Origin of the sequence: Pseudomonas fluorescens HK44 (assembly GCF_000217955.3) — a bacterium.
GTDB classification, from domain to species: domain Bacteria; phylum Pseudomonadota; class Gammaproteobacteria; order Pseudomonadales; family Pseudomonadaceae; genus Aquipseudomonas; species Aquipseudomonas fluorescens_AQ.
Genome location: NZ_AFOY02000010.1, coordinates 172668 through 260498, shown reverse-complemented (window position 1 = coordinate 260498; position 87831 = coordinate 172668). Strand labels below are relative to the sequence as shown.

Here is an 87831-nt window from a genome sequence, read left to right as displayed (position 1 = left end):
AAAACCCACTCACAGAAGATCAACAACTACTCGATGAAAATGGCTGCCGTACGATGGTGGGCAGCACCCACCTAAGCCAAGGCCTAGAGCTTTGGCTTCTCAGCCAAGGTGACAATCTTGAAGTAGTCGAACCGTCCACCCTGCGCGAGAAAATGGCAGCCACCGCACAAAAAATGGCGGCGCTTTATTTGAAATAATTAGAATACGACATAGCGTGTCGCACGTTGCGTAAAGACTCTTCTCCTACCAAATCCAAGGAGTCTTGACGATGAAAACCTACAAAGCCTTCATGCAACGCGTCACGCCTAACGCAGGTCCAGCGGCCAACTTCACCATCACTGTGCAAGCCATCACCTCGGCCATGGCCAAGGTGACGGCTGAAGCCCAATACCCCGGTTATAAATGTCTCAACAGTCCGGTACAGGCGCGCTGAAGCATGAAATATTTCAATGCGACTTTACGTCGCTCGTCCGGATTGACGCCCAAAGATTTTTTGCACGATGTTCACTGCTGTGGCGAAGACCATGAGAGTGCCAGGCAGGCAGTCGAAGATCAAAACCCTGGCTTTTATTGCCAAAGACTAGAGGCGTTTAACATCGCAGTTGTCGCCAACGACGAGAATGTTGCGCACGAATGGATCCGCCGAGTGCTAGCATTCTGTAACCCATACATGCCTCGCGGCGAAACCTATGCGGGCAACCTTAACTTTCAGAGCCTTACGGCAGACGAAGCAATCACTGCCTCAGACTTTGATGAAATTCATGTCTTGGATTGCAGCGAACTCTCTACCCTGCACTGGCAGTCTTTTTCCGACCTGACGAGTTGCATCGTCAACCTCCATCATCGGCAATCCTTACAACCAGTTTTTTATCCGCGTTTTAGAAATTTCCTCTGGTGCACGGAAGACGACGCCTGTGCTTTCTGGGGCTCTCTGTATTCCGTAATCGGCAGTCGCGGCGCCTTAAGTCTCAGCTGGGCAGCATATGCACGGTTGGCCTCGGGGTACGGTATTTGGCGGGGAAAAGTGATCCAATGCACCGACCCCACTGTGGCTATGCGGTTACTAGTGCAGGGGTTGGCGCACCAAAAAACAGGTCTGACGGTACTGATCATCGCAGCACCACAGTCGTTCACGATGGGGGACTTAGTCAAAGTGGACGATGCTGTGACTGAGGGTTCACCAATGGAGCGCAAAATACTCCTTACGGTATGGCCTACAGGCACTCGCCAGCGCTTTGGTCTTTCGTTGCTATGGTTCAGCCCTGAATGGCCGAGTGCGAACTCAGTGACACTCACTATTCCCTCTCGTACTGCCCATACGCTTACGCAGATCAGCGACCTGAAACCCAAGGATCACTAGTTAAAAGATGCATGTGGGAAAAGAGTCATACCGTCCGGCTCGCGCGGCTAATGTCTTGTGGGTAGTCGATAACTTCTTAATGTTTTTTCGAGTAAAAGTACAAACACTATATCCTTTCTCGAATAGCTGAGAAATACGTCAAACGCAAAGGCATCTATGCATTCCATTTCTAGTCCCATGAGTCTGGACCTCGTCATGATTTCCACGCTTGGGTGCGTCGTACGTATATCCATTCTGGCATTCAATGACCGAAGTAGCCGATGAGCAAACAAATCGACCGCCTTAGCGGTGACTTAGGCGGTCCGAGCTGACTGCCACGGGAGACTGCGCCCGCGCCCCGACAGCCCCAATGCTGGTCTATCTCAGGCGCCAGAAAACTCGTCGGTTATCTTACGTTCCCCTACATCAATGATGATGAGCCCAGGGAATCCGGGCGCCGCGCGGTTCGGCCGGCGCAAGTAAAGCGGCATTGTTTCTACCATCGTCAAGCGGTCCCGGCGCCATGTGATTGCCTCCCCGGTCCCGCCCGGCTTGCCCGATTGGGGCGGCTTGACGATGGCGATAACGACATGGGCACGTTGCACGATATAGGCGTTCTGCCGCCGATACCCGGCCTCGCACACCTCCTGTTCTGCACCAAGCGCAACGGGGTCTAGCTCCACAATTCGCTCGCACGCCACCTTGGCAATGTCGTCGGCGAGCGCACCGCGCACCTGGGGCCAGGTCAGGTCCTGGGTCGAAAGATCCAAATCGCCCACCGCGCCGTTGCACCATAGGCTCTCGAACTGCTCGACAACCGCTTTGATCGGCACGGCCTCGGTCACGAGCAGCCGATGTTGAACGTTATGGCTCAGCAATCCTTCCAGCATCGCTTTGGTTGCGATGAGATCGGCGCCGGGCGCCAACGCCGACAACAGCGTGATGTTATGTTCGGGGTGGGCGTCGAGCAGGCGCGGCACAATGGCTTGCAAGAGCGCGTCTCTGGCCCATTGCGCCTCCGCGCGACTGAGCGAGCGCGCCCCGATCAATCCAACCCAGAGGTCGAACCGAACCAGCCGCTTGCCGATTGCCGCCTCAGCCGTAATACGTGGCACGCGCGCCGCGTTCAATTCCCGGATTTGCGCCCTGTCCAGCTCTTTGGTTCCCTCCCGCAACTCGGCATAGGGGATCAGGCAATCATGAACCCATCGCGAATTATCACGAATCTTTCCGGGCCGCCAACCATCGAGCTGCCGGTCAGCGGCCCAGACGAAATGCTCCAGTATGGCCAATCGCTCAAGCGTGCCGTCTTGCGCAAGCAGGTCGAAACCCGCAAGCGCCACGGGTGGGCCAGGCGGGGTGACGCAACCGGCGCTCAACAGTTTCGCCACGATGTGGTCGGCGGGTCGACGATTGGCCTGACGGTAAGTGCGTGTCAACTCACGCCAGGGAACAAGTGCCTGACCGCCCTTCGACGGCTTTTGACCTTCCGCCTGCATTTGCATGAAAGCCTGCCGGTAGGCCTCGTGGATTTTCTCGGCGACCCGGTCACGTTCCTCGGCATATTCCCGCGTGCAGAGATGGGCGGAAATCTCGAACGGATGCAGCACCCTTGAAAAACGTATCTCCTCTTCGATCAGACGGGGAAAGCCCGTCAGGGATGCAGCGTGCTCGATGCCGAAAAAGATCGGGGCCATCCATCTTCCTGTGCGGCGGGAAGCTTCGCGCACCGCCAACGCCACAGGGAGCGTGTCGGAGCTGCGGTCACCCAGTACGATAATCGCCGTGATCGGAGCAGCTACCTCGACTTCGGCCATCAACGGCTCGTCGATGGCAATGACCCGCGGACCCGCCGCAACAAAGGCGATTTCTGCCACCGCCTCGATCCCGGGATACGATAGCAACAGCAGTTCGCGGTCGGCCTCCGTGTTGGCGCTCAGTATGGTGATCCGGGTTACACCAAGATCGGCCATTTGCCCGCTGCGCAGAATTTGCGCGACGACGCTGGCGCCGAGGCGATCGAAACCGAGCGTGACGATATGCATCCGGTGCTGACCCAGCAGGTCGGCCACTTCAAAGAATCGTGCTGACTCGCACAGCCTATGGGCGGCGATATCCTCGATCGAGAAGGCGTCTATCGGACCGTCCGTAGTGCCCGCGTCGAGGGCGCGCCGGACCAGAGGATCGCCCAGCGACACTTCGATCTCGCGATTTGTGTCGGGCTCCCGGCCGACCCGCTCGGCGATGACCTGCGCGATCGACAAGTTTCGCGAATCATCCCCAGTGGCAACAACGAAACGCGCGGCGCAGTGCAAACGAACCCGGGAAAGTGCACCAGGCTGGCGCGCGTCACCGATGACGAGCACGATGCCATGTCGCGCTGCAACGGCGTGGGAGGTTTCGCCTGGAGCGATCTCCAGCGCGACCACCTGGGCGCCACTGGACGCCGCTTCCAGCGCACGTACCTGCCCTTTCTCGCCGAAGCCAATGATCACCGTGTGACCGGAGAACCGCCACAGCCGAAAGCGCTCGAAGGGCTCCCTCAATATTTCCATTAACACCCGAATCAACAGCGCAATCGTTGCGGCAGGTCCGGTGAAGCGGGCAAACTCGACCTGCCAGTAGGGGTAGCATTCACTGACCCTTAGATTGACTTCCGAGAATTCGAACAGGGCGCCCAATCGGTAGAGGCGGCTCGAAACCGACTCTGCGCATTGTGACCCGATGCCTGGCTCAATGTGTGGCCCAATGCCGAAGAAACTCCAAGCGCCGAAAATCAGCGTCGCAACCCCCAGACCGATCAAGAACATCGTGAGGCGTCCCGACATTTTTGAAGAGGACTTATGGTTTTCTTCGGCGAGCGATAACATAGAACAACCTCGCGTAAGGGCCTATTTGTGCGGCCCCTGGAGTAGGGCTTTCGGCATTGTGCATCCCTGTTATAAGCTCGTTTGCAATGGCAACAACTGTAAGGTTCTCGGTGGACCAAAAATCCGTACGGCGATGAGGTGGTTTACCTCGTTTCATCTCCCAAAACTGCTGGGGTCATAGCCCTTCTCCGCTAAGCTCCACCGTTCGTCGTAGCAAAACGATCTACTGGCTGCTCCTGAAATTGAGACTAACGAACCGGCTGGCCATCGAGGCCGAAATACGATTGCTCGACCCGATTCCCCCGCTCGTCGTAGCGCGTGGTCATTCGGGCGACCCCTGCGTCCTTGCTGAGCGCCGGTTGACCATCGAGGCCGAAATACGCTTGCTCGACCGGATTCCCCCGCTCGTCGTAGTGCGCAGTCCATCGGGCGACACCATCCTTGCTGAGCGCCGGCTGGCCATCGATACCGAAATACGCGCCCTCGACCTGATTCCCCCGCTCGTCGTAGCGCGCAGTCCAACGGGCGACCCCTGCGTCCTTGCTGAGCGTCGGCTGGCCATCGAGGCCGAAATACGCTTGCTCGACCGGATTCCCCCGCTCATCGTAGCGTGCGGTCATTCGGACGATCCCTAAGCTCTTGCTGAGCGCCGGCTGGCCATCGAGGCCGAAATATGCGGCCTCGACCAGATTCCCCCGCTCGTCGTAGCGCGCAGTCACTCGGGCGACCCCTGCGTCCTTGCTGAGCGCCGGTTGACCATCGAGGCCGAAATACGCTTGCTCGACCGGATTCCCCCGCTCGTCGTAGTGCGAAGTCCATCGGGCGACACCATCCTTGCTGAGCGCCAGCTGGCCATCGAGGCCGAAATATGTGGCCTCGACCAGGTTCCCCCGTTCGTCGTAGTGCGCAGTCCATCGGGCACCCCTGCGTCCTTGCTGAGCGCCGGCTGACCATCGAGGCCGAAATACGCGGCCTCGACCTGATTCCCCCGCTCGTCGTAGCGCGCGACCATTCGGGCGACCCCTAAGTCCTTGCTGAGCGCCGGGTGGCCATCGAGGCCGAAGAACGCGCCCTCGACCTGATTCCCCCGCTCGTCGTAGTGCGCAGTCCATCGGGCGACCCCGGTGTCCTTGCTGAGCGCCGGCTGGCCATCGAGGCCGAAATACGCGGCCTCGACCTGATTCCCCCGCTCGTCGTAGCGCGCGGTAATTCGGGCGACACCATCCTTGCTGAGCGCCGGCTGGCCATCGAGGCCGAAATATGTGGTCTCGACCAGGTTCCCCCGCTCGTCGTAGTGCGCAGTCCCTCGGGCGAAACCGTCCTTGGTGAGCGCCGGGTGGCCATCGAGGCCGAAGAACGCGCCCTCGACCTGATTCCCCCGCTCGTCGTAGCGCGCGGTAATTCGGGCGGAACCGGTGACCTTGCTGAGCGCCAGCTGGCCATCGAGGCCGAAATACGCCTGTTCGATCTGATTCCCCCGCTCGTCGTAGCGCGCGGTCCTTCGGGCGACCCCGTCCTTGCTGAGCGCCGGATGGCCATCAGGACCGAAATACGCTTCCTCCAACTCATTTCCCTGCTCGTCGACCCGCCATGCCACGCGAGAGAACAAATTTTCATTGATATGGGGCTTACCACTGCTATCGACCCATTCCACGCTGAGCAAATTACCCGAAGCGTCGTAGCTGAAGCCCTCGCCAGCGACACCGGACTTATCGATCAACTCTTTTCCCTGCGCATCTAGATTGCGAATCTGAGTGATAAGGCCGACCTTGCCATAATCATAGCTGCGCCCATAAGCACCCAAGGCGTCGGGAGCGGTCGCACCGCCGCCCACGGGTTCGAATTCCCGGCGCTGAAGGCGCCCTTGCCTGTCGAAGACAAGATGGTGCTGGCCGATGCTCGATCGGTGCCTCTCAAGGCTGGGGGCGGACACAACCGCACCCAGTTGGCTTCCAGATGCCAGCTGGCGCTCGGCAACACCAAAACCATGGGCGAACTGGACGATCGCTTCCCGATGATCCTCAGCGTATTGATAATTGAATTGGCGCACTGGCTTACCCGTTTTATCCGTAAGCACGACCGAGGAGAGCACCGGCTCCGCTCCGGACGCCTTGGTCATATATCTGAACGTCCACTGCGCCACGCCTTTAGTCCAGGGCTCATCCAGAGCATATTGGCTGTTTGCATCCTGCCTATCCACCAAGGTGCCGGAGCCATTGACCTGTGTCAGTTCCAGCACGTGGTCGCCCTGAATACGAAAGCGATAACTAATGCCCCGCCCGGCCTGTTGAGTGGCGTCTAAACGCCCCACGCAAAACGGCACCTCCCAGCGTTGGCCGTAATTGGCACAGTATTGGGTCTTTATTCGCAGGTTTGCATCCCACCACCAAGCCCCGCCCAACCCTGTGACAAGCAACAGGGCGGCAGCGCCAGACAACTGGTTACGTAGCCTCGCGCGCCGGCGTTCGGCCTCGCGCTGCGCCAGATCGTCATAGCGGCAGCCGAGCAGTGCAGCGGCCAGGCGCAACACCGCACGACGTTCGGTTTGGCTCGCGCGTTCATCCTTGCGTGGACGAACGTCAGCCGCAATCGGCTCGACCTCCTCCCAGGCCATGCTCTCGGTCCCGTCTGTCTGTTTCACCGCGATCCGTCGACGCCGCAACTCTGGCGGGAAGGCTTCTTGCGGTTCGCCCGCAATGAGTAAGGGGATGATGCGATCCCCCTTGCCCATTTCCTGGAACAACTCAATCTCGCGGCGTACCCACTGAGAGCCGGGCGTATCCGGCGAGCAGACGACGATCAAGTAATCGCTTTGCGCCAACGCTGTTCTGATTTGATCGGAAAGATCGGAAGAGGCGGGAATTTCGTCTTCGTCACGAAACAACTGCCCTAAACGGCCCGGGTAGGCCTCGCGCAGAAGTGCCTTGGGCGTGCGGTAGGACTCCAGCTCGCGCAAAATGCGAATTGCCCAGCGCCGGTCGCGCGGCATGTGGCGATAGCTGATAAAGGCCGCATATCTTGGAACCTCCGCGTTCATTTACGTTACCTTCAATAAAATACGTTTTTCCTCGTGCACGTATCAATACGCGCCAAGGGTAATGTCCGTACCTGCGAGTTCGTTCAGCGTTCAGTTGAGAATAGTGGTGCGCTGAGCGTTCAGACAAAAAACGCATGCCTACTGGTCGTAAAACTTTGCTGAGCAGAAATAGGCTCCGCGCCTGATGTGCACTCAGGGAAATTCCATTTTGAGGTGGGCCTGCGATGCGCGAGATGGCCGAATTGATCGTCAAACTCAGACGGCGCTCACATTGGCTAGCTGGATGACGCCAAACTAGAGATATCTGGTCCAAAATAAGACTCTCGACCTGAGTTCATCAACGGGGCATGCTCACTTACAACTCATTCCAGAGCCTTATAGGGCCGTCCGAAGGATTGGGCTGAAGGCAAGCGGAGCCAACCAGTTCTCGCTTGCTAATATCCCCGACAGGCTTTACCTGAGGCAGTGCGCACATTCAGTTACCGAGTGCCCAGTCCAATCGCCCGATGGCCCCATCTGCCCGCCTGTGGAACCCACACCCACCCCTCACTGGCTCTCTTCTGCGAAGCAGGTACCGGGCTTTCGGCTGACCTGCTCCGCAGAAGGACCCAGGCCTTGTCGCATTGACTCGCGTCCCATGCCATGCGAAAAAGCTGATAAAGGAAGAGAAATATCAGACAGGATTGGTGCCAAAGACAGCGCGAAAAGGGGCCAAAAGCGGCGCGAACTCACATAAACGACGGCCGCTGTTTCGCAGAATTGGCTGGTGGCGTAGGCCCACACATAAGAACGGTGGGTTTTCTTCGAGCCAGGAACGAGCATCTGCACCGGTGTTTCATCGGCATGAATGACCTGCTGTCCGAGCACTACATCGCGCAACGCATCGACCAGAGGCTGTAACTGCACGCCCGTCACGCCAACCCATTGAGCCAAAGTTGAACGTGGAATCGCCAAGCCGGCACGACCGAAAATCGATTCCTGACGGTAAAGAGGCAGATGGTCAGCAAACTTCGCGATCATGACGTGGGCAAGTAGCCCGGCAGTCGGGATGCCCTTGTCGATGATCTGCGCCGGAACGGGTGCCTGGATCAGCGTTTCGCAGTCATCGCATACCCACTTGCCACGAACATGGCGTTCAACAGTAAACACGCCTGGCGTGTAGTCCAGCTTCTCGCTGACGTCTTCACCGATGCGTTTCAGTGCGCAGCCATCCGCGATTCTAGAAAGCGGCCTCTTTCTGGGAATCTATCTTCGAAGTTGTCGCGAATCATCTTCAGTTCCTGGGCGGTGGCAACGACTTTGTTCCAGGCTGGTAGAAAGCTGAAGCCCATAACCAGTGCTCGATGCTTCAAACGTTTATACAGCGGTAGCTTTCCCAAATAGGCCGCCAATAATAGTGCCTCCCTGAGAATGTTCTTTTGCGTCTCTCCAGAGCGATACAGTGCCAAGTCGGCGGCTCGTTCGTAATGGAAAAGCGCTGTTTCCAACTGGCCAGCGAGCACGTGCCAGCGACCTTCTAGGAATTCTAGAAAGTAGGCACTGACAGGCTCTGGTTCTTGAAGCAACATCTGGTGGCGGAACTGATCTAGGCCGTAACGCGTCCGGGCCTGGTCACCTAAGGCTTTGGAGGTTGTACGTTTCAACTGGTAGTCGAGCAGAAGCCCGCTTTCTACCAGTTTGCTTTTGTGCGCAGAGGCTTGAACATTCAGCGCTGCGAGTTTTCCCCCGATATCGTCAGGTGGCACATTGCCCAGTACCTCGCGCAGGATACAGTCACGCAGCTTTAGGTGAGCGGAGGCTGCTTCGTCGAATACCACCAAGACCCTGGCGATGATAAGCCACTCCGTGAAGGCCGTGACCAGTCGATCTCGCATGGGGAACACTCCCAGAAGTGTCCTTTGCAGCAGGCCGATGCGCTGAAGGGTTGGCAACTGCTGGCCATGGCGCCAACGCTGCATCAGTTCACGCCCGTTCTTGTTCTCATCAAGGGAGTTTGGGTACAGCAGGTGTCCTAGCTGATTGGTTTCAACACCAAGCTCCTGTTCCAGCCATGTGAAGGTAGCCGCCACAGGGTGTTGCTGATCGTTCAACAGCGCCGCGATGGGCGGGCTAGGAACGGCCTTCTGCATTTGCAGCAAGAAGGACGCCGCGAATGGTGCAAACAGAAGGCTGATGAGGGCTGGGAGGCTTTGCTTGCGGGTGAGAGCGTCCAGCTGAACGGTTTTAATCAGCGTCACGTAACCTCGGTGAAAGGTCTTCTCGGAATCCATCACGAAGTTAGTGAAGTTTTCGTTGCTCTTGGCGAACAGTGGCGTCTCTATCAGCTCCTCACGCAGTTGCGCCAGTAATTGCCAGTCAAAGTCCCCTTCCCTGGCCAACCGGTCTACCTGGCGGTTGCTGGCTTTGGTATCAAGCGCCTTAGCCAGGAGGCGGTAGCATTCGCCTAGGCGCGGATAAGGCGGGAGTGGGTCAATATCTGTATCAGTAGCAGTCTTCGGTATCATTGAGTAACTCCATTCGTCCTAATGGCATATGTGCATCCCTGCGTTAACCGTCCTGATTAATGACTACGCCTTCGGCCCTTGGCCGCGATTGCCACCGGATTTGACACCAGGCACCTTACTGGGCCAGTTGCCACCGGGGAATGGGGTGGGGCATGCCGGACGCGAGCTGCCCTTGGGGCCGTTATTTGAAGGTTGGCTGGAGCTGGGCTTCACCATGTGTTGGCTCGTGAGGGATGGTTGTTTGTGCATGTTGGGTCTCCATAAGAACGTAGCCCATATGGCTACAGTGCTAAAGGTATGGAGATGCCTCATAAAGTGCCCGCGCGCGGTTGGTCAGTTTTCCTGTACGGGGTTGCGGTGATGTGCAAAGCGGAACTGGTTAGCCAATGACTTTCAATCGGCCGATTCTGTTGAAAAAGTCGGTCCTTCCAGACTGCCCGCGTGCTGACTGCTGAAAACGCCTTTTTTGCGCGCAGCTACGCGAAATCTGAGCCCGGAATACTCTGCTCAAAGTAAAAATTTCAATCTCAAGCGCGTACTTTTCTGCCGTGGAAACCATGACCGACTTTTTCAACAGAATCGGCCAATAGCGGTCATTGGGCAGAATGTTGGCATTTTGCTAACTTCGCTTGGACTGCTGGCGAATTGACTCAAGTAGCCTAGGCTTCCGTTCATGTCGTGCCCCCGCGCCAGAACGGTTTGGACGGTAAGGAGCAGGTAATCATCAGCGTATAGGCAGGCCAACATGAAGAACTTCCTGATTGCGGGGCTTCTAGTCGTCACCACTACAGCTCACGCCACGTCGGAGCGAGAACAGTGCTACACGACTGCGGATTTGCTTCTTAATTTCGCGAAGGCCCGCGACGCTGGCATGCCGATTGAGGTAATTCAAAAAACCATTAAGAAGGGCATGGCAGGGCCGGGGCCGGAAGACAAGGACGCAAAAACCGAACGAGCCCTACTAAAATCAGCAGTGACGGTATACCAAGCGGACAACCAGACCCCAGCCGCCATCCACAATATCTTTCTAAGCGACTGTTTAAAGAATTTAGAAAACGCAAAGTAAACAACTGGAAATCACCATCGAACTGGACAGCTCGTCTGCCTTCGACTCGCAAGGTTTCACGGGAAAGGCTTTGCAGAGGCCACACAGGCCTTAGCCATATATGGTGATACCTGCGTTACACAACAAGGAAAGTATCATGAACTCCACTCTCAAATAATTATTTGTATTCTCGCCACAAGCATTTTAAGCGGCTGCGCCTCTACGATACTGGAGAGCAAACCATATAAAACATACTCAATTGGGAGCACCGTCACTGCCAGTGTGGGGATGCCATTCCTCGAGGTGTTGCCGCTGATGCGAAACTGCGCCAGTTACCGGGGCATCGCTGACCCAGCACCAATCGGCAAAAAAACAGTACTGGTAATGCTTCTCGATGAATCGGCTTGGGTCAGTGAAATTTCGGCAGCTGGATCAATTGGGCGCTGGCGACAACAACCAGCCATTTGCCCGTCGATCACTACGCAGTGTATCGATCCCTGACCAAGTTTTCGTTCGTCTACAGGGATCAAGTCTACGAGACGCTGGGGCTCTCAAAGAGCAACCCCAAGCATGGCCGCAAGCGAATTTGTGAGCCCCACGAGTTCCGGGCCAAGGTGCGTGATGGCGACCTGATCGAAACCAACAAAGACAAAAAAGGTATCCCCCAAGGCTCCCCCATCAGCGCCATGCTGTCCAACGTGTACATGATGGGCTTCGATGAGCAGATCCACGCGTATGTCGAATCCTGCGGTGGTGCCTACTACCGGTACTGCGATGATGTGCTGCTGATTGTGCCGCTGGAGAAGGAAACAGAGGCCAAGGCCTTAGTCGATCTACGCGTCAATGAAATTGGTCTGGAGATCCAGACCGCCAAAACAGAGACCTGCAAGTTCACGCGGTCGGCCAAGGGCTTGAGGTCCGACCGACCGCTGCAATACCTGGGCTTTATCTTTGATGGAGCCAACATTTACCTGCGCTCATCCTCATTGTCTCGCTACCAAGATCGTGTAAACAGGGGCATCGGGCTAGCGGGAAAATGCATGGATAAGGTCAATGCCAAGCGGATTGCCAGAAGGCAGTTGCCCCGCTCGATGTTCCTGAAGAAGTTGTATAAGCGGTACTCTTACCTGGGCCGGAGAAACTTCATCTCCTATGGCTACCGGGCCGCCAGGATCATGGATTCCCCCTCGATCAAGAAGCAGCTCAAGCCGCACTGGAACAGACTCCGCGAACGCATTTCTGCCGCCCAGGGTGAATGACAGCCTGTTGAAGGACGATGCTAAAGGCACCCAGCCAACTTAGCCGTGGCTAGAATTCCACCACCAAATTGCGGATACCCACCGTCTCGCAAAACCGCCCCAGCGCGGTCAGGCTCGCCCATGTTCTGATCGGCTCGCGCCGCGAGCGCACCGGCAACCAAAACCGGCCCAGCCGGGTACTCAGGCTCCAGCCCTCACCACCCGGCCCACGGCTGGCCCGAAACTCCCGCGCCGTACCGGACTCGATCAGCGCCACCAGGGTGTCCTGCTCCACCGCTTTTTTCATTTCTTCTGGTCCCAACCGCCCGTGCCCTGAGTACTCAGGCTAGCGGTCGAACCAGGCCTCAACCAGTTGGGCGCCTGCCGGTCGTCCAACGACCGGGGTCTTGGTCACCAGTCCCAAGGCGGACTGACGCCAGCAGCCCGACGAAAGAGGGCAGCGATTGACCATAACGGCAAATTACGCGCTGCCGCGTGAACTGCCGGGGGCCGCCTCAAGCGAACTCATTCGGCGCCTATCCAATCTGTTTGTTGAGGCAGGGCAGGCAGCCATGTGTTTTGACATGCACGGTATGTAGGTACACCTCAACCATTGATACCAGCTCGGGATCAGACACGGTCACCACCCCCAGAAAGGCATCACCTCCGAGGATACAAGCCGTTTGCTCAGGTGTATAAGAGCGCTCACTGAACCCATGCTTCGGAAAAGTTCGTCTGCCATCAAGCTCGACCTGCGGGGTTTTCACATGGTCCCATACTCGGTGATGCAGATTGTTTTTGGTCGCCTTGCCGATATAGATAATCTCGCCCTCCGGCGAGCCAAAGAAGTACACCCCGCTCTTGGAACCAATGCCATCACCGGTCGCGAGAAGGCCTAAGTTTAGTGGATCTAACCAGTCCCCTATGGCCGGTCTATTTTCGCCGAATGCGAAATTGACCGTGACATCGGAAAAGAGGCTAGGGAGGCTATGAATCAGGCTTTCTAGGGCGGCATAAGCTTGTTGAAAATTCAACGATTTCTCCAGGTGATCAGTCCAGGGCTGAGCGAACGCGGCGTAACGATTCGCGCCCATAAATGCCATTTTGCGAGACCGCGCTCTAACCTGTTCCACAGAGGACAACGCACTACGAGAGGCCGGAATGCCTACCTCTCGGTCAATTTCACGCCCACTCACATCACTCAAGCATTTAGAAACATCACCACTTCGATAGCGCGGAGCGGTGACACTGGGTAACCCATTTTTTCGTTAATCGAAGAGTGAAGGCCCGGAAACCGTTCGTCTTTTCGAAGCTCACTCAACTGGCCCAGATATTTCAAGTAAGCCCCCGTGTTGTTCACTCTGTACTGATGAGCCGCATGACCATGAATAAAGCGATAGATCTTCGAATCCCAAATAGCGAAAGCTTCGGGATTAACAAAGTGCAGCAGCTTGGACGCCCCTACCACCGAATTGTTGACTAGCGCCGCCAGCTCGGCCAATTCACATTGATTCAAAACGCCATTGACACGTGCTTTGTTGAGCAAGTTGGCTCCTTGCTGCAATGTCCGTTCAGCCGTTGGGTACAGATCCAAGATGGTCGGCATCCAGCCGTACACGATGTGCGCACCGCAGACAAAATCCCGCTCGGTTAATGCCGACTCTGTCTGTAATTGCGCGAGAATATGCGGGTAAGATCGAATGTAGGACTTCTTACGGTCTACCTTCGTTTGAGGCTCCAACAGAAATATGTCCTGCATTGGTTTGGGCTCCGGATTAACGTGAGTCGTGTTTAGATAAAGCGGGCTTAGAAGGGCAAATCAGCGGTGAGTCGAAAAAAATCAACCGCGACACAGGTTGTCGTCAAACGGCTTAGGCTAGGAGATCAACAAACAAGGAGCCTCATCGGATGAAAATCTATTCAGCTTTTATGCAGCGCGTTGTCGCCACCGCAGGCCCCCAGGCCAACTTCAGCATCACGGTGCAAGCCGTGACCTCAAACATGGCCAAGATCACCGCCGAAGCCCAGTACCCTGGCTACAAATGCATCAACGCACCGACACAAGTTCGCTGAGAGTACTTCTCGATGCAAAGCTGCGCCGCCCATTGGAGCGGCGCACCGTCAGCCCTACACGCTGTGGCGCGTCATTGATCCACTCTTAACCACCTTACAAAGTGTATTCACCAGCGACATCTCCTCCGGTGTCTTGCAGCGGATAGCCGTCAAGGCTGGACTGGCAATCACACAGGCCAAGGTTTTGGCTCGACTGACCGCTACATTCAAGCGGTTTTTCGAGTAGAGGAAACCAATATCCCGAGGTAAATAGTCTTCATTCGAAGTGGCCATCGAAACAATCACAATTTCGGCCTCTTGCCCCTGAAACTTGTCCACCGTCCCGACTCGGGCGCCTGCCGGCAGCTCCCGTTTGAGCAATTGCACCTGAAGGTTATAGGGTGCGACAACCAATATATTGTCCACGTCGACCCGATGCACCTCGCCGTCCTTATCTACAAAAGTTTGCTCCAGGAAATAACTGTAGAGGTCGCGGACGACAGCGGCTTCCTCCTCTGAGCTTTGGCTATTGGCGTCGTGCTCCACCGCACAAAAATACAGCCCGCAATCGGGTATCTCTGGACGCTCGCCATCCAGCACCAGTACTTGTCGCTCGGTTCCCGGGGCCGATATTAATTGTCCGTCGTACACCGCGTCAGAAATAAAGGAACACACCTCCGGGTGCATACGCCATGTCTGCGCCAGGAATACCCCGCGATCCATGGGAATCGTGGCCACGCCATCAAGCAGATAATCCAGAATCGAATCTCCTGAGCGCCCTGGGTGCACGCCCTTAATCGGCTGCGATAATTGCATCTGATCGCCCATCAGCACCAAACTGCGGGCTGACATCCCCATCGCCACGAGGTTGGCCACACTGACCTGCCCAGCTTCGTCAATGAACAGGTAGTCCAACGCTTCACTAAATGCTTCATCCGCGAACAGCCAAGCAGTACCGGCGACAAGGCGTGCTCCCGAGTTCCATGCGGCCAACAATTTGGGGTTGTCATCTTGGGACGTGATGCAGCGCCCGGCAAAACGACTCTCCTCAGCCCCGTGAGTGGACTTTTTCAAACCGACGAAGTTGAAACCAGATGCCTCAGCACAGGTTTCTATAGCTGCAAGCAAGTTGTTGATCGCGTGATGAGAGTTAGAGGTAATCCCGACGCGCTTACCAGCTTGCAGCAGATCAACTATCAGGTGAGACCCCGTATACGTTTTACCAGCACCTGGAGGCCCCTGAATGAACAGCACGCTATGGTTGAGGTTACGCACCACCTGCTTGACTGCATCGAGAGGATCCAGTTCAGCCGCAAGAAGAGCCGTCCCGGCTTCCAAGCCAATCACTCTGGGTGAGCGACGAAACAAAAAGTCTTCCACCGCTTGAAAATGCCCACCACCTGCCAGAACCGCATCGGCGTAGCGGAATAATGCTTCGCGGAGAACCTTAGTATTAATTGGCCCACCGGGTCCCATATCAAAGTCTTCGGGAGGTTGCCGCTCGGCAGTGGCCTTAAAGGTCGCCAATCGGTTTTCCATGTCCAATTCATGCAGAGTAATCGCGCTCAGTGTTTCGACCACCATTCCCTGCGACCCGATACGCAGCTTGGTCTCCTGCTCGGGGAAGCGGTATTGATAAAGGAATGAGCGCTTTTCCGGTACGGGTGGCTGTGTCGTGCGTGTCAGCCCAGCCAGGCTCTCGATATCCTCCCCTGGGCCTTGTAATCAACGGGTCTTCAGAAGGCCCACAGCCCGTCAGCAATCAATTCGAATAGATGCGCCCTCCCCGCGCTCTGTTCCGTTTCCCTAGCGCACAATCGGAAGTCCGGCTTTCGCTGCTTCCGTTTGTCTTCAAAGGCACGGCCCGCGTGACGTACAGCCGGTTTCGCTGATTTGGGATGGTGACCTTTAAGAACGAAGAATCGGAACTGAGCTTCCAGGGTTTAGCGCCGCGGAGCGGGTGAGGAAAAACGCCCTAATCGCCCGGAAACAGGGCGTTTGGCAAGGCTATCTGACATGCGAAAAAGCTGAGAAAGGAAGAGAAATATCAGACAGGATTGGTGCCAATGGCAGCGCGAAAAAGGGCCAAAAGCGGCGTGAACTCACACCATAAAACAAAAATCGCAGATATGAAAAAGCCCAACCTTTTCAGATCGGGCTAAGTCATTGAAAAATATGGTCGGGACGGAGTGATTCGAACACTCGACCCCTAGCACCCCATGCTAGTGCGCTACCGGACTGCGCTACGCCCCGACTAGGCGTGAAACCCGTTCCTCATCTCGAGGAACCCTCAAGAATATATCGCAAGCTTTTGAAAACTGGAAGTATTTAAAAGCAGGAATTTATTTCTTGAGTACCACCAGAACATCTTCGAGTTCGGCGATCATCTGGCGGATCATTTGCTTGTATTGGGTGGTGTCGTCTTTGGCTTCATCGCCGGAAAGGCGCAGGCGCGCTCCGCCGATGGTGAACCCCTGATCGTAGAGCAACGCACGGATCTGCCGGATCATCAGCACATCCTGGCGCTGATAGTACCGGCGGTTTCCGCGGCGCTTGACGGGGTTGAGTTGAGGAAACTCCTGCTCCCAGTAGCGCAGCACGTGCGGTTTTACCGCACAAAGCTCGCTGACTTCACCAATGGTGAAGTAGCGTTTGCCTGGGATGACGGGAAGCTCGTCGTTATGACTTGGTTCCAGCATAAGCCTCAACTCGGGCCTTCAACTTCTGCCCTGGACGAAAGGTGACCACACGGCGAGCCGTGATCGGGATTTCTTCTCCCGTTTTCGGATTGCGGCCAGGCCGCTGGCGTTTGTCACGAAGGTCGAAGTTGCCGAAACCGGACAACTTCACCTGTTCGTTGTCTTCAAGAGCGTGCCTGATTTCTTCAAAGAACAGTTCGACCAATTCCTTGGCCTCCCGCTTGTTCAGGCCCAGCTCTTCATACAGACGTTCCGCCATCTCAGCTTTCGTCAAAGCCCCCATACGTCACTTCCTTAACGTGGCGTTCAACCTTTGTTCGAGCGAGGTGAGGATGTTTTGCGTCGTGGTATTCACCTCATCGTCATTAAGAGTGCGCGATGGATGCTGCCAGGTCAAGCCAACTGCAAGGCTTTTTCTATGCGGATCAATACCTTTACCCTGATACACGTCAAATAGCCTGAGGTCCGTCAGCCATTCGCCTGCATTTTCACGGATTACGTCCAGTACGGCACTGGCTGCAACGTCTTTGTCCGCCAACAGCGCAAGGTCACGACGCACTTCAGGAAAGCGCGACAACTCGCTGAATTCAGGCATTTTGCCCAATGCCACTTCGGCCAGCACCAGCTCGAAAACGAAGACTGGACGGTCGAGACCGAGGGTTTTCGACAATTCAGGATGGATAGCGCCGATGTAACCGACTACGCGACCTTCACGCTCGATGCGCGCGGTTTGACCCGGGTGCAACGCAGGGTGTTTGCCTGGTACAAATGTGAACGAATCCAGTGCACCGGCAAAGCCGAGCACCGCTTCCACGTCGGCTTTGACGTCGAAGAAGTCCACGGTATCGCGACCCTGAGCCCAGCCTTCCGGCAGACGGCCACCGCAGACCACACCGGCCAGCATCGGCTCTTGCTTCAGGCCTTCCAGCTGACCGACGAAGCGCAGACCGCTTTCGAACAGACGGACGCGGTCTTGTTGGCGGTTCAGGTTGTGCTGAAGCGCCTTGACCAGACCCGGCCACAGGGACGAACGCATGGCGGCCATGTCGTTGGAGATCGGGTTGGCCAGCAATAGAGGCTCGACGCCTGGGTTGAACAGTTCGAACTGCTTCGGATCGATGAAGCTGTAGGTGATCGCTTCCTGATAACCACGAGCCACCAACAGGCGGCGCAGCTCAGGCAGATCGCTACGCGCTTCAGCCTTGGCTTGCGGTGCCAGACGGGCTTGCGGGTAGCGAACCGGCAGACGGTTGTAACCGTACAGACGGGCCAGCTCTTCGATCAGGTCGACTTCCAGGCTGATATCGAAGCGATGGCTTGGCACGTCTACGCGCCACTGCCCTGCCCCATCCGCGGAAATCTTCAGACCCAAGGCACTGAGAAGACGCTCGACTTCGGCTGAATCCATTTCCATACCCAGCATCTGGGTGATGCGCTGGGCACGCAGAGTGACCGGAGCAATCGACGGCAGGTGCTGCTCGCTGACGGTTTCGATAATCGAGCCAGCTTCGCCGCCGGTGATTTCCAGCAGCAGGCCAGTGGCTCGCTCCATGGCTTCACGGGCCAGTTGCCAGTCCACGCCGCGCTCGTAGCGGTGCGAGGCGTCGGTGTGCAGGCCGTAGGAACGAGCCTTGCCAGCGACGGCAATCTGATCGAAGAACGCGCTTTCCAGGAAGACATCGCGAGTGGTTGCGGATACACCGCTGTGCTCGCCACCCATCACACCGGCAATCGCCAGGGCGCGGGAGTGGTCGGCAATCACCAGCGTATCGCTACGCAGGCTGACTTCCTGACCGTCGAGCAGCACCAGCTTCTCGCCTTCTTCGGCCATGCGCACGCGGATGCCACCATTGATTTCGGCGAGATCGAAAGCGTGCAGCGGTTGACCCAGTTCCAGCATCACGTAGTTGGTGATGTCGACGGCAGCGTCGATGCTGCGCACGTCAGCGCGACGCAGACGCTCGACCATCCACAGCGGCGTAGGCCTGGACAGGTCGACATTACGGATCACGCGGCCCAGGTAACGCGGGCAAGCGGCGGGTGCCAGAACCTCGATCGAACGCACTTCATCATGCACAGCTGGAACACTGGCAACGACCGGGCGCGTGACTTCGGCAGCGTAGAGGGCACCGACTTCACGGGCCAGACCGGCCAGGGACAGGCAGTCGCCGCGGTTCGGGGTCAGGTCGACCTCGATGCTGGCGTCGTCCAGGCTCAGGTACTCACGAATATCCTGACCGACCGGCGCATCGACCGGCAACTCCATCAGGCCGTCGTTACCTTCACCGATTTGCAGTTCGGCTTGCGAGCACAGCATGCCGTTGGACTCAACGCCACGCAGCTTGGCTTTCTTGATTTTGAAGTCGCCTGGCAGTTCGGCACCGATCATGGCGAACGGGATCTTCAGGCCCGGGCGCACGTTTGGCGCGCCGCAAACTACCTGGAAGGTCTCCGCGCCATTGCTGACCTGGCAAACGCGCAGCTTGTCGGCGTCCGGGTGCTGCTCGGTGCTCAGCACCTCGCCCACCACCACGCCACTGAATTCACCGGCGGCCGGCGTTACGCTATCGACCTCAAGACCGGCCATCGACAGACGAGCAACCAGCTCGTCGCGACTTACCTGCGGGCTTACCCAGCCGCGCAGCCATTGTTCACTGAATTTCATCCTGCTCTCCTAAGAATTCGTTACGACTAGCGAAATTGCGCGAGGAACCGCAAGTCGTTGTCGAAGAACAGACGCAAGTCGTTCACGCCGTAACGCAGCATGGCCAGACGTTCAACGCCCATGCCGAAGGCAAAGCCCGAAAACTCTTCCGGGTCGATCCCGGACATGCGCAGCACGTTCGGGTGAACCATGCCGCAGCCCATCACTTCCAGCCAGCCAGTCTGCTTGCAGACGCGGCAGCCTTTACCGCTGCACATCACGCATTCCATGTCGACTTCGGCGGACGGTTCAGTGAATGGGAAATACGAAGGGCGGAAACGCACTGCCAGTTCTTTTTCGAAGAACACGCGCAGGAACTCTTCGATGGTCCCTTTCAGGTCGGCGAAGTTGATGTCGCGGTCGACCAGCAGGCCTTCGACCTGGTGGAACATCGGCGAGTGGGTGATATCGGAGTCGCTGCGGTACACACGGCCTGGGCAGACGATGCGGATCGGCGGCTGTTTCGATTCCATGGTGCGGACCTGTACCGGCGAGGTATGGGTGCGCAGCAACATGTTGGCATTGAAATAGAAGGTGTCATGCATCGACCGGGCCGGGTGATGGCCTGGGATGTTGAGCGCCTCGAAGTTGTGATAGTCGTCTTCGACCTCAGGGCCTTCGGCGATGCCGTAGCCGATATGGGTGAAGAACTGTTCGATACGTTCCAGAGTGCGAGTAACCGGATGCAGACCACCCGAGGTCTGACCACGGCCAGGCAGGGTCACGTCAATGGACTCGGCGGACAGTTTGGCGGCCAGATCGGCCTCTTCAAACAGTGCCTTGCGCGCATTGAGAACCTCTGTGACACGCTCCTTGGCAACGTTGATCAGGGCGCCGACTTGCGGACGCTCTTCTGCTGGCAAATTCCCCAGGGTCTTCATCACCTGAGTCAATTCACCCTTTTTACCAAGGTAGTGAACCCGGATTTGCTCCAGGGCATTGATATCTTCAGCGCTTTGCACAGCCTCTAGTGCTTGAGAGACCAGCGCATCCAGGTTTTCCATGTACAGACTCCAGATACAAAATAGGGGAAGAGCTTGAAGGCTCTTCCCCTATTTATGACGTTTAACACCTGAGCCCACGGAGGTGAGCCCGGGTGACTGTCGGGGGTACTTAAGCCAAGGTGGCTTTAGCTTTCTCGACAATCGCAGCAAACGCCGCTTTTTCGTTCACTGCCAGATCAGCCAGAACCTTACGGTCGATCTCGATGGACGCTTTTTTCAGGCCGGCGATGAAACGGCTGTAGGACAGGCCGTTGATACGTGCACCAGCGTTGATACGAGCGATCCACAGAGCGCGGAACTGACGTTTTTTCTGACGACGGTCACGGTAGGCGTATTGGCCTGCCTTGATTACCGCTTGCTTGGCAACACGGAATACGCGCGAACGAGCGCCGTAGTAGCCTTTAGCAAGTTTCAGAATTTTTTTGTGACGTTTACGGGCAATGACGCCACGCTTTACACGAGCCATGAGTTACTTCCTCTATTCTTAACCAAAAATTAACGAAGGCGCAGCATGCGCTCGACTTTTGCCACGTCAGACGGATGCAGCAAGCTGCTACCGCGCAGTTGACGCTTACGCTTGGTCGACATTTTGGTCAGGATGTGGCTCTTGAAAGCGTGCTTGTGCTTGATACCGTTAGCAGTTTTCAGAAACCGCTTAGCAGCACCACTTTTAGTTTTCATCTTTGGCATGTTCGGATACTCCGCATTCAGTTGATAAACATAATCGCAAGGCCTGCCGTGCCCTGTTGATTACTTCTTCTTTTTCGGGGCGATGACCATGATCAGCTGGCGTCCTTCCATCTTAGGATGCTGTTCGACAGAACCGTACTCGAGCAGGTCACCTTCAACCCGCTTGAGGAGTTCCATCCCCAGTTCCTGGTGGGCCATCTCACGGCCGCGGAATCGCAAGGATACCTTGGCCCTGTCCCCGTCACTCAGGAAACGTACCAGGTTGCGCAGTTTTACCTGGTAATCCCCTTCCTCCGTCCCTGGACGAAACTTGATTTCTTTAACCTGAATCTGCTTCTGGTTTTTCTTCGCCGCAGCAATCTGCTTCTTCTTTTCGAAGATCGATTTGCCGTAGTCCATCACACGGCAAACCGGTGGGACTGCGTCTGCGGAGATTTCTACCAGATCAAGCTTGGCTTCTTCAGCAATACGAAGCGCTTCATCAATCGAGACGATGCCAATCTGCTCGCCGTCAGCGCCAATTAACCGAACCTCGCGTGCCGAGATATTCTCGTTGATCGGGGCTTTCGGTGCAGCTCGTTTATCTTGTCTCATTTCACGCTTAATAATAATTACTCCGAATCTGGGCGACCACGCCGGGAAACCGCTTGCGCGAGGAACTCAGCGAACTGGGCGACGGGCATCGAGCCCAGGTCAGCACCTTCACGAGTACGCACAGCGACAGTCTGCATCTCGACTTCCCGATCTCCAATAACCAAGAGATAGGGAACCTTGAGCAAAGTATGCTCGCGGATTTTAAAGCCGATCTTTTCATTTCTCAAGTCAGACTTGGCACGAAAACCGCTTTGATTGAGAGTTTTTTCAACTTCAGCGGCAAAATCTGCCTGTTTATCAGTGATATTCATGATCACTGCCTGAGTCGGAGCCAGCCACGCAGGGAACGCGCCCTCGTAATGCTCGATCAGAATCCCGACGAAACGCTCGAAGGAACCCAGGATCGCCCGGTGCAACATTACCGGGTGCTTGCGACTGTTGTCTTCAGAGACGTATTCGGCTCCCAGACGGATTGGCAGGTTAAAATCGAGCTGCAAGGTACCACATTGCCAGACACGACCGAGGCAATCTTTTAGCGAGAACTCGATCTTCGGACCGTAGAAAGCACCCTCGCCTGGCTGCAGATCGTACGGCAGGCCCGCACTATCTAGGGCTGAGGCCAGCGCGGATTCTGCGCGATCCCACAACTCATCGGAGCCGACGCGTTTTTCCGGACGAGTGGACAGTTTCATTTCGACGTCGGTAAAGCCGAAATCGGCGTAGACATCCATGGTCAGCTTGATGAACGCAGCGGATTCGGCCTGCATCTGCTCTTCAGTACAGAAGATGTGCGCATCGTCCTGGGTGAACCCACGCACGCGCATGATGCCGTGCAGCGCACCGGACGGCTCGTTACGGTGGCAGGCACCGAACTCGGCCAGACGCATCGGCAGTTCGCGGTAGCTTTTCAGGCCCTGGTTGAACACTTGCACGTGGCAAGGGCAGTTCATTGGCTTGATCGCGTAGTCGCGGCTTTCCGACTGCGTGGTGAACATGTTCTCGGCGTAGTTGGCCCAGTGGCCGGATTTCTCCCACAGGCTACGGTCAACCACTTGCGGGGTCTTGATCTCCAGGTAGCCGTTTTCACGCTGAACCTGGCGCATGTACTGCTCGAGCACCTGGTACAGGGTCCAGCCATTCGGATGCCAGAAAACCATGCCCGGTGCTTCTTCCTGGGTATGGAACAGGCCGAGACGCTTGCCGATCTTGCGATGGTCGCGTTTTTCAGCTTCTTCGATACGCTGGATGTAAGCCGCCAGTTGCTTCTTGTCAGCCCAGGCGGTGCCGTACACGCGCTGCAATTGCTCGTTTTTGGCATCGCCGCGCCAGTAGGCGCCGGACAGCTTGGTCAGTTTGAAGGATTTCAGGAAGCGGGTGTTCGGCACGTGCGGACCGCGGCACATGTCGACGTATTCTTCGTGATAGTACAGGCCCATGGCCTGCTCGTTCGGCATGTCTTCGACCAGGCGCAGCTTGTAGTCTTCGCCGCGGCTGGTGAACACGTCGATCACTTCGGCACGCGGAGTGACTTTCTTGATGACGTCGTAATCTTTTTCGATCAGCAGGTGCATGCGCTGCTCGATCGCCGCCAGGTCGTCCGGAGTGAAAGGACGCTCGTAGGCGATGTCGTAATAGAAGCCTTCATCGATGACCGGACCGATCACCATTTTCGCCGTCGGGTACAGCTGCTTGACCGCGTGGCCAATCAGGTGAGCGCAAGAGTGGCGAATGATCTCCACCCCCTCTTCATCCTTGGGCGTGATGATTTGCAGGGTCGCGTCGCTGTCGATGACATCGCTGGCGTCAACCAGTTTGCCGTTGACCTTGCCGGCCACGGTGGCCTTGGCCAGACCGGCACCAATGGATGCGGCGACCTCGGCTACGGAAACCGGATGATCGAAGGAACGTTGACTGCCGTCGGGAAGAGTAATAGTGGGCATGGCGCCTCCTCTCCTAGTGGTGACCCCTACCAAAGGTCACGTGGGTTGGGATGAGCAGCCAGTACGCGATTCAGTCCAGGCCATTCAATAATGAACGCCTGCCTTACAGCGGCAGGAGCCTTGCGGCCAACCGGAAACCGAACCAGAGTGACTGGAGATCAAATCAGGGTTATTCGGGTATTGGCCGCTACTGGCGAACAGATCGTCCAGAGCCTGAAAATACCCAAGCGTTGGATCCTAGCACAGATGAACGGTCGTCGCCGCGACCTTGTTTGACCAACGCCGAATTCAGGGCTTTTGCATCAAAAAGTGAACTTGAGATGTACGGCCCACCTCAAATAGGCTGAGAATCGCCACACATTATCGACCTCACGGAGTTTCAGCTATGCGTCTTATCCGCCTTATCGCCCTTGCCTCCCCACTGATCATGCTGCTCCCGCTGAGCGCGCAGGCTGCCTGGCCTGCCGGGGTTCGCGAAAGCTATATGAAGGATTGCGTTGGTGCCGCCAGTCAGAGCGTCGACCAGAAGTCCGCCGAATTGCATTGCGCCTGTGGTGCGGACAAGCTGAACGAGAAGTTTACGACTGCCGAAATCAGCGAGCTGATGAGCAAGACAAAACAGCCGAGTGCGGAACTGCGAACCAAGGCGCTGGACGCCATTCAGGAATGCAGAGTCAAGAAATAAGCTGCTGCGGGGCTAAAAACACGGGCCCTGGCGAGTAAAAAACAGCTGAAAAGCCACTATTTCAGACAAATTACGCAGCTTTTACAGCTTTTTTTACAGGGCGTGTATTTGGCTACAGGCCTTTTAAACCGGGGCTTCCAGCCATATACAGCGACAAAGAAAAGGCGATGCGAAGGCAAACAGCACGTCCGGGGGGCTCCCAAATCGAACATTTCGACTATGATACTCCGGTGTGCCCAGTTGGCCTGAGCAGCACAGCACTACTGAAAATATATGTTTCTTGGAGATACACCATGTCTAATCGCCAAACCGGCACCGTTAAATGGTTCAACGATGAAAAAGGCTTCGGCTTCATCACTCCTCAAGGTGGCGGTGACGACCTGTTCGTACACTTCAAAGCTATCGAAAGCGACGGTTTCAAAAGCCTGAAAGAAGGCCAAACCGTTTCCTTCGTGGCTGAGAAAGGCCAAAAGGGTATGCAAGCTGCACAAGTTCGCCCAGAGTAATTTCCTGGCGCACTAAAAAAACCCCGTCCATGTGGCGGGGTTTTTTATGGGCGAAACAAAAGCCTGAAGCAATTAGCCGCAGTTGACGCGGACAATCACCAGGTTGGCGTCGGTGTTGAGGTTCAAACGATCCGAACGGTATTCCAGAGTGATCATGTCGTTCGGCCTGAGAACTCGTGCAGTCTGCGACCCGGAGCGTGTGCGGGCCTGCTCCAGTAATTCTGGCGAAGCCTTTTGGCCAATGGTGAATTCGGCAGCCTTTGCCTCACAACGGCCGCTACCAGCCTCGGCCGCCACAGGGCTTTTTGCCGACTCGGAGGTACTGCTGCAACCCGCCAACATGACGGCGGCCAGCAAAGTACCCAATGACGCGAGCTTCCAAGGCATGACGCCTCCTTTTCAATAGTTGAACTGCATTCGTGCGACAGTCGTTTGGGCATTTGGTTTCATGGTCAGTGCCATCCCCTCGCCTTCAAAGCCGTCAAACACGCAAGTTTGCCTGAGCTATCACCTGCTGTTCAGTGCGCAATCGTGACTGAATATGAGCAGGCTCAGTAGATATCGATGTAATCAAAGGGTGGCTTCGGCCAGTTCTGCTTCAAGGCGTTGAATATCTGCATGACCCAGACCTCATCACTGGCGGCAACCATGCCTACATACCCGGAGCCCTTGGCCCACGTCTCAAGACGAAACAGCAGCCCGTCGATATCCGTTCCGCCGACCACACCTGAAGAAATATAGGCAATACCTGACTGGGTGACCCGTAACTGGGTATGCGTATCGTCGCTGGCAGACGCCAGCAACTGGCGCACAGCCTCAAGCGTCAAGCCGTCCGGGGTATTCAAATCAATCTGCACAGCACTGTCCTTGAAATCTACAAAGCCCAAGTGTCGCATAGCCCTCCGTTCATGCCTAAGTCGGAGTGCCAAAAGCTGCACAAGGTGGTTAACTCAACAGACGAACTTCCCGACCTCGCGAGACACTCATGACCACCGTGACCATCGACGCCGACATCAAAGTCAGCTGGCCCCAAGGCCATAGCTCTTACAGCCCCAGCACCCCGGAAGAACTGGCAATCATTGGCATAGACCTGCTGGTCAAGGACCTGGGCACGAAAGCCGCTCAACAGTTCATCGAACAGGTATTCGAGAAGTACCCCATCGACGGCATGGGCGCCGCCCATACGTAAAGGAAGTAAAACCCCGCAGACTGGTACCTGCGGGGCATGACTTACTTGAGACGGGCGAGACGTGCCGTCAGCAAATCAAAGAAGCCCTGAGCATCGCCGTTCGCAACCCAGAATGCGTTCTTCGGGGCTTTCAGGCCGTCGTACCAGTCAACGATGGTCTGGCCAAACGTAGGCCCTTCACGACTGTCGACCACCACATTCACCGCACGACCGGTAAACAGTTCAGGCTTGAGCAGGTACGCAATCACCGTGGCGTCATGCACCGGGCCACCAGGAATACCGTAGTGCTCCATGTCGCCTTTGACGTATTCGTTGAGAATATCGCCCACCAGCTTGCTGGCGTTGTTGTTCAGCGCGGCAATCTGCTTCAGGCGAGCGTCACTGGTCAGAATCTTGTGGGTGACGTCCAGCGGCAGATAGGTCAGCTTGACGCCACTCTTGAGGACCACTTCAGCTGCCTGCGGGTCAGCGAACAGATTGAACTCGGCCACCGGGGTAATGTTGCCGCCGTTGAAATGCGCGCCGCCCATGACAACCACCTCCTTGATGCCTTGGGTGATTTCCGGATCCTGAATCAACGCCAGCGCCAGGTTGGTCTGCGGCCCGAGCATCGCAATGGTGATGCTGTGAGGTTTGGCCGCGCGCAACGTATCGATCAGGTAATTGACCGCATCGCCTTTGGCCAGGCCTTTCTTCGGCTCGTGCACCGTGACACCCGACAGGCCTTCCTTGCCATGAATGTTCTCGGCATAGATGGGTGTGCGCATCAGCGGTTTCGGTGCACCCGCATAAACCGGCACCTCTTCACGCCCTGCCCACTCACGGGCCAGCCGCGCATTACGCGAAGTTTTGTCCAGACGCACATTACCGGCAACGGTGGTCAGTGCGCGAATGTTCAGTTCTTCGGGCGACGCCAGGGCAAACAGCAGCGCCACCACGTCGTCGGCACCTGGATCGGTGTCGATGATCAGATCAATCTTTTCCGCCGAATGGGCGCCTGTAGCGGTGAGCAAGGACAAAAGCAGCAGACTCCGGATCAGGTGATGCAGTCGTTGAGCATAGCGATGCATAGCACACTCCTTGTGCGTGGATAAATCGAATCGGGATATGACGGATTAAAATGTCACCCCTGCAACCAGCACGACATTGCAGTACGGCTGACATTCGCCCGTACGAACAATCGCCCGCGCTTGTCGGCTAAGAACTTTAAATTCTTCATGATTCAGCAACCGCCGCTGGCCCATCGCGTCATTGGCCGTCAACTCCTCGATCGCCTGCAGCGCCGGCGGCTGCTTGAGCAGGATTTCTTCGGCCAGCACATGGCTTTCCACCTGCATCTCACTGAGCACGACGCGCAAGGTGCTGACAAAGTCTGGTATGCCCTGGGTCAACGCCAGGTCGATCAACTCAACGCCGGGCGGCACCGGCAGACCGGCATCGCCAATCACCAGCATGTCGCCATGACCCAGAGAGGCAATCAGCCGCGACAATGCGATATTGAGCAAAGGTGTTTTTTTCATGATGCCTTGAAGGCCTGTACGTCTGACAAGGAAGGAATCGAGGGTTGCGCACCGGCCCGCGTCACCGATAAAGCGGCGGCGACCTGACCAAAACGAATGGCCTCGACTTCGCTTTTGCCAGCGGCCAAGGCCGTGGCAAAACCGCCGACAAAGGTGTCGCCAGCCGCGGTGGTGTCGACGGCCTTGACCTTGGGCGCCGGAAAATGCACAACACTCTGTCCGTCGGCGAACAATGAACCCTGAGGGCCCAATGTGATGATGACCTTACCGGCACCGGCGGCGATCAATCGGCTCGCGGCCATCTCGGCGCTCTTCAGAGAGTCCACCGGCAAACCGCTGAGGGCCGAAGCTTCGCTTTCATTGGGGATCAGATAATCGATTGACGAATACCAGTCGGCCGGCAATGGGCTCGTTGCCGGCGCCGGATTCAGGATCACCGTCTTGCCCAGCTCACGTCCACGCTTGAGAACATAACCAACCGTGTGCATCGGCACTTCCAGCTGACAGATGATCACGTCGGCCGCCGCAAGCACCGCATCGAACCCCGCAACCAAGCCAGGTGTCAGCTGACCGTTGGCACCCGCAACGATGACAATCGCATTCTGGCTGTTGTCATCGACCACGATCAGCGCCACGCCGCTGGAACCTTCGACCGATGTCAGCGCCTGACAATCGATCTGTTCTGCCAGCAGCGCAGCGCGCAACTGCTCGCCATAAGCATCGTCACCCACGCAGCCGATCATCGACACCTGCGCACCCAGCCGGGCAGACGCGACCGCCTGATTAGCGCCCTTGCCACCCGACACGGTGGCAAACGACTCGCCATGCAGCGTTTCTCCGGCATGCGGCAACCGCTGGGCGCGGGTTACCAGGTCCATGTTCAGACTGCCTACAACCACTACTTTTGCTGGCATACATCCCTACTCATCAATTCGCTTCAGCGGTATTGGTCGAATACGCCGGCCAGCGGCGCGGTCGACTCTCGCATGACAATGCTGGGCGTCACGATCTGCTGACCGGTCGCCAGTTCAGGTGTCGCGATCCGTCGCAACAGTACCTCCGCAGCCATTTCGCCAAGCTGCAGGATCGACTGGCCGACGGTGGTCAGCGCCGGATAGACATAACGGCTCATCTGAATATCGTCGAAACCGATGACCGATAGCTCGCTGGGCACCCGGACATTGCGCTCGGCGGCGGCCCGCAGTACGCCAATACCGATCATGTCGTTGCCGGCAAAAATTGCACTGGGCGGGTTCTTTTCCAGCAATATTGTCGCCGCGTTGTAACCGCCGATGCTGGTGAAATCACTTTCAAGCATCCACTCTCTCGGCACTTCGACGCCTGCCTCTTGCAAGGCCCGGCAGTAACCTGCCAGACGCATCTGCGCCACGCTGGTATGTGCCGGACCGCCGATAGTGGCGATGTCGCGATGGCCCAGTTCGAGCAGATGCCGGGTCGCAAGATAAGCACCGTATTCATGATCGATGCGCACCATGTCCGCATCGAGCCCCTCCAACCCACGGTCGACGATCACCATCGGTGTACGCACGCCCGCCAGCCCTTGCGCCAACCCGCTATCGCCGCCGGCGGACGCGACAATCAGCCCGTCGATGCGCTTTTCCAGTAGCACGCGCAGGTAACTGCGCTGCTTGTCCGGGTTATCGTCGGAGTTGCAGAGGATCACGCAATAGCCATTACGCTCGCAGTAATCCTCGATACCACGGGCCAACTCCGCGAAGTACGGGTTGAGGCTGTTGGGCACCAGCAGACCGATGGTCGCGGTGGTTTTTGCTTTGAGCGAGCGCGCCACGGCACTGGGCACGTAGTCCAGGCTTTTGATCGCGGCCTCGACCTTGAGCCGAGCCTCTTCACTGACTGGCCGGGTCTTGTTTACCACGTGGGAAACCGTTGTGTAGGAAATCCCCGCGAGCGCTGCTACATCCTTGATCGTTGCCATGATTCAGCTCCGTCGACTTGCACGTTGGCTGCGGTAGGTGTCCAGCACCACCGCGACCACGATCACCGCGCCGGTGATGATACGTTTGGTTGGTTCGGTCGCGCCGATTTGCGCCAACCCGGCAGCCAGTACAGAAATGATCAGGACGCCGAAGAAGGTGCTGATCACCGAACCACGGCCGCCCATCAGGCTCGTGCCACCGATCACCACGGCAGCAATGACTTGCAGCTCCAGGCCGGAACCGGCATTCGGGTCCGCCGCTTCCAGGCGCGATACCTGGAACAGTGCGGCAATACCCGCCAGCAACCCCATCAGGCTGAACACCAGAATCTTGTAGGGCTTTGGGTTGATACCCGCCAGACGCACAGCTTCCTCGTTGGTGCCGATACCGATCAGGTAGCGACCAAACACGGTACGGGTCAACACCGCCTGGGCGATGAAGATAACCAGCAACGCGATAATGAATGACGGTGAAATACCCAAGGCAATCGGATTGGACAGCCAGGCAAAGGCATCACCGATGTAGGCCGTGCGCGAGCCGGTCATCTGATAGGCAACCCCGCGAGCCATCTCCAGCACACCGAGCGAAACAATGAACGACGGAATGCGCCAGGCCACGGTGATCGAACCGGTGATGGTCCCGGCCACTGCTGCAGCGGCCATGCCCAGCAGCGCTGCCGGCAAGACACTCCAGCCCCAGCCGAGGATTGCCACGCTGACAGTCGAGCCCGCCAACGCCAATACCGAACCCACCGAGAGGTCGATGCCGCCGATGATCAACACGAACGTCATGCCGACTGCGAGCACCATCAGGTCCGGAATCTGATTGGCCAGTGTGCTGAAGGTGTCATAAGAAAGGAAATGGCTGCTCAAGACCGAGAACAGCGCAATCATCGCCAGCAAGGCACCGGCCAGGCCCAGGTAGGTACCGAGGCCGTAAAAATTGCCACTACGCTTGCCAGCAGACACTGCGGGTTTGCCAGCAGACATTGCAGTTTTCATGGGAGATCCCTAGGCGCCGCTTCATGGAGCAACGCATCACGTTTTTGGTAGCCGGCAAAAGCGGCGGCAAGCAAATCATCCTGAGTCCAGCTTCCGCGTTCGAAGGTGTCGATCAAACGTCCGGCCGACAACACGCCAATACGGTCGCAGATCAACATCAGTTCGCGCAGATCGCTGGACACCACCACCAGCGCCTTACTCTGGCGCGTCAGCTCGCCGAGCAACGCATAAATATCGAACTTGGCACCGACATCGATGCCGCGAGTCGGCTCATCGAACAACAGCACCGAACACTCACGTTCAAGCCAGCGGCCGATCACCACCTTCTGTTGATTGCCACCCGACAGCTCGCTAACCAGCTGCGCAGGACTGGAACTGCGAATACGCATGGCGTCGATCTGACGCCGCGCCAGCGCCATCTCGTCACCGGGATTGACGATGCCGCCACTGGAGATCACCGGCATATTGCCCAGGGCGATGTTGGCGCTGATTGACTGAGTCAGCAGCAGCCCCTCGCCTTTGCGATCTTCAGTGATCAGGGCAATGCCGTGCCCGACCGCATCAGCGGGCGAACGAATGCTCACCACTTTCGCCGGCGAACCCAGCGCAACCGTGCCACTGTCTGCCGCATCGGCACCGAAGATCAGCCGCAGCAGTTCCGTGCGCCCTGCCCCGATCAAACCGGAAATCCCGAAAATTTCGCCGCTGCGCACCTCGAAAGACACATCGCGAACCTTGTCCGAACGGCTCAGCCCTTTAACGGTCAGGGCCGGCGCGCCGATGTGTCGTGGGCCCAGATCGATGTGCTCGCCCAATTGGCGACCGACCATCAGATTGACCAGTTGCACGCTATTGTAATTGGCCATCGGCTCGACGCAGACCAGATTGCCATCACGCAACACCGCAATGCGCTGAGCAACCTGCGCCAGCTCCTCCAGACGGTGGGAAATGTAAATGATCGACACGCCACGGGCTTGCAGGCGGGTGATTTGCTCAAAGAGCATCTCGACTTCGCGGGCAGTCAACATCGCGGTCGGCTCATCGAGAATCAGCACATGGCAGTCACCGATCAGGTTGCGCGCAATCTCGACCATTTGCTGATGACCGATCCCCAGCTCACCGACCAGCGTGTCCGGATCGATCGCATCGAGCCCGACCTGATCCATCGCGGCGATTGCCGCTTTGCGCAGTTGCTTGCGACTGATCCATCCACCCTTGTTGGGCAGGTTATTGAGAAACAGGTTTTCCGCGACAGACAAGGTTGGCAGCAGATTGAGCTCCTGCATGACCATGCGAATGCCCAGTTCTTCCGCCTGGGTCCGGCTGCCAGGACGGTAATCGCGCCCCTGGAATTGCATTTGGCCGGTGGTCGGAGTGACCAGCCCGCCAATGATTTTCGAGAGCGTGCTTTTACCAGCACCGTTCTCGCCGGTCAACGCCAGCACTTCACCACGCATCAGCGTCAGGTCAATGCCGGTCAATACCGGTTGCGCATACGTCTTGCCGATACCGCTGACCGAAAGGACCGCGTTCGGGGCACAAACTGACATAAGAAACTCTCCATGCGCTCGCCCTTGCGAGCGAGCACCATTGTGTCGCCAGAATGATTACTGGGTAACCAGCTCAACCGGAGTTTCGATGACGCCGTTGGTGCCACTGTCGACCTTTTCGCCCTTGAGCATTTTCAGGGCAGTCTCGATGCCGAACACCGCCTGTTTGGCTGCAAACTGGTCAGCAGTAGCCAGGACGCGGCCGTCCTTGAGCATCGGCTTGATGGCATTGATATTGTCGTAACCCACCACTTGCACCTTGCCCGCCTTGCCTGCTGCGCGCACCGCCGAAACAGCACCGACCGCCATGCTGTCGTTACCCGCCAGCAGGGCCTTGGTTTGCGGGTACTCGCTGAGTATCGAGGCGGCAACCTTGTTGCCTTTATCGATTTCCCAGTCACCAGACTGCAACGAGACGACCTTGATCTGCGCCGCTTCCATTGCGTCCTTGAAGCCAGCGGTGCGAGCCTGGGCGTTGGTGGTGGTGGAAACCCCTTCGATGATGCCGACTTCGTCACCGGCCTTCAGTTGCCTGGCCAGGTATTCGCCCACCAGACGCGCGCCTTTGCGGTTATCCGGGCCTACGAACGGTACGGTCATGTTCTTGCTTTTGACGACGGCCGGGTCCAGTTGGTTGTCGATGTTAATCACAGTGATACCGGCATCGATGGCCTTCTTGATCACCGGAACCATCGCTTTGGAGTCGGCTGGCGCAATGACCAACGCATTGACTTTGGCCAGAATCATTTGCTCGACGATGCGCGTCTGGCCAGCCGTGTCCGTTTCATCCTTGATGCCATTGGAGATCAGGTCGAAATCGGCGGCGTGGTCTTTCTGATAGGCCTTGGCGCCATCCTCCATGGTCAGGAAGAATTCGTTGGCCAGGGATTTCATGACCAGTGCGACTTTAGGTTTTTCCGTGTCGGCGAAGGCCGAAGAGAGGGGCAAAGCGGCGGATGCGGCAGCCAGCATAGCGACAGCGAGAAGACGTCCAGCGAATGGCAGCTTCATGAGTTCACTCCGATCTTATGATTATTGTGAGCAACGCTTGTACTGCATACGTTTCTAATCCGTTCTCCAGCGCTCTGATACGCGGGAACAAGGATCGCCGTGCCAACGGAGCCAAGCCGTCGACAGGGCTGCGCAAACGTTTGCGTAGACCGAACTATGCGAAGCCTGCTGACATTTGTCAACGGTCAGAAAAAACCGTTTTGTGGTCTGTCTGGCAAAAAACGGCAATCGCGATTATGCCGTCGTGTTGAGCATCGATCCGCTGCTGGAGCCCTTGGCCAGCTCCTTGACCAGGCTGCCGGCCACCTCCATTAGCGCACCGTTGGTGTCAGCGATCTGCCCCTGAATCGCCATGACCGCGGTGGTCTTGGCTTCTGGCGTTGGATATGACGCGGCTTGGGCCGCAGCCAATTGCTGTTGCTGCTGGCGCAGCTGTTCTTGCAGTTCCTTCATGCGCTGGAGCAGCATCTTCACCGTAACGCTGGCGTTACCACCGTCATCGGCGCCGGTCTCCGCACCCGGGTTTTGCCCTACCGGGCCTGTCCTGACTTGCTTGCTTGCACCCTCCTTGCCACCCACCCGTTGCATCGCGGCGTCTGCCGTCGCGTCGCTCAATGCGTTGACCGTAGCAAGGGATTTGCCGCCAATCGTGATACCGCCTGCGTTTGGAAAACCGACTGAAATGGACATATGAGCTCCTGCAAAAAAATGATCCTGAAGGGATCATCGACCCCTGAGCGGTTTTCTTTAGCGCTAATACCCTTTCTAAAGTGTGGGAATCCTAGATTTATGCTGTAGGAGCTTTCGGACAGCCGAACACTTCTCTTACACATATTCGGAAACCCGGACGACAATCGCCTTGAGCGCCACCACACCTGAACAATAAGTTGTTTAAAATCATAAAGTTAAAATAATTTTCAATCCTGGGTATGACTGGTACAGATCCTGCTCTTACTGGGCATCCCCGGCATTCAGATCTGCTTGGGGTGTTTCTAGATGAACCTGCATCAGCACCGTCATCACTATTAGAGAGAAAACAATGAAATCTGCCTTCAATACCTTTATTCCGGGCGCTTTGGCCCTCCTGCTGCTCCTCCCGACTGCACTGCAAGCAAAAGAAGTCGAAACCCGACAGAAACTGGCAAACGTGGTCGTCCTCGCTACAGGCGGCACGATTGCCGGTGCTGGCGCCAGCTCAGCCAACAGTGCTACGTACCAGGCCGCAAAAGTCGGGATCGAGCAGTTGATCGCCGGCATCCCTGAACTGAGCCAATTGGCCAATGTTCGCGGCGAGCAAGTGATGCAAATCGCCTCCGAGAGCATCACCAACGAAAACCTGCTGCAACTGGGCCGCCGCGTGGCCGAATTGGCCGACAGCAAAGACGTCGATGGCATCGTTATTACTCACGGCACCGACACCCTGGAAGAGACCGCCTACTTCCTGAACCTGGTGGAAAAAACCGACAAGCCAATCATCGTTGTCGGTTCGATGCGCCCAGGCACCGCGATGTCGGCTGACGGCATGCTTAACCTGTACAACGCCGTCGCCGTAGCGGGTAGCAAAGATGCTCGCGGCAAAGGCGTGCTGGTCACCATGAACGACGAAATTCAGTCGGGTCGTGATGTCAGCAAAATGATCAACCTCAAGACTGAAGCGTTCAAAAGCGCATGGGGCCCATTGGGCATGGTGATCGAAGGCAAATCCTATTGGTTCCGCTTGCCAGCCAAGCGCCACACCATGGATTCGGAATTCGACATCAAAACCATCAAGAGCCTGCCTGACGTCGAAATCGCCTATTCCTATGGCAATGTCGACGGCACCGCTTACAAGGCCCTGGCCCAAGCTGGCGCCAAAGCCATCATCCATGCCGGCACCGGCAATGGCTCGGTGTCTTCGCGTTTGGTTCCAACCTTGCAGACACTGCGCAAGGATGGCGTGCAGATCATTCGTTCTTCCCACGTCAATGCCGGCGGCTTTGTCCTGCGCAACGCCGAACAGCCAGACGACAAGTATGACTGGGTCGTTGCGCATGACCTGAACCCGCAAAAAGCCCGCATCCTGACGATGGTTGCATTGACCAAGACGTCGGACAGCAAAGAGCTGCAACGGATGTTCTGGGAGTACTGATTCACTGCGTCCGGCCTGATCCCGCCGGACGCTTCCCCCCCACTCGCCCGCTCGGGCGAGTGATCTGCACCCCGCCGCTCTCGCCATTTCTTCTGAACAATCTCAAACCGGTTTACACCAAACGGAAAAACTCGCTGTGAGAGGATTTTCTTGAATGTTAAGCAGTTGCGAAATTGCCTACAGTTAAATACTGTATGCACGTACAGCTTAATAAGGAGCACCCTGTGACCACGACCTCTTCAGCAGCGACCAACCCTCCAGGCGCTTACGAACGACTCGGTTTGCGCGTTCAAAAAATCATCAACTCCCCGACCGCCCAAAAAGCCAAGACCGCCCTGATCTTCCGTCTGCCCGACGAGCCAGTAGATGAATGGGAACGCCTGCTCAAGGAAATCGCCGAGAACGACAACGTCACCCTCGCTTATCGCGACGATGGCGGCGTGCAGATTTTCTGGGTTGTGCCGACGGAAGACTGAGTCAATGATTGTTCGCTGTTTGGCTTTGCTGTTGTTGCTCTTCGTTGTCGTCAGTGCTCAGGCGGATGCGCCACGCACGTTCAACGAAGCGAAAAAGGTCGCCTGGACACTCTACGCCCCACAGTCCACCGAGTTCTATTGTGGCTGCAAATACACGGGCAATCGGGTCGACCTCAAAGCCTGCGGTTACGTGCCACGTAAAAACGCCAAGCGCGCAGCACGTATCGAATGGGAGCACATCGTTGCGGCATGGCAAATCGGTCACCAACGCCAGTGCTGGCAACAGGGTGGTCGCCAGGACTGCACACGTCATGACCCGACCTATCAGCGCGCCGAGGCCGACCTGCACAACCTGGTGCCAAGCATCGGCGAGGTGAACGGGGACCGTAGCAATTTCAGCTTCGGCTGGCTCCCCGTGCAATTCGGGCAATACGGTTCGTGCCTGACCCAGGTCGACTTCAAGGCCAGGAAGGTCATGCCCCGCCCGTCTATTCGCGGGATGATCGCTCGCACTTATTTCTACATGAGCAAGCAATACGGGCTACGTCTGTCCAGACAGGATCGACAGCTCTTCGAGGCCTGGAACAGGACTTACCCGGTACAACGCTGGGAGCGCCAACGCAATCAGAGCGTCGCGTGCGTGATGGGGCGCGGCAATGAGTTCGTCGGCCCCGTCGACATGAAGGCCTGCGGATAACAGGCACCAGAATCAGTTATTGAGCCGCGCTGTGCTCAACGACCATTGATTCGATATTCATCTTCTTCGCCTTGGCCAGGGCTGCGGTCAGCTCGACCTGCCTTGCCTCGGCTTCGGCTTTTGAGTTGAACGGCCCGACCAGCACGCGCTGTTTGCCGTCTTGCGTGACCACGTAGGAAACAAAACTGTGCTCGATCAGCCAGCCAGTGAGATCGCTGATCGCCTGCACGGTCTCGCCCTGAACCAGAACATCCCATTGCGGGGCAGCAGCGACAGCCGGCGCAGAAACAACCGGCGCCTGAGGTTTTTTCGACTCCCCGGCCTTTTCCTGACCACATCCGGTCAACACCAATACCGCGACCACCAACGCCATTTTGCGCACAACCTTCCCCTCTGAATGCCAAAAGCCAGGATTTTATCACCCGGGAATGCCCCGCGACCCGGTAAACAGGCCTCAAAACAACGAGAATGATGTTTCTCGCCTCTGTATAGTCGCACCTTGGGAATTAATGCAGCGTCTGCACGTCAGAAAGAGGCACCCAAACCGTGACACTTCGCACTAATCTATAGGTACTACCGACATCTGCATTGTCTGAGTCAGGTGCCCTACAAAGCTATCAAGGAGAAGATCATGCTGATACTCACCCGCAAAGTCGGTGAAAGCATAAACATCGGTGATGACATTACCATCACTATTCTGGGCGTTAGCGGCCAGCAGGTCAGAATCGGCATTAATGCCCCGAAAGACGTTGCGGTGCATCGCGAAGAAATCTACCAACGTATTCAGGCGGGTCTTACTGCGCCGGACAAGCGCGAAACCCCCTGAGCCCGTCAGCAATCAGTAGCCAGCCCTTTCTCTCACGGCAACGGCTGGCTAAAGATTCTACGCGCCCCGCCTTCCCCCATGACAACGGCGCAGCACCGACACCCTGCCGGTGATGCCGATACTAACGACATCGCCATGAGCCTTACTGTCAGACGATTCGGATTCAGCCCAGTGAAAACCTCACAGCCGGCCTGGACACTCCAATCCATAGCGCAGCAACGTTAGCCGACTATCCAAACGTCACTCCTCGCGCCATGCCTGTCGCAGCCACGACCATCAAGATAATCAACAGCGCCTCGATATGACTGATCCGCGCAAAGAGACGGACCCGCGCGATATCAATCGGTGCACCTCGACTCAACGCGATCCGCCATTTGATCAAGGCCACCATCGGTGCAATCTCGAGCAGCAGGATGATGACGAATAGAGTCATTTTCAGATGGAACAGCGGTTGATGCAGGTAATAGCCCGCCCCCTTTTCGTACCCGCCAAAGGCACGAATCCCGCCGGTAACCAGAAGAGTCAATGCACAGACGCCCCAAACGTTATCTGCCAGCAAAACACTACGAGCCCCCGCACCCTCCGCGCCTACTCGACGAAAAGCCATGCCACGCGTCAGAACACCCCAGAGCGCCAGGCCATAAGCCAAAAGATGGACCGCGGCGAGAAACCAGTGAACCAGCATCGAATTGCTCCCCATTCAAGACGAAAAATAATCGGCCTGTCAGTAGTAGTCCAAAACGCCTCGCCTCGCTTCGCAGACAAGACAAGACAAGACAAGACAAACGAGCATCTTGCCCTCACCTTCAATTGGCCGCGATCAAACGGGTACGCCACTCTGTATTATTCCGGTGTTTCGTCGCCATTCAGTTGATTGGGTTTGAGCCACAGAGCACACTTGCAACCGTTGAAGGATCAACGCCCCCATCGATCAAAAGCCCGCCCACCTGCGGGTTTTTTTTCGCCTGTGCGATGGTCGTTATCCGACACATGTGAAGAGCCCAGCGCGATGGCTGGGCTCAGTTTACTGCCGGTGCTCCATCATCTTGTCAGCAAGAACTTTGGCCCTGTCGACCAATAGATTCTGCCACTCATCGTGACTCGACTTCGGCCCCCCTACCGTTGGCGCAGTGAGATTGCTTTCGGCTATCAGCGCAGCACAAAAATACTGATCCCAAACGACTCTTTCTCCAGCCGTCCGTTTGTTCATTTGGTCGGCATTCATATTCGGCTCCTTTTGATGAGGTAGCCCAGCTATTTTACGCTCGAACCGCGCACATGCCGCGCTTGAGTTGGCAGTCGGCGCACGCCACCCCAACAACCGTAGCTCGATCCAGGCAGGCAGCCTGGTTGTCATGGCATACCCCGGGGGTAGAATTAATGGTGGATTGTCGGCATCAGTGAGACCGAGCCCTTCGAGGGCAACACCATGCAAACGACTGAAGACGCGATCATTGCAGCAGCACGACTGCGCGCCGCAAGCCGGGGAGATAACGAAGCCCTGGCTGCAGCTTCAGCACTCGAAGTCGTGGAAGCCCTGAAAAAGTCTTTAACCGGAGACAAGTACCAAGAGGCGCTCGAAAGGCTGTATCTCGAGTACACAACCTCCTGAGCTACCCGCAACCCACTCACCGGCTGCGCACTTCTGGATTGACCGACGGCAAGCACTCGAGAGTGGCCAGATCAATCAGCGTGAAATGGCCGCCCATCCAGCCGCCAGTGTCGATGTGGTAGACGTTGCCCAGCACGGTCGGCTGAAGGACCACCGTGTGGCCGACGATCACGGCCCTGATGCCCCTGACGCCAGTAGCGTTTTCGCTGGTAATGCGCGAACGGGACCACTGGCAGATCGTTTGAACACTACGCCGCATCGAGCCTTGCTCCCGCTCAAGGGCGCCAAGCATTTGCGCCCAATCATCGAACGGGCAATCAGCATGCACGAGTCCCACCGGCCCCATGGGCGTCATTACTTCAATTGCGATAGGCAGCTCGGCGAACAGATCGACATAGAAGGCTTGCTCAGCGCTGGACAGACCGTACAGCCAGGCACCACCGTTGATTATGTGCAGGTAACTGGCCTGGCCTTTATGGCTGAGCCGATGGCCATCGACCGCCATTTGCTCATGATTGCCCTGCACGGCAAAGAACCACGGCTTGGCCAGCCACACGTCAACGTCGGTAGATTCGGGGCCGCGGTCAACCATATCGCCAACACTGAAGAGCCGATCGGTTGCGGGGTTGAAGCCGGCGGCATCAAGTGCTGCCTGAAGCCGGGTGAAATGGCCGTGAATATCACCCACGGCAAAGTCGCGGCCCGCGGTGTTGATTGTGAAACGCTGAACCTGGGTCATGCTGCCACCCCCGGTACCTTCATAAGGCCCTTTTCAATCCAGTGTATTCGCCTCGCTTGCGACTCTTATGCTACCCCCTTGAACGCTTCGAACTCAGACATTTGCGAAGGCAAATGCTGACTTGAAGGTGTATCGCGGTGGGGGTTTTTCAAAAAATTTGAAAAATCACAGACAACAAAAAAGGGCCCACCTTTCGGTGAGCCCTTCTAGACCGCCCAGCAGAGCGGATTTTGTTTGGTAGGCGCGATTGGACTCGAACCAACGACCCCCACCATGTCAAGGTGGTGCTCTAACCAACTGAGCTACGTGCCTGCTGTGAGGCGGCATTCTACGGAATTCCGGAGGGGTGTCAACACCTTTTTTTCACCTAACCCTATGAATATGCAAAATATTTAATTTTGGTACAGCAAAGAAGATATTCCGGGTAGCTGGCAGTCGATTTTTAACTCAGGTAGGATCGGAGCAATCGTAAAATATATTAAACAGAGGTTACAGGATGGCGAACATCCCTTATCCGGAATCCTATTACGCCGCGTCGGCCAACGCCGCCCCGTTGCGCCCAACGCTACGGGATGACGTAGAGACCGATGTCTGCGTTATTGGTGCGGGCTATACCGGCCTGTCCAGCGCACTGTTTTTGCTGGAGAGCGGGTTTCGGGTGACAGTCCTGGAGGCTGCCAAAGTCGGCTTCGGCGCCTCGGGTCGCAACGGTGGCCAGATCGTTAACAGTTACAGCCGCGATATCGATGTGATCGAACGCAGCGTTGGCCCCAAGCAAGCGCAAATGCTCGGTCAAATGGCGTTTGAAGGCGGCAAGATCATTCGCGACCGCGTGGCCAGATACCAGATCCAGTGCGACCTGAAAGACGGTGGCGTGTTTGCAGCCATCACCCACAAGCAAATGGGCCATCTGGAGTCGCAGAAGCGCCTGTGGGAGCGCTACGGCCACACTCAGCTGGAACTCCTGGACAAGCGCCGCATTCGCGAAGTCGTCGCCTGTGATCAATACGTGGGCGGCATGCTCGACATGAGTGGCGGCCACATCCACCCGCTCAACCTGGCACTGGGTGAAGCTGCGGCCGTCGAATCGCTGGGCGGGACGATTTACGAACAGTCACCCGCCGTACGCATCGAGCGTGGCGCCAACCCGGTGGTGCATACGCCTCAAGGCAAGGTCAGGGCCAGGTTCATCATCGTCGCCGGCAACGCCTACCTGGGTAATCTGGTTCCGGAGCTGGCCGCCAAATCAATGCCGTGCGGCACTCAGGTGATCACCACCGAACCCTTGAGCGAAGAGCTGGCAAAGAGCCTGTTGCCTCAGGATTACTGTGTCGAGGACTGCAACTACTTGCTCGACTACTATCGCCTTTCTGGCGACAAGCGCCTGATCTTCGGTGGCGGCGTGGTGTACGGCGCCCGGGATCCGGCCAACATCGAAGCGATTATTCGACCGAAGATGCTCAAGGCCTTCCCGCAGCTCAAGGATGTGAAGATCGATTACGCCTGGACCGGCAATTTCCTGCTGACCTTGTCGCGCTTGCCGCAGGTCGGACGCCTGGGCGACAACATCTATTACTCCCAGGGCTGTAGCGGCCATGGCGTGACCTACACGCATCTGGCAGGCAAAGTCCTGGCCGAAGCCTTGCGCGGTCAGGCAGAGCGCTTTGATGCCTTTGCCGACCTGCCGCACTACCCTTTCCCCGGCGGCCAGTTGTTGCGCACTCCGTTTGCCGCACTGGGCGCCTGGTATTACGGCCTGCGAGACAAGTTCGATTTCTGATTGAATGCCAGCACACCTGTAGGAGCACGGCTTGCCGGCGATGGCGTCATTGAAATAGCTATCGCGAGCAAGCTTGGCTCCTACGCATGGTGGGAGCCAACATTCGGATTCCAAATTCCACAAACAAAAAACCCCGGTCTTTCGACCAGGGTTTTTGCTATCGACTCGAAGTAGCCAGTGGCTCTCTTCGTAGCTTCAAGGCGTTCAGTGGGCCTTGAGGCAGATATGGCGCAGCGGACGGGACTCGAACCCGCGACCCCCGGCGTGACAGGCCGGTATTCTAACCGACTGAACTACCGCTGCGTATCGCTCAGACTTGCGTCTGTGTGAACCTTTGTCGGATTGAAGAGCTGAGGCTTTTCAATCTCAAACCGGGAAAACCCGATCTGGAAATATGGCGCAGCGGACGGGACTCGAACCCGCGACCCCCGGCGTGACAGGCCGGTATTCTAACCGACTGAACTACCGCTGCGCGTCGGTGGAGGCTTTTTACAGCTTCCTTCCTGCTTTCGCAAGACTCAAGAAGTGGTGGGTGATGACGGGATCGAACCGCCGACATTCTGCTTGTAAGGCAGACGCTCTCCCAGCTGAGCTAATCACCCTTTGCTTCTCTGAGGCCGCGAAATTTACGCAGATACCGAAGCTAAGTCAATAGCCTGCTTGAAGTTTTTCTGAAAAAGACAAAATCATGTCATCTCCCGGGCACCAATCTGTGACACCCCCAACCTCAAGCCGTCTCCAGCCATGCCCCGGCACCCCGGTTAATCGCTATAAATCATTTTCTTGGTCATGCCGCCATCGACCACAAACTCCTGGCCCGTGACAAACCCGGCATTCTTCGACAGCAGCCAGGCCACCATCGCCGCCACATCCTCGACGTTCCCTACCCTCCCCGCCGGATGCTGAGCATGATCTGCATCGCTCAGCGGTTCGGCACGCCGCGCCGCCGGATCACGCGTATCGATCCAGCCGGGGCTGACCGCATTGACCCGAATCTCCGGCCCCAGGCTGATGGCCAAGGCGTGAGTCAATGCCAGCAAACCGCCCTTGCTCGCCGCGTAAGCCTCGGTATCCGGCTCCGACTGCGCCGCTCGGGTCGAGGCCAGATTGACGATGGCGCCGCTGTGAGCACGCAAATAAGGCGCACAATGCTTGGCCAGCAGCATGGGCCCACTGAGGTTGACCGCCAACACCCGATTCCAGTACGCCAGATCGAGGCTTTCCAATGTAATGTTGTGCGGATCGGCGACGGCCGCATTGCACACCAGCGCGTCGATGCGACCGAACCGCCCGAGCACCTCGGCGACACCCTGCGCCACCTGCTGCTCATCGGCCACGTCCATACCGATGAAGCAGGCGTTGTCACCCAGCACCCCGGCAACCTTCGAGCCGCGCACCCTGTCCAGATCGGTCAGCACCACCCGCCAGCCTTCGCTGACCAGCCAGGCGGCAATCCCCAGACCTATGCCGCGCGCAGCACCAGTGACCAGTGCAACCCGGCCATGAGTACCACTTGCAGGCGTGGACAACTCGATCACAAGGCAGCCAGGCCACGCGCCAGATCTGCTTGCAGGTCACCCACATCTTCCAGGCCGACCGCAATGCGGATCAAGCTGTCGCGAATCCCCGCAGCCTCACGCTCTTGCGGCGCCAGGCGACCGTGAGAGGTGGTGCTCGGATGGGTAATGGTGGTCTTGCTGTCACCGAGATTGGCAGTGATCGAAATCAAGCGCGTGGCATCGATAAAGCGCCAGGCGCCCTCTTTGCCACCCTTGACCTCGAAACTCACCACCGCGCCAAAACCCTTCTGCTGGCGCTGAGCCAACTCATGCTGCGGATGGCTCTTGAGGCCGGCGTAATGGACTTTCTCGATGCCGTCCTGCTGCTCCAGCCACTCGGCCAACTGCTGAGCATTGGCGCAGTGCGCCTTCATGCGCAGGCTCAAGGTTTCCAGACCCTTGAGGAAGATCCAGGCGTTGAACGGGCTCAAGGTCGGCCCGGCAGTACGCAGGAAGCCGACGATTTCTTTCATCTGCTCGCCACGACCGGCCACCACACCCCCCATGCAACGGCCCTGACCGTCGATGAACTTGGTTGCCGAATGCACGACCACGTCCGCACCGAGCTTCAGCGGCTGCTGCAAGGCTGGCGTGCAGAAGCAGTTGTCGACCACCAGCATCGCGCCCTTGGCGTGAGCGATTTTCGACAACGCAGCAATGTCCACCAACTCAGCCAAAGGATTGGACGGCGATTCGACGAACAGCAATTTGGTGTTGGCCTTGATCGCCGCGTCCCAGCCGGACAATTCCGCCAAGGGCACGTAATCGACCTCGATGCCAAAACGCTTGAAGTACTTTTCGAACAGGCTGATGGTCGAGCCGAACACGCTGCGCGAGACCAGCACATGATCGCCAGCGCTGCACAGACTCATCACCACTGCAAGGATTGCTGCCATGCCGGTGGCCGTCGCCACGGCCTGCTCGGCACCTTCAAGAGCAGCAATCCGCTCTTCGAACGAACGAACGGTCGGGTTGGTGTAGCGCGAGTAAACGTTGCCCGGCACTTCGCCAGCGAAGCGTGCCGCCGCATCGGCAGCGGTACGGAACACGTAGCTTGAAGTGAAGAACATCGGATCACCGTGTTCGCCTTCCGGCGTGCGGTGCTGACCGGCGCGTACGGCCAGGGTATCGAACGCTACGCCATCGAGGTCGCTGTCCAGCCGACCGGCATCCCATTCCTGACTCATGCTGTCACTCCTTGCCTTGTTCTTTATTGGTAGATACAAAACCGGCCCCTCAGGGCCGGTAGAAACTCAGTTGTTGTACAGATCGATGATCGCACTGACTGCCTGCGTCTTGACCTTGGAGGCATCGTTACGTGCCTGCTCGATCTTGTTCAGGTAAGCCTCGTCGACGTCACCGGTGACGTACTTGCCGTCGAACACCGCACAATCGAAGTTCTCGATCTTGATCTTGCCGCCACCGACCGCTTCGATCAAGTCCGGCAGGTCCTGATAGATGAGCCAATCAGCGCCGATCAGATCAGCCACGTCCTGAGTCGTACGATTGTGGGCGATCAACTCGTGGGCGCTCGGCATGTCGATGCCGTACACGTTCGGGTAACGCACGGCTGGCGCTGCCGAGCAGAAGTAGACGTTTTTGGCGCCGGCTTCGCGAGCCATCTGGATGATCTGCTTGCAGGTGGTGCCGCGAACGATCGAGTCGTCCACCAGCATCACGTTCTTGCCGCGAAATTCCAGCTCGATGGCGTTGAGCTTCTGGCGTACGGATTTTTTCCGTGCAGCCTGGCCCGGCATGATGAAGGTCCGGCCGATGTAGCGGTTCTTCACGAAGCCTTCGCGGAACTTCACACCCAGGTGGTTCGCCAGCTCCAGCGCCGCGGTGCGACTGGTATCCGGAATCGGGATGACCACGTCGATGTCGTGATCCGGACGCTCGCGCAGGATCTTCTCGGCAAGTTTCTCACCCATGCGCAGGCGGGCCTTGTAAACCGAAACGCCGTCGATGATCGAATCCGGACGCGCCAGGTAGACGTGTTCGAAGATGCACGGAGTCAGCGATGGGTTCGTCGCGCACTGACGGGTATGCAGCTTGCCGTCTTCAGTGATGTAGACCGCTTCGCCCGGCGCGAGGTCGCGAATCAGGGTAAAACCAAGCACATCCAGGGAAACGCTTTCGGAGGCGATCATGTATTCGACGCCTTCGTCGGTGTGACGCTGGCCGAAGACGATCGGACGGATACCATGCGGATCACGGAAACCGACGATGCCATAACCGGTCACCATGGCCACCACCGCGTAACCACCCACGCAACGGTTGTGCACATCAGTGACAGCCGCAAACACGTCTTCTTCGGTTGGCTGCAACTTGCCGCGCTGGGCCAGTTCGTGAGCGAACACGTTGAGCAGCACTTCCGAATCGGAGTTGGTGTTGACGTGGCGCAGGTCAGATTCGTAAATCTCCTTGGCCAGCTGTTCAACGTTGGTCAGGTTACCGTTGTGCGCCAGGGTGATGCCATACGGCGAGTTGACGTAAAACGGTTGAGCTTCGGCCGAAGTCGAGCTGCCCGCGGTCGGATAACGCACATGGCCAATGCCCATGTGACCGACCAGGCGCTGCATGTGACGCTGATGAAACACGTCACGAACCAGACCGTTGTCCTTGCGCAGGAATAACCGGCCATCATGGCTGGTCACGATACCGGCAGCGTCCTGGCCGCGGTGCTGGAGGACGGTTAGCGCGTCATACAGCGCCTGATTGACGTTCGACTTACCGACGATACCGACGATGCCACACATGCGACGCAACCCCTACTTAATGAAACTGAACTGAACACATCTCACTGCGGCGTTTTGGCCGTCGGCAAGAGATGCTCCTTGAACGGTATGTCAGCGGGTACGCTGATACCGCTGGCCAGCCACTGACTGCTCCACCCTAATATGAGGTTTTTGGACCAGTCTGCAACTAATAGAAATTGTGGCACGAGCCTTGACTCCTGCCACCACTTATCCTGCTGTACCGGGCCCAGACTCAAGAGCCCGACGGCGGTGACCACCAGCAGCGCGCCACGCGCCGCGCCGAAGGCCATGCCAAGAAAACGGTCGGTCCCGGACAGGCCGGTGACGCGAACCAGTTCGCTGATAAGGTAATTGATCATTGCGCCCACCATTAAGGTGGCAACAAACATGATGGCACAGCCCGCGATCACGCGAGCCGACGGGGTTTCGATGTATCCGGCGAGGTACCCGGACAGCGAGCCACCGAACATCCAGGCAACGGCCCCTGCGATGATCCAGGTCAGCAGCGATAGCGCTTCTTTAACGAAGCCGCGGCTCAGACTGATCAAAGCGGAGATGGCGACGATCGCGACGATCGCCCAGTCAACCCAGGTAAATGGCACAGTGCAGCCTACAGACGGATAAGGCGGCGCATTTTAGCAGAGCCCATGGCTATCGGTAAGCTGCGATTGCAAGTGCATTTGAAATCAAATGGTTATAACAAACGCCAGCACCTGTGATTGGCCCGCTTGCATGCCCCCCGCAGTAGCTGGCGCAGGCTGCGCCAGCCGCTACAGGCACGTGATGCCTTTAACCGCGCTCAGGCTGGAAGCGAACGACAAAGCCCTTGAGATTCTGCTGCCGACCCAGCAGGTCACGCAGGCGATCGGCCTCTGCACGCTCGATCAACGGACCGACAAACACCCGGTTCTTGCCATCGGCGGTACGGATATAGGCGTTGTAACCCTGGCTGCGAAGGGTTTTCTGCAAGCTTTCGGCACTTTCACGGCTCGACAGGCTGGCCAACTGCACCGACCAACTGACCGACAGGCCATTGGCATCGACGCGACTCTGACTGGTATCAGGCTTGCTCGGCGCCGCCGCGACCGGTTGCGCCGGAGCCGGAGCCGGCTTGAGTGCAGGAGCCGGTGCTACCGGCTTGGCGGCAACCGGGGCTGGTGCGACAGGAGTGCTGGGGGCAACCGGCTTGGAAGGGGCTTTCTCGGCAGCAATCTCGTCATCGCCTGGAACCGGCTCCTGCGGCAACGCTTGCGGCTCCGGTACCACCACGGGCTCAATCTGTACCTGCGGCATTGCCGGGGCTTGAGGTGCAGCCGGGGCATGAACCACCACCTGACGCTGCTCATCTTCCCGGGAAAACAGCATTGGCAAGAAAATCACCGCCAATGCCACCAAAACCAGAGCCCCAACCATTCGCTGCTTGTACGCGTTATCCAGCAAAGCCATGTGCAGCTTCCTCCGTGGAGCGCCGAGCCAACCATTCGAGGGCTTCGGCAACACAATAAAATGATCCGAACAGCAGAATTTCATCTTCCGCCGTTGCCAGTTCGCACTGCCCTTCCAGGGCATCCGCGACACTGGCATAGGATGTTACCGACGCCCCAAGGCTCTGCAACGCAACCTGCAAATCCGCAACCGGACGTGCGCGCGCAGAATCAAGCGGGGCGACAGCCCAATGCTGGACACTACCACTCAATTCGCCGACAACTCCATCGAGATCCTTGTCAGCCAACAAACCAAATACCGCCAACCGCCGACCTGCTATTGGCCGGCGAGCCAAACGCTGAGCCAGATACTCGGCCGCATGCGGGTTATGCCCCACATCCAGCATCAGGTTCAGGCGCTTGCCGTGCCAGTTGAACTGGCGGCGATCCAGACGCCCGACCACTGTCGTCGCTTTCAATGCAGCGACAATTTGCTCGGCCTGCCATGGCAGGCCCAGCAGCGCATAAGCCTGCAATGCCAGCGCGGCGTTTTCCATCGGCAGATCCAGCAGCGGCAAGTCGTGCAACTCAATCGCACGCCCTTGCGGATCGACGCCCCGCCACTGCCAGTGCTGCTCGGTGATGCCCAAATCAAAATCACGACCCCGCAGGAAGAACGGGCAATTGAGCTCGCGCACTTTATCCAGCAGAGGTTGAGGCGGATTGAGGTCACCACAGAGCGCAGGCGCGCCCTGACGGAAAATGCCGGCCTTTTCGAAAGCTACGGATTCGCGGGTATTGCCGAGGTAATCTGCGTGATCGACGCCAATACTGGTGACCAGCGCGACGTCGGCATCCACCAGATTGACGGTGTCCAGGCGTCCGCCGAGACCGACTTCCAGCACCACCGCATCCAGACCCGCACGCTGAAACAGCCAGAACGCCGCCAAAGTGCCCACTTCAAAGTACGTCAGGGAAATTTCACCGCGTCCGGCATCGATTGCCGCAAAGGCTTCGCACAACTGCGCATCAGTGGCTTCGACGCCATTGATCTGCACCCGCTCGTTGTAACGCAGCAGGTGCGGAGAATTGTAGACACCGACCGTGAGCCCTTGCGCCCGCAGCAATGATGCCACGAACGCACAGGTAGACCCCTTGCCATTGGTGCCGGTGACCGTGATCACCCGAGGCGCCGGCTTGCCCAATCCCATCCGGGAGGCTACCTCTTGCGAGCGCGCAAGCCCCATGTCGATGGCTGACGGATGCAACTGCTCAAGGTAGGCGAGCCAGTCGCCAAGGGAACGCTCGGTCATAGGTTTGCAGGCACCGGCGGAACCACGAGTGGCTCGACGGGCGCAGCCACGAACTCAGGCGTCGGCAGCCCCATCAGTTGTGCCAGCAGGTTACCCAGACGCGGGCGCAGCTCCTGACGCGCAATGATCATGTCGATTGCACCGTGTTCCAGCAGGAACTCGCTGCGCTGGAAGCCTTCCGGCAGTTTTTCACGCACGGTCTGCTCGATAACGCGCGGACCGGCGAAGCCGATCAGGGCTTTCGGCTCACCGACGATCACGTCGCCGAGCATCGCCAGACTGGCGGAAACACCGCCGTAGACCGGGTCGGTCAGCACGGAAATGAACGGAATGCCTTCTTCGCGCAGACGCGCCAGTACCGCGGAGGTCTTGGCCATTTGCATCAGCGAGATCAGCGCTTCCTGCATCCGCGCACCGCCGGAAGCGGCGAAGCAGATCATCGGGCAACGATTTTCCAGCGCGTAGTTGGCCGCACGCACGAAGCGCTCGCCGACGATCGCACCCATCGAACCGCCCATGAAGGAGAATTCAAACGCCGACACCACCACTGGCATGCCCAGCAGGGTACCGCTCATGGAGATCAGTGCGTCTTTTTCGCCGGTCTGCTTCTGCGCGGCAGTCAGGCGATCCTTGTACTTCTTGCCGTCGCGGAATTTCAGACGGTCAACCGGCTCCAGGTCAGCGCCCAGTTCGGCACGGCCTTCGGCATCAAGGAAGATGTCGATCCGCGCACGTGCGCCGATGCGCATGTGGTGGTTGCACTTGGGGCAAACATCCAGGGTCTTTTCCAGCTCCGGACGATACAGTACCGCCTCGCAAGACGGGCACTTGTGCCACAGGCCTTCAGGCACCGAGCTTTTCTTCACCTCGGAACGCATGATCGAAGGGATCAGTTTGTCTACTAACCAGTTGCTCATGCTTTCTTTCTCCAGTACCGGCGGCCCGAACGCTTTGGTTCGCAGCCCCGCGTATGCCCTTGAGCTAAATTCATGTGTGCGGCGATGATCGGTGGATAGCCGGGTCAGCAAGACTGACCTTCGTACAACCCAACAACCCTCAGCCATGCCTGCCTAATGCAGTACACCTGTTTCGTACAGTGCAATGGACGGCGGCAGACTGCCAGCCGTCACATCGACTACACGCTAGTGCGCACTGCCTGTATAAACGCGCGAATCTTCGCGTGATCCTTGATGCCCTTGCTCTGCTCTACCCCACCGCTGACGTCCACCGCGTACGGGTGAACCCGGGCAATCGCCTCGGCCACATTGGCCGCCGACAGCCCGCCTGCAAGGATGATCGGCTTGCTCAAACCTTGCGGTATCAATGACCAGTCAAAGGCCTCGCCGGTTCCACCGGGAACACCTTCGACATAGGTATCGAGCAAAATGCCGCTGGCTTTAGCGTAAGCATTGCAACTGGCAGCGATGTCATCGCCCGCCTTGACCCGCAATGCCTTGATGTACGGCCGATGGTAACCCTCGCAATCGGCCGGGGTTTCGTCGCCATGGAACTGCAACAGGTCCAGCGGCACCGCGTCGAGAATCTCTCCGAGTTCGCAGCGACTGGCGTTGACGAACAAGCCCACCGTGGTCACGAATGGCGGCAACGCGGCGATGATCGCGCGGGCCTGCTGCACCGTCACCGCCCGCGGACTTTTGGCATAGAACACCAAACCGATTGCGTCTGCCCCGGCATCAACCGCCGCCAACGCATCTTCAATGCGGGTAATCCCACAAATTTTGCTGCGAACGGCTGACATGTCGTTTGAACCTCAGGGCAAATCCGGGAAAGTCCCGGATGGTAGCAAATGCGTTCGAGGGCGTCAGCCGTCAAGTTCCGAGAAGCCGGTCAGGAAGTGCGGACCGATGTAACGCTCGGGCAACTCGAACTCGTCGCGGTACTCGACCTGCACCAGGTACAGCCCGAATGGATGGGCCGTGACGCCACCGGTACGGCGGACCCGGCTTTCCAGCACTTCTTTGGCCCATTCCACCGGACGTTCACCGGCACCGATGGTCATCAGCACACCGGCGATATTGCGCACCATGTGATGCAGGAACGCACTGGCGCGGATATCCAGCACGATCATCTTGCCGTGCCCGGTGACGCGCAGGTGATGGATTTCCTTGATCGGCGACTTGGCCTGGCACTGTCCGGCGCGAAAAGCGCTGAAGTCGTGGGTGCCGATCAGATGCTGCGCCGCGTCGGCCATGCGCTGGACATCCAGCGGCCGGTGATTCCAGGTGACCTCTTCGTTGAGGTGCGCCGGACGGATCTGATCGTTGTAGATCACATACCGATAACGCCGGGCAATCGCCTTGAAACGCGCATGAAAGTGCGCCGGCATGACCTTGGCCCAACTGACGCTGATATCGTGCGGCAAGTTGATGTTGGCGCCCATGACCCAGGCTTTCAACGAGCGGTCGACTTGCGTATCGAAATGCACCACTTGGCCACAGGCATGCACGCCGGCGTCGGTGCGACCCGCGCAGTGCAAGGACACCGGCGAGTCCGCGACCTTCGACAGGGCCGTTTCGAGGATTTGCTGCACGGTGGCCACACCGGACGCCTGACGCTGCCAGCCGCGATAGCGCGAGCCTTTGTATTCAACGCCCAACGCGATCCGGAAAAAGCCGTCGGCCGCCATTTCGGCGGCCGGGTTATCTATATTTGCCAAGGAATGACAGCCTGCTGATCTACGCAAAGGCGGGCATTATAAGGCCGCAGGGCCGGGACGCCATGTTCATGGTGTTTTTTGTTCGCCCTCCAGTAAATGAATTGTCATTTGCATGAGTCGCCGCCGTTTCGCTATATAGACAAGCATACAACGAAGATCCAACACCTGATGAGAACTGATAAATGAGCGTCATAGAAAAGGAAGCCGTTGGATTGGCCTACAGCCTGGAGGGAATGCTCCACGCCAAACGCAAGACCTGGGAAGCCATCGAAGAAATGGCTCGCCGGATAAAGCCCGGCATGCTGGAGTCAGAAGCCCTGGTAATGGGGCTTGAAGTACTGACCGAACTGGGCATGGACCGCATCTGGCACCCGACCAAGATCCGCTTCGGCGAGAACACCCTGAAAACCTTCAAGCAGCCCTCGAGCGGCGACCCGGTGCTGGGCGAAAACGATATTTTCTTCATTGACCTCGGCGTTGTGTGGGATCGCCACGAGGGCGACTCCGGCGCCACGTTCACTGCCGGCAACGACCCGGAAATGATTGCCTGTGCAGCAGCCGCAAAAACCCTGTTCGACCGGGTTCAGGACTATTGGCGCACCCATCGGGTCGCCGGCCCCGAGCTGTATCGCTACGCAGAAGAACAGGCGTGCGCGATGGGCTGGGTATTGAACCTGGACATCAAGGGCCATCGAGTCAGCGACTTCCCCCACGCGATCTATCGCGCCGGCGATCTGGGCAGTTTCGAAGCTTGCCCGAATGTCGGACTGTGGATCCTCGAAATCCAGCTGGCCCACCCTACCCGGCCGTTCGGTGCGTTTTACGAGGATTTGCTGGCTTAAGGTAATGCACTTATGACGAGGGAGCTTGCTCCCGCTCGATTGCGAAGCAGTCGTAAAGCCTTCTGGTGAGGAGTGCCTGAAAGAATGCGATTGCAGATTTTGGGGTTGCTTCGCAACCCAGCGGGAGCAAGCTCCCTCGCCACGGGTTATGTGACCAATCCCTAAAGGGTTTCTCCCCCCAAAACAAAAACGGCAGCCTCGATGGGCTGCCGTTTTTGTTATGCGCTATCGGTCAATCAGGCCATACGCGCGAGCATTTCCTTGGCTTCGCTCTTCTGACCGTCATTACCTTCGCTGAGCACTTCACCGAGGATGTCCCGTGCGCCGTCGTTGTCACCCATGTCGATGTAAGCCTGCGCCAGGTCCAGCTTGGTCGCGACTTCGTCAGTGCCCGAGAGGAAATCGAAATCGGGCTCACCCATCTCCATCCCCGCCGCCGCGTCTTCAGCGGTGAAGCTTGGCTCGGCGATAGGCGGATGCTCCAGGCTACCGGACAAACGATCCAGCTCGGCATTGACGTCGTCCAGTTCGGACATGAAGTCGTCTGACTCAGGCTTGGCGTGAGCATCGATTTCATCTGCCAGGGACAGATCGAAATCGGCTGGCAACTCCAGATCATCAAGCGCCGCCTCAGTGACTGCAGGCGACTCGACCGCTGGCAGGTCTTTCAGATCGTCGTCAAGGTTGAGCAGGAACTCGTCGTCGGCCAGGATCGAACCCGGCACGTCGCCACCCAGATCAAGGTCGAAATCCGACAGATCATCCAGGCTGTCCTTGGCCTCGGCTTGCTGTTGCAGAACAGATTCGAAGCTCAGCTCGTCATCGAGTGGAAATGCATCCAGATCCAGCGCCGGATCTGGCGTAACGACCGTTGGCGATGCGGCTTCCAGATCGTCCAGGCTCAGGTCGAAGGCGCTGTCGAAGTCATCATCAGCCGGTGCAGCTTCAGGTTCCGGTGCCTTGGGCTCCTCGTGCAGCAGGTCCTTGACGTACTGCGCATCCAGTTCGGCAGCGACCGCCGCGGCGGCGATGCCGCCAACAGCTGCCACGGCAACCATCGCCGGAAAGCGGCTTTTCAGCTGCTCAACGTCAGCATGGTTTTTGCCATTGGCAACCAGCTGACGCTCTTGCGCCACGAACGCACTGCGATCGCCCTGCTGGCCGTAGACTTCCATCAGCTTCAAGCGCAGGTCGCTGCGTTGTGGCTCTTGCTTGATGCCGTCTTCAAGCAGGCTGGCTGCCTGATTCAGACGCCCGGCATGGATGTGCGACTGGGCGTGCGCCAGGACATCGTCCGAACGCTCGGCCGCCGGCGCGACCAATGGCGCAGCAATCGGCGGTGTCACGACCACCGGCGCCACGACTGGAGCTGGAACTGGAACTGGAACCGTTGCAGGCTTGACGACTCGCGCCGACACCTCAAGGCCTTCGAAGCTGCTTTCCGGCAGATTGAGGTCTTCCGTCAAGTCCGACTCTTCAGCCAGCGCCTTCGCCATGCGCTTGTGCTTCTCGGCTTCCTGTTGAGCCTTGCGCCGACGCGCCAGCAACAACAGCAGCAGCAACAGCACCACGGCACCGCCACCCACCAGACCCAGGAGTATCGGATTGGTCAGCAGTTCGTTGTACTTTTGCTCGTCACTCACCGCCGGGGCTGCCTGAATCGGCGCCTCGGCAGGCACCGCGGCCGGCGTTGCCTCTGGCGCTACCGCGGGTGCAGGCGCCGCCGCTGGCTGGGCAACCAGATCAGCTGACATCGCCGCCGAAGGTTGAGCAGCACCAGCACCTGCGCCCGAGCCTTCTGCCTCCAGCTTGGCCAGTTGATTATTTTTCAGCTCGATCAAGCGCTGGAGCTTGTCCAACTGACTCTGCAAGTCAGTCATGCGGCTTTTCAGCTCGGCATTGTCGCGACGCGTCGTATCGAGGCCTTCCTGGGCTACCGCCAGCTTGTTGCCGATGGCCTTGCTATCGCCCGCTGCACCTTTACCACCTTTTTTGCCGGGCTCGCCCGACACCAGGCTCAGGCGGTCCTTGGCAGCCCCCTGCGGCGCGACCACATCATGCCCGCGCTTGGTTGCATCAAGCTGTTGCGCCTGCACCCGGTGAACCGAGCGACGTCCCTGACGCCAGGCCGTGTTCTGCGCGGCGACTTCGGCAACGGCTTTAGGCTGCGGCAGGCTGGTGCTTTGCGTGGCGTCCGGCAGGCGCAAGACCTGACCGGTTTTCAGCCGGTTGATGTTGCCATCGATAAAGGCATCCGGGTTCAGAGCCTGAATCGCCAGCATGGTTTGCTGGATCGAGCCGCCATTGCGCGCCTTCGCGGCGATTTCCCACAAGGTGTCGCGCGGCGTCGTGACGTGCTGCGCAGGCTTGCTCGCGCCAGTCACTGGGGCGTTGACCGCCGGCGCTTGAGCCGGTGCGGATTGCGCAGCAGCGTCAGCCGTCTGCGGCGAGAATTTGGACGGATCGAGCAGCACGCTGTAGTCGCGCAGCAGTCGGCCGCTTGGCCACATCACCTGAACCAGGAATTTCACCATCGGCTCGGAAAGTGGCTGACTTGAAGTCACCCGCAGGATGCTTTTACCGCTGGCATTGAGCACTGGCGTGAACGTCAGGTCGTTGAGGAACGCCTGACGATCAACCCCGGCCTTGGCGAAGTCGGCGGCCGACGCCAGGCTCGGTACCACTTCGGCAGCGGTGAGGTCCTTGACGTCGAGCAACTCGATTTCTGCTACCAGGGGCTGGTTCAGGGTCGACTTCAGGGTCAATTCCCCAAGCCCGAGGGCATGCGCCATACCGGAGGACAGCGCCGAGGCGGCCGCTATTGCTAACACCAGTTTGCGAACTTGAACCATAGCCTCATCCTTTGTTGAACTTTCCTCGGCAAGCGAGAAGGTGTTGATACCGCTGCCGTAAGGCATTGCGCGCAACCTCGAAGAGGCTCTGCGCGCGCTTATTTCACTGATGCCCTTGGAAGCCCCTGATAGCGGCTCGCCTCCAGCATTCAGGCCTGGTGGCCTGTACGACTAGAATCAATTTGCAAATTGTTGCCAAGTATCTTTTACACAAGGTCTTTTATCAACAACTCAGCCACCTGCACCGCGTTGAGCGCAGCGCCTTTGCGTACGTTATCTGACGTCAGCCACACGTTAAGTTCCGCCGGGTCGTCGATACCGCTGCGAACCCGACCAACGTAGACCACGTCCTGCCCTACCGCATCGCCTACCGGCGTCGGATAATCGCCCGCCTCGACCAGCTCGACACCCGGCGCGGCCTCAAGCGCAGCACTCACCGCCGCCAGGTCGACAGCCTTGGCTGACTGCAAGGTCACGCTAAAGCTATCGCCGAAAAACACCGGCGCTTGAATGCAAGTGACAGAAATCTTTAATAAAGGCTGCGCCATGACCTCGCGCAGCTCTCGAACCAGGCGCTTTTCCAGCAGCGTATGGCCCTGAGCATCCGGCGTGCCGACTTGTGCCAGCAGGTTGAAAGCCATTTGCCGATCAAAAAAACGCGGCTCCAGCGGGCGAACATTCAACAGTTCTGCCGTCTGCCGGGCCAGCTCGCTGACTGCTTCGCGGCCCTGGGCAGAAACGGCCAGGCTGGCAGTGACGGTCACTCGCTGCAGGTCGAGCAACTCGCGCAATGGCGCCAGCACCACGGCCAGGGTGGTGGCCGATGCACTTGGGCTGCTCACCTGAAACGGCTTTTTCAAGCCGGCCAGCACTGGGCTGTTGGCTTCCGGCACCACCTGCGGTGCTTGCTCCGCCGGAAAGGCACCAGACAAATCGATCAACGCGCAACCGGCGGCCGTGGCACGCGGCGCAAAGCTCAGGGTGACCGCAGGGCCAGCGGCGAAGAACGCCAGCTGGACCTTGCTGAAATCAAATTCGTCGACTTCCCGCACCCGTACGTTCTTGCCGCGAAACGGCACCGAATGCCCTGCCGATTCACTGCTGGCCAGCAGGTGCAGGTTGGCAACCGGGAAGTCGCGCTCTTCAAGAATCTGGACGAGGGTTTCGCCGACAGTACCGGTGGCGCCGACGACGGCGATATCAAAGGACTGGCTCATGGATCTACCTCAGGCGAAACGGGGGGAGCGGCACTTTACCGGGTGGTTGGCATGCAGGCAATTCACAGGGGAATTTGTAGTAGCTGTACTGGCCTCATCGCGGGCAAGCCTTGCTCCTACAGGTTATGCGTCATGCAGATGGAATGCGGCCAACACAAACCTCGTAGGAGCAAGGCTTGCCCGCGATGGCGGCCGACCAGGCGACACAATATTCCCCTCGTTAACGGCCATAAAAAACCCGCAGCTCTTTCGAGATACGGGTTTTTTCATTACATCAGCGAATCAACGCTCCAGCAGAATCCGCAGCATGCGACGCAGCGGTTCGGCCGCGCCCCACAGCAGCTGGTCGCCAACGGTGAAAGCACCGACGAACTGCGAACCCATGTTCAGCTTGCGCAGACGGCCAACCGGTACGTTCAGGGTGCCGGTGACCTTGGTCGGGCTCAGCTCCTGCATACTGATCTCGCGCTGGTTCGGCACCAGCTTGACCCATGGGTTGTGCTGGCTGATCAGCCCTTCGATATCGGCGATCGGCACATCTTTGTTCAGCTTGATGGTCAGCGCCTGGCTGTGGCAGCGCATGGCGCCGATGCGCACGCAGATGCCGTCCACCGGAATCGGGCTCTTGAAGCGACCGAGGATCTTGTTGGTCTCGGCCTGGGCCTTCCACTCTTCGCGGCTCTGACCGTTCGGCAGCTCTTTGTCGATCCACGGGATCAGGCTGCCGGCCAATGGCACGCCGAAGTTTTCGGTCGGGTACGCGTCGCTGCGCATGGCTTCGGCAACACGACGGTCGATGTCGAGGATGGCGCTGGCCGGATCGGCCAGTTGATCGGCGACAGCGCCGTGGGTCACACCCATTTGCTTGATCAGTTCACGCATGTGCTGCGCGCCGCCACCGGAGGCCGCCTGATAGGTCATGGCGCTCATCCACTCCACCAGACCGGCTTCGAACAGACCGCCCAGGCCCATCAGCATCAGGCTGACGGTGCAGTTGCCGCCGATGTAGTTCTTGGTGCCCGCGTCGAGTTGCTGGTCGATGACCTTGCGGTTCACCGGGTCCAGAACGATCACCGCGTCATCCTGCATGCGCAGGCTGGAAGCGGCGTCGATCCAGTAACCCTGCCAGCCGGCTTCGCGCAGTTTCGGAAAGACTTCGCTGGTGTAGTCGCCACCCTGGCAGGTCAGAATCACGTCGAGGGTTTTCAGCTCTTCAATGCTGTAAGCGTCCTTGAGCGGAGCAATATCCTTACCCACGGACGGGCCTTGACCACCCACATTGGAAGTGGTGAAAAACACCGGCTCAATAAGATCGAAATCCTGCTCTTCCAGCATCCGCTGCATGAGCACGGAACCGACCATACCGCGCCAACCGATCAGACCTACACGTTTCATCGCAACTACACCTTTTACAAAAAGTGGGCTCGCTTGCCGGCATCAGCGACAAGCGGGGCCACAGAGATTACAGATTCCGCAGCGCTGCGACTACTGCATCGCCCATTTCCTGCGTACCTACTTTCGCGCAACCCGGCGACCAGATGTCCCCTGTGCGCAGCCCTTGGTCCAATACCAGGCTGACGGCCTTTTCGATAGCGTCCGCGGCCACAACCTGATTGAAGCTGTAACGCAGCATCATCGACACCGACAGAATCGTCGCCAACGGGTTGGCAATGCCTTTGCCTGCAATGTCCGGCGCCGAACCGTGGCACGGCTCGTACATGCCTTTATTGTTGGCATCCAGCGAGGCCGACGGCAACATGCCGATGGAGCCGGTGAGCATCGAGGCTTCGTCGGACAGGATATCGCCGAACAGGTTGTCGGTGACAATCACGTCGAACTGCTTCGGTGCACGCACCAGTTGCATGGCGGCGTTGTCGACGTACATGTGGCTCAGCTCAACGTCCGGGTAGTCCTTGGCCACTTGCTCGACGATTTCGCGCCACAGCTGGCTGGACGCCAGAACGTTGGCCTTGTCGACCGAGCAGAGCTTCTTGCCGCGAACGCGTGCCATGTCGAAACCGACGCGGGCGATACGGCGGATTTCGCTTTCGCTGTATGGCAGGGTGTCGTAAGCCTGACGCTCGCCATTCGCAAGCGTCTGCACGCCACGTGGCGCACCGAAGTAGATACCGCCGGTCAGTTCACGGACGATCAGGATGTCCAGGCCCGCGACGATTTCCGCTTTCAGGCTCGATGCTTCAGCCAGTTGCGGGTAAAGAATTGCCGGGCGCAGGTTGCCGAACAGGCCCAGTTGCGCACGAATCTTCAGCAAGCCGCGCTCTGGACGAATGTCACGCTCGATGGTGTCCCATTTCGGACCGCCTACCGCACCCAGCAGCACCGCATCGGCAGCACGCGCGCGGGCCAGGGTTTCGTCGGCCAATGGCACGCCGTGCTTGTCGATGGCGGCGCCGCCGATCACGTCGTGGCTCAGCTCGAAATCCAGTGCGAACTTGTCATTGGCCAGTTCCAGCACCTTGACCGCTTCGGTCATGATTTCCGGGCCAATACCGTCACCTGGGAGAATCAGAATCTGCTTGCTCATGCGTTCCTCATGTCATCAGTCGGCGCGCTCATGGGCGCGCCCGGAAAAATTCCAGCGCTCGGCGCTTATCGTTCAGCCATCAGCACCAGCACATCGGTGCTGAACGAACCATCGGCTTCTATCTCGAAATACTCGCGAACTTCATTGCCCATTGCCTGCTGCAACTCGCGGATCGCCACGCGCAACGCTTGGGGTGTACGCATGCGATCGACCCAGGAGTTGTACTCCAGGCGCAACCGCTGGCGCGTGGTGCTACGGGTATGCAACCCCGCCTCGCTGACCTGACGCAACCACTCCCCGGCGGAATAATCACGCACGTGGCTGGTGTCGCGCAGTACCTCGACACTTTGCAGGTAAGTGTCGAACAACGGACTGCCCGGCGACAAGACATCTATGAACGCTGCCACCCCACCCGGCTTGAGCACCCGGCGCACTTCGCGCAGGGCCAGTCCAAGGTCGCTCCAATGGTGCGCCGAATAACGGCTGAAGACGAAATCAAATTCACCCTCGGCAAACGGCAGGCGCTCCGCCGCACCGAGCACGGTGGTCACATTGTTCAGACCACGATCAACCGCAGCGCCAGCCACCACGTCGAGCATCTGCTGTGACAGGTCGTAGGCCACTACTTCTTTCACCAAGGACGCCACATGAAAACTCACATGACCGGCGCCGCAGCCCAGGTCCAGCACTCGCGCATCACCGCGACCTGCCAGTTCGGCCTGTAGCAGCGCAAACTCGGTGCCCTGGGCGTGTACTGCGCTGCTCAGGTAGGCGGCAGCCTGTTCACCGAATTGTTTTTGTACTACGTCGCTGTGCTGGGCAGTGCTGGTCATGGTGACTTCCTTAAGGGGTGAGTCTTGTGTTGTTTGTGCGGCCCCCATCGCGGGCAAGCCTTGCTCCTACAAGAGCAACGCATTCATTCCCATGTAGGAGCAAAGCTTGCTCGCGATGGCGTCATTACGTCTTACTCAAAATCACGCGTCGCGGAACAACCATGGCTGGCTGGCGCGGTGCTTGGCTTCGAAGGCGGCAATCGCATCGCCGTCCTGCAAGGTCAGGCCGATATCGTCCAGGCCGTTGAGCAGGCAGTGTTTGCGGAAAGCATCGATTTCGAAGCTCAGGACCTTGCCGTCAGGACGGGTCACAGTCTGGGTCTGCAAGTCGATCTGCAACTGGTAGCCAGGATTGGCTTCCACTTGCGCAAACAACTCGTCGACTTCAGCGTCGCTCAGGATGATCGGCAGCAAGCCGTTCTTGAAGCTGTTGTTGAAGAAGATGTCGGCGTAGCTCGGCGCGATGATGCTGCGAAAACCGTACTCTTCCAGGGCCCATGGCGCGTGCTCGCGGCTTGAACCGCAGCCGAAGTTTTCCCGGGCGAGCAACACGCTGGCACCTTGATAACGCTCGGCGTTGAGTACGAAGTCCTTGTTCAGCGGACGCTTGGAGTTGTCCTGATACGGTTGCCCGACATCCAGGTAACGCCACTCATCGAACAGGTTCGGACCAAAACCGGTGCGCTTGATCGACTTCAAGAACTGCTTGGGAATGATCTGGTCGGTGTCGACGTTGGCACGATCCAAAGGCGCGACAAGACCAGTGTGCTGGGTAAAAGCTTTCATGCTGCGCTCCTTCAGATCAATTCACGGACGTCGACGAAACGACCGTTGACAGCGGCGGCGGCGGCCATGGCCGGGCTCACCAGGTGCGTACGGCCTCCGGCGCCCTGACGGCCTTCAAAGTTGCGGTTGGAGGTCGATGCGCAATGTTCACCAGACTCCAAACGGTCCGGGTTCATCGCCAGGCACATCGAGCAACCTGGCTCGCGCCATTCGAAACCGGCCTCGAGGAAAATCTTGTCCAGCCCTTCAGCTTCGGCTTGCGCCTTCACCAGGCCTGAACCCGGCACCACAATGGCTTGCTTGATGGTCGAAGCCACTTTACGGCCCTTGGCGATCACTGCCGCAGCGCGCAAATCTTCGATCCGCGAGTTGGTGCAGGAACCAATGAACACGCGGTCCAGTTGAATGTCGGTGATCGCCTGATTGGCGGTCAAACCCATGTACTTCAAGGCGCGGACGATAGAGTCACGCTTGACCAGATCCATCTCTTTAGCCGGGTCCGGCACGTTTTGATCGACGGCGAGGACCATTTCCGGGGACGTGCCCCAGCTGACTTGCGGCTTGATCTGCGCAGCGTCGAGTTCAACGATGGTGTCGAACTTGGCATCCGCATCGGAAACCAGGTCTTTCCAGGCTTCGACAGCCATATCCCACTCAGCGCCTTTCGGTGCAAACGGACGACCCTTGACGTAGGCAACAGTCTTTTCGTCAGCGGCCACCAAACCAACTCGTGCACCGGCTTCGATGGACATGTTGCAGATGGTCATTCGGCCTTCGACCGACAAATCACGAATCGCGCTACCGGCGAATTCGATGGCGTGACCGTTACCGCCAGCGGTGCCGATCTTGCCGATAACGGCCAGAACGATGTCCTTGGCAGTCACGCCGAACGGCAATTTGCCTTCAACCGATACCCGCATGTTCTTCATTTTCTTGGCGACCAGGCACTGTGTGGCGAGCACGTGCTCGACCTCGGAAGTGCCGATACCATGAGCCAACGCGCCGAACGCGCCGTGGGTCGAGGTATGGGAGTCACCACAAACCACGGTCATGCCCGGCAAGGTTGCGCCCTGCTCCGGGCCAATGACGTGGACGATGCCTTGACGCACGTCATTCATCTTGAATTCGACGATGCCATATTCGTCGCAGTTGTCATCGAGGGTCTGGACCTGCAAACGCGAGACTTCGTCAGCGATGGCGGCAATGCCGCCCTTGCGCTCTGGAGTCGTCGGTACGTTGTGGTCCGGGGTCGCGATGTTGGCATCGATGCGCCACGGCTTGCGCCCGGCCAGACGCAGACCTTCGAAGGCTTGCGGCGAGGTCACTTCGTGAATGATGTGACGATCGATGTAGATCAGCGCCGAACCATCGTCGCGCTGCTTGACCAAATGCGAATCCCAGAGCTTGTCGTAGAGCGTTTTGCCGGCCATCAGACGTTTCCTCATCAGCTTGTTCTATGCCAGAGAGGTCTGTGTAGCGAGTTCTGTTAGTCAACTTCGGCGCCAGAAGCCCATATCCTGCGTTGCTGCTCCTCGCCATAGCGGGCTATGACTCGTCACAGCGCCTTGGCTATGGACTTCTGGCTTCCGAATTTGAACTAACAAACCCGCCACACAGACCTCTGGATCTTGAAACGAATCAATAACCCCTTGGCTTGTGAGGTCGATCCTATGGGGTTACATTAAATAACTCAAATTCATATTTTTTATACTTTGGATAACCGACTGGAATACAAACATGGACCTGGCTAACCTCAATGCTTTTATAGCCATCGCCGAGACCGGAAGCTTCTCTGGCGCGGGTGAACGCCTGCACCTGACCCAGCCCGCCATCAGCAAACGCATCGCCGGGCTGGAGCAGCAGTTGAAGGTGCGGCTGTTTGATCGACTGGGCCGGGAAGTCGGCCTGACCGAGGCCGGACGTGCCCTGCTGCCGCGTGCCTATCAGATTCTGAATGTGCTGGATGACACGCGCCGGGCGCTGACCAACCTGACCGGCGAAGTGACTGGCCGCCTGACACTGGCGACCAGTCATCACATTGGCCTGCACCGCCTGCCGCCCTTGCTGCGGGCGTTCACCCGACGCTATCCCGAGGTCGCGCTGGATATTCAGTTCCTCGATTCGGAAGTCGCCTACGAGGAAATTCTTCACGGCCGCGCCGAACTGGCGGTGATTACCTTGGCACCCGAGCCGCACACGCTGGTGAAGGCTACGCCGGTATGGGACGACCCGCTGGACTTCGTGGCGGCCCCGGAACACTCGCTGATCAGCAACGGCGCAGTCAGCCTGGCCGATATTGCCGGCCATCCGGCGGTTTTCCCCGGTGGCAACACGTTCACCCACCACATCGTGCAACGACTATTCGAAGCCCAGGGGCTGACGCCGAACATCGCGATGAGCACTAACTATCTGGAAACTATCAAGATGATGGTTTCCATTGGCCTGGCCTGGAGCGTGTTGCCGCGCACCATGCTCGATGATCAAGTGGCACGCATTCCTTTACCGGGCATACAACTCACTCGCCAGCTAGGCTATATCGTGCACACCGAACGGACGCTGTCGAATGCTGCACGGGCTTTCATGGCCTTGTTGGACGCACAAATCGATTTGCCACGGACTCACGGCTAAGTTGTGCTAATCCTTTAAGGTTGAAAATCCCAGCGCCAAACACCCCATTCAGCCCAAGGCTTGTTACCCATGCCCAAATCTGCTGACCGCACTCGCTCACGCACGCCCTCAATGCCGCGCATTCAGGCGCTCGACCCGCGTACCTCGGAGCAGATTTGGGAGAGCGCGCCACAACTGCTCGCCGCCTTGAACGGTGCACGCTTGGGCGCCTGGTACTGGGACATTGAACGCGGGCTGATCAGCTGGTCGCGGGGGACTCAAGCCCTGTTCGGGTTTGATCCAAGGCAGCCGCTACCAGCCGACCTGGAGTACCTGGATCTGCTGGCGGTGGAGGATCGCGCCAAGACGCTGCGGGCCTTTAACGCTGTGGTGGCCGGCGCACCGCTGGAACAGGCGATGCATCACCGGATCCGCTGGCCCGACGGCAGCCTGCACTGGCTGGAGATCAACGGCAGCCTGATACCGGACAAACAAGGCCGGCCACGGATGATCGGGGTGATCCGCGAGATCACCCATCAACGCCAGCGCGAACAGGCCCTGAGCAGCTCGGAGAAACGTTTCGCAACACTATTTCACCTGAGCCCGAACATGGTGCTGCTGACCCGTCAGGAAGACGGCCTGATCAGCGAAGCCAATCAATACTTCGAAAGCCTGTTTGGCTGGCCCGTGCACAGCGTGATCGGTCGCACGACACTGGAACTGGGCCTTTGGGTAAACCCGGAACAACGCGCCAAACTGGTCAAGGCAACCAAGGCCAAGGGCGAACTGGTCAGCATGGAGGTGCAGTTTCGCGCCAGCAACGGCCAGGTCCACGACGGCATTCTCAGCGCGCAAAAGGTCGAACTCGAAGGCCAGCCCTACCTGCTCAGCACATTCCTCGACACCAGCGAACGCAAACTCGCCGAGCAAGCGCTCAAAGACAGTCAGGAGCGCCTGGATCTGGCCCTTGATTCGGCGCAACTCGGCACCTGGGACTGGCACATTCCCAGCGGCATGCTCTATGGCTCGGCCCGTGCCGCGCAGCTGCATGGACTGGACCCGGTGCCTTTTCACGAGCCCTTCGATGCGTTTTTCGAAGGCGTACCCGACGATGAGCGCGACAGCATGCGCGACGCCTATCGCAGTTTGCGCGAAGGCCCGGCCGGTAATTATCAACTGACCTACCGCGTGCAATTGCCCGACGGCAGTTCGCGCTACCTGGAAAGCCGTGCACGGCTCTATCGCGATGAGTCCGGTGTTCCCCTGCGCATGGCCGGTACGTTGCTCGACATCACCGACCAGGTGGAGCGCGAGCAGCGCCTTATCACCTCCGAAGAAAAATTCGCCAGCCTGTTCCAGGTCAGCCCGGATCCGATCTGTGTGACGCGCCAGGACACCGGCCAGTTCATCGAGATCAACCCTGCCTTCACTCAGACTTTCGGCTGGACCACCACCGACGTCATCGACCGCAGTGCCGACGAGATTGGCCTCTGGGACGCTTCGGTGAAGCGTCAGCAACGCATCGAGCAGGTGATTCGCGAACAGGCGCTGAACAACGTCGCAATCATCGTTCACCACAAGGACGGGCAACCCTTGACCTGCGTGATTTCCAGCCGCCAGATCAGCGTCGGCAACGAGCCATGCATCGTTACCACTCTGCGCGACATCACCCAGCAACAGCGCTCCGAGGCCGCACTGAAGGCCAGTGAAGAGAAGTTCGCCAAGGCATTTCACTCCAGCCCAGACGCCATCACCATCACCGAGCGCGACAGCGGACGCTACCTGGAGGTCAACGACGGCTTCTGCCGCTTGACCGGCTACCGCGCCGACGAAGTGGTGGGTAAAACCGTGTATCAGATCGGTATCTGGGCGGAGGAAAAACAACGCTCAAACCTGCTGGCCGAGTTGAAGACCAAAGGCCGGGTGCATCACCAGGAAATGCTTGGTCGCAACAAGCGCGGCGAAATTCTCACCGTCGAGGTCACGATCGAACCCATCACCCTGAACGAGACCCCCTGCCTGCTGATGACCGCCCGGGACGTCAGCCTGCTGAAAAATGCCGAAGCGCAGATCCGCCACCTCGCCTACCACGACCCACTGACCAACCTGCCCAACCGCGCGCTGCTGATGGATCGCCTGAGCCAGCAGATCGCCTTGCTGAAACGCCACAACCTGCGCGGCGCCTTGCTGTTCCTCGATCTCGACCATTTCAAGCACATCAACGACTCGCTCGGTCACCCGGTGGGCGACACCGTGCTGAAAATCATCACTGCGCGCCTCGAAGCCAGCGTGCGCATGGAAGACACTGTGGCGCGACTCGGTGGCGATGAGTTTGTGGTGCTGTTGAGCGGCCTGGAAGGTACGCGCAACGAGGTCAGCGAACAGGTCCGCGAGCTGGCCGACACGATTCGTGAGTTGCTGTCCGAGCCGATGTTCCTCGATGGTCAGCGCCTGCAGGTCACACCGAGCATCGGCGTGGCCTTGATCCCCGATCACGGCTCAACCCCGACCGACCTGCTCAAGCGTGCCGACATTGCCCTGTACCGAGCCAAGGATTCGGGGCGCAATACCACGCAGATGTTCCACAACACCATGCAAAAAGCGGCCAGTGAACGCCTGCGGATGGAAACCGACCTGCGCCTGGCCCTTTCGCGAGGTGAGTTCAGCCTGCAATACCAGCCTCAGGTGGACGCCCGGAACGATCGCATTATCGGTGCCGAAGCTCTGGTGCGCTGGCGCCATCCGCTGTTGGGGGAGCAATCGCCCACCGAATTCATCAAGGTGCTGGAAGACAGCGGGCTGATCCTGGAGGTTGGTACCTGGATTCTCGATGAGGCCTGTCAGGCCTTCAGGCAGTTGATCGATAGAGGCCTGATCGACCCGCTGAATTTCAGCCTTTGCGTGAACATCAGCCCACGGCAATTTCGCCAGAACGACTTTGTCGAACGGATTGAACACAACCTGAGCAACCATGGACTGCCGTATTCGCTGCTCAAACTGGAGGTCACCGAAGGCATCGTGATCCAGAACCTGGACGACACCATCAGCAAGATGCGCCGCCTGAAGAAACTCGGCGTCAGCTTCGCCATGGACGACTTTGGTACTGGCTACTCCTCGCTGACTTACCTCAAGCGCCTGCCGGTGGATACCCTGAAGATCGACCAGTCGTTCATCCGCGATGCGACCAGCGATCCGAACGACGCGGAAATCATCCGCGCCATCGTGGCCATGGCCCGCAGCCTTGAATTGACGGTGATTGCCGAAGGTGTCGAAACCACCGAACAGCTCGAGTTCTTGCAGGGGCTGGGCTGCCACTTGTATCAAGGCTACTTGCACAGTCAGCCGCTGCCGCTGGAGGGTTTCCTGAAACTGCTGAAATGACGGGCACAAAAAAGGGCGCCAGTGGCGCCCTTTCTCATCGCGATGACTCAGTGTTCCAGAGCCGGTTTTTGCGTCCCGTTGATCGGGATACGCTTGGCTTTCGCTTCCTCCGGCACGACGCGCAGCAGGTCAATATTCAACAGACCGTTGCTGAGGCCCGCGGACTTGATTTCAATGTGGTCCGCCAGACGGAAGGACAGCTTGAAGGCGCGTTGTGCGATGCCTTGGTACAGATAGGTGACGTCTTCATTGGCGTCACGTTTGCCGCCACTGATGGTCAACACACCTTTTTCTACTTGCAGCTCCAGGTCTTCTTCCTGGAAGCCGGCCGCCGCGATGACGATGCGATATTCGTCGTCGCCATGTTTTTCGACGTTGTACGGTGGATAGGTGCTGCCTGGCTCATTGCGCAGCGCCGACTCGAACAGATCGTTGAAACGATCGAAGCCCACCGAAGAACGGAACAGTGGCGCCATGGAAAATGCAGTACTCATGATTCAAATCTCCTGAAAACAATCAGCAAGTTTTTTGTCTCCGCGACCCGAATTCGGCATCGCGTACTCCTTAGATAAGGACCGCTGATTGCATTTCAAGAGATTATTTTGTGTTTTTTTCAACAAAGGTTTCAGGCTGCTTCGCACGCCTGCAGGCCTAGTAAGCGCGAGACCTGATCCAGTTCGGTTTCACGGCGCAGGACGGTGAACAGCTCCACCGCTTCGGGATAATTGCGGGTCAGCATCGCCAGCCACTGCTTCAAACGACCCGGCGACTGGCGCGGCGTCATCTGTGCCTTGGCTTGCAGCCAGAAATCCTGAAGCAGCGGCAGCAGCTCGGCCCAAGTCATCTCGACCACCTCTTCGCCGGCCCGCGCGGCAGCGATTTGCCGCGCCAGGTCAGGGCGCGACACCAGGCCACGCCCGAGCATGATGTCTTCCACGCCGCTGATTTCGCGGCAACGGCGCCAATCTTCAACGCTCCAGATATCGCCATTGGCGAACACCGGCACCTTGACCACTTCCTGCACCCGCGGGATCCATTCCCAATGCGCTGGCGGCTTGTAGCCGTCCGTCTTGGTCCGTGCGTGCACGACGATGTGCGCAGCACCGCCCTCAGCCAATGCCGTGGCACAGACCAGAGCGCCGTCGGGGCTGTCAAAACCCAAACGCATCTTGGCCGTCACCGGGATATGCGCCGGCACTGCGCGGCGTACATGTTCGACGATTTCGTTGAGCAGCTCCGGTTCTTTGAGCAGTACAGCACCGCCGCGCGATTTGTTCACGGTCTTGGCCGGGCAACCGAAGTTCAGGTCGATCACCTCCGAGCCCAGCTCACAGGCCAGCGCCGCGTTTTCCGCCAGGCACACCGGATCGGAACCGAGCAATTGCACGCGCAACGGCACGCCTGAAGCGGTCTTGGCGCCGTTGAGCAGTTCAGGGCCGAATTTGTGGAAATAGGCAGGCGTGAGCAGTTGATCGTTGATCCGAATGAACTCGGTCACGCACCAATCGATACCACCAACACGGGTCAACACGTCCCGCAGGATGTTGTCGACCAACCCCTCCATGGGCGCCAAAGCAATTTGCATGGAAAACACTCAACGAAAAACGTGCGGCAGTTTACTGGATTATCAATCGAAAGACTTGCGCCTACCCATGTGGCGAGGGGGCTTGTCGGAACGCCGCACCGCCACAGGGTGATCAGGCGCTGATGTGCAACGCCGGGCCGTAGCCTTCGATGAATTCCGCCGGCATGCGCCTGGGCTTGCCGCTGGACAGCTCGATGCAGACAAACGTGGTTTGCGCCCGCAGCAGTGTGGCGTTGTCGCTGGGGCGTTTCAGCTGGAAGTGCCGGGTCATTTTCAGGCGCTGATCCCAGTCGACGATCCAGGTCGCCAACTGCAATTCATCACCCTCATAAGCAGCGGCCAGGTAATCGATCTCGTGGCGCACCACGGCCATCGCCCGGTCCAGTCGCCGATATTCGGTCAGGTCCAGCCCAAGACGCTGCGAATGGCGCCAGGCGCAGCGTTCGAGCCAGGTGACGTACACCGCATTATTGGCGTGCCCCAGCCCATCGATGTCCTCGGCAGCGACCTGCAGGTCAATGATAAACGGCGTTGCCCGATCCCAGCCCATGCCCCACTCCCGGTCAGATTATTCGACCGGGGCAGTGTAACGGATGATCAGGCCGATTGGCGCGCCTGCAAGCTACGACCGGACAGCAGCGACAGAACACCTTCGATCACTCGCGGATCCGCCAGCACCCGCTGATGCCCACCCTCTTCCAGGCGCAACAGACGACTGTCGAACCAGGCATCGTGAATCAATTGCGATTCATTGACCGAGACAAAGCCGTCGTCTTCGGCGTGTACGATCAGCCCCGGCATATCCAGCTGGTAATGGGCGACATCAAGTCGTGAGGCCTGGATACCCACATCCCGTTCGACTTTGCGGATAAACGCCGAACGCGCCTTGGGTGGCATGCGAACGTGGCGGGCAAAACCGCGCAACACCGCGAGAATCCGCGCCGGTGCGGCGATACTGACCAGGGTTTCAGTGCGCAAACCCAATTGAACGGCAAGCATCGCACTGGCGCCGCCCATGGAGTGACCAATGACCGCTTGCAAGGGTGGCAGCTCTGCCGCCGCTTCAAGCATCGCCCGAGCAAAAAGCACAACGTTGGCCTCGCGACCGGGCGAGCGACCGTGAGCTGGACCATCCAGCGCGACCACGGTGTAGCCGGCGTCTACCAGCGCCGTGATCAGGCTGGCGAATTGTGTCGGCCGACCTTCCCAGCCGTGCATCAGCAGCACTGTCGGGCCCTGCCCCCAGCGCAACGCTGAAAGGCCGAAGCGCAGGGTGATCCGCTCGGACTTCGCCAGCAGCGGCATTTCCCAATCACGCAGAGGCAACTCGCGCGGCGTCATGAACACCGAACGCATCTTGCTCGCCACCCATTGCGGTGCAACCCAGCCCAAGGTGCCGTTAACGCCACGAACCCAACTTAACGTGCTCATCGCTCATCTCCAAAGGCTTGTGCTTCAGGTCATAGCACCGCCGACTTGGCGGCACGCAGCAATCGATCGGACAACTCACCGGCACCCAGCGCCCGCGCCAGGGCCAAACCACCGACCATCAGCGCCAAGTCAGCCAACGCTTTGTCGGTGTCTTCCGGGCTGGCGGCCAACTGCGCGACCATCAGCTCGATGTGTTCATTCAAGGCCTGACGGAAATCGTCCGGCAGACGCCCCAGCTCGCCTATCGACGCCGGAATCGGGCAGGCGTGCTCGGTGGAATCACGGTGTTTGCGTGACAGGTAAAACGCAGCGACCAGCGCCCGGCGTTCTTCACCAGTCAGCGTGGCGTCCATTTCGGCGATCAGCGCCCGACGTTGGCCGAGCAATTGCGTGAAGGCCTCCAGCATCATCGCGTCCTTGCTTTCGAAGTGTGCGTAGAAGCCACCGACGGTAAGGCCGGCAGCCCCCATCACTTCACCCACGCTAGGCTCTGCCGGACCGCGCTGGATCAGCGCAGAGCTGGCGGCCTGGAGAATGCGTTCACGGGTTTGAGCTTTTTTATCGTTCATCGTTGCCTCCGAATATTACGAATAGAATATTATTCTCATAATAATTTTTCGCAAGTCGTTGATGTGACCGTTGGTCAGAAGAACAGTGCGGGGAGAATGAGGGATTGGCCAAACGCCAGACAAACAAAAGGGCCATTCAATAATTGAATGACCCTTATAAATCCCGCAGAGCGGGTAATCGTGGCGTCCCCTAGGGGACTCGAACCCCTGTTACCGCCGTGAAAGGGCGGTGTCCTAGGCCACTAGACGAAGGGGACGCAAACCCTTCTATACAACTGATCAGTGCTGAGTGCTGATCGATTCAAGGCCGGTGTGGCCAGACCTTGAACTGTAAAATTGGTGGAGCTAGACGGGATCGAACCGTCGACCTCTTGCATGCCATGCAAGCGCTCTCCCAGCTGAGCTATAGCCCCGGATTTTTCGCCTCGCGGCGGAGCGATGTCTTGCAACATCACTTCTGCAAAACTGGCGTCCCCTAGGGGACTCGAACCCCTGTTACCGCCGTGAAAGGGCGGTGTCCTAGGCCACTAGACGAAGGGGACGCAAACCCTTCTATACAACTGATCAACGCTGAGTGTTGATCGCTTCAAGACCGGTGTGGCCAGGCCTTGAAGTGCAAATTGGTGGAGCTAGACGGGATCGAACCGTCGACCTCTTGCATGCCATGCAAGCGCTCTCCCAGCTGAGCTATAGCCCCTCATCGCTGAGGACGGGGCGAATCTTAATGGCGCATCGGAAAGCTGTCAAACTTATTTTCAACAATTTTCAAAGTTTTTTGCCGCCATAACAATCACTTACCGCCCTCCCCCCGAAAAATGGGGGTGACGCCGAAGAGCAAGATCAAAAGATCGCAGCCTCCGGCGGCTCCTGCATGGGGTCAAACACCTCAGGCGATAGCGCCCACGAGCTTTTCCCACTCTTTGTTTTCTTTCTTCGACACGCCACCAAGCAAGTCGATCGCCTGACGCAGACGGAAACGCGTCAGGTCCGGGCCAAGGATTTCCATCGCATCCAGCACCGACACCGAGCTGGCCTGACCAGTGATTGCCGCGAACATCAGCGGCATGGCATCACGCAGCTTCAACTCCAGGGATTCGACCACCGCCTGAATAGTCGCCGTGATGCTGTCCTTCTCCCACTGACGCAGGCTTTCGAGCTTCCACAGGATCAACTGCATCAACTGGCGAACCTGATCGCCCGAGAGCTTCTTGGACTCGAACAGCTTGGCATCCGGGGTCACGCCACCGGCGAAGAAGAACCCGGCCAACGGTGCGATCTGGCTGAAGGTTTCAACCCGACCCTGCACGTGCGGTGCGATCTTCATCATGTATTCAGGGTTCAGCGCCCAGGCCTGCACGCGGCTGGCGAACTCTTCCACCGGCAGATCACGCAGCCATTGGCCGTTGAGCCACGACAGCTTCTCGATGTCGAAAATCGGCCCGCCGAGGGACACGCGCTTGAGGTCGAAGTTGTCGACCATTTCCTGCAGCGAGAACTTCTCGCGCTCGTCCGGCATCGACCAGCCCATGCGTCCGAGGTAGTTGAGCATCGCTTCCGGCATGAAGCCCATGCGCTCGTAGAACGTGACCGAGGTCGGGTTCTTGCGCTTGGACAGCTTGCTCTTGTCCGGGTTACGCAGCAGCGGCATGTAGCACAGCTCTGGCTGCTCCCAGCCGAAGTACTCGTAAAGCAGGATCAGCTTCGGCGCGGATGGCAGCCATTCTTCGCCGCGCAATACGTGGGTGATGCCCATCAGGTGGTCGTCGACCACGTTGGCGAGGAAGTAGGTCGGCAGGCCGTCAGTCTTCATCAACACTTGCATGTCCATGCGATCCCACGGGATCTCGACGTCGCCACGCAACATGTCCGGCACCACGCAGACGCCTTCGGTCGGCACCTTCATGCGGATGACGTGCGGCTCGCCAGCGGCCAGACGGCGCGCGACTTCTTCCTTGGAGAGCAACAGCGCACGGCCGTCGTAACGCGGGGTTTCACCGCGGGCCATTTGCTCGGCGCGCATCTGGTCCAGCTCATCGCTGGTGCAGAAGCACGGGAACGCGTGACCCAGGTCGACCAGTTGCTGGCAGTACTTCTGATAGATGTCGCCACGTTCGCTCTGGCGATACGGGCCGTGCGGACCGCCCACATCCGGGCCTTCGCTCCAGTTGATGCCCAACCAGCGCAAGGCATCGAAAATCTGCTGTTCGGACTCGCGGGTCGAACGCAATTGGTCGGTGTCTTCAATCCGCAGGATGAACTCACCGCCATGCTGCTTGGCAAAGCAGTAGTTGAACAAAGCGATGTAAGCGGTGCCGACATGGGGATCGCCGGTAGGCGATGGCGCGATGCGAGTGCGGACGGTGGTCATGGCATGTCTCGAAAGAATATAAAAAGCGGAGATGAAACAAAGGGCGAATGGTAACAGGCGTTGCCCGCCCGGCTCCAGTGAGCAGGGCATTTAAGCCAACGTTGGGGCTACAAAAGGCTCTGGCACCGCTCAACGACTGATTATCAATAAGTGGCATTTACCGCTTATCGGCTATATGACAGATTCGAGTACTGATAAATCTCCTTACACTTTCTCGACTACAGTCTGCTCATGCCTGCCCAACTCAAGCGTCGCCTGTTTACTTTCCTGCTTATCGTCCTGTTGGTTGCCGGGGGCTTCTTTGCTCAATGGTTCTTCAAGGGGCGGTTTTACGAAAGCACCGATAACGCTTATGTCCAGGGTGAAATCACCCGTGTCTCCAGCCAGTTGGGCGCGCGCATTGAGGAAGTGCTGGTACAGGACAACCAGCATGTCGAAAAAGGCCAACTGCTGATCAAACTCGAAGGCGATGACTTTCATCTCGCCGTCGACCGCGCCAACGCGACCCTCGCCACTCGCGAAGCCGAGCGCCTGCAAGCCCAGAGCAAACTGACCCAACAAGCCAGCCTGATCGCCGCCAGCGAAGCTCAGGTCGCTGCCAGCCAGGCCACCCTCGGCCGCTCGCAAATCGATTTGTCCCGCGCGCAAACCCTGCGCAAACCGGGTTATGTCTCGGAAGAACGGGTGACCACCCTCTCCGCCGACAACCGCATCGCTCGCTCGCAAGTCGCCAAGGCCCAGGCTGACGCCCAAGGCCAGCGCCAGCAGGTCAACGCCTTGACGGCCGAGATCAAGCGCCTGGACGCCCAGATCGCCAACGCCAAAGCCGATCTGGCGCAGGCCCAACTGAACCTGACCCGCAGCGAAATCCACGCACCGATCAGCGGCCTGATCGGCCAGCGTGCCGCCCGCAATGGCCAATACGTGCAGGCTGGCGCTTACCTGCTGTCGATCGTCCCGGACCAGGACATCTGGATTCAGGCCAACTTCAAGGAAACCCAGATTGGTCACATGCAGCCCGGCCAGAAAGCCGAACTGACCTTCGATGCCTACAGCGACACACCAATCGAAGCCCGGGTCGACAGCCTGTTCGCCGCCTCCGGCGCGCAGTTCAGCCTGCTGCCACCGGACAATGCCACCGGCAACTTCACCAAAGTCGTGCAACGGATTCCGGTAAAACTGACCTTTGCCGCGGACAACCCGCTGCACGGCAAGATCCGCCCAGGCATGTCGGTCACCGTCAAAGTCAACATCAAAGACCCAGGCAATGGCCGGTGATCAACTGATCCGCCCGGTCGGCGAACCGACCCGGCGAGACTGGATTGCGGTGATGAGCGTGATGCTCGGCGCCTTCATGGCGGTGCTCGACATCCAGATCACCAACGCCTCGCTCAAGGACATTCAAGGCGCGCTGTCAGCGACCCTGGAGGAAGGCTCGTGGATTTCCACCTCGTACCTGGTAGCGGAAATCATCATGATTCCGCTCACCGCGTGGCTGGTTCAACTGCTTTCGGCACGACGCCTGGCGGTGTGGGTTTCGCTGGGCTTTCTGGCCGCCTCCCTGCTCTGCTCGATGGCCTGGAGCCTGGAGAGCATGATCGTGTTCCGCGCCTTGCAGGGGTTCACCGGGGGCGCACTGATCCCGCTGGCGTTCACCCTGACACTGATCAAACTCCCCGAACACCATCGCGCCAAAGGCATGGCCATGTTCGCCATGACCGCGACCTTCGCGCCCTCCATCGGCCCGACCCTCGGCGGCTGGCTGACGGAAAACTGGGGCTGGAAGTACATCTTCTACATCAACATCCCGCCGGGGCTGCTCATGATCGCCGGCCTCATGTATGGCCTGGAGAAAAAAGAAGCCCACTGGGAACTGCTCAAAAGCACCGACTACATGGGCATTCTCACGCTGGGGGTTGGCCTGGGGTGCTTGCAGGTGTTTCTCGAGGAAGGCCATCGCAAGGACTGGCTGGAGTCGAACCTGATCGTGACGCTGGGTTGCATCGCCCTGTTGAGCCTGATCACCTTTGTGATCGTGCAAGTGTCCAAGCCCAATCCGCTGATCAATCTGGGTATCTTGCGCAACCGCAACTTTGGCTTATCGAGTATTTCCAGCCTGGGCATGGGCGTGGGTCTGTACGGCTCGATTTATCTGCTGCCGCTGTACCTGGCGCAAATCCAGAGTTACAACGCCTTGCAGATCGGCGAAGTGATCATGTGGATGGGCGTGCCGCAGCTGTTCCTGATTCCACTGGTGCCGAAACTGATGAAGTTCGTTTCGCCGAAGTGGCTGTGCACGCTCGGCTTTGGCCTGTTTGGCCTGGCGAGCATTCTTTCGGGCGCGCTCAACCCCGACTTCGCCGGACCACAGTTCAATCAGATCCAGCTCGTTCGCGCGCTGGGCCAGCCGCTGATCATGGTGACCATTTCACTGATCGCCACCGCCTATATCCTGCCGCAGGATGCAGGCTCCGCGTCGAGCCTGTTCAACATCCTGCGCAACCTCGGCGGCGCGATTGGCATCGCCCTGCTCGCCACTCTGCTGGATGCGCGAACCAAGACCTACTTCGATTATTTACGCGAGTCGATCGTGCCGACCAACCCGCAGGTGGCCGAGCGCATGGCGAGCATGATCGATCGATTTGGCAGCGAAACGGCGGCGCTGGGCAAACTCAGTGAGATCACCCATCAGCAGGCCTTGATCATGGCTTACAACGATGCGTTTCACTTTGTCGGGATTGCGCTGGGAGTGAGCATGCTGGCGATCCTGCTGACCAAGGCGTTGCCGCCCGGGTTGAAGGCTGGCGAGGCGCACTAAGCCTGAGACATGCACACACCCGTGGCGAGGGAGCTTGCTCCCGCTCGGCCGCGAAGCGGTCGTAATCCGGCAATCGCGCTCCATCTGAATACTCGCAGCGGCTGATTTTAGGGTCGCTTCGCCCGAGCGCGGACCGACCCACGGGAGCAAGCTCCCTCGCCACAGGGACCGCGCACGATCGTCAGACGGTCAACAACCGCTCGCGCATCTTGGTGATTTCGTCGCGTGTCTGCGCGGCGGCTTCGAACTCCAGGTCGCGGGCGAGCTGGTACATTTTTTCTTCCAGTTGACGAATGCGCTTGGCGATTTCGCTCGGTGAACGCAGCTCGTTTTCGTACCGGGCACTTTCCTCGGCAGCCTTGGCCATGCCTTTGCGCTTCTTGCTGCGCGAACCCGGCACGGTGGCGCCTTCCATGATGTCGGCGACGTCCTTGAACACGCCTTTGGGGGTGATGCCGTTGGCCAGGTTGAAAGCGATTTGCTTGTCCCGACGACGCTCGGTCTCGCCAATCGCCCGCTCCATCGACCCGGTGATCCGGTCGGCATACAGAATCGCCCGGCCATTGAGGTTCCGCGCCGCGCGGCCGATGGTCTGGATCAGCGAGCGCTCGGAGCGCAGGAAGCCCTCCTTGTCGGCATCGAGAATCGCCACCAGCGACACTTCCGGCATGTCCAGGCCTTCACGCAGCAGGTTGATCCCCACCAGCACATCGAAGGTACCCAGACGCAAGTCACGGATGATTTCGACCCGCTCCACGGTATCAATGTCAGAGTGCAGATAACGCACCCGCACCCCGTGGTCGGCGAGGTAGTCGGTCAAGTCTTCGGACATGCGCTTGGTCAACGTAGTGACCAGCACCCGCTCCTCCAGCGCCACACGCTTGGTGATTTCCGACAGCAAGTCGTCGACCTGAGTCAGCGCCGGACGAATTTCGATTTGCGGATCGACCAGACCGGTCGGCCGCACCAGTTGCTCGATCACTCGACCGGCGTGTTCCGCCTCGTAGTTGCCCGGGGTCGCGGAAACGAAAATCGTCTGCGGACTGATGCTTTCCCATTCGTCGAAACGCATCGGCCGGTTATCCAGTGCCGACGGCAGCCGGAAACCGTATTCGACCAATGTCTCTTTACGCGAACGGTCGCCCTTATACATCGCACCGACCTGCGGCACGCTGACGTGGGATTCGTCGATCACCAGCAAGGCATCGGCGGGCAGATAGTCAAACAAGGTGGGCGGCGGCTCACCGGATTCACGGCCTGAGAGGTAGCGCGAGTAGTTTTCGATACCGTTGCAGTAACCCAGCTCCAGAATCATCTCGAGGTCAAAACGGGTGCGTTGCTCCAGCCGTTGGGCTTCCACCAGTTTATTGTTGGAGCGCAGGTATTCCAGACGTTCCTGCAGCTCGACCTTGATCCCTTCGATGGCCCCCAGCAGGGTTTCTCGCGGCGTTACATAGTGGCTTTTCGGATAGAAGGTGAATCGCGGCAGCTGGCGGATCACTTCGCCGGTCAACGGATCGAAGGCAGAAATCTTCTCCACTTCATCATCGAAGAGCTCAATACGGATCGCTTCAAAATCGGATTCCGCCGGGTGGATATCAATCACGTCGCCGCGCACACGGAAAGTCGCGCGGGCGAAATCCATGTCATTGCGGGTGTATTGCAGGTCGGCCAAACGGCGCAGCAAGGCGCGCTGATCGAGCTTGTCGCCGCGATCGACGTGCAGCACCATTTTCAGATAGGTTTCCGGACTGCCCAGACCATAGATGCACGAGACCGTGGTGACGATGATCGCGTCTTTGCGCTCCAGCAACGCTTTGGTCGCCGACAGACGCATCTGCTCGATGTGATCGTTGATCGAGGCGTCTTTCTCAATGAAGGTGTCCGACGACGGCACGTAGGCTTCGGGCTGGTAGTAGTCGTAGTAGGAAACGAAGTACTCCACCGCATTGTTCGGGAAGAACGCCTTGAACTCGCCGTACAGTTGCGCGGCCAGCGTCTTGTTCGGCGCCAGCACCAGCGTCGGTCGCTGCACCTGAGCGATCACGTTGGCGATACTGAAGGTCTTGCCCGAACCGGTCACACCGAGCAACGTCTGGTGCGCCAGCCCGGCCTCGATGCCCTCGACCATCAGACGGATGGCTTCCGGCTGATCGCCGGCGGGCTCGAAGCGGGTGACTAGCTGGAATTCAGACATATCGTACCTATTGGTTTCCAAGGAACGGCTCACTCCGGCGCTGGCAAGCGCGCCAGAACGGTGAAGGCCGCTCACGACGAATGTCGCAGGGAAAAATCATGATAACCGTTGATGTGGTGCCGAATACCTCTTGTTTCAAGGCAAACGTCCTACATGCCCTTAAGCCATCGACGTGACAATAAGGCTAACGAGCAAAAAATAATCCGAAAAAACCTGCCCGAAAAGCGGAAACGCCTGTCGCCGCGCCCGGTGTAGGCCTCTATACTAGCTCCCCGTTTGTGCACCGCTCTAGTGCATTCGGCTGGAGCGCCACACGTCCCTCCACATTCCATTCAGAGCCGCCGCAATAATGAGCCTCTTCTCCGCTGTCGAAATGGCACCACGCGATCCAATCCTGGGCCTCAACGAAGCATTCAACGCTGACGCCCGTACCCATAAGGTCAACCTGGGGGTCGGTGTTTACTGCAACGAGGAGGGGCGAATTCCACTCCTGCGAGCCGTTGTCGAAGCCGAGACGATTCGCGCTGCTCAACATGCTTCCCGTGGCTACCTGCCGATTGACGGTATCGCCGCCTACGACCAGGCCGTGCAAAAGCTGCTGTTCGGCAAAGACTCGCCACTGCTCGCCGCTGGCCGGGTTGTCACCACCCAGTCCGTCGGCGGTACCGGCGCCCTGAAAATCGGTGCTGACTTCCTCAAGCAACTGCTGCCGAACGCCGTCGTCGCCATCAGCGACCCAAGCTGGGAAAACCACCGCGCACTGTTCGAAACCGCTGGTTTCCCGGTACAGAACTATCGCTACTACGACGCTGCGACTCACGACGTGAACCGCGCCGGCCTGCTGGAAGACCTGAACGCCCTGCCAGCCGGCTCGATCGTTGTGCTGCACGCGTGCTGCCACAACCCGACTGGCGTCGACCTGAGCCCGGCGGACTGGAACAACGTGCTGGACGTGGTCAAGGCGAAAAACCTCGTGCCATTCCTCGACATGGCCTACCAGGGCTTTGGCGACGGCATCGACGAAGACGCCGCTGCCGTGCGCCTGTTCGCCGAGTCGGGCCTGAACTTCTTCGTTTCCAGCTCGTTCTCCAAGTCGTTCTCGCTGTACGGTGAACGCGTTGGCGCGCTGTCGATCGTCAGCGAATCGAAAGAAGAAAGCGCTCGCGTGCTGTCGCAAGTCAAACGCGTGATCCGCACCAACTACTCCAACCCGCCGACCCACGGCGCCGCCATCGTGGCTGCCGTACTGAACAGCCCTGAACTGCGCGCCCAGTGGGAACAGGAACTGGCCGAAATGCGCCTGCGCATTCGCGGCATGCGTACGCAGATGGTCGATCTGCTGGCGAAAAACGCGCCTGACCGCGATTTCAGCTTCGTCGGCCGTCAACGCGGCATGTTCTCGTACTCGGGCCTGACAGTTGAGCAAGTCACCCGCCTGCGCAACGAGTTCGGTATCTACGCCCTGGACACCGGCCGCATCTGCGTTGCCGCGCTGAACCAGAGCAACATCGACGTAGTGACCAAGGCCATCGTTCAGGTGATCTAAGCCACACGCGGGACAAAAAAGGGGAAGCCGTTTGGCTTCCCCTTTTCGTTGAACAACAGATAATTATCAACACTGCGAACGAGCACTCTAGACTGCACACATAGCAAATGCGGGCGATGGCGCAATAAAGTGCTGCCCGGGATGAAGCTTTCGCGAGCAAGCTCGCTCACACACGTACTGCGTATTTCCGATACTTCAGAGAACCGACATGAAAAACGATGATTTACGCGCTGACCGCGATGACGACCTGGATCACTTCGTGCCGCGCCCCCAGACCAAACGCAGCAGCGGGCTGGTGTGGCAGGTTGCCCTGGGCGTATTTCTTGGCGGACTGGCCCTGTGGCTGGTGCAGCTGGCCGCCACGTCGCTGTATGCCAAGCTCCTGCTCGGTACCTTCACCTTCGGCGGTTAAGGTCGATCAGCCCGCCAGTTCGGTCGAACGCTGACTGGCGGCGTCGTCATAAGCCACATACAGCGATTCGGCAACCTGACTTTTGATCGCTTTGGTGCTTTCCAGCCCCAGCACAAATCCTTCAGCCTTGCCGCCAGCGCGATTCAGCTCATCAGCGGTGCTCGCCTGAGTGATCGCATCGAAGAGTTTCTCGGCATGCGGCCCGACGCCTTTGGGCAGGCTGATCTGAGCAATGCTCATACGAACACCTCGCGCAGCATTGATGACGTGAGCAATGGTGGGTGAGTCATGACGCGTACCTTTTCGGCTGAGGGCCGGTAGCGCGTGAAACCACTTCCGGGGGGGCCATGGTAGACCTCTGCCACGATTCTGGTAACCGCCAATGGCTGACAACGCCCTCCTCGCCCCTGAATCATCACCGCCTACCTGAATATCTGCCATTCGAGCAATTCACGCTTGACTTGTCCTTTTTAATCAGTAACATACGGCGAATTCCGCGATAGCTCAGTTGGTAGAGCAAGTGACTGTTAATCACTGGGTCCCTGGTTCGAGTCCAGGTCGTGGAGCCAGACAGCAATATCGAAAAGCCCCTGAATCGAAAGATTCAGGGGCTTTTTGTGGGCGGTCAAAAGTCAAAAGATCGCAGGCTGCGATCTTTTGATCTTCAAGCTTTATCAGTGAGCGCAGCCGTCAGACATGCTCACTGCTTTTGGCCTGCTCCGCACGATGCTCCGTCGGGCCGTGGGACGAATCCACTACCACCGGGACTTCGTTACCATCGCAGTCATGCAGCTTGCCGCGACTGAAGTAATCCCCTTCACGCAACGCCGCCAGATCCTGGAAACGCAAGGTCCGTTCGGTGCCGGCAGCAAAGACCGACTGCTGGTCCGAGTTGCCGGTGGTGAAGTGGTTGAAAGTCAGGTTGAGCGCGATCGCCATGATCGCCGAGGAGCTGATGCCGGAATGGAAGATGGTCGCAAACCAGCTCGGGAAGTGGTCATAGAAGTTGGGGGCGGCGATGGGGATCATGCCAAACCCGATGGAAGTGGCGACGATGATCAGGTTCACGTTGTTGCGGTAATCGACCTTGGACAGCGTACGAATACCACTCGCCGCCACGGTGCCAAACAGCACGATACCGGCACCGCCGAGGACGGATGTCGGTACAGCGGCGATCACTCGCCCCATCACCGGCAACAGGCCGAGCACCACCAGGAACACCCCGCCCGTGGCCACCACATAGCGGCTTTTGATCCCGGTCACCGCCACCAGCCCGACGTTCTGGGCGAAGGCACTTTGGGTGAAGGAGCCAAAGATCGGCGCGATCATGCTCGACAGCATGTCGGCCCGCAGACCGTTGCCCAGACGCCTGGAATCAACCTTGGTGCCGATGATTTCACCGACCGCCAGAATGTCCGCGGAGGTTTCCACCAGCGTCACCATGATCACAATGCACATCGACAGGATCGCAGCGAAGTGGAAGGTCGGCATGCCGAAGTGGAACGGTGTCGGGAAGCCGAACATCGGCCCTTGAGTCACCGTCGAAAAGTCGGCCATGCCAAGGAACACCGCAATCACGGTGCCGATCACCATGGCCAACAGGATCGACAGGCGGGAGATCGTGGCGCTGCCGATCTTGCTCAACATCAGCACCAGTGCCAGCGTCAATGCCGCCAGCCCAATGTTCGCCATGCTGCCGAAGCTTTCGGCGTGGCTGTTACCGCCCATGGCCCAGCGCGCTGCTACCGGCATCAGCGTCAGGCCGATGGTGGTGATCACGATGCCGGTGACCAATGGCGGGAAGAACCTGGTAATTCGGGAAAACACCGGCGTGATCAGCAGCCCGATCAACGAGGCAGCGACCACCGCCCCCAGAATCGACTGAAAACCGCCCTCACCACCGCTGCTGACAATCGCCACCATGGTTGCGACGCCCGAGAACGAAACGCCCTGTACCAGCGGCAACTGACAGCCGAAAAACGGTAATCCGAGGGTTTGCAGTAATGTCGCCATACCCCCCGCAAACAGTGACGCCGCAATCAACAGACCGATATCAGCCGGAGAAAGCCCGGCCGCCTGGCCGATGATCAGCGGTACCGCAACGATACCGCCATACATGGTCAGAACGTGTTGCAGGCCGTAAGCCATATTCGCGCCGACCCCGAGGTTTTCATCCTCAGGCCGCTGGTGTGAAACAGAGGGCGTTTTCATCGTGAGGGGGTTCCCTGGTTTTTGTTATGCGCACACTGTATTCAACAGTCAGGACAAATGTCTATAGAGTTGTATACAACTTATCGGTCACATAATGGACAAGCATCCACCTCACCCCCTTTGAAGCCAGCTATTACGCACCCTGATGCCTCTACAGCCCATCCAAAAAAAAAAGAGCAGATCGATTGATCTGCTCTTCTTGCTTGACTCCAGCCGCTCCCTACTTTGGCTCGATCAATCGCGCGATGGCCGCTCTCAGCGTCGGATGCTCAGGCACTTGAATCCCGAACGTCTCCCGGAGCAGTTCGATCAATGCCTCAGGATCGGTAATCTCCCGTCGCTCACTGGCTCCGCCCATCCGGTGAATGGCATAGCTGCCATTGTTGAGCGTGTAGCGTGTCTCTGGCCCGGTACGTGCCACCATCAGCCGCTGGAGAAACGGCGACTCGGGATGAGTCGAGACGTACCAGTTGCCGATCTTGTAATCGACGTCTTCCTGGCGCTGCAAGTCGAACACATACATCGCCCGCCATTCACCGGCGACCTGGGCGCTCAGGGTGTAGCTGCCGTCACCAAGGGTGATGCGAAAGCGTTCGTGGGGCGTAACCTGTTCGTCTTCAGTGTCGAGCCTGAGCGGCGCGGTCGGCACCATGCCGCCGAAGCCCACGTCGGTGATATAGCGGACACCGTTCAGGATCAGCAGGGTCAAGCGATGGGTACGTGCCGCCCAAGTGCCTTGCGGAGCGTTCATCACCACGCGACCGGTAATGCCTCGTACCTCATAGCCCAAGTGTTGCAGCAACGCCATGTACAGGTTGTTGAGTTCGTAACAGTACCCGCCCCGGCCATCATGCAGCAGCTTGCGCTGAACCGATTCAAGGTCGATGGACACCGGAACACCGGACAGCGGTGAGAGATTTTCGAAGGCGAAGGTGCTGGTGTGGCGCAGTTGCAGGTGGCGCAGGGTATCGAGGGTGGGAGGCGGCGGCGTGTCGTAACCCAGGCGTTGCAAGTAGAGGTCGACTTCGTTAAGAACGGGTTGGTTCATGACTGACTCCTTGTGCAGGCAAAGCGCACCGGACGCTTTGCAATGCACAGCGTCCGGCCGATGGGCGCAAGGTATACTTCAACCCCGCGGGGCCCGACAATTGATTTAGCCAATCGCCTTCATTGCCTTTTTTACCGTCGTTGATAGCGTCAATCAGGACACGTGCGCCATCAACGCATTGGCGGAACCCGAATATCGCCCGCCCGACACTGACTCTTCACGCCCTTGCCGCAAGCCCCGAACGACAAGTCCTTGCCCAGGCACACGCGCACTTCCGACAACTCGGGTCCATTGCAGACAATCGCAATGCCATTCTCGGGAATCCCGGGATTGCTCTGACGGAACATCTGCGCAATTTCCTGCGCCGGGAAGTAGATCTCGGTGCTCAAGGGTTTCAGCTTGTCCGGGATTTTCACCGTACCAACCGCCTTGTCCGCCAAATCCAGATAACCCGAGGCGCCAAGACCGCTGCACGTGCCGTGCTTGGACCATTCATGCTGAAGCAACTTTGGCGTCACAAACAGCGTCAGCCCTTGCTTCTGCTCCGCGGGCGACAACGGCACCATCGGCGGACACGACTCCGGCCAACCGCCCTTGGCATACTGCGGCCAGAGACCGTGAAGGACAAAGCCGTAGCCTTTGCCCGAGCATTGCAGGTTGTTCTGATGAGTCAGGCAAAAGGTCGGTGACCAGGACAGCGTCAGCAGGTAGTAATCAAACACCCCCGCCACCGACTCGGTCTGCTGCTTATCGCGATGGGACCGAGCGTCGCTCATGCCGACGCTGCCGATCGTCAGCGCAAAGAGCGCGACCAGTACATACAGTTTTCTCATAAACCCTCTCCCCTGGGACAGATCGGATGATCTTTCTCGGCGTGGTGAACCTGTCATAGCAGCGGATTCTAACTGGCCAACACCCGCCAAGGTGAAGTACCTTGCAATTGCTACGCTTACACTTACGTCACGATAGGACATCGAAATGAGTAAGGCAGATGAGCTCGCTGCAAAACTGAAACAGAAACAACAAACCCGTGCGGACGCGCAAGCTTGCGCAGACACGGTGATTGAGCATTGGCCGATACAGGTCTATGAGATGTACCACCAGCTTGAAGCATGGCTGGAACCACTGACCGAAGCCGGCTTGAACATTCGCCGCATCCCCACACACGTTATCGAAAACCTCCCCTCCGGCGAGACCTTCAACTACGCCATCGACAAACTGCTGATCGAGGGCAACCACCACAGCATCACCCTCGACCCCATCGCGCGCTTCGTCATTGGCGGCATGGGCCGTGTCGATATCCTCACCAAAGGCCAAGAGCGGTATTTGTGCCGGACCGAGACCGAACACGGTGAAACGCACTGGCAAATCCAACCCCTCCCGCGCAGCGGACAACCGCAGCCGGATCCGGTTGAGCTCGATGAGGACAACTTTCTCTCGGTGATACAGGAAGGCCTGGAACTCTAAAGCTGAGCGCCACGCGGGGAAGCATCGCGGTGTGTCACCCTTCCCTGCCGGTCCCGAAAAAATGGGCGACCTGTTGCGGTCGCCCATTTTCGTTTCGGCCAGAAATCCGCCCCCACGCCACTCACCGCGCTTTACCTGATATCCGACAATCCGTATATTCGCCAAACCATATATCTATACCCCCCGCCCGGCGCCCTACGGAGTAACCGATGAAAGTCCTGTTCATGTGCACGGCCAACAGCTGCCGCAGCATTCTGTCCGAAGCCATGTTCAACCACCTCGCCCCGGCAGGTTTCGAAGCCGTGAGCGCTGGCAGCTTTCCCAAAGGCCAGGTCCTGCCGCGCAGCCTGACCACCTTGCAGGCCGCCGGCATTGCCACTGCCGGGCTGAGCAGCAAGGGCAACGACGCCTTTGCAGACAGCCCGCCAGACATCGTCATCACCGTGTGCGACAAGGCCGCCGGTGAAACCTGCCCGGTGTATTTCGGCCCCGCGCTCAAAGCGCATTGGGGGCTTGAAGACCCGTCCGACGTCAAAGGCAGCGAAGCGCAAATCAACGCCGCCTTCAACGCCACACTGGCCACCATCGAAACCCGTTGCCGCGCCTTCCTCCAGTTGCCCTTCGAACGCCTCGACGCCGCTGCACTCCAGCGCGAACTCGAGCACATCGCCACCCTTTAGCCTGGAGCGCCGCATGAGCGATCAACTGCCAAACCTCGACACGCTGCTGTCCGACACCTTGCACCACGCCGCAGTCGACAACCCCAAACCACGCATTTTGCTGCTCTATGGCTCGACCCGCCCGCGCTCGTTCAGCCGCCTGCTGGTGGAAGAAGCGGCCCGACTGCTGGAGCACTTCGGCGCCGAAACGCGGATCTTCAATCCGTCCGGCCTGCCGCTGCCGGACGATGCGCCCAGCGACCATCCGAAAGTCCAGGAACTGCTGACCTTGATGCAGTGGTCCGAAGGCCAGGTGTGGTGCTCGCCGGAACGCCACGGCTCGATGTCCGCCGTGTTCAAGGCGCAAATAGACTGGGTGCCGCTGGCGATGGGCGCCGTACGCCCGACCCAGGGCAAAACCCTGGCCGTGATGCAGGTCTCGGGCGGCTCGCAGTCGTTCAACACCGTCAACCAACTGCGCGTGCTGGGGCGCTGGATGCGCATGTTCACCATCCCCAACCAGTCCTCCGTGCCGAAGGCCTTCTTGGAGTTCGACGATCAGAACCGCATGAAACCCTCCGCGCTCTACGACCGCGTGGTCGACGTGATGGAAGAACTGGTGAAATTCACCGTCCTGCTACGCGACCGCCCCGACCTGGTCGACCGCTACTCGGAGCGCAAGGAAAGCGCGGAGGAACTGAGCAAGCGGGTTAATCAGCGTTCGATATAAAGACTCGAAATAAACAAGGAGCGGCTGCAATGGCCGCCCCTGCATTCTTTCTACAACTTCTGTAACACTTTAATTATTCGTGCCCCCGCCGATCACATTCTTTTACATTTGAGGTACATATTCTTAACAAATGCATTCCTTTCGTTGATTAGCATGGACAATCCTTATGCGACTTCAGGGACGTCGCTATTCCAACGGATGCCTTATGAAGGAAAGCAAATGCCTACTGAACAAATCATCATCCTTGTTGCCGTTACAGTCATTGGCCTTGTATGGGCTGCCAGAAGAGATTTAAAAAACCGGAAGAAAGAACAGGCCACGAAAGAGGCTAATGAGAGCGTAGATTGACTGTCGGGCACTTCAAAAATAATAATCTGCCCCGCCAATACGCTAACCCCTTATAAACAGGTCGACAATTGACAAGGGGCGACCGTTACGGTCGCCCCTTTTCGTTTACCGCTGCAACCGCCGCCCGACCACATCCATCAAATCACACCCATCGCGCAGCGGAATCGCCAACACCCGCGCAAAGTCCCGTAACAGCAACGCATCACGACCAAGCCCCTCGCCCAGGGAAAGCGTTTCCAGCAATTGCGTCACGCTGCGAATGCGGTACGCCGCCGTGTCGTGCAGCACATCGACCGGCGCTTCGGTATCGATCAGCAAGGATGGGATTGTGCAGTCAATGCCGGTGATCGGCATATATCGAGCCATGGCAGAACCTCCAGTGAATGAACCAGCGTGAGCACTCAGTGACGAACTGCAGACGAAACCCCGGACGCCGCATCCGGCGTATCGAAGTGCTCCAGGGCCCGGTTCACCAACAACTCGCTGAGCACCACTAACTGCTGCACCGCCAACGCCACATGGCGGCGCGAACCTTCGAGTTCGAAGGCCAGGTCAGTGGTCATGGCGTTTAGGGATGCGAGGGTTTCGGAGGCGTGGATTAGCAGGGTTTCGGTGTCGATGTTTGGGGCGATGGTGAAGACGTGGGTGGTGGGGTCGGAAACCGCTGCGGTTTCGGGGGGATTGGGGGTGATCTTTTTCATGAGTGAAGCTCCTTTAGCATTTATGGGTGCTTGGGCTCCTTTAGCGATAGAACGGACTTCCACATCCGGACGCTGATTTTGCAGCGACGTGGGGAGGTTATTGGGTGAGGTGACTGGGGGTAAAGCAGCTGAAACCGATGCGGGTTGCGGGAAATGTCCGATGTTGGTGTGGTGTGTTGGAAGCTGGATTCAATCGTAAAAATTTGCTCTGTTGCTTTGCCATCGCCTCGCTGCTAATCCGCGTACCAGTTCCGTACCAGCTCTGTCCTCGCCCCTCTCCCTCCCTTCCCTTCTGCCGACAGCTTTAGCAAATTTTAAGCATCGGTTTCCGGCCCCAATCCCGGCACTGTCTATCGCTGGCTCAGGCGAGATTTGTGACAGCTACACCACTTGCGAGAGAGCACCGGCCAAACTCCCTATATGCCAGTCGCTCCGTTTTCAGGTTGCCCCCTGGGAAAAAGGTAATTTTGGTAATTTTCTTTCCATCACACAACTAAACGCAATGTTTTCAGTCACTTAGCGAAATTCCGTAAAGGTAATAATAGGGTAAGAAAAAGGTTAGAAAATTACCTTTAGCCGTAGTAATTTCCTTCACCCATGAAACCCTTAAAAATCAGCCACTTAGGACAATATTACCTCCAGCATTACCAAGTATTACCTTCGAAGGTAATACGTCAAAGCCACGTTCTATATGGGCTGTAGCCCATTTTTCGCATCTCCTTACCAAAATTACCTTTTCCCCAGCCTCGAACTGAAATCAGTAACCCAGATGCCCTGCTATGCTTCCGGCTTTCCGAACGGAGTCGAATAGATGGCCAGCGAATATTCCCTTACCGTCGTACTCGAAAAAATGTACGAAAATCAGCTCGGCCTCGAAGCTGCGTTGATGGAATTGGTGTTGTTAGTCGAGCAGCAGGGCTACGAGCCCGTTGGGGAGAATGCGGGGTTTAACCATCAGGGCTTAGCACGATTAAGAAATCTGGAAAAAGACTAGCTTGTGACCCGCCTTTTAATGGCAAATAGCGTCATACGACACAAGTGCCCGAAAGAATCTGGCCATTGCTGTCCCCCAACCGTTAGTTTCGATTCTCGAACGACTAAAATGCGATATGGCAGGCACGTATGAAACACTGGACTGAGCCAAACGGGATACTTTTAATTCAAGTTCCAATTGATTGGCAGTACCTTAACTCGGGCCTTAGCGACTATGAAGAGAAGTCGCCTTACGGTTTTCAACCTTATGAAGACTCCATAGGCTGCTTTCAGCTAAGTTGCTATCCGCTGAGCGAGCTAGCTCCTAACATTGCCAAAGCCAATCCAAACGGAGTCAGAAAATTAAGCTGGAAGGAGTCTAGGAAAGATGATTCCAATTTTTGCACTCACCTTTTCTTCGGCGCTTATTATGATCAAGCATTAATTGGTAAATATATCTACGATGCGGGCCTTGAAGGCGATAAGAGGATTGCCGAACAGCTTGCTATCGTGAATCAAATCCTAAACTCGGTTGTGATAGTCCCAGAGAGCGATCGTAAACTGGCTGCTGATCTCGACA

General features: G+C 58.1%; 87 protein-coding genes, 10 tRNA genes and 1 pseudogene (1 of these 98 cut by a window edge). 29 read left to right on the top strand and 69 right to left on the bottom strand.

Features of this window, described 5'->3' with window-relative positions:
- From HK44_RS11445 to HK44_RS11435, 3 genes are all read left to right on the top strand, one after another.
- On the top strand, positions 1 to 197 hold a 197-nt coding region (locus HK44_RS11445), incomplete at its 5' end, for a WYL domain-containing protein (protein WP_019692624.1).
- 71 nt (positions 198 to 268) lie between these two features.
- Positions 269 to 433: a hypothetical protein gene (locus HK44_RS11440; RefSeq protein ID WP_019692625.1), complete on the top strand. Its 165-nt coding sequence runs from the start codon at positions 269 to 271 to the stop codon at positions 431 to 433.
- Between the two features lie 3 nt (positions 434 to 436).
- Complete coding sequence (locus tag HK44_RS11435) at positions 437 to 1360, top strand: hypothetical protein (RefSeq protein ID WP_019692626.1); 924 nt, start codon at positions 437 to 439, stop codon at positions 1358 to 1360.
- A 362-nt stretch (positions 1361 to 1722) separates the two neighbouring features.
- Here HK44_RS11435 and HK44_RS11430 read toward each other — a convergent pair whose 3' ends face one another.
- The 5 genes and pseudogenes from HK44_RS11430 to HK44_RS11410 all read right to left on the bottom strand — a co-directional run bounded on the left by HK44_RS11430 (position 1723) and on the right by HK44_RS11410 (position 9750).
- Positions 1723 to 4209, bottom strand: a complete 2487-nt coding sequence (locus HK44_RS11430; protein ID WP_080690608.1) for a RyR domain-containing protein — start codon at positions 4207 to 4209, stop codon at positions 1723 to 1725.
- A 248-nt stretch (positions 4210 to 4457) separates the two neighbouring features.
- Complete coding sequence (locus tag HK44_RS11425) at positions 4458 to 4829, bottom strand: hypothetical protein (protein WP_141651697.1); 372 nt, start codon at positions 4827 to 4829, stop codon at positions 4458 to 4460.
- Between the two features lie 95 nt (positions 4830 to 4924).
- Positions 4925 to 7246, bottom strand: coding sequence for a toll/interleukin-1 receptor domain-containing protein (locus tag HK44_RS11420; protein WP_024264862.1), 2322 nt, complete (start codon positions 7244 to 7246; stop codon positions 4925 to 4927).
- Positions 7247 to 7978: 732 nt separating this feature from the next.
- A pseudogene (locus HK44_RS11415) lies at positions 7979 to 8455 on the bottom strand (IS66 family transposase); the annotation flags it as partial.
- Positions 8443 to 9750: a hypothetical protein gene (locus HK44_RS11410; protein ID WP_019692629.1), complete on the bottom strand. Its 1308-nt coding sequence runs from the start codon at positions 9748 to 9750 to the stop codon at positions 8443 to 8445. The pseudogene HK44_RS11415 and the gene HK44_RS11410, both read right to left, overlap by 13 nt.
- 745 nt (positions 9751 to 10495) lie before the next feature.
- On the opposite strand from HK44_RS11410, the gene HK44_RS11405 reads away from it, so the two are divergent.
- Positions 10496 to 10816 (top strand): hypothetical protein, encoded by a 321-nt coding sequence (locus HK44_RS11405; RefSeq protein ID WP_019692631.1) that lies wholly within the window; start codon positions 10496 to 10498, stop codon positions 10814 to 10816.
- A 464-nt stretch (positions 10817 to 11280) separates the two neighbouring features.
- The gene (locus HK44_RS11400) at positions 11281 to 12054 is read left to right on the top strand and encodes a reverse transcriptase domain-containing protein (protein WP_242031552.1); all 774 of its coding nucleotides are present in this window, start codon (positions 11281 to 11283) and stop codon (positions 12052 to 12054) included.
- A gap of 49 nt (positions 12055 to 12103) precedes the next feature.
- Here HK44_RS11400 and HK44_RS11395 read toward each other — a convergent pair whose 3' ends face one another.
- The 3 genes from HK44_RS11395 to HK44_RS11385 form a co-directional block, all read right to left on the bottom strand.
- Positions 12104 to 12340: a hypothetical protein gene (locus tag HK44_RS11395; protein WP_019692633.1), complete on the bottom strand. Its 237-nt coding sequence runs from the start codon at positions 12338 to 12340 to the stop codon at positions 12104 to 12106.
- 229 nt (positions 12341 to 12569) lie between these two features.
- A complete protein-coding gene (locus HK44_RS11390; protein WP_019692634.1) occupies positions 12570 to 13136 on the bottom strand; it encodes a hypothetical protein in 567 nt (188 codons plus the stop codon).
- Positions 13137 to 13234: 98 nt separating this feature from the next.
- A complete protein-coding gene (locus HK44_RS11385; RefSeq protein WP_019692635.1) occupies positions 13235 to 13792 on the bottom strand; it encodes a hypothetical protein in 558 nt (185 codons plus the stop codon).
- A 149-nt stretch (positions 13793 to 13941) separates the two neighbouring features.
- Between HK44_RS11385 and HK44_RS11380 the strand changes: the two genes are divergently transcribed.
- Positions 13942 to 14106 (top strand): hypothetical protein, encoded by a 165-nt coding sequence (locus tag HK44_RS11380; RefSeq protein ID WP_019692636.1) that lies wholly within the window; start codon positions 13942 to 13944, stop codon positions 14104 to 14106.
- A gap of 54 nt (positions 14107 to 14160) precedes the next feature.
- Here the strand turns inward: HK44_RS11380 and HK44_RS11375 are convergent, their stop codons facing one another.
- The 10 genes from HK44_RS11375 to thrS all read right to left on the bottom strand — a co-directional run bounded on the left by HK44_RS11375 (position 14161) and on the right by thrS (position 23716).
- Complete coding sequence (locus HK44_RS11375) at positions 14161 to 15669, bottom strand: DEAD/DEAH box helicase (RefSeq protein ID WP_019692637.1); 1509 nt, start codon at positions 15667 to 15669, stop codon at positions 14161 to 14163.
- Positions 15670 to 16261: 592 nt separating this feature from the next.
- Positions 16262 to 16338 (bottom strand) — tRNA-Pro (locus tag HK44_RS11370).
- Positions 16339 to 16427: 89 nt separating this feature from the next.
- A complete protein-coding gene (locus HK44_RS11365; protein WP_003179985.1) occupies positions 16428 to 16784 on the bottom strand; it encodes a MerR family transcriptional regulator in 357 nt (118 codons plus the stop codon).
- Positions 16765 to 17067, bottom strand: coding sequence for an integration host factor subunit alpha (gene ihfA / locus HK44_RS11360; RefSeq protein WP_002553164.1), 303 nt, complete (start codon positions 17065 to 17067; stop codon positions 16765 to 16767). The genes HK44_RS11365 and ihfA overlap by 20 nt, the downstream gene beginning before the upstream one ends.
- Positions 17068 to 17070: 3 nt before the next feature.
- On the bottom strand, positions 17071 to 19449 hold the full coding sequence (gene pheT, locus HK44_RS11355; protein WP_019692638.1) for a phenylalanine--tRNA ligase subunit beta: 2379 nt from the start codon (positions 19447 to 19449) through the stop codon (positions 17071 to 17073).
- A gap of 26 nt (positions 19450 to 19475) precedes the next feature.
- A complete protein-coding gene (gene pheS, locus HK44_RS11350) occupies positions 19476 to 20492 on the bottom strand; it encodes a phenylalanine--tRNA ligase subunit alpha (RefSeq protein WP_007905876.1) in 1017 nt (338 codons plus the stop codon).
- 109 nt (positions 20493 to 20601) lie between these two features.
- Positions 20602 to 20958, bottom strand: coding sequence for a 50S ribosomal protein L20 (gene rplT, locus HK44_RS11345; protein WP_007905879.1), 357 nt, complete (start codon positions 20956 to 20958; stop codon positions 20602 to 20604).
- Between the two features lie 29 nt (positions 20959 to 20987).
- Positions 20988 to 21182 (bottom strand): 50S ribosomal protein L35, encoded by a 195-nt coding sequence (gene rpmI, locus HK44_RS11340; RefSeq protein ID WP_002553160.1) that lies wholly within the window; start codon positions 21180 to 21182, stop codon positions 20988 to 20990.
- Positions 21183 to 21242: 60 nt separating this feature from the next.
- Positions 21243 to 21794, bottom strand: coding sequence for a translation initiation factor IF-3 (gene infC / locus HK44_RS11335; protein WP_169843736.1), 552 nt, complete (start codon positions 21792 to 21794; stop codon positions 21243 to 21245).
- Complete coding sequence (thrS, locus tag HK44_RS11330) at positions 21794 to 23716, bottom strand: threonine--tRNA ligase (protein WP_019692640.1); 1923 nt, start codon at positions 23714 to 23716, stop codon at positions 21794 to 21796. Before thrS ends, infC begins: the two co-directional genes overlap by 1 nt.
- 385 nt (positions 23717 to 24101) lie before the next feature.
- On the opposite strand from thrS, the gene HK44_RS11325 reads away from it, so the two are divergent.
- Both HK44_RS11325 and HK44_RS11320 read left to right on the top strand, forming a co-directional pair.
- Positions 24102 to 24401, top strand: coding sequence for a hypothetical protein (locus HK44_RS11325; RefSeq protein WP_019692641.1), 300 nt, complete (start codon positions 24102 to 24104; stop codon positions 24399 to 24401).
- A 293-nt stretch (positions 24402 to 24694) separates the two neighbouring features.
- Positions 24695 to 24907 (top strand): cold-shock protein, encoded by a 213-nt coding sequence (locus HK44_RS11320; protein ID WP_003179963.1) that lies wholly within the window; start codon positions 24695 to 24697, stop codon positions 24905 to 24907.
- A gap of 72 nt (positions 24908 to 24979) precedes the next feature.
- On the opposite strand, the gene HK44_RS11315 is transcribed toward HK44_RS11320, so the two are convergent.
- On the bottom strand, positions 24980 to 25294 hold the full coding sequence (locus HK44_RS11315) for an I78 family peptidase inhibitor (RefSeq protein ID WP_019692642.1): 315 nt from the start codon (positions 25292 to 25294) through the stop codon (positions 24980 to 24982).
- Positions 25295 to 25458: 164 nt separating this feature from the next.
- A complete protein-coding gene (locus tag HK44_RS11310; protein WP_024264860.1) occupies positions 25459 to 25764 on the bottom strand; it encodes a hypothetical protein in 306 nt (101 codons plus the stop codon).
- Positions 25765 to 25892: 128 nt separating this feature from the next.
- On the opposite strand from HK44_RS11310, the gene HK44_RS11305 reads away from it, so the two are divergent.
- A complete protein-coding gene (locus HK44_RS11305; protein WP_019692644.1) occupies positions 25893 to 26096 on the top strand; it encodes a hypothetical protein in 204 nt (67 codons plus the stop codon).
- A 41-nt stretch (positions 26097 to 26137) separates the two neighbouring features.
- On the opposite strand, the gene HK44_RS11300 is transcribed toward HK44_RS11305, so the two are convergent.
- The 8 genes from HK44_RS11300 to HK44_RS11265 form a co-directional block, all read right to left on the bottom strand.
- On the bottom strand, positions 26138 to 27166 hold the full coding sequence (locus tag HK44_RS11300) for a nucleoside hydrolase (protein WP_019692645.1): 1029 nt from the start codon (positions 27164 to 27166) through the stop codon (positions 26138 to 26140).
- A gap of 45 nt (positions 27167 to 27211) precedes the next feature.
- Positions 27212 to 27616, bottom strand: a complete 405-nt coding sequence (rbsD, locus tag HK44_RS11295) for a D-ribose pyranase (RefSeq protein ID WP_019692646.1) — start codon at positions 27614 to 27616, stop codon at positions 27212 to 27214.
- Complete coding sequence (gene rbsK, locus HK44_RS11290; RefSeq protein WP_019692647.1) at positions 27613 to 28530, bottom strand: ribokinase; 918 nt, start codon at positions 28528 to 28530, stop codon at positions 27613 to 27615. Before rbsK ends, rbsD begins: the two co-directional genes overlap by 4 nt.
- 23 nt (positions 28531 to 28553) lie before the next feature.
- Positions 28554 to 29573 (bottom strand): LacI family DNA-binding transcriptional regulator, encoded by a 1020-nt coding sequence (locus tag HK44_RS11285; protein ID WP_019692648.1) that lies wholly within the window; start codon positions 29571 to 29573, stop codon positions 28554 to 28556.
- Between the two features lie 3 nt (positions 29574 to 29576).
- Entirely contained in the window at positions 29577 to 30575 is a 999-nt protein-coding gene (locus HK44_RS11280; protein WP_024264859.1) for an ABC transporter permease, read from the bottom strand.
- Positions 30572 to 32125 carry a sugar ABC transporter ATP-binding protein gene (locus HK44_RS11275; RefSeq protein WP_019692650.1) on the bottom strand — a complete coding sequence of 518 codons (1554 nt, stop codon included), beginning with the start codon at positions 32123 to 32125 and terminating at the stop codon, positions 30572 to 30574. Before HK44_RS11275 ends, HK44_RS11280 begins: the two co-directional genes overlap by 4 nt.
- A gap of 57 nt (positions 32126 to 32182) precedes the next feature.
- On the bottom strand, positions 32183 to 33136 hold the full coding sequence (locus HK44_RS11270) for a sugar ABC transporter substrate-binding protein (RefSeq protein ID WP_019692651.1): 954 nt from the start codon (positions 33134 to 33136) through the stop codon (positions 32183 to 32185).
- A gap of 234 nt (positions 33137 to 33370) precedes the next feature.
- The gene (locus HK44_RS11265) at positions 33371 to 33826 is read right to left on the bottom strand and encodes a hypothetical protein (protein WP_019692652.1); all 456 of its coding nucleotides are present in this window, start codon (positions 33824 to 33826) and stop codon (positions 33371 to 33373) included.
- A 349-nt stretch (positions 33827 to 34175) separates the two neighbouring features.
- Here HK44_RS11265 and HK44_RS11260 point away from each other — a divergent pair, with 349 nt between their 5' ends.
- From HK44_RS11260 to HK44_RS11250, 3 genes are all read left to right on the top strand, one after another.
- Entirely contained in the window at positions 34176 to 35264 is a 1089-nt protein-coding gene (locus tag HK44_RS11260; RefSeq protein WP_019692653.1) for an asparaginase, read from the top strand.
- Between the two features lie 194 nt (positions 35265 to 35458).
- Positions 35459 to 35740 carry a DUF1654 domain-containing protein gene (locus tag HK44_RS11255; RefSeq protein WP_052014740.1) on the top strand — a complete coding sequence of 94 codons (282 nt, stop codon included), beginning with the start codon at positions 35459 to 35461 and terminating at the stop codon, positions 35738 to 35740.
- Positions 35741 to 35744: 4 nt separating this feature from the next.
- Entirely contained in the window at positions 35745 to 36437 is a 693-nt protein-coding gene (locus HK44_RS11250; RefSeq protein WP_019692655.1) for an endonuclease, read from the top strand.
- A gap of 16 nt (positions 36438 to 36453) precedes the next feature.
- Here the strand turns inward: HK44_RS11250 and HK44_RS11245 are convergent, their stop codons facing one another.
- A complete protein-coding gene (locus HK44_RS11245) occupies positions 36454 to 36819 on the bottom strand; it encodes an SPOR domain-containing protein (protein WP_020723544.1) in 366 nt (121 codons plus the stop codon).
- 249 nt (positions 36820 to 37068) lie between these two features.
- Here HK44_RS11245 and csrA point away from each other — a divergent pair, with 249 nt between their 5' ends.
- A complete protein-coding gene (csrA, locus tag HK44_RS11240) occupies positions 37069 to 37263 on the top strand; it encodes a carbon storage regulator CsrA (RefSeq protein WP_007920550.1) in 195 nt (64 codons plus the stop codon).
- A 229-nt stretch (positions 37264 to 37492) separates the two neighbouring features.
- Here csrA and HK44_RS11235 read toward each other — a convergent pair whose 3' ends face one another.
- Positions 37493 to 37948 (bottom strand): DUF2214 family protein, encoded by a 456-nt coding sequence (locus HK44_RS11235; protein WP_019692657.1) that lies wholly within the window; start codon positions 37946 to 37948, stop codon positions 37493 to 37495.
- Between the two features lie 339 nt (positions 37949 to 38287).
- Positions 38288 to 38488: a hypothetical protein gene (locus HK44_RS11230; protein ID WP_019692658.1), complete on the bottom strand. Its 201-nt coding sequence runs from the start codon at positions 38486 to 38488 to the stop codon at positions 38288 to 38290.
- 204 nt (positions 38489 to 38692) lie between these two features.
- Between HK44_RS11230 and HK44_RS11225 the strand changes: the two genes are divergently transcribed.
- On the top strand, positions 38693 to 38875 hold the full coding sequence (locus HK44_RS11225) for a hypothetical protein (protein ID WP_019692659.1): 183 nt from the start codon (positions 38693 to 38695) through the stop codon (positions 38873 to 38875).
- 16 nt (positions 38876 to 38891) lie between these two features.
- Here HK44_RS11225 and HK44_RS11220 read toward each other — a convergent pair whose 3' ends face one another.
- Positions 38892 to 39614: a metallophosphoesterase gene (locus HK44_RS11220; protein ID WP_019692660.1), complete on the bottom strand. Its 723-nt coding sequence runs from the start codon at positions 39612 to 39614 to the stop codon at positions 38892 to 38894.
- Positions 39615 to 39849: 235 nt separating this feature from the next.
- Positions 39850 to 39926: transfer RNA gene (locus tag HK44_RS11215), tRNA-Val, on the bottom strand.
- 184 nt (positions 39927 to 40110) lie between these two features.
- On the opposite strand from HK44_RS11215, the gene HK44_RS11210 reads away from it, so the two are divergent.
- Positions 40111 to 41394, top strand: coding sequence for an NAD(P)/FAD-dependent oxidoreductase (locus tag HK44_RS11210; protein WP_019692661.1), 1284 nt, complete (start codon positions 40111 to 40113; stop codon positions 41392 to 41394).
- 226 nt (positions 41395 to 41620) lie between these two features.
- Here the strand turns inward: HK44_RS11210 and HK44_RS11205 are convergent.
- From HK44_RS11205 to truA, 12 genes are all read right to left on the bottom strand, one after another.
- Positions 41621 to 41697: transfer RNA gene (locus HK44_RS11205), tRNA-Asp, on the bottom strand.
- 92 nt (positions 41698 to 41789) lie between these two features.
- Positions 41790 to 41866 (bottom strand) — tRNA-Asp (locus tag HK44_RS11200).
- 54 nt (positions 41867 to 41920) lie between these two features.
- Positions 41921 to 41996: transfer RNA gene (locus HK44_RS11195), tRNA-Val, on the bottom strand.
- 159 nt (positions 41997 to 42155) lie between these two features.
- A complete protein-coding gene (locus HK44_RS11190; protein WP_019692662.1) occupies positions 42156 to 42932 on the bottom strand; it encodes an SDR family oxidoreductase in 777 nt (258 codons plus the stop codon).
- The gene (locus HK44_RS11185; protein WP_019692663.1) at positions 42929 to 44140 is read right to left on the bottom strand and encodes an O-succinylhomoserine sulfhydrylase; all 1212 of its coding nucleotides are present in this window, start codon (positions 44138 to 44140) and stop codon (positions 42929 to 42931) included. Before HK44_RS11185 ends, HK44_RS11190 begins: the two co-directional genes overlap by 4 nt.
- Before the next feature lie 66 nt (positions 44141 to 44206).
- Positions 44207 to 45712: an amidophosphoribosyltransferase gene (gene purF, locus HK44_RS11180; RefSeq protein WP_019692664.1), complete on the bottom strand. Its 1506-nt coding sequence runs from the start codon at positions 45710 to 45712 to the stop codon at positions 44207 to 44209.
- A 41-nt stretch (positions 45713 to 45753) separates the two neighbouring features.
- Positions 45754 to 46314 carry a CvpA family protein gene (locus HK44_RS11175; protein ID WP_019692665.1) on the bottom strand — a complete coding sequence of 187 codons (561 nt, stop codon included), beginning with the start codon at positions 46312 to 46314 and terminating at the stop codon, positions 45754 to 45756.
- A 187-nt stretch (positions 46315 to 46501) separates the two neighbouring features.
- Positions 46502 to 47158: an SPOR domain-containing protein gene (locus HK44_RS11170; protein ID WP_019692666.1), complete on the bottom strand. Its 657-nt coding sequence runs from the start codon at positions 47156 to 47158 to the stop codon at positions 46502 to 46504.
- Positions 47142 to 48449, bottom strand: coding sequence for a bifunctional tetrahydrofolate synthase/dihydrofolate synthase (gene folC, locus HK44_RS11165; protein ID WP_019692667.1), 1308 nt, complete (start codon positions 48447 to 48449; stop codon positions 47142 to 47144). Before folC ends, HK44_RS11170 begins: the two co-directional genes overlap by 17 nt.
- Positions 48446 to 49366 carry an acetyl-CoA carboxylase, carboxyltransferase subunit beta gene (gene accD / locus HK44_RS11160; protein ID WP_019692668.1) on the bottom strand — a complete coding sequence of 307 codons (921 nt, stop codon included), beginning with the start codon at positions 49364 to 49366 and terminating at the stop codon, positions 48446 to 48448. The genes folC and accD overlap by 4 nt, the downstream gene beginning before the upstream one ends.
- A gap of 218 nt (positions 49367 to 49584) precedes the next feature.
- A complete protein-coding gene (locus tag HK44_RS11155; protein ID WP_019692669.1) occupies positions 49585 to 50208 on the bottom strand; it encodes a phosphoribosylanthranilate isomerase in 624 nt (207 codons plus the stop codon).
- A gap of 63 nt (positions 50209 to 50271) precedes the next feature.
- The gene (gene truA, locus HK44_RS11150; protein ID WP_024264858.1) at positions 50272 to 51096 is read right to left on the bottom strand and encodes a tRNA pseudouridine(38-40) synthase TruA; all 825 of its coding nucleotides are present in this window, start codon (positions 51094 to 51096) and stop codon (positions 50272 to 50274) included.
- A 212-nt stretch (positions 51097 to 51308) separates the two neighbouring features.
- Between truA and HK44_RS11145 the strand changes: the two genes are divergently transcribed.
- Positions 51309 to 51968, top strand: a complete 660-nt coding sequence (locus tag HK44_RS11145; RefSeq protein ID WP_019692671.1) for a M24 family metallopeptidase — start codon at positions 51309 to 51311, stop codon at positions 51966 to 51968.
- A 236-nt stretch (positions 51969 to 52204) separates the two neighbouring features.
- Here HK44_RS11145 and HK44_RS11140 read toward each other — a convergent pair whose 3' ends face one another.
- The 7 genes from HK44_RS11140 to leuC form a co-directional block, all read right to left on the bottom strand.
- A complete protein-coding gene (locus tag HK44_RS11140; protein WP_019692672.1) occupies positions 52205 to 54820 on the bottom strand; it encodes a FimV/HubP family polar landmark protein in 2616 nt (871 codons plus the stop codon).
- A 206-nt stretch (positions 54821 to 55026) separates the two neighbouring features.
- Positions 55027 to 56037: an aspartate-semialdehyde dehydrogenase gene (locus HK44_RS11135; RefSeq protein ID WP_019692673.1), complete on the bottom strand. Its 1011-nt coding sequence runs from the start codon at positions 56035 to 56037 to the stop codon at positions 55027 to 55029.
- Positions 56038 to 56319: 282 nt separating this feature from the next.
- On the bottom strand, positions 56320 to 57432 hold the full coding sequence (asd, locus tag HK44_RS11130; RefSeq protein WP_019692674.1) for an aspartate-semialdehyde dehydrogenase: 1113 nt from the start codon (positions 57430 to 57432) through the stop codon (positions 56320 to 56322).
- A gap of 67 nt (positions 57433 to 57499) precedes the next feature.
- Positions 57500 to 58582, bottom strand: a complete 1083-nt coding sequence (gene leuB / locus HK44_RS11125; protein WP_019692675.1) for a 3-isopropylmalate dehydrogenase — start codon at positions 58580 to 58582, stop codon at positions 57500 to 57502.
- A gap of 65 nt (positions 58583 to 58647) precedes the next feature.
- Positions 58648 to 59415 (bottom strand): class I SAM-dependent methyltransferase, encoded by a 768-nt coding sequence (locus tag HK44_RS11120; protein ID WP_019692676.1) that lies wholly within the window; start codon positions 59413 to 59415, stop codon positions 58648 to 58650.
- Between the two features lie 141 nt (positions 59416 to 59556).
- Positions 59557 to 60201 (bottom strand): 3-isopropylmalate dehydratase small subunit, encoded by a 645-nt coding sequence (leuD, locus tag HK44_RS11115; protein WP_019692677.1) that lies wholly within the window; start codon positions 60199 to 60201, stop codon positions 59557 to 59559.
- 11 nt (positions 60202 to 60212) lie between these two features.
- A complete protein-coding gene (gene leuC / locus HK44_RS11110) occupies positions 60213 to 61631 on the bottom strand; it encodes a 3-isopropylmalate dehydratase large subunit (protein ID WP_019692678.1) in 1419 nt (472 codons plus the stop codon).
- Between the two features lie 307 nt (positions 61632 to 61938).
- On the opposite strand from leuC, the gene HK44_RS11105 reads away from it, so the two are divergent.
- Both HK44_RS11105 and HK44_RS11100 read left to right on the top strand, forming a co-directional pair.
- Positions 61939 to 62829: a LysR family transcriptional regulator gene (locus tag HK44_RS11105; RefSeq protein WP_019692679.1), complete on the top strand. Its 891-nt coding sequence runs from the start codon at positions 61939 to 61941 to the stop codon at positions 62827 to 62829.
- A 69-nt stretch (positions 62830 to 62898) separates the two neighbouring features.
- On the top strand, positions 62899 to 66189 hold the full coding sequence (locus HK44_RS11100) for a PAS domain S-box protein (RefSeq protein ID WP_019692680.1): 3291 nt from the start codon (positions 62899 to 62901) through the stop codon (positions 66187 to 66189).
- Positions 66190 to 66236: 47 nt separating this feature from the next.
- Here HK44_RS11100 and HK44_RS11095 read toward each other — a convergent pair whose 3' ends face one another.
- The 10 genes from HK44_RS11095 to gltX all read right to left on the bottom strand — a co-directional run bounded on the left by HK44_RS11095 (position 66237) and on the right by gltX (position 72142).
- Positions 66237 to 66683 (bottom strand): Hsp20 family protein, encoded by a 447-nt coding sequence (locus tag HK44_RS11095; protein WP_019692681.1) that lies wholly within the window; start codon positions 66681 to 66683, stop codon positions 66237 to 66239.
- A 131-nt stretch (positions 66684 to 66814) separates the two neighbouring features.
- A complete protein-coding gene (locus HK44_RS11090; protein WP_019692682.1) occupies positions 66815 to 67774 on the bottom strand; it encodes a tRNA dihydrouridine synthase in 960 nt (319 codons plus the stop codon).
- A 112-nt stretch (positions 67775 to 67886) separates the two neighbouring features.
- Complete coding sequence (locus tag HK44_RS11085; RefSeq protein WP_019692683.1) at positions 67887 to 68324, bottom strand: acyl-CoA thioesterase; 438 nt, start codon at positions 68322 to 68324, stop codon at positions 67887 to 67889.
- Between the two features lie 47 nt (positions 68325 to 68371).
- Positions 68372 to 69205, bottom strand: coding sequence for an alpha/beta fold hydrolase (locus tag HK44_RS11080; RefSeq protein ID WP_019692684.1), 834 nt, complete (start codon positions 69203 to 69205; stop codon positions 68372 to 68374).
- Between the two features lie 29 nt (positions 69206 to 69234).
- Entirely contained in the window at positions 69235 to 69774 is a 540-nt protein-coding gene (locus HK44_RS11075) for a TetR/AcrR family transcriptional regulator (RefSeq protein WP_019692685.1), read from the bottom strand.
- Between the two features lie 181 nt (positions 69775 to 69955).
- A tRNA-Glu gene (locus tag HK44_RS11070) sits at positions 69956 to 70031 on the bottom strand.
- Positions 70032 to 70111: 80 nt separating this feature from the next.
- Positions 70112 to 70187, bottom strand: a tRNA-Ala gene (locus HK44_RS11065).
- A 53-nt stretch (positions 70188 to 70240) separates the two neighbouring features.
- Positions 70241 to 70316, bottom strand: a tRNA-Glu gene (locus tag HK44_RS11060).
- A gap of 79 nt (positions 70317 to 70395) precedes the next feature.
- Positions 70396 to 70471, bottom strand: a tRNA-Ala gene (locus tag HK44_RS11055).
- Positions 70472 to 70660: 189 nt separating this feature from the next.
- Positions 70661 to 72142: a glutamate--tRNA ligase gene (gene gltX / locus HK44_RS11050; RefSeq protein ID WP_019692686.1), complete on the bottom strand. Its 1482-nt coding sequence runs from the start codon at positions 72140 to 72142 to the stop codon at positions 70661 to 70663.
- A 231-nt stretch (positions 72143 to 72373) separates the two neighbouring features.
- On the opposite strand from gltX, the gene HK44_RS11045 reads away from it, so the two are divergent.
- On the top strand, positions 72374 to 73420 hold the full coding sequence (locus HK44_RS11045; RefSeq protein ID WP_019692687.1) for an HlyD family secretion protein: 1047 nt from the start codon (positions 72374 to 72376) through the stop codon (positions 73418 to 73420).
- 49 nt (positions 73421 to 73469) lie between these two features.
- On the top strand, positions 73470 to 74960 hold the full coding sequence (locus tag HK44_RS11040; RefSeq protein ID WP_187682495.1) for an MDR family MFS transporter: 1491 nt from the start codon (positions 73470 to 73472) through the stop codon (positions 74958 to 74960).
- A 181-nt stretch (positions 74961 to 75141) separates the two neighbouring features.
- Here the strand turns inward: HK44_RS11040 and uvrB are convergent, their stop codons facing one another.
- Positions 75142 to 77157: an excinuclease ABC subunit UvrB gene (gene uvrB, locus HK44_RS11035; protein WP_019692689.1), complete on the bottom strand. Its 2016-nt coding sequence runs from the start codon at positions 77155 to 77157 to the stop codon at positions 75142 to 75144.
- Between the two features lie 349 nt (positions 77158 to 77506).
- On the opposite strand from uvrB, the gene HK44_RS11030 reads away from it, so the two are divergent.
- Positions 77507 to 78703: an amino acid aminotransferase gene (locus HK44_RS11030; protein WP_019692690.1), complete on the top strand. Its 1197-nt coding sequence runs from the start codon at positions 77507 to 77509 to the stop codon at positions 78701 to 78703.
- A 208-nt stretch (positions 78704 to 78911) separates the two neighbouring features.
- Complete coding sequence (locus tag HK44_RS11025) at positions 78912 to 79115, top strand: hypothetical protein (protein WP_019692691.1); 204 nt, start codon at positions 78912 to 78914, stop codon at positions 79113 to 79115.
- A 6-nt stretch (positions 79116 to 79121) separates the two neighbouring features.
- Here the strand turns inward: HK44_RS11025 and HK44_RS11020 are convergent, their stop codons facing one another.
- Positions 79122 to 79355 (bottom strand): hypothetical protein, encoded by a 234-nt coding sequence (locus HK44_RS11020; RefSeq protein ID WP_019692692.1) that lies wholly within the window; start codon positions 79353 to 79355, stop codon positions 79122 to 79124.
- Positions 79356 to 79608: 253 nt separating this feature from the next.
- Between HK44_RS11020 and HK44_RS11015 the strand changes: the two genes are divergently transcribed.
- A tRNA-Asn gene (locus HK44_RS11015) sits at positions 79609 to 79684 on the top strand.
- Between the two features lie 121 nt (positions 79685 to 79805).
- On the opposite strand, the gene HK44_RS11010 is transcribed toward HK44_RS11015, so the two are convergent.
- The 3 genes from HK44_RS11010 to HK44_RS11000 all read right to left on the bottom strand — a co-directional run bounded on the left by HK44_RS11010 (position 79806) and on the right by HK44_RS11000 (position 83207).
- The gene (locus HK44_RS11010) at positions 79806 to 81326 is read right to left on the bottom strand and encodes a nucleobase:cation symporter-2 family protein (protein ID WP_019692693.1); all 1521 of its coding nucleotides are present in this window, start codon (positions 81324 to 81326) and stop codon (positions 79806 to 79808) included.
- 220 nt (positions 81327 to 81546) lie between these two features.
- The gene (locus HK44_RS11005; protein ID WP_019692694.1) at positions 81547 to 82374 is read right to left on the bottom strand and encodes an arylamine N-acetyltransferase family protein; all 828 of its coding nucleotides are present in this window, start codon (positions 82372 to 82374) and stop codon (positions 81547 to 81549) included.
- Positions 82375 to 82544: 170 nt separating this feature from the next.
- On the bottom strand, positions 82545 to 83207 hold the full coding sequence (locus tag HK44_RS11000; protein ID WP_019692695.1) for a ribonuclease T2: 663 nt from the start codon (positions 83205 to 83207) through the stop codon (positions 82545 to 82547).
- A gap of 145 nt (positions 83208 to 83352) precedes the next feature.
- On the opposite strand from HK44_RS11000, the gene HK44_RS10995 reads away from it, so the two are divergent.
- The 4 genes from HK44_RS10995 (at position 83353) to HK44_RS30145 (ending at position 85578) form a co-directional block, all read left to right on the top strand.
- A complete protein-coding gene (locus HK44_RS10995) occupies positions 83353 to 83841 on the top strand; it encodes a hypothetical protein (RefSeq protein ID WP_019692696.1) in 489 nt (162 codons plus the stop codon).
- A gap of 209 nt (positions 83842 to 84050) precedes the next feature.
- On the top strand, positions 84051 to 84521 hold the full coding sequence (locus HK44_RS10990) for an arsenate reductase ArsC (RefSeq protein WP_019692697.1): 471 nt from the start codon (positions 84051 to 84053) through the stop codon (positions 84519 to 84521).
- A 13-nt stretch (positions 84522 to 84534) separates the two neighbouring features.
- Positions 84535 to 85230: an arsenical resistance protein ArsH gene (gene arsH, locus HK44_RS10985; RefSeq protein ID WP_019692698.1), complete on the top strand. Its 696-nt coding sequence runs from the start codon at positions 84535 to 84537 to the stop codon at positions 85228 to 85230.
- Between the two features lie 219 nt (positions 85231 to 85449).
- On the top strand, positions 85450 to 85578 hold the full coding sequence (locus tag HK44_RS30145) for a hypothetical protein (RefSeq protein ID WP_019692699.1): 129 nt from the start codon (positions 85450 to 85452) through the stop codon (positions 85576 to 85578).
- 105 nt (positions 85579 to 85683) lie between these two features.
- On the opposite strand, the gene HK44_RS10980 is transcribed toward HK44_RS30145, so the two are convergent.
- Together HK44_RS10980 and HK44_RS10975 are read right to left on the bottom strand one after the other, a co-directional pair.
- Positions 85684 to 85944 (bottom strand): hypothetical protein, encoded by a 261-nt coding sequence (locus HK44_RS10980; RefSeq protein WP_019692700.1) that lies wholly within the window; start codon positions 85942 to 85944, stop codon positions 85684 to 85686.
- A 35-nt stretch (positions 85945 to 85979) separates the two neighbouring features.
- The gene (locus tag HK44_RS10975) at positions 85980 to 86279 is read right to left on the bottom strand and encodes a DUF6124 family protein (protein WP_019692701.1); all 300 of its coding nucleotides are present in this window, start codon (positions 86277 to 86279) and stop codon (positions 85980 to 85982) included.
- Positions 86280 to 87090: 811 nt separating this feature from the next.
- Here HK44_RS10975 and HK44_RS10970 point away from each other — a divergent pair.
- Together HK44_RS10970 and HK44_RS10965 are read left to right on the top strand one after the other, a co-directional pair.
- Complete coding sequence (locus HK44_RS10970; protein ID WP_019692702.1) at positions 87091 to 87273, top strand: hypothetical protein; 183 nt, start codon at positions 87091 to 87093, stop codon at positions 87271 to 87273.
- A gap of 128 nt (positions 87274 to 87401) precedes the next feature.
- Positions 87402 to 87831: the beginning of a hypothetical protein gene (locus HK44_RS10965; protein ID WP_019692703.1), read on the top strand. The gene runs 572 nt beyond the window's last position; only the first 430 of its 1002 coding nucleotides appear in the window; its start codon is at positions 87402 to 87404; the stop codon falls past the right edge of the window.

Bases quoted from the DNA above. Each gene is read 5' to 3' on its own strand.
- HK44_RS11155 (WP_019692669.1), bottom strand. From the start codon at position 50,208: ATGTCAGCCGTTCGCAGCAAAATTTGTGGGATTACCCGCATTGAAGAT.
- HK44_RS11120 (WP_019692676.1), bottom strand. From the start codon at position 59,415: ATGACCAGCACTGCCCAGCACAGCGACGTAGTACAAAAACAATTCGGT.
- HK44_RS11275 (WP_019692650.1), bottom strand. From the start codon at position 32,125: ATGTCAGTTTGTGCCCCGAACGCGGTCCTTTCGGTCAGCGGTATCGGC.
- pheS (WP_007905876.1), bottom strand. From the start codon at position 20,492: ATGGAAAACCTGGATGCGCTGGTCTCTCAAGCACTAGAGGCTGTGCAA.
- HK44_RS11270 (WP_019692651.1), bottom strand. From the start codon at position 33,136: ATGAAGCTGCCATTCGCTGGACGTCTTCTCGCTGTCGCTATGCTGGCT.
- thrS (WP_019692640.1), bottom strand. From the start codon at position 23,716: ATGCCCACTATTACTCTTCCCGACGGCAGTCAACGTTCCTTCGATCAT.
- HK44_RS30145 (WP_019692699.1), top strand. From the start codon at position 85,450: ATGCCTACTGAACAAATCATCATCCTTGTTGCCGTTACAGTCATTGGC.
- HK44_RS11410 (WP_019692629.1), bottom strand. From the start codon at position 9,750: ATGATACCGAAGACTGCTACTGATACAGATATTGACCCACTCCCGCCT.
- HK44_RS11425 (WP_141651697.1), bottom strand. From the start codon at position 4,829: ATGACCGCACGCTACGATGAGCGGGGGAATCCGGTCGAGCAAGCGTAT.
- leuB (WP_019692675.1), bottom strand. From the start codon at position 58,582: ATGAGCAAGCAGATTCTGATTCTCCCAGGTGACGGTATTGGCCCGGAA.
- leuD (WP_019692677.1), bottom strand. From the start codon at position 60,201: ATGAAAGCTTTTACCCAGCACACTGGTCTTGTCGCGCCTTTGGATCGT.
- HK44_RS11315 (WP_019692642.1), bottom strand. From the start codon at position 25,294: ATGCCTTGGAAGCTCGCGTCATTGGGTACTTTGCTGGCCGCCGTCATG.
- rplT (WP_007905879.1), bottom strand. From the start codon at position 20,958: ATGGCTCGTGTAAAGCGTGGCGTCATTGCCCGTAAACGTCACAAAAAA.
- HK44_RS10975 (WP_019692701.1), bottom strand. From the start codon at position 86,279: ATGAAAAAGATCACCCCCAATCCCCCCGAAACCGCAGCGGTTTCCGAC.
- HK44_RS11145 (WP_019692671.1), top strand. From the start codon at position 51,309: ATGAGCGTCATAGAAAAGGAAGCCGTTGGATTGGCCTACAGCCTGGAG.
- rbsD (WP_019692646.1), bottom strand. From the start codon at position 27,616: ATGAAAAAAACACCTTTGCTCAATATCGCATTGTCGCGGCTGATTGCC.
- HK44_RS11285 (WP_019692648.1), bottom strand. From the start codon at position 29,573: ATGGCAACGATCAAGGATGTAGCAGCGCTCGCGGGGATTTCCTACACA.
- HK44_RS11030 (WP_019692690.1), top strand. From the start codon at position 77,507: ATGAGCCTCTTCTCCGCTGTCGAAATGGCACCACGCGATCCAATCCTG.
- rpmI (WP_002553160.1), bottom strand. From the start codon at position 21,182: ATGCCAAAGATGAAAACTAAAAGTGGTGCTGCTAAGCGGTTTCTGAAA.
- HK44_RS11185 (WP_019692663.1), bottom strand. From the start codon at position 44,140: ATGAGTCAGGAATGGGATGCCGGTCGGCTGGACAGCGACCTCGATGGC.
- truA (WP_024264858.1), bottom strand. From the start codon at position 51,096: ATGGCGGCCGACGGCTTTTTCCGGATCGCGTTGGGCGTTGAATACAAA.
- HK44_RS11105 (WP_019692679.1), top strand. From the start codon at position 61,939: ATGGACCTGGCTAACCTCAATGCTTTTATAGCCATCGCCGAGACCGGA.
- HK44_RS11300 (WP_019692645.1), bottom strand. From the start codon at position 27,166: ATGCATCGCTATGCTCAACGACTGCATCACCTGATCCGGAGTCTGCTG.
- HK44_RS11220 (WP_019692660.1), bottom strand. From the start codon at position 39,614: ATGACCCAGGTTCAGCGTTTCACAATCAACACCGCGGGCCGCGACTTT.
- HK44_RS11135 (WP_019692673.1), bottom strand. From the start codon at position 56,037: ATGAGCCAGTCCTTTGATATCGCCGTCGTCGGCGCCACCGGTACTGTC.
- HK44_RS11170 (WP_019692666.1), bottom strand. From the start codon at position 47,158: ATGGCTTTGCTGGATAACGCGTACAAGCAGCGAATGGTTGGGGCTCTG.
- HK44_RS11005 (WP_019692694.1), bottom strand. From the start codon at position 82,374: ATGAACCAACCCGTTCTTAACGAAGTCGACCTCTACTTGCAACGCCTG.
- HK44_RS11375 (WP_019692637.1), bottom strand. From the start codon at position 15,669: ATGGTGGTCGAAACACTGAGCGCGATTACTCTGCATGAATTGGACATG.
- HK44_RS11380 (WP_019692636.1), top strand. From the start codon at position 13,942: ATGAAAATCTATTCAGCTTTTATGCAGCGCGTTGTCGCCACCGCAGGC.
- HK44_RS11025 (WP_019692691.1), top strand. From the start codon at position 78,912: ATGAAAAACGATGATTTACGCGCTGACCGCGATGACGACCTGGATCAC.
- HK44_RS11095 (WP_019692681.1), bottom strand. From the start codon at position 66,683: ATGAGTACTGCATTTTCCATGGCGCCACTGTTCCGTTCTTCGGTGGGC.
- HK44_RS11390 (WP_019692634.1), bottom strand. From the start codon at position 13,136: ATGGCATTTATGGGCGCGAATCGTTACGCCGCGTTCGCTCAGCCCTGG.
- HK44_RS11140 (WP_019692672.1), bottom strand. From the start codon at position 54,820: ATGGTTCAAGTTCGCAAACTGGTGTTAGCAATAGCGGCCGCCTCGGCG.
- HK44_RS11250 (WP_019692655.1), top strand. From the start codon at position 35,745: ATGATTGTTCGCTGTTTGGCTTTGCTGTTGTTGCTCTTCGTTGTCGTC.
- HK44_RS11255 (WP_052014740.1), top strand. From the start codon at position 35,459: ATGCACGTACAGCTTAATAAGGAGCACCCTGTGACCACGACCTCTTCA.
- pheT (WP_019692638.1), bottom strand. From the start codon at position 19,449: ATGAAATTCAGTGAACAATGGCTGCGCGGCTGGGTAAGCCCGCAGGTA.
- uvrB (WP_019692689.1), bottom strand. From the start codon at position 77,157: ATGTCTGAATTCCAGCTAGTCACCCGCTTCGAGCCCGCCGGCGATCAG.
- HK44_RS11420 (WP_024264862.1), bottom strand. From the start codon at position 7,246: ATGAACGCGGAGGTTCCAAGATATGCGGCCTTTATCAGCTATCGCCAC.
- HK44_RS11090 (WP_019692682.1), bottom strand. From the start codon at position 67,774: ATGCAAATTGCTTTGGCGCCCATGGAGGGGTTGGTCGACAACATCCTG.
- HK44_RS11365 (WP_003179985.1), bottom strand. From the start codon at position 16,784: ATGCTGGAACCAAGTCATAACGACGAGCTTCCCGTCATCCCAGGCAAA.
- HK44_RS11405 (WP_019692631.1), top strand. From the start codon at position 10,496: ATGAAGAACTTCCTGATTGCGGGGCTTCTAGTCGTCACCACTACAGCT.
- HK44_RS11225 (WP_019692659.1), top strand. From the start codon at position 38,693: ATGCAAACGACTGAAGACGCGATCATTGCAGCAGCACGACTGCGCGCC.
- HK44_RS11010 (WP_019692693.1), bottom strand. From the start codon at position 81,326: ATGAAAACGCCCTCTGTTTCACACCAGCGGCCTGAGGATGAAAACCTC.
- HK44_RS11260 (WP_019692653.1), top strand. From the start codon at position 34,176: ATGAAATCTGCCTTCAATACCTTTATTCCGGGCGCTTTGGCCCTCCTG.
- HK44_RS11230 (WP_019692658.1), bottom strand. From the start codon at position 38,488: ATGAATGCCGACCAAATGAACAAACGGACGGCTGGAGAAAGAGTCGTT.
- HK44_RS11085 (WP_019692683.1), bottom strand. From the start codon at position 68,324: ATGGGCTGGGATCGGGCAACGCCGTTTATCATTGACCTGCAGGTCGCT.
- HK44_RS11045 (WP_019692687.1), top strand. From the start codon at position 72,374: ATGCCTGCCCAACTCAAGCGTCGCCTGTTTACTTTCCTGCTTATCGTC.
- HK44_RS11305 (WP_019692644.1), top strand. From the start codon at position 25,893: ATGACCACCGTGACCATCGACGCCGACATCAAAGTCAGCTGGCCCCAA.
- HK44_RS10995 (WP_019692696.1), top strand. From the start codon at position 83,353: ATGAGTAAGGCAGATGAGCTCGCTGCAAAACTGAAACAGAAACAACAA.
- HK44_RS11280 (WP_024264859.1), bottom strand. From the start codon at position 30,575: ATGAAAACTGCAATGTCTGCTGGCAAACCCGCAGTGTCTGCTGGCAAG.
- purF (WP_019692664.1), bottom strand. From the start codon at position 45,712: ATGTGTGGCATCGTCGGTATCGTCGGTAAGTCGAACGTCAATCAGGCG.
- HK44_RS11265 (WP_019692652.1), bottom strand. From the start codon at position 33,826: ATGTCCATTTCAGTCGGTTTTCCAAACGCAGGCGGTATCACGATTGGC.
- accD (WP_019692668.1), bottom strand. From the start codon at position 49,366: ATGAGCAACTGGTTAGTAGACAAACTGATCCCTTCGATCATGCGTTCC.
- HK44_RS11100 (WP_019692680.1), top strand. From the start codon at position 62,899: ATGCCCAAATCTGCTGACCGCACTCGCTCACGCACGCCCTCAATGCCG.
- rbsK (WP_019692647.1), bottom strand. From the start codon at position 28,530: ATGCCAGCAAAAGTAGTGGTTGTAGGCAGTCTGAACATGGACCTGGTA.
- HK44_RS11395 (WP_019692633.1), bottom strand. From the start codon at position 12,340: ATGAAAAAAGCGGTGGAGCAGGACACCCTGGTGGCGCTGATCGAGTCC.
- HK44_RS11000 (WP_019692695.1), bottom strand. From the start codon at position 83,207: ATGAGAAAACTGTATGTACTGGTCGCGCTCTTTGCGCTGACGATCGGC.
- HK44_RS11385 (WP_019692635.1), bottom strand. From the start codon at position 13,792: ATGCAGGACATATTTCTGTTGGAGCCTCAAACGAAGGTAGACCGTAAG.
- arsH (WP_019692698.1), top strand. From the start codon at position 84,535: ATGAGCGATCAACTGCCAAACCTCGACACGCTGCTGTCCGACACCTTG.
- asd (WP_019692674.1), bottom strand. From the start codon at position 57,432: ATGAAACGTGTAGGTCTGATCGGTTGGCGCGGTATGGTCGGTTCCGTG.
- HK44_RS10990 (WP_019692697.1), top strand. From the start codon at position 84,051: ATGAAAGTCCTGTTCATGTGCACGGCCAACAGCTGCCGCAGCATTCTG.
- gltX (WP_019692686.1), bottom strand. From the start codon at position 72,142: ATGACCACCGTCCGCACTCGCATCGCGCCATCGCCTACCGGCGATCCC.
- csrA (WP_007920550.1), top strand. From the start codon at position 37,069: ATGCTGATACTCACCCGCAAAGTCGGTGAAAGCATAAACATCGGTGAT.
- HK44_RS11020 (WP_019692692.1), bottom strand. From the start codon at position 79,355: ATGAGCATTGCTCAGATCAGCCTGCCCAAAGGCGTCGGGCCGCATGCC.
- HK44_RS11235 (WP_019692657.1), bottom strand. From the start codon at position 37,948: ATGCTGGTTCACTGGTTTCTCGCCGCGGTCCATCTTTTGGCTTATGGC.
- HK44_RS11430 (WP_080690608.1), bottom strand. From the start codon at position 4,209: ATGTTATCGCTCGCCGAAGAAAACCATAAGTCCTCTTCAAAAATGTCG.
- HK44_RS11320 (WP_003179963.1), top strand. From the start codon at position 24,695: ATGTCTAATCGCCAAACCGGCACCGTTAAATGGTTCAACGATGAAAAA.
- ihfA (WP_002553164.1), bottom strand. From the start codon at position 17,067: ATGGGGGCTTTGACGAAAGCTGAGATGGCGGAACGTCTGTATGAAGAG.
- folC (WP_019692667.1), bottom strand. From the start codon at position 48,449: ATGACCGAGCGTTCCCTTGGCGACTGGCTCGCCTACCTTGAGCAGTTG.
- HK44_RS11210 (WP_019692661.1), top strand. From the start codon at position 40,111: ATGGCGAACATCCCTTATCCGGAATCCTATTACGCCGCGTCGGCCAAC.
- HK44_RS10970 (WP_019692702.1), top strand. From the start codon at position 87,091: ATGGCCAGCGAATATTCCCTTACCGTCGTACTCGAAAAAATGTACGAA.
- HK44_RS11435 (WP_019692626.1), top strand. From the start codon at position 437: ATGAAATATTTCAATGCGACTTTACGTCGCTCGTCCGGATTGACGCCC.
- HK44_RS11325 (WP_019692641.1), top strand. From the start codon at position 24,102: ATGCGTCTTATCCGCCTTATCGCCCTTGCCTCCCCACTGATCATGCTG.
- HK44_RS11075 (WP_019692685.1), bottom strand. From the start codon at position 69,774: ATGAACGATAAAAAAGCTCAAACCCGTGAACGCATTCTCCAGGCCGCC.
- leuC (WP_019692678.1), bottom strand. From the start codon at position 61,631: ATGGCCGGCAAAACGCTCTACGACAAGCTCTGGGATTCGCATTTGGTC.
- HK44_RS10980 (WP_019692700.1), bottom strand. From the start codon at position 85,944: ATGGCTCGATATATGCCGATCACCGGCATTGACTGCACAATCCCATCC.
- HK44_RS11080 (WP_019692684.1), bottom strand. From the start codon at position 69,205: ATGAGCACGTTAAGTTGGGTTCGTGGCGTTAACGGCACCTTGGGCTGG.
- HK44_RS11440 (WP_019692625.1), top strand. From the start codon at position 269: ATGAAAACCTACAAAGCCTTCATGCAACGCGTCACGCCTAACGCAGGT.